Source organism: Listeria floridensis FSL S10-1187 (assembly GCF_000525875.1).
Lineage (GTDB): Bacteria > Bacillota > Bacilli > Lactobacillales > Listeriaceae > Listeria > Listeria floridensis.
Genome location: NZ_AODF01000020.1, coordinates 1 through 93,937 on the forward strand (window position 1 = coordinate 1; position 93,937 = coordinate 93,937).

A 93,937-nucleotide genomic window follows, 5' to 3' on the forward strand; every position below is an offset into this window, starting at 1 on the left:
CACGCCTGAAACTGGTTTTTCAACTGATCGGCGTACACATTACTCCCGCTAAACAAATCATCCATGGTCACTTCTGTTTTCGGTACTTCCCGCTGTTCCTGCGTATAACTATTCACAAAAACCGTTTCCGTCTTCGTCGCCCCAATCCGATTCGTCGTCGTAAACTTGGACGCATCCAAGTTCCGCATGCCTTCCACAAACCGATCTAGATCTTCAAAAAACGGTCGATCAATTTTGGTATGAACAAGTTCACCAACCCGCCCAGAAAACCGATGAAGCACCTCAAAATCCTCAAACAGCTCTTGCAGTTCTTTCTCTGAACTTGTATGGCTGAATGAAATCGCACCATCACGATCCAAGTTCCGAATGTCTTCCTCCGCCTCATCCAAGTTCTTCGACGCTTTTTTCAGCTCATCAATTGCGCCCTTCCCCCAGACACCTTTCCCGATCAAGTTTCCGATGCTGTCATGTGCACGATCAAAATCACCTTCACGATAATCTACCTCTTTCATGCTGCATACTCACCTCTTTGTTGTATTCTATTTTTACATTTCTAAGTATAGCATACACTTAAAAAAGGCTAGTATTTTTTTTCCGTCCTGCAAAAAAACCTCGCATTAAGCGAGGTTTAAATCATTAGTATAAGTGTAAATCAACCGCGTTAGCTTATCATGATCAACAATAGCCTTACAATCATCATGACTTCTTAATCGAAAAAATCACCATTCGTTTTGATTCATCTACGCGTACCGTGACTTTCTCATCCAATTTATCATGAAACAGTTCTGTGATATCGACAAAATCATCGTAGCTTGAAACATCACTTTTCTTATAGCCCTGCAGAATTGTTGGCTTGATTCTGACAACATAAGGGTCACTTGATGTTTTTTCCGGGTCATATCGGTAAATCTCTTTTCCCATTTTATTATGGAACGAATAAACGGCATATTGATCTTTTTTCGTCGCAAAAACATCTTCCTGCGTCACGTAAGCATTATCTGCCACGCTGTAATCAAGCCTTCCTGCATAACCTTTTACAGTAGACGGCTCGTTCAGTTCAAATTGCCCGTAAGCGATGCGGAACAAATACTCAAGATTATAGTAGCTGTTCACTCGGAAATAAAGATGTTTGCCTTGTTTTTTCTTGTCGAGGCCAATATCGGTCGAGGAAATCGGAAAGACTTCGTACAATTTGTCACCAATTTCATACGCCACCTCATAGTCATCTAGCACTTCCTCGCGCTGAAAAATCCCAAAAATAATGCCTAATGAAACCAAAATTGCCGCTGCTGCGGTAAGGATACTGACGATAATAACGGTTCTTTTTTTTCTTCAAACGCTGCATAAAAATTCATCCTTAACTTCAAATTAAAACTCTATTTCTTTATTGTACCAGTTTTAACCGCAATTTTCATCAGCAAAACGCAAACCAAACAAGAAGTAACGAGGGGGAAATTTCCCCTCGTTATACAGTTCCATTAAATTACGCTTTAAGGAAGCTTGGGTCTTTGAAACTTGGATTTGGATATTTATAAAATCCTTCGCCAGTTGCCACGCCCAATTTCCCTTTATCAATATAATCGCGTTTCAGCATTTCAGCCATGCGCGCATAACGTTTGTCTTCCGAGTCAGCCGTTTGTGCGTAGTTTTGCATGATGTTATAGGCCGTTGTAATACCAACCACATCGAGTGTCGCAAATGGTCCTTGCGGTGAGCCTGTTGCAAGCATCCACGTTTTGTCAATCGTTTCCGCATCCGCTACCCCTTCAAGAAGTAGCATTTGCGCAGCTTCAAGGAACGGCACGAGAATCGAATTAAGAATGTATCCCGGCTGTTCTTTCTTCACTTCAAGTGGAACCATCCCGATTGCACCCGCGAACTCCACGAGCTGTTTGTAAACAGCCGGATCCGTATCTTTATGCCCCATGATTTCCGCCGTATTATTTTTCCAAATTTCATTGGCAAAGTGGAGCGCAAGGAATTTCTCTGGTCGACCAGTAAAGTGAGCAAATTGGCTAGGCACAAGCGTAGAAGAGTTCGTCGCAAAGATTGTTTTAGCCGGAGCCACTTCCCCTAGTTTTTTATAAAAATCCTCTTTTACACTAATGAGTTCCGGTACAGCTTCAATCACCAAATCTGCATCTTTTACAGCCTCTTTTAAATCCGAACTAAAACGAATCCGCTTGTAGCCTGCTTCTACTTCACCTTCCACATAATCTACTTCTTTTTGAAAGATCACATCGATATTTGGAAGCAAGTTGGAATTGTAATGAATGCGGCTTGCAATTGCAGCAACATCATCTTTCGCATTAATCACTTCTTCTTTATAGCGCCCTTTTAAAATTTCAATCCGTTCCTTCGCTTTTTTGATCGCTTCATCATTGATATCGTAAATCGTGACATCAAACCCCTTGAACGCAACTTGAAAGGCAATTTGGCTCCCTAGTACGCCGCTTCCGGCCACCGTAACATGTTTGAAATTCATTTTTCTCTCTCCTTTTGATGATATAAGTTTTTTGTATCCGCTTTCATTTTATCATTTCTTGTAAAATCTTACAAAATTTCTGTTCGTACTAAAAAAGCCTTCCCGCTTTTCACGAGAAGACTTTCAAAGATTTATTTTAAAATTAACGCCGTGCACCTCAGTTCGACATATAACCACCTGCGTTACTCTGATCGTTAGCTCAGACTCGGCAACCTCGCGGCACATCGAAGGCACTGCTTAATGCTGCTTCCTTCCGGACCTGACATGGTTCACAGGCTTCCATTGCGCAAGACCAAATCGTCAACACCACGTGTCAAAGGCTGACCAGACAGGTATAAGCCTCAGTTGAGGAATTCAACCCCGCTAGAGCGGATTGCGGGTTACAGGGCGCCGCTATCTCCCCGTCTAGCACGGCAAATTTGCTACCATTAATTAGGAGCTCCAGAAAAAGAACTCAACTAATAGTGTATCTTTTTTAGCGAAAAAAAAACAAGTAAAATCTATTATTTTTTTTTAGTCGGCTAATGCCATACTAACAAGTGTTGCTGCAATCGTTCCGATGAGACAAACTCCAATCAAAATAAGCGCAATCCAAACAATTTTCCGATTCATTTGAAGCCCCCCTTTTCATAGCGCGTATATGCTTCTATTCCCGCAAATTTTGGTTCTCTAACTCCGATCAGACTCTTCTTTTTGCCAGCGCACAATTTTATGACTCGTTTTTATGACGGCTTCACTTGCATCAGCAAATATGTCATGCAAACTACGATAATTTTGGTGACGCACTTCATTCGGCCTGTATGACGCGCTGATTTCTGGCTTGTTGGGGAGTTCAAGTCCCGTCAGTTTCCCAAGTGCTTTCATTGCAACGATCGCTGCACCGAGGCTCGAACCTTCAATCGTATGCGGCACGCGGACTTCTCGTCCGAACACATCAGCAAGAAGCTGACACCAAAACGGATGCGCGGCAATGCCTCCCGTGACATATAGTTTATCCTCCGGGTCAGAAATAGCTTGATAGACACTATACAAGTTGAGCGCTACACCTTCGATTACTGCCCGAATCATGTGAGCTTGCGTGTGCCACTCAGCAAGACCGAAAAAGGCACCTCGGATGTCACTCGTCCAGTAGGGAGCACGTTCACCGAGCAAGTATGGGAAAAACAGCAAGCCGTCTGCGCCAAGTGAAATATTTTCTGCCTGTTCCATCAGTTTGCGGTAGTCACGCTGTTCTTTTAGTTCCGCCGGTGCAAGTTCACGTAAGGCCCATTCTACCGTTTTCCCGCCATTATTGACAGCTCCGCCACGCACGAAATAGTCTTCGCTCAAACGATAACAAAAGGTGCGCTTCTGCTGATCTGGCAAAAACGCTTGACCGAGTTTGCGCACCGCTCCGCTCGTTCCGACGGTCACTGTAACATCTTGCGCCCCCAGTGCTTGGATGCCAAGACTGGCTAAAGCGCCGTCGCTCCCGCCTACAATAAAATTCGTCTCCTGTGCAACATTCAGACGTTCTGCCCAGCCCGGTTTAAGTCCAGAAAGACAGTATTCTTCTGAGACAACTTGCGGCAAGCGCTCCTCGGTTAGATTCACCAAATCAAGCGCCGTTTGTTCCCAAATATTCTCTTTCGTATTGAAAAAACCTGTGCCAGAAGCAAGCGCAGCGTCAATCACCCATTCGCCAAACAGTTCGTGTAAAACATAGCTTTTAATGCCGCAAACTCGAGCCGCTTGATGCATTTTGTCCGGTGCTACTTCATTTAGCCAGAGAAGTTTTGCAAACGGACTCATCACGTGAAGCGGTGTTCCGGTTGTCATATACAGACCGCCAAGCTCGTATCGCTGTTTGGCGCGTTCAAGCGCCGAGGCACTTCTGCCGTCCGCCCAAGTCAGACATTTTGTGAGCGGTTTATTCTCCGAATCTATCAAAATCAAACTGTGCATTGCCGCGCTGAATGAAATAGCCGCTAATTCGCTTCGCTCAATTCGGCTTGCTTCCATGACCATCCAGACCGCTTGTGCGACTGCCTGAACAATTTCATCTGGATCAAGCTCTGCTTTACCGGTCGCATCTGTATCAAGCTCGTAATGCACCGCATAGCGCGTTACAAGTTCACCTTTATCCGTAAACAAGACTGCTTTTGTACTCGAGGTGCCAATGTCGACACCCATGAAAAATTCACTCATCCGAAATCCCTCATTTCTATGCGATCATTATAACAAAAAAGAAGCCGCCTAAACGAGCATAGCCCCTCTAAACGACTTCTAACTTACTATTTAATCTAACTTAATCGGTCGGTCAAGTTCATAAAGATGGCGATAGCGCGGTTCATTTTGCATTAAATCGCTATGCGTTCCTTGCATTAAAATCGCCCCGTCTTCAAGAAACAACACCGAATCCATCTTTTCAGCACCGACAAGATGGTGCGTAACCCAAATCAGCGACTTATCTTTAAGCGTTTCAAAAATCGTTTTAAGAAGATCGCGTTCCGTGATTGGATCAAGCCCAACAGTCGGTTCATCCAAAATTACAATTGGTGTATTTTGAAGCAATATTCGTGCAAGCGCAATCCGCTGACGTTCTCCGCCAGAAAATCGTGCGCCCATTTCCGCCATTTGCGTCTTGTAGCCATCCGGCATACTCATAATGAAATCATGCATGTTCACTTTCCGAGCCGCCTCATAGACCTCTTCATCTGTCGCGTTCTGATTTCCCATCCGAATGTTGTTGAGAACGGATGTACTGAAGAGGTGTGCCTTTTGATTTAACATCGATACTGCTTGCGCCATTTGCGGTCGAATTTCATCCACTGAAACGCCGTTCATTGTAATCTCGCCGCTAGTTGGGAGCAGCGCACCTTGAACAAGCTTTAAAAATGTCGATTTACCCGTGCCACTTCGACCGATAATCGCCACTTTTTCCCCTTGGAGAAGCGTAAAATTAAACTGATTCAAAACAAGCGGACTTGAAGGATTGTACTGGAAAGAAAGGTTCCGAGCTTTGAGTGCTACGCTCTTTGTCTCGATATATTGATTTTGTTCCATTTCGTGCTCAAAATCAGGCAAACTCGGATCTTCAATTTTCCCTAAGCGCTCGAGTGAATCTTGATAAAGCGATTTATCGCTTACGGCACTCGAAACTGGCACAAAAGCCTCGCCAAGTGACAGGATTGCAAGTGTGAATGCTGCAATTAGCGTGGCACTAAAAGCCCCTTTATCCGCTTCCCCCGCACTCCAATACACCATCACAACAACGGCTGCTCCGATAATTAGCTGGCTAAAAAAGTCGCGCCAATTAACAAAATGGAACTGTTTCGTTTCAACTTTAAGCAAATCTTTTTCATCTTGTTCATAGCCTTTAATAAAACTTTTAGCACGGCCACTGAACATCCAATCACTAAGCCCGAACACCGCATCGGTGAACTGACTGTAAAGGCCATTTCGTCCTTGTTTTAAATAGGCATTTTTCCCTTTGGCATAAAGAAGAGACACACCAGGTAAAACAAAAATCAAAAGCCCGATCAAAATGAGCATCAAAATTGCAAATGGAATCGAGAAGACGCCAAGCGCAATTACGACGCCGCTATATAAGACCAAACTGACGATTGCAGGAAACATTGTCGTTAAATAAAAATTCTGGATGTGTTCAATGTCATCGGCAAGCAAGCCCAAGATATCCCCGGTACGATAGCGCGACTTAATCAAAAGCGCCTGTGGTTCTAAAATGCGATACAATCTGACGCGCATTTTTTCCAAAATCCGCAGTACGAGCGAGTGACTGGAAAGCCGTTCGATGTAACGCGAGACTGAGCGCATGATTCCGAAAGCGCGAACACCAACGGTTGCCACATAAACGGCCATGATCGACTCAGGCATAAGGGAAGACTTGGAAATTAAATGCCCTGACGTGAACATGAGGGCTGCTCCTGCAGAAAACGTTAGAACACCAAGTGAAATGACGAGGATGAAAAGCCCGAGGTTTTGTTTGATATAAGGACCGATCCAACTGTTTTTAAGCATTTATATCTCCTCCAATTGGGCTTTCACCAAGTTATAGTAAAATCCGCGTTTCGCGACTAGCTCATCATGCGTACCGACTTCAACGATTGCACCTTGATCAAGCACAATAATCCGGTCCATTTCAAGCATCCAGTGAAGCCTATGGGTCGCAAAGAAGACCAATCTATCTTTAAAAAGTTCAATCATCGGTGCCTTCAGTTCATATTCGGTTTCGATATCAAGATGGGCAGTTGGCTCATCCATAAGTACAATCGGACGATCTGATAAAAAGGCCCGCGCAAGTGCAATCCGCTGTTCCTGTCCACCACTCAAAGTCCGACCCGCCTCGCCGACAACGGTACTGTACCCAGCTTCAAGCCCATCCACAAAACCCGAAAGTCCAGCAGCTTCCGCGGCACGTTCCACATCAGCTTGTGTGGAATCTGGATGGTAAAATTTGATGTTCCCGTCGATAGTATCATGGAACAAATACGGATGCTGTGGAATGTATGTCACTTGTTTCTGCCAAGCATGGTCTGTCAAGGTGACATTTGTTTTATTATCCATAGCAAAGCTTCCGGTTGTAGGCGCCAAAAAGCCGCTTAGAACGTCAATCATCGTCGATTTCCCGGCGCCGGTTGCCCCGATAATGCCGATTTTTTCAAAGCCATTTACTTCAAAGTCAGCACTTGCAAGGGAAGCAGTATCTGATTCACCATGTTTGACGGAGATACCGTTCATCGAGAAGTGTGTTGTAGCTCTGAAGTTATCGGCCGTTTCGCCTGGATTCGCTGCTTTTTCCTGTTTGCCTTTGTCGATGATTGCTTGGATATTTCGTCCGGCATCCTGACCGTCAAGGGTTGCATGGTAATCAGTACCCAGTTCACGGACGGGAAGGAAGTATTCTGGTGCAAGGATAAGGACGGCAAGTCCGACGTAAAGCGAGATTGTGCCATCAATTAATCCAAGGCCAAGAAATAGAGCTACGATTGCAATGGACAGCATCGTAAAGAAGTCGAGCGCGAAAGAAGATAGGAAAGCGACACGCAGTGTGCGCATGGTTGCCCGTCTGTAACGCGCGCTCGTTCCACGGATACTTTTTTCGTGGTTATGGCTTAGGCCAAGATATTTTAAGGTTTCAAGACCTTTCAGCGAGTCAACGAAATGATTAGACAAAATTCGATACGACTCGAACTGTGAATCAGCTTGTTTTTTGGCTGCCAATCCGAGGATAATCAAAAAGAGAATCAGGATAGGAAATGTGATGAACAGAATAACTGCAGATGTTCCATCTTGGGTTACGACATAAATCCAGATCATTGCTGGAATAATTGCCATGTTGACAAATTTCGGCAAAAAGAGTTCAACAAAACGTCTGAAATCTTGGACGCCTTCCATAACCATGGTCACGATTTTCCCAGTTCCTTCTGTACGTGTGAAGCGAGGGCCGAGCACAAACAAATTGCTAAGCAAGTCTTCGCGCATTTCTCTGCCTAGATCCGCGGCGTAGCGGTAGACAATACCTTTTTTCCATACATTTAAAAAATGGCGTACAAAATATGCCCCGGCAAAGAGGATCATTTGTAACGCCACAGCGGAAAGTGCCTCGCCGCGGAACAAATCTGTTACCGAATCGGCGAGGGCACGAGCCATCACGATAATTGCCGCACCTTGAATCAAAGTTAGTACGGCAAGAATCGCCAATATTTTTTTAACACCTTTATATTTAAATAGATCTTTTCCCATTAATACGTCATTTTCTCCTTACTCGAAACGCGCTTGCGGAAAACATAATAACTCCAGATCTGATAGCCGAGTACGAACGGCAGCAATGTTACAGCTACGATCGTCATAACTGTCAGCGAGTAGTGTCCCGACGCAGCGTTCTGAATAGTTAAATCAAATGCTGAATCAATTGAACTGATCATTACCCGCGGGAATAGTCCAACGAAAATGGTTGCAATTGTAAGTGCAATTCCAAGTCCTCCGAACGTAAATGCCATACCGTCGCGATTTTTCCACAGGAAGACGGCTGAAAGCAAGTACATGACGACAACAACACCGATCATAAGCGGTACGAGAACTGGACGAGCTTGGAAAATATCTGTGTAGAAAAATGCTAATACAACAAACACTACAAGTACAGGAATCGTGATCCACCAAACGCGCTTAGCCATGCGGCGAGCACGATCTTGGATATCGTCTTCTGTACGAATCGTGATGAACATCAAGCCGTGAAGCAGGCACAGCAAGGTTACTGTTAAACCGCCCCATACAGAGAACAACGTGATGTAATCAAAGAATCCGGCATACATATTCATGTCAGCATTGATTGGCATACCTTGGATCAAACTTGAGAATAGAACACCTAACAGGAATGGCGGCAAAATACTACCGAAGAAAATAATCCAATCCCAGAAGTTGCGCCATCCAGCTGTTGCTTTTTGACCGCGGAATTCAAAGGAAACTCCTCGACCGATTAGCGCAAGCAGAAAGACTACAAGCGGAATATAATATCCGCTGAACATTGTTGCATACCAGTTTGGGAAAGCGGCAAAAATTGCTCCGCCGGCTGTAAGCAGCCACACTTCATTGGCATCCCAGAATGGGCCGATTGTGTTGACAAGCACGCGGCGTTCAAGGTCATTACGCGCCATAAAACGTGTTGACATCCCTACTCCAAAGTCGAAGCCTTCTAGGAAGAAGAATCCGACGAATAAAACTGCGACAAGCAGAAACCATAACTCATTCAGTGACAATTTTGTCGCCCCCTTTATCAAATGGATCGACTGAAACTTTTTCTTGTTTCTTCTCACCATATGGTCCTTTTTTAATTTCGCGAATAAATAAGTACACAAGTACGATTAAGAGAAGTGAATAAATTGTCGAAAACGCAATAATTGAGAACAAGAGTGAGCCTGCTGAAACGTTAGGCGACACCGCATCTGCTGTTTGCTGGTATCCAAAGACAACCCAAGGCTGACGCCCGATTTCTGTCATGATCCAACCCATCGAGTTTGCAAGGAATGGGAAGAGAATCATTGGAACCATTAAACGCAAGTACCATTTCGCATTTTCAAGTTTTTTACGCCAAGCAAGTACAACACCGATTAGCGCGAAAAGAATCATCAACATGCCCGCAGCAACCATGATACGGAAGCTCCAGAATGAAGTACGTACTGGTGGAATGTAATCCCCAGGTCCGTATTGTTCTTCATATTGTTTTTGAATCGTGTTCATCCCTTCAACGGAACCACTCAGTGTCGAATAGGATAAGAAACTTAAGGCATATGGAATCTCGATCGACCATGTATTTTTCTTATTGTCGACATCAATGCCGGCAATCATCGTCCATGGCGCGGGATCAGCTGTATCTTCCCAAATTCCTTCTGTAGCAGCCATTTTCATCGGCTGTGTTTTAACTAAGTACTGAGCTTGCGAGTGACCACTGAATGCAGTACCGAAACCGCCGATTACAGCAAGCACAAGCGCAATTTGGAATGAGCGTTTGAAGAAATGAGTGTCTTCTTTTTTAAGCATTTTGTAAGCACTGACACCAGCAACAAAGAACGCACCCGTTGCAAATGCCCCGAAGATAACGTGCGGAAACTCAACGAGCAGTTGTCCGTTTGTAATCAAAGCCCAAAAATCATTCATTTCAGCGCGGCCATTTTTAAATTCAAATCCTACTGGATGTTGCATGAATGAGTTGGCAGCGAGAATCCAGAAACTCGAAAGGATTGTACCGATCGAAACAAGCCAAATACAAGCAAGGTGAAGCTTTTTGCCAAGGCGGTCCCATCCGAAAATCCATAATCCAATAAATGTCGATTCCATAAAGAACGCGAGAAGCGCTTCAATTGCAAGCGGAGCCCCGAAAACGTCCCCTACAAACCGAGAATAATCTGACCAGTTCATACCGAACTGGAACTCTTGAATGATCCCGGTTACGACACCGACTGCGAAGTTAATTAAGAACAAATGCCCCCAAAACTTCGACATTTTTTTTGTAAATATCTTTTCCCTTCACAACATACAACGTTTGCATCAGTGCGACCATGAAGACTAATCCAATGGATAGCGGTACGAACAGAAAGTGAAAAATCGTTGTTGATGCGAATTGAAAACGGGCTAGAAACAATATATCCACCCTTTTTCCCTCCTTTTTTGCGTTTTGAAATTCTTTTCCCTTTCATAGAGCGCTCGCAAAAGGTTGTGAAAAACATTACCAAGTTCTACAACAAGTTGCTCTGTTTTTCACAATAACAGGTGAAAATCACCATATGGACTGTTTTAAAGCTAGCGCTATAAGAAAAATTACTAAACAAAAATAAGTTCTATATACAGTATATTTTATCCTATTTCTTAAGAAATTCATTTAGTTCTTTAGTAGTTTTTTTTAAAAGCGAATGTACACAATCAAAAAGGGCATAGTCAAAGCCTCCGCATAGCGAGCTTAGATCATTTGTTTTTTATTTCACATTTAGAAATACTCCCTAATTAATCAGAAAAACAGGCATAAAGGCCTATCCGTTTTTTTTGTTCTTTGTTTATTTTTTTTACGTTCTCTCAGTTCCCTAAAAAAATGGGTCAGTAGGCGGCTTGTTTCTTCTTGCAAAACTCCCTGCTCTACTTCGCAGGTATGATTGAAGCGATCGTCTTGCAACAGATTCATCAACGTACCGGCTGTTCCGGCTTTCGGATCACTTGCACCATAAAAAACTTTATTAATCCGCGAAAGCAAGATAGCGCCACTACACATTGGGCAGGGCTCAAGTGTGACATAAAGATCGGCACCACTTAAGCGCCATGATTCCATCGTTTTGCAAGCGTCTTGTATCGCAAGCACTTCCGCATGGGTAATTGCATTTTGCGATGTTTCGCGAAGATTGTGCCCACGACCAATAATTTTACCATCCAGTACAACTACAGCACCAATAGGAACTTCCCCAAGTGTTCGAGCCTTTTCAGCTTCCCGAATTGCTTGCCTCATAAACTCTTCTTTTTCCATCGGCATTCCTCATTCCCGTTAATTCTCTTATCCATCGTACCACAAAGCAAATCTGCTTAACAGTTGATTTTTGCCCTTATTTATATTACCATGTTTTAATACCAAGTACTAATTTTTTAAAAGGAGGAAAAATAAATTGTATTCCGAAAATTTAATTGCCCCAAAAATTTATAATATTACTGATGAGATTACGAAGTTTGCCTCTGATAAAATCGCTTTAATTTGGAAGAAGAATGCAGATATCGAAAAAAAGTTGGAGTTACAATGAACTGCTTGAACAAGCGCGCAAATTTGCGAATGTTGCTTCACAGAATGGCATTCAAAAAGGCGATCCAGTGATTGTGATGACGCCACGTTTACTTGAAACTTATGCCATTTACATAGGATTATGGATGGCAGGTGCTGTCATTATCCCCGCTTCCGAACTTTTAAAAGCTCACGATTTAGAATACCGCATCCAACATGCTGGTGTGAAAGGGATCGTAGCGTATACGGGTTTCAATAAAGAAATAAATAAAACCGAGGCACTTGCTTCGCTTAAAATGCAAATTTTGATTGACGGCGAGGCTGACACGGGATGGTCTGATTACAGCACGCTTATGGCTAACGCTTCTTCTGAGTATACGCCTGTTTTGACAAAGCGTTATGATCCCTGTCTTCTTGCGTTTACAAGCGGCACGACCGGAAACCCGAAAGCTGTAGTTCATGTTCACGGCTGGGGTTACGCGCACATTCGGATTGCTGCTGACAGGTGGCTCGACATTCATGAAAATGACCGCGTTTGGGCGACGGCTGGTCCAGGCTGGCAAAAATGGGTATGGTCTCCGTTTCTTTCTGTTCTTGGGAAAGGGGCAACCGGATTTATTTACAGCGGCCGATTCTCCCCCGAAAATCAACTTCGGCTACTCGCAGAACAAAAAATTAATGTATTGTGTTGCACGCCGACCGAATACCGCTTAATGGCAAAAGTTCCGCATCTTGAAGCGCATTCCTTGCCACACTTACGCAGCAGTGTTTCGGCTGGCGAGCCGCTCAACCGCGAAGTTATCCATGTGTTTCAAGAAAACTTCGGCGTAAAAGTGCGCGACGGGTACGGTCAAACGGAAAGTACACTTTTGATTGGTACTTTAGTGGACACGGAAATCCGTCCGGGTTCGATGGGCAAACCGATCATGCCGGAATATATGGCGATTGTTGATCCGGATGGGCATCCGGTTGGGGTCGGCGAAACTGGCGATATTGCGGTTCGGAAAGATTTTCCAGCACTGTTTGAGACTTACTACAAAGAGCCAGAACGGCTCCTTAAGGCTATTCGTGGCGATTACTTTGTTACTGGGGATCGCGCATATGCAGATCAAGATAATTATTACTGGTTCCAAGGGCGGAATGATGATATTATTATCAGCTCTGGATACACCATTGGGCCGTTTGAAGTGGAGGACGCGCTTACACATCATGAAGCGGTCAAAGAAGTGGCGGTTGTCGCCAGTCCAGATGAAATTCGTGGAACGGTTGTAAAGGCCTTTATCGTCCTAAAAGATGGCTATCAAGGAAGCGAAGAACTGGTCAGAGAACTGCAGATGTTCACAAAGCAAATGACCGCTCCCTACAAGTATCCGCGCCGCATTAAGTTTGTCAAAGCGCTTCCGAAAACAGATTCTGGAAAGATCAGACGTGTTGAACTTCGCGATCGTGAATTTGCAATTAACGGATCAGCTAAATCCCTATAGGAAAGTATGTATGCGAAGTTGATTTTGATACTCTCTTTGAGTTAAACTTCATTGCAAACAGTTGTAGCAAATTTATCTGCTAGTTACAAGGAACTTCCTCTGAACGTACACTTATTTGAATACTACTAAGCCGTCATTTTAATAGTCAACAATGGCGGCTTTCTGTTAGAATAGAAGCACTCAAATTCGCAACTAGAAAAAGGAGATTTTTGTATAAAAGGAGCGAATGTTATGGATTTCTTGTTTAGCAGAAAACAGCGTTTATTGTTCGAAATGTTAACTATTTTGTATTCTGAAAATCGTTATTGGACTTTGGATGAACTTGCAGCCAAACTCCCTCTTTCCCGCCCCACCATCCAGTCTAATTTACAACTCATCTCACAGCTACTCGAGCCCCTTAAAGAAGATGTTCGTTTAATAAAATCGTTTAAAGGCAGTTACTTAGACAAAGCGCCTTCTGTAAGCTTTAACCGGATTCGGCTGTTGTTGCTTAAAGAATCTGTTCCTTTCAAATTTATTGACTCGATTACTTTCAAAAAACACTCCTCGTTAGCGGCATTTTGCGAAGATAATTATATTAGTAAATCGCATTTTTATAAATTAATTCAAGAATGCAAAGCTTTTTTGAGTGATTATGATATTGTCTTTGACTATGCCAAAATGGAATTTAAAGGGGAAGAAAAGAACATTCGCTATTTTTTGTATTCTTTTTTATGGGAATGCTACGGCGGGATTGAATGGCCGTTTAGCACATACAAAGACGGGCGTTATTTTGCCAAGCAGCGCGATTTTCTGAGCGAGGAATTGAATATTTCTTTCTCCTACACTGAACAGCTGCGGCACTCTTTCTTAGTAACGATCACAAAGCTGCGCTTCGAGCAAGGTTACTCCATATCTTCTGAAGCAACTCCTAATGACATACTATTTCCGAAACTCGCTTCAATTATTCAGGATGTTATTTCTGAAACCTTTGCTTCTTCTACTATTATCCAAACTGAGGCACAGTATCTCTATAAAATGATCTGTATCAACATTTGGCGGTCACTTAAACCTGTGCAAGTAAAAAAAAATTATTCAGAGCTACCGCGATGATAATCCTGAAGAAACTGCTTTTTCAAATCGAGTGCTCGAACTCTTTTATACGGAATTCGGAATAGATTTATCAGAAAACGATCAAGTTCTTTATTCATTATTCGTGATCGGAGACCACACCCATTATATGGGGAACATCGCGCGTGAAATGTATATGTCTGGAAAAGTAATCTATTATAAAAATCGTTTTCCTGTATATAGTCAAATTCTCGATCGCGCTTTAACCGAGTTATCACTTGAACCCGCTTACCAAGCATTTACTGCCGCGAAAGATTTTCTTTTTTTTACAGCTAACTTATATTCTTGAATGCCACAAAAATTTAGCTACTTTTGATCCACAAATCATTATTTGGGTTACTCACTCCAGTTATAGCAACAAAGTGAAGCGAATTGAAAACCTTGTCAAAAAGTACTCGCCTTTTCACATAAAGGTCTTCACTGGTCATGAACCGCCAAAGAATTGTGATTTAATTCTAAGCGACGTTGAGCTGCCAGAATTTAGCGATCGGAATGTATTTGTTTATACCGACCCACCTATTCTTGGCGAAATAAAGCGTGTCGAAAATGCTGTACGCGAGATTAATCAGCGAAACATCAAAAAACTTAAGCCTTTCAATCAGGCTTAAGTTTTTATTTATATGCTCTGGTAAATTTCTTCCCAGCGAACTAAATAAGCAGCAATCGAAAATTCATTTGCGATGGTTTGATAGGCATTTTGTGAATATTTGCTCCGTCGATTATTATCATTTCGAATAAAACAAGCTAATTCATCTGCCATTCTATCCACATCGCCTGGGGCCGTCACAATACCGTTTACACCATCCGCAATCAATTCTGGAATATCTCCTACATTTGTTGTCAAATTAGGAATCCCGACCGCCATCGTTTCTAAGATAGCCATTGGCAGCCCTTCGTGATAGGAAGGCAAAAAATGCAGCAGCGTCTTTTTAAAAATCTCAGCTTGTTCTTCTTTGGAGAGCCAGCCGCCAAGATCGACATTTTGCAGCCCCATCGAGCGAATCTGATCGCCGATTTGCTCCACTTCACCGTCTCCGTAAAGCACAAACCTTACCTCAGGAAAAAGCGGTTCAATCCGCGCCGCAACTTGAAGCAGATCGTAGCTACCCTTTCGCTCGCCAATCCGTCCAAACGTCACAATTGTTTGGGACTTATCATCATAAGATGGACTTTCCGGAACTTGTACGGCATTTTGAACGATTGAAATTTTTGTATCCGTCAGTGTTTCATAAAACGCCGCCCAATTTTCGCCTAGCACGACCAGATGGTCAATCCGATTGAAAGTACGTCTAATCAGAGCTTGTACAAATCGGCTAGATTTTTTATAAAAGATATCAAACTGAGATGCATGCATATGAAAGATGATGCGGCAATGCTTAGGCACCATCTTACTTAGCAATGCTTTTCTAAAAAAGCTACCTTTTTGCGCGACGTGAAAATGGACAATGTCAATGTTTTTTTCTCGGATAATTCGTCTGATTGAGCAAAAAGCCTGCCACTCAGTTTGATATTTGTTTTCTTCTGACCACGAACTGAGGAAGAAAAGTTGATGTTCTTCACTTGAAAAATGTTGTTCAAAATTAGCGATGACGGTTGCGATACCGCCTTTCGCGTGGGAATCGGGCCCCACCATCAAAATATTCATTGACTTTTAGATCCTTTCTTTTTCCATAAACTGAGAATTTGCCGCAGCTCTCCTTGGTAAAGCACAATCAAGAGAACAAGCATCCCCAAAATCAGTGCTTTTTCAAACCAAGTATCTCGAAGAACTACGCTATAAAGGGTTAAAGCATACAGCTGACTGGTCACGATCATATGGCGTTTGACGGAAAAACCTTCCCAAATTCGCATCGAGAAGAAAGTGCGGGCGAAGAAAAAGGCAATATATGCTGTCCCTGTTGCAATCGCAGCTCCTACAGCACCATATAGAGGGACAAGTAAAAAGTTCAATAGGATTGAAACGAGCAATGCGATTAGTGACACATAAATGTTCAGCACACTTTTCTTTAAAAAAAACGATGCCTAATGTGGTAGTCTCACTCACGGTCATCATCAGCGGATAAAAACAAAGAAACGGAAAGATATACTGTGCTTCGCTGTAAGCCGGAGAAAGTATCACGACAATCCATTCCTTAAAGAAAAGCATGAGAAGAAACGAGAATGCGATGGTGAACATGACGGCGTCGCTTACTTTTTTGTATGCCTCTATCGGTTTTTTCTGTTCATACCATTCATAAGCAGTTGGAACCCAGAAGTTTGAAAAGCTGACTTGAAGCACCATCAGCGCACTTGCAATTTTGAATGCGGCGGTATAAATGCCAAGTTCGTGAAAATCAGCAAAATAACGCAGAAATAGTTTGTCGAGGATGATAAATAAGCTATAAATGAAGGTTCCGATGACGACTGGCAAACCAAATTTCGCCAAGCGGACAATTAACGCCCGGTCAATTGCTTGGCGGAAGTTTTTAAAAAGAGTGAGATTCGATAGGATTAGCACGACGTCTCCTGCCATTTGGCCGAGCAACATGCCGTAGATGACGGTGATGAAAGTCGGCTCGGATAAAAAAAGCGCAATGATGACGCCAAATAAAATTGAAAATTTGATCCAAATGTTGGCGACTGAGAATGTGAGCGCACGGTTTTCCATTCGGATAAACAGCAAAATGAAACGTTCAAAAATTAACAAAATTGATGAAAATGCCAACAGATAGATCGCATTTTGGTAGTTTGGGCTTGCAAACAGCCAATCGGAGAGTGTGGAAGCAAATAAACACATCGCGATGATGAGCCCGGCGGATGAAAGCAAGGGAACAAACATGGCTTGCACAAATAAACGCGGCTTGTCGGCATAACTGTGAAATTCTCTTGTGAATGCTTGGTCAAAACCTAGGTAAATAATGTAGATCAAGAAGGTTTGCGCAAGTAGGAACATGCTCGTTTTTCCGTATTCTGCTGGTGTTAGAAAATAAGTAGTGACGGGGATTAATATCAAATTAAGTAAAGCTGCACCAAGTGAACCAATGGAGAATTGGCCGAAACGAATTAGTAGTTGTTTCAAAATAAATGTACCTCAATCTTTCTTTGTTAAGAGTATTCCGCCAGCGACAAGTCCGAGAAATGTGGATGACAATGCGGAGAACAAGACATGTCCAGCGAAAAAACTGTATAAGAGAATTACGATAAACAGATAGCTATATAGGGAGCGATTATTTTTTTTTCAGTGCCATAGCGGCGTAATAGCCAAGCAGAATTAGTAAGAAAAGGACACCAAGAAAACCAAGTGCGAAGAAGGCATCGAACAAGTCCATTTCGATTAAACCAAGCCGTCCAAAGTGTTCGAGCCGATACTCAAAACCTTGTCCAAACAGCAAGGTAAAGGCCGGATGGGGGCTGTTTAAGAAATACTCAAGTCCGCCTTGAAAGAAATCACTTCTTGAACTTGAGAGCAGTCTTACAAGATTACCGTCATAAATGCGATAGAAATAAGCGATTCGATCAAAGGTTCCGGATACCATTTGGAGTGCATAGGAAATTCCGCGAAGCACCGCCCACGCTATTAAAAAGAAACTCATCAGCCAAACAAAAGATTTTTTGCATCAGTGATTGATAATGCGCTCGAAACAGCAGATGAAGCAAGACGAAGATGCTGAGTGCGGCACCATAGAGAATTCCGGTTTTTGTCCCAACGAGCAAAAGGCAGAGAAAATTTCCTGCATATAGCATAAGAAAAAGTAGCAAACGGAAGTTCCACTTGGATTGAAATTGTTTGGTCAGCGCTTGTGCAGTAAAGGTAATGGAGACAATGAACGCAAAGCTAGTATCATTATTAGCAAAAAAGAAACCTTTGTAGCCTGCATCAGAATTGTCATAGGTTTGATGTCCTACGCCAAGTCCGTATGGGATCAACAGCAAAACGGTGAACAGCAGGCTGATGACGATGAAGATTTTTTCATAGTTGAGCTTTTGAAACACTTCTTTTCGTTGATAAATATAATAAGGAATCAAAGCCCATAAAAAATACTTCACGAACACGGATAAATCTGCGATGATCCAAGATAGCGGATTTTGAAGTAAAATGCTTTGGAAAAGAAAGAGGAACAAATTTCCAATGATAAATCCAAAGGTGACGAACGTAAAACTGTTTTTTTCTATTTTCCCCAGTAAAATCATGCTGACTAAAAAAAGGAAGAAGAAAAAACGATACGCTATCCCGACTGGAATTTGAAAGCCTGAAGTGAGCAAGAAGCCATTGATAAAATCGACCAGCGGAAAAGCCGCACTCAGCCCGATAAATAGACGAATATTAACTGGGATTGTCTTCATTTTTACTCGCTCCGTTTTTGATTTCTTTTCGCGGTGAGGACGTGTTTCACAAAACGGAAATTCCCCACCGCATAGCGTTTGAACATCCGACGCGGTTCCTGTACTAAGCGGTAAAACCACTCGAGCCCGGTCTTTTGCATCCATTTCGGAGCCCGTTTCGTTTTTCCGGCAATCACGTCGAAACTGCCACCAACACCCATCACAAACGGCACTTGCATCAGCTCTTTATGCGCATTCACCCAAACTTCTTTTTTGGGGCTGGAAAAAGCGACAAATACGATATCCGCTTGGCTTTCTTTAATTTCGTGAGCAATTTGTTCTGACTCAACGTCCTCGAAATAACCGTTCCGAAAGCCAGCAACCTTAAGGGATGGATATTTTTCTTGATGGATACGCACCACTTCACGAACGGCTTCTTCTGTTGCGCCAAAGTAGTAGGGTTTCCAGCCTTTTTCAGCTGCTTTCGCTACTAAATTTTCAAACAAGTCGATTCCAGTTACGCGTTCTTTAACGTCATATCCAAGAAACTGCGCGGCCCACACCACCGATTGCCCATCTGCATTTACAAGCGGACTTGCGTTCACAATCTTTTGCAGTTCTTCGTTTTCTGCCATCAAATTGATTTTGCTGGCATTGATGACAACATGCTGACTCGGCTGCCCTGCTTCTATCAGCTCTTCTACTCGCGAAAGTGTCTCTTCCATCGACAAGACGTCAAGCACACTGCCGAGCAGATGAATCCGTTTATTTTCCACCATGTTTTAATACGCTCCTTTAGGAAACAAAAGCACGAGCACCGTTTTGCAGAGAATCTTGAAATCAAGTTTTAAAGATAGATGTTCGATGTAATGTAAATCCAGTTCAACCATTTGATCGAAACTCAGTTCATTACGACCGCTTACTTGCCATAATCCAGTGCATCCCGGTGTTACGAGCAAACGCTGTTCGTCATAAGGTGTGTAAACAGCAACTTCGCGTGGCAGCGGCGGTCTTGGGCCAACAAGGCTCATGTCGCCTTTCAACACGTTGTAAAGCTGCGGCAGCTCATCAAGGCTCGTTTTTCGAAGCAGTTTCCCAATCCTCGTAACGCGAGGATCTTTTTTCATCTTAAACATCGCGCCTTCAATTTCGTTTTGTTTCAAATATTTTTCGAGTTCAGCTTCTGCGTTCGGCCGCATCGTCCGAAACTTATACATGTAAAACTTTTCGCCTTTTTTCCCGACACGCTGCTGTTTGAAAATCACCGGTGCATGTATATCTGATAGCTTCACCGCTACCGCGATCAAGATAAGAAGCGGACTGAGCAGCAAAATTGCAATCAAGCTCAGCATCCGATCAGCATGCACTTTCCACTTCACATAGCTGATTTCTTCCGTTTGTAAAGTTTGATTGACTTTACTTTGTCCCATCTCTAGCACTCCTTAGTAATAATAGTTTTCGGCATTTTTTGTCCCGTTAAAAATGACGCCGATCAAATTTGCTCGCGCAAGCTGCAGCTGGCTGACCGCATCTTTGGCTTTTTCCTTAAGCGTCTTGTGGTGGCGGCAAACAAGCACCGTTCCGTCTGTTCGTTCCGACAGCACAAGAGCGTCAGAAACGATGGTAACAGGCGGCGTATCAATAATAATCTTGTCAAATGACTCTCTTAACCGCTCAATTAATTCCGCCATTTTTTTGGAAGAAAGCAAATCATTTGGGTTTGGAGGAATCGGTCCGCTTGTCAAAATTGATAGCATGCAGGTACTCATCGTTACCTTTTGCAGACTGTCTTCTAGTGTATCTTCACCTGTTATGACACTGGATAGGCCGGTAAGCATCTTTTTCGAAAAACGTTTATGCAAGGTTGGTTTGCGCATATCCGCATCAATCAACAGCGTGCGCGCACCCTTCTCCGCATAAGCAACTGCCAAATGAGAAGCAATCGTCGATTTTCCTGTTCCGCTTTCCGGTGATGTGATTAAAATCACTTGTTTGTTTTCGTCGATTCCTGAAAAATCAATCCCCGTTCGGATTAATTTAAACTGTTCGCTAATGGAGGAATTATACTCATGCGCTTTATCTTTAGCGCTTTTTTTCGTGTGCAGCATCACTATTCATTCTCCTTTTGCATCTTTATTCGAAATGGATCGCCATCTTGAAACACACTCACTTCGCCAAGTACATGTAGCCCTAAAAATTCTTCGACTTCTTCTTTTGAAGTAAAAGTACGATCAAGCAGTAATTTAATGAAAACAAAGCAAAAAGCGAAAAGAACACCAATGAAAAAAGCAAGAATCATCATTAAAGCTTTTTGCGGTTTAACGGGAGCTTCGGTCCCCGTAAATTGCGCTTCCGATAAGGTCGTCACATTATTTATTTTCATAATATTCGGTATTTCTTGTTTAAACATTCTGGCCGTTGCATTTGTAATTTCAGCGGCTACTTTTGGATCAGGATTTTGTACGCTGATATCAATAACTTGTGAATTCGCGGTATTCTTTACTTGGATCATTTCCGCAAGTTCTTGAATGTTGTATTTTCCCCCAATATTTTGTTGCACTTTATTTAAGATTCGCGGACTTGTGATGATTGTGCTGTAAGTATTAACGAGCTGTAAATCTGCTTGAACGGTTTGCGAATCGACGCTGCTGCTTTTGGGAGTTCTGTCTGACTGGTTGACGAGTATTTGGGTGTTTTTTTTGATAAATAGGCGTGGCAATAAAGTTCAGATAGATAAACATGCAAAGCACCGTGATGCCAACGATAGCCAAAATCCACCCGCTATTTTTCTTAAAAACAAGGATTGTTTTTTTTGAAATTTATTTGTTCATTCATGACATTCTCCTAGATTCGGCAACTATCAAACCCGTTCAACGTTTTTCAAGGCTGAAATATTGCCAAGAGTATAATGCTCTTTAAATGGAGCATCTGAAACCACACAATTTTTCGTATCAAACAAAACACGATTCTTCATGACATCAACAGCTTCTTCTGGCAATGTTTTAAATTCATCATGATCGCATAAAACAAGTGCCATATCACTATCTTCGAGTGCTTCTAAAAGCGTATCCGTATCTGCTTCCGCCACATGTGGATCGTAAGTTCTGACTTCATAGCCGCTCATGCTTCGCAACTGATTAACGATCGGAATTGCTGGGCTTTCTCGCATATCATCAATGTTTCCTTTATATGCAAGACCAAGCACTGTAATGATTTTCCCATCATGTTCTTCCAAGATTTTAGCTGCTTGTTCCACAATAAAATTCGGCATTTGACTGTTCACTTTACGCGCACGCTGAATCAGCTGTGCTTCTTCTGGAGCTTTTGCGACAATAAAGTATGGATCAACAGCAAGGCAATGTCCGCCAACTCCAGGACCCGGCTGATGAATATTTACACGCGGATGCTGATTGGCCATATCAATTACTTCAAGCGCATCAATATCCAGCTTTGCACCAATTTGCACTAGTTCATTTGCTAAGGCGATGTTTACATCACGATAAGTATTTTCCATAAGTTTAGAAAGCTCCGCCGCGCTGGCTGTTGCTTCAATTAGTTTTCCCTGTACGAACACATCATAGATTTCTTTTCCTTTTTCTGTACAAGCAGGTGTTACTCCGCCGATGATGCGGTTATTAAAGATGAGTTCATGCAGCACTTGCCCTGGCAAAACACGTTCTGGACAATGGACTAAAAAAATATCTTTACCCACTTCAAAACCCGCTTTTTCAATCATCGGTTTAATGACATCTTCTGTAGTCCGCGGACTGATCGTCGACTCAATGATGACCGTATTGCCAGTTTCCAAATGCGGCACCACACTTTTCACAGCATCTACCACATACGTAAGGTCGCACCCTTTATATTCGTCATCACAATTCGGCGTTGGCACTGCCACAATGAACACATCAGCCGGCTCGATATTCATTTGCGCCTTAAAGTTTTTCCGTATCAATACTTCTTCTAACGCTTCTGGTAAAAGCGGTTCTTCAATGTGTACTTTTCCGTCATTTAAAGTTTCAACAACATATTGATTTTTATCAACACCGACTACCTCTTGTCCGTGCAGCGCGAAAGTAATCGCTGTTGGCAAGCCAATGTATCCTAACCCTACTGTAAGAATTTTCATTTTGACACTCCGATCATTGTACTGTTATTTATTTTCCAAGCCGCAAGCACATCGTCGACCGGCTTATATTCAATTTCACTGACTTTTTCGTTTGCATTTACTGAAAAATATGCTTTTCCCTTAATTGTTTTATCTTTATCGATCTCATTTCCAAACGTTGCTAAAGAATCATCTACCTTGATTATTTTGCCCTTTGCTGTTTTCACTTGAAAATCAATAGAGCCTAGTCCTTTCTTTGTTGAGCTGATATTTTTCCCCGAAATACTGAAGCTATATAAACGATTTGTTTGATCGTCTTTTTTTTACGTCTTTTGTTTCTTCTTGTTTTACTACAAGTTCAATGCCGTTAACAACGACTGGCTTATTCAAATCATTGGTCGTTTTATTTTGCTTTTCAACTTGTTTTGTTTGATCTTCCCCTTGATTAATAGTCTCTGTTTTTTCTGATGCAGCGGGTGAACAAGCGCTGAGAAGCCCTACAACCATAACGCAGCTAATTAATGCTGTTTTCTTCATATGAAATCCTCCATTTGATATTATCTGGGTATTTGCACATCAGGCACAAATACCCAGACAACTAAATTAGTTTAGAATTGTTACTTTCTTAGTATCAAGCAGTTTTGTATCTTTGCTGTAACCTTCAATTGTCACATTGTCGCCTGCTTTAATTTTATTTTTACCAACGTAGTAGCTGAATCCGCCACCGCCGAAGTCGCCGCCCCAAGCTTGAGCAATACCGTTGATGTAAACTTTAGCAACTGTAATGTCGCCGCTGAAAGTTCCTTTGATTGTTGTTTCTCCGATTTTGTATGTTGCAGAATCAATTGTTCCAGATATCGCTTGGCCATTCACTTGGACACGTTTGCTGTCTAGTTTTTTATCATTTTGATCATAAGCTTCTAGTGTTACGTTATCGCCCGCTTTGATTGTGCCTGGTTTTACGTAGTATGAGAAGCTTCCATTGGAAAGTGTTCCTCCCCATGAAATTGATTTCCCGTTAACAAGTAGACGCATTTTTGCTACGTTTCCTGTGTATGAACCGCGAATTGTATTTTCGCCTACATTGTAAGCTGCTGGGCTAATTGAACCCGATGTTGCGCTTACACTGATTTTGATATCCTTACGATCTAATTCTTTACCTGTTTTATCCATTGCTACAAGATAAGCTTTGTCGCCTGCTTTAATTTTTCCGCCTGCATAATATGTGAATACGCCGTTAGAAAAGTCGCCGCCAGCAGAAATATAGTTACCATTTACAAATAGTTTTGCTTTCACAACATCACCTTTGTATGTTCCTGTAATGTTTGTGTCTCCTGGTGTATACATTGCCGGGTCAATGCTTCCAGCAGCAGATGCTTCTTTTAGATTCACTGGTACATTTTCTTGAAGAAGATTGTCATCTTTGTCATAAGCATTCATCGTAACTTTGTCGTTTGTTGTAATTTTTTGGTTCGCTGCATAGAAAATAAATTTACCATCTTTCAAATCGCCGCCCCATGCTACAGACACGCCATTGATGTATAGACGCAAGCGTTTCACATCGCCAGTGTATTTACCTGTGATGTTTGAATCACCAATAGTAAATGTATCAGGAGTAATTGTTCCTTCTGTTGCTGGTTTCGTATTGTTTGTTACGTTCACAGTTGCAGGAAGAAGTTCTCGCACAGCACCATTAGAGTATTCAACAGTCCCTGTATATTTTACTGGTGTTGTAGCATTTTCTGGAACTCGATTTGGAGAATGATTAACTTTTACTTCATCAATATCACCAATGTGACCATTTGTGACATCTGTTTTATCAAAGTAGTTAATTACACGATTAAAGCGCTTATCACTAAAATCATTGAAGTTATCTCCTGGCTTGATTGTCAAGTCTCTATCAAAGATTGATTCCCCCGGAAGTACAGTTCCAACTCCTGGAATTTCTGGAGTATCGTAAGAATTGACATTATATTCTCGTTCAGTATCCCAAGGAGAAATATAGCTATCCCAACTAGCAATATGTTGACTGTCGTATGGATTAATGTGTTCTTTTCCAGGCTCAATGATTGCCTTACTTAGATTTTTCTTTCCTTCGGATCCTGCAATAAGTCCTGAGCGATCAATAAAGTGAGCTTTTATCTTGAAATCACCATTTTTAGCAGGAGATAGTTTTCCACTAGTCAATTCTTTATTCTTAGAAGTATCATCTGTATTACCTTTGTACTTCGAATAGTCGAAGTATAGATTTCCATTTACTTCACCCTCACCTGTACCCGAGTGTAGCAGACCAGCTGCGGTTAATGCTGCATACGTACTTAATGGATCATACTTATTCCACTCAGCAGTACTTACTTCTGATTTCCGAATTGAGCGAAGAGCCATAGAGAATTCATTGGACTTAGTACCATATTGGATGGTTTCTTTATCCCATGTTGCTCCGATTCGACAATGGAAAAACGGAAGTGGGATACCCAACCATCTAATATTGTAATATCCCTCCATGCCTTCGTTCGATTTTTGCCAGTCAATAGTTTTAACGAGCTCTTTCGCACTAGTTCCTTCTGGTAATGTAAAGTTGACACGCAGACCGATGTTCCCATTTTCATAGTCACTAATAAACTCGGGTCCATTAGGAATTATCAAGTTACTTCCTTTCAAACGTCCACTTAGAGGAATGTTAATGTGTCCGGATGCGACACCATCATACGCATTTTTCGCATTAGCATTAGGTGTGAATTTCAAAGAAAACTCAGTAGTGTCTCTATCTGGTTTTGCGGTTGAAGTAATACTTGTAATTGATGTATCATAACTTGCACGTTCTTGCGGTACTGCTTTTGTTGACTTTGTAGCTTCCTTAACTTGCTTCACCATTTCTTTTTGTTCTGGTGTTTTTGCCCATTTTTCCAATTTCGCCATTTCTTCTTTATAACTTGCGCTTTGGTTATAAGCTCCTGCTTGGATACTTGCATTATTTTGTGCTTCAACAGCCTGTACCATAATAGGATTAAAAGCTGCTGTAGTAAGAACAGATGCAGCCACTAAAGTTTTGACGAGCTTTGCCCCATTTTTCTTCTTCGACATTGATTATTCTACCTCTCTTTTTCATTTTGATTTTTCACCTAATTTCCAACTTTCTGATTGCACTACATAGTAACCACCTCCTAAAAGTTTTAATAGATTACACTCGAAATATTTGAGTTGTCACTAACCAAATATGTCTTCTTCTCTCCAGCATCACAACTTCGCTCAATAATCCCTCTTTCCTCTAAACGGTATAGCGTGTAAAGCACATCATTGAGCGTGTATTCGCTCTCTTCTAAATCTTCCGTCATATTTCTATGCTGTAGATTTTTAGTGTGAAAATCTTTGTTCAATACTCTTTTGATAACTTCGATTTCAAGTTCCGTTAACTGAATTTCTTCCATGTTAACCCTCCTACAATCGATTTGATCTTTTATTCCAGGATTAAATTAATTTATTTTTTCAATATTCCGACTAACAAAGCTTTCATCTACCCTAGAAAGTTTGCTTAAAATTCGATTGGTCATATTAATCTCTTCATTCAACTCACTGTTTCTTTGTGTTTCAATGCTCCAACTTAAACGCTGTTCTCTTGACCCTAAAAACGCAAGACTCTTTTCTTCATATTGCAAAGTCTTCGCGGTTGTGTATTTCAAAATTGTTTCTAAGAACGAAGGTTTATTGGTGCAATAATTGAGTAAGTATTCCTTATCAATAGAAATGATCTCTGATCTATCTAGTGCCACCATTTTAAAAGCTAAGTTCGTATTTTCATCACTAAGATTTTCAAGTGCAACTAAATCATTTTCGGTAAATATTTCATAGATTTTATTATTAATCCCTTGAACATCGAGTATCGCATCCGAGGTTAAGGTTTTCGTAACTAGCAAATTGCCTCGTTCGATAAAGTAAATTTTTGTCGGATCCTTTGTATCATATTCTTCTTTTCTACCTAGTGGAATTTGATGCAGCCACTTACTGTCTAGGCTATTACGCTGCAGTTCTGCTACGATCAGCTTCATAGTTTTTTTTAAGTTCCTTCGTCACTATCCCATCTCCTATTTCTATATTTAAAGGCACCGCTTTTGAAGAACAGTTCATAGTATAGCAGACCGCTTTATCTAAAATGCCTCATTGTGCAAAACAAAAAGAATAAAATTTTGAACGTTTATTGAACGAAATGTGAAAATTTTAACTCCTATTGACTATTCTTCCTTGCCAACAATATATATTATATATTATGAAATCGAATTGTTTTTATCGTTTTTTATACTAGCAAATATAAAAAAAATAAGACTAGACTTTTAAATCTTGTCGTTACGGCATGTAAATTCAGGAACAAAAAAATCTCTTGAGAAGCATGCTTCTCAAGAGATTTTTTGTTCGCTCGGTGGCACAATTCGCCACGTCCAGCCTTCTTTATGATCAATTTCTTTTAATTCTTCTTTGGAAAAGCTGTGCGCTTGTGCCATTAGTTTCGCCAAGGCTAAATTTTTGGCTCCGCCCTCTTCAAAATCAGTTTGATAGGAAAAGCAGTAGCCGTCCCAACTTAACTCTACTTTTCTACCCGTTTGATGTACCCCAACATACATGTTTCCCACTTCCTTTCTCCTTTATTATAAGAAAGATTACTGCATGGGATTTATTATGATTAATAATTTTTCACACAAATTGCGACAATTTTTTTATAAAAAAACTCCAGCCGGATTTTGACTGGAGGCGCATTAATTTGTTAGGCGAACTCGGTCAGCTGTTTGACCTTCTCAAACATCTCTTTATAATAGCCGGTTTCGTAGTGAGATACGGAGTGGCCGAAGGGATATGCTGCATCGCCGATATAGCCGCTTTCTAACATGTCGAGTTTAAGCGCACCTGGAAATTCTTTTAGGAACTCTTCGTTTAGCTGGTTCCAGAACGCATTGTAAGCATGAATTCGGTCTAGGTTTTGATAGGATTGGACTTTTTTTATTTTCATCATAATACTTTGTTGTCAGTTCACAGAAATTGATGATGATTTGATTGTTATTGAAATAAGGCTGGATGCGTTTTTTAAACTCCTGTAAGGCCTTTCTCCATTCAGAAAGGTATTTTTCATTGTCGCTGTGATCAAGAATTCGGGTAAACGTCAACTCATCTTTAATTCGGCTTTGCTCGATGATTGGTGAGATCGTGATAGCTATTTCTTTATCTAGATACCCCACATTTTTTAAGGCATCCGAGTAGAAATCAATAATTAAATAATCAGGTACAGACTGCTCAAGTTGGTGAAACATCATCTTTTCAAAGTCTTCAACAACAAAACGTTTTTTTTCATCAGGGATATCTTCATAATGCGTAACGTCAATTGTGGTTGACTCTGTTATAAGTGCAATAAGCGATGAATGAAATTGTGTGAAGCTGACTTCAAAAAAAAGATTTATAGTCAGGATTGAAATATGGTTTTGAACTTAAGAAATTTCGACTAAAACAGGTACCTAATACTCCAATAGTTTTTTTCAAGGCAAATGATCTCTCCTTTTTCACCCCACTGCTTACTTACAAATCAGATGACGGTTTTGCTGTGTGCTGCTTTAACTTTATTTCACGCTTTGCCGTTTCAGACTGAACTTTACCAGTCAAAAATAGATTGATAATCATCAAAGCAAAGCCCATACCAATCCAAACAACGCGCATTTCAAAGATGCTGCTGCTTCCAATTGAACTTGCGGCAAATGAAATTAAAATACATAGAGGGACAAGGCTTAGCATGTTGCGTTCGGTAATGAAAATTTTAATCGAATAGTACGACATGAAGATGAATAGTGCCGCAAAAGGCATAATTCCTAAGATTCCAACATCAGACAGATTTGACAGCCAGAAATTATGCGCGCCAAATGTCTGCTTAGATGATAAGTCAATATTCGTTGTTCCAAAGAGTGCAACAAACATATATTTCGGTGTTACCCCAGAGCCTACTCCCAGAAAATGATTGTCTTTAATTAGATTCCAAACAAAATTGTACATGAACATCCGCTCATCTGTTGAATTTTGTTTATCGCTGAAATAGCTGATTGCGTTGCTTGTACTGCCGGCAGACATTTTTTTTGAGACTACATACACGATACTCCCAATAAGCGTTGCGCCAACAGCAAGAACGGCAAAGTAATTTTTACTAAGCACTTTATAGAGGACAAGAACCACGATAATAACAAAAGCCACAAGTCCTGAACGGGAATTGGTTTCAACAATAAGATAAAATAGTGCAACTGTCCCCGCCACCCAAAGTGCTGCTCCAAAAAGTTTCTTATTACGCAACATAAATACAGATAGCAGTGAAAAGTAAAAAGTTAGATAAGAACTATAATCATTTGTATTTACCATGAAGCCGGTTGGACGCGTATCAAGAAATCCATTTTGACTCCCTGCAGATTGTGCTAAATGATTGCCAGTTATATTTTCATAGAAACCAATTCCTATTGTAAGAAGGTATGTTCCTAAAACCCAAATCAAAATCTGCTTTAATTTAGCAAAGCTATCAATATAATAAATCATCATAAAGACTAGGTAAAAGCTTTCAAACTGAAAATAAATGGCGTTTAAACTCATCGAGATTGACCCTGACCACAGTAAGGTCACAATCGCGTATATAATCCAAATAGCAAACAAAATTAATGGAAGCTTTACACGATCTAATTTTTTTAAGTCTTTTTTTTCAAATAAAAACAAGAGTAGATGCAAAATTAGTGCAAAACGAAATAAAAATAGGCTCGGATAGCCGGGAACTGCTAAATACGGTCCCCAAAATCCGCTGATTACTACTACAATGAAAAGGACGTAGTTAATTTTTGCGATTGAAACTTGGCGAATAAAGTAAAGAAACGCGATTCCGACTACGAGGATGATAGCAATCGGATAAATCGGCAGAATCATACTCATCGCAAGAAACAGCAAGATGATACCTATTTTACTAAATTTTAGATTCTGCATTTTTTCGCGCATTGCTCAAGCCCTCTCTCAATACCCATAATAATCGTATTTTTTCTCGTTATACTTCACGTTATTTAAAACTGTACCAATAGCTTTGATTTCAGATTTTTCAAGGAAGTTCTTAGCCGTCAAAATGTCATCTTCTGTCGTCTTTCCACTGCTTACAACAAGAATTCCCAAGTCGCATAGCGAAGCAAAAACACGAGCATCGGTGAAGATATTGACTGGTGGACAGTCGAAAATAACCATTTCATATTTTTCTAGCGCTTCTTTTAAAAGATCCTCAAGGCCTTGTGTTTTGATAAGTTCAAGTGGATTTGGCGGAATAACGCCGACCGGAAGAAAGTCGAGATATTCATTTAGCGGCATCACAGCTTCATCAAGGGTTGCGTCGCCAATTAGTACGTTCGATAGTCCTTCAGCACCGGTTGCAAGATTTTCACGACTCATTTTCGGCGAGTAAAAGTCTGTATCAATAACAAGTGTTTTTTGCTGAAACTGTGAACATGTAAGGGCAAAGTTAGAACAGAAAAATGTTTTTCCTTCACCTTTATTCGCAGATGTGATCAAAATGCTTCTAACTTTTTGCCCATTAACTCGCATGAACTGGATGCTTGTTTGGATAGAACTAAATTTCTCGTGCGCAATGCCATTTTTTTGAACAACATTGGTTTGTCTTTTTTTTATTTCTCATAATCAGTCTCCTTTAGATTGCATCAGTTTATCCGTGAATATCGGTATGTCTCCAATGTAAGTCATACCAAGGTCAATCAGCTGCTCTTTCGTCTTCACTGTACGATCCATCGTCGTAAGAACAAGAATGAAGACAAAAGATAAAACAATTGTTACAAGGAAAGTGATTATATAGTTGATGATTCCTTGTGTTACTTTTTCTGTTTTTGGTATTTCAAGAGCTGTCACAGTGCTTCCAGGAAATAGTTTCGGAATCTCACTTTGGACGATTTTAATGTAAGAATTACTAATTTTAGTAACTTCATCCTTATAGCGAGTTTGATAAGCGATATTAAATACAAGCGAGTTTTCGCCAGACGTAATCGTTAAATGTTTAATCAAATCTTGAGAATTTTTATCTTCAAGTTTAGCATCTTTTTTTACTTCATCCATGATTTTTCCGGTTTTAAGAACGGATGAAAACGTATTGATTAGCTGAATATTATTTCTAACGCCATCTTGTGAGACAGTTCCTTTCGACTGATCAACGTTAAGCAAGATTTCCATGTCCGCTTTATATTCAGTCACGGAAAAATACTTTTGATAGAGAAACAAGCAGCCTTGGGCAATAACGATAAATAAAATGATCCATATTAAGTTCTTTTTGAATGTACTCCATAGATTAGCTATGTTTAAATTTTTTACGTTCATAACTTCCACCTGTCATTATTTTTTAGCACCAAGCTCCGTATACAATTTAACGAGTTCATCGGCTTCATGATCCCAACTGTATTTTTTGCTGAATGCATTGTATCCGTTTTTACCCATTTGCAGAGCCTTCTCAGGATTCTCTTTGTAGTATTCGGCAATGTCTGCCAACCGGTCCATATCAAATGGATCAGCAGTCAAGCCGCAATCTTCTTCCGTCAGCATTTGTGTAAAATCCGGAAAGTTTGATGCTATAATTGGCAGTTTGGCTGCCATGTACTCAAATAATTTTGTTGAATGCGAGTTAAGATTATTAGGCGTTGGATGCAAGAGACAAAGCCCTGCGTGCGCCTTATAGTAATGTTCCCAGATGTCTTTATACTGCATTCGTCCATATTGAATGAGATTGTTTTCGAGTCCATGTTCGCGAATATAGGCGCTAAGTTTTTCTTCGTCTGTGAAAGTCGGTCCGATCAGCTTCAGTTTAAAATCGCTCATCCCCCGTTCAAGCAACTTGCTTGCTAGCCCGAGCATGTTGTAAAGCCCACGTTGTTCGGTCAAAATCCCAACATAGACAAGTGTAAATTCTTCATCTTTTTCAACTTGAAGTGCTGGCGGCATAACTGGGTAATTTAATACATCGACCTTTTTCATCGTCAACATTTCATAGTTTAAGCGATAAGACTTTTCAGCGAATGCAACGCCGTCGACATAGTTTTTCATTAAACTGCGCTCAACGCGAGTTACGACGGACGAAATTAATTTTCGAAAGGGTTTGGGTATCCATGGTTTTGTTAAAATAGCTGCCGGCAAATGCTCATGCATGTCATATATAATTTTAACATCATTTCCGAGGTTTTTCTTCACTTCTTTTGCAAGAAATAGCAACTCAGGATCATGGAAATGTAAAAAGTAGGCATCACTTTTCATAAAAGCATCATACAGGGTCTTTCGATGTGCGGAACGCTCTTTACGGCCTAAAACCGGTAAATAATGCATCGTCAGATTTGGTGTTTCTTCTTTTTCACCGGGATGATCTTGTGCATAAAAATCAACTTGAAATCCTTTTTCTGCAAGAGATTTTGCTTCTTTGAAGTAAATACGTGTATCTGACCATACGTGTACTGAACTGCACATAAAGATTCTATTTTTGTCTCTTTTATTCAAATCCTTCAATCCTTTTTCCGTTATTTAAACATCAGATGTTTAGCATTTGCCGTTTATTCAAAAGTTTATTGTTTTTGCGTTTGGCAAGAAACAAAACTGGTTTATCTTATTAATGTTTTTAATTGTTTCAGATACTGCTTCTGGGTGATTAGTGTCAGTAGTCCATAAACGACTACGCCGACAACGAAGCCAATGCCTGTTTCGATCAATACTCCGAAGTGGAGAAATTGAAGCGTGAAGTAAACTGCAACCCCCATCACACAGGCGTTGATAGTTGAAACAAATTGTTGGCCGATCATTTTGCCAAGCATCTTCTTCAGGCCGATTTTCCTGCTAAGTGCATAAAGCCCGAGAATAAGAGACGGCACAGAAACGACGAGCGGTGACACAATCAATGTAATAATGCCGAGCTTCCAAATTCCGAAGATCAAAAAGGCAATCTGGAGACCAATACAAATCACGCTGTTAATAACTGGGGTTTTCGTGTCGCCAATGCTGTAAAATGATTTAAACACTAGCTCGCGTCCAACGTTGATCGGAAGTGCAATCGCTAGGAAGATAACAAAATACCAAACGAGCATTGTCGAATCTTCGGTGAAATTACCACGCTGGAATAAGATGCGGATAATATTCGGCCCGAGAACAATGATGCCAACCGCGAGCGGAATAACAATTAAGTTAGCCATTGTCATAAACATAGCGAGTTTTCGCTTACCCTCTTCCAGTGAAGCTGCAAAGCCGCGGCTGAGGTTGGGATAAAGCATAGATAGTAAATTTAAGATAATCAAGGTTTGGAAAACACTTGAAATCTGGTTGGCGTAAGTCATGGTGGAGATATAACCTTCGCCGAAATAGCCCCTGCAAAATTGGGGATGAGAATCGAGAATTGGTAAATGGTGGAACTAAGCACCGCCGGAATCGTAAGTCGAATCAAGCGGCGGTATTCTTTATCTTTAAAGTTAATTGTTAAATGGAATCGATATTTACGGTTTCGATTCGCCATAATTAAACCGATCGTTTCAAGTACGAATGAAAAAGAAATAGAAATAGCAACTTCATAAATCGATATATCCGGTTTAAATAGAAGATAGAGATAGCTCGCAAGTACAGAAAGTGCTCCAACCAGTTTGACAGAAATGAATTTGCTGTCCATCTGCAGATACGATGTTTGAACCCACGTAATCATTCTAAAAAATTGACCAAATCCCATGATGACAAGCATTAAATATGTCATATAGTAAAATGGGTTGCTGTCTTTTAGCTGAAAGACTTGGACAAGTACGAAACCGACAGCAAATGTAAGAAGCATCAGCAGAAAACCTGAACCAAGAATCGTTGAAACATAGGTATTCAGTGTTCGTTTATCGTGGAAGTCATTTTTCATCTTAGCCAAAAACGGTATCATAATCGACGGAATTGCACTGCCGACAATGTTAATTACACATACCATGATTAAATTTGCTAAGTTGAAAGCATCCATCTCACCTGAAATACCAAACTGGGCCGCAAGCAAGGATGTGCGCAATACTGACAAGAGCTGTGTGACGATAGTTAAAATTAATACGAATGAAAATATATTTGCAAGTCGTTTACTGTTCAAAATAATCGCTTAAGCTCTTCTTTGCGAGCTCTTCTCCTTTATAAAATAGTTGCTTTTTAGCGCATTAGACCGCCAGTACCGTTTGAATATCCAATGATATGATACGGTTCTGTAATTTTATCGAGAACAAGATCACCTTTTTTCCCGATAATACCGCCGGCTACTGCAGTTTTTCCGTCAAGTTCACGAATTCCGCGAATTGTTGCAGCATAAAAATCACGTGTCTCAATATCCGCGATTTCTGTGCCTATCCGCGCTTGAATATCCACTCGTTGCATGACATGTCCGTTTTGAACAGCTTTTTCAATGAATTCTTCTGCATAGTTGTCAATGCCAACATCAAGAATTAGTGCATCTCGCTCCAAGAAAGACAGCCAATCAGAATGAACCTTTTTCTTCGCAGATATAGCAGAAACCATAACATCAACCTTTAATTTTTCATCTGTTTGGAGCACCTTGATATTGTGCGGCGAATGTGCCGGAAGAATCAAATTCATCGCTTCTGCAAGCTGAGCTGCTTTAGCTTCACTTCGTCCAATTAAGTAGACCTTTGCGCCCAATTCGGCCAATTTCAAAGCCAGCTTAGCTGCTAGATTTCCAGTCCCATAAATCAATACAGAAAGTCCAGATATTTTACCGGTATAATGAATATTAAGTGTATTTAATGTTGCATTTACAGTCACATCATTCGCTTTAAACAAATGAACTGTGCTCTTCGTACAAATGGATTTTGCTAGAGAATAAAAAGGGACTAACTGTTTTCTTTCCGCATCAACCAGCAAATTAGGAATATATCCGTCAATACGGTTAAAAACATGCTCGGCAAATGCTTGACTAGCCAATTGAATATTCAGCAGGTTGCCAAACGGCGTTAATCTGTCTGGCAGTATTTGATCGCGGTTAGTCGCATTTGCCGTGCTTGTAAACATTGCATATTGATACTTCATAAAATCTATTTGTTCTAAAGCTGTGTAAGCATCAGTAATCGGAACCAGCTCCTTCACACTGTTTCATAGGTGTTTGCCTGTTCAATCAATTCTTCGCGAAGTTCAACAGGTGACTTAGCCTTATAAGTGAACATTAATTCATGAATTTTATCTAGTTCGTTTGTGCTTGTAGTATAGTAGCCTTCATAAAGTTTATCACCGACTTTTTTCGCTTTCTCACAGTTGTTAAACAATTCTTCTTCCATTTTCTCGCCGGGACGAACTCCAATATAATCAATACTGACATCTTCTTTATTTTTTCCTGCAAGTTCAATCAGTTCATCTACCATATCGGAAATCCGTAGCTGTTCACCCATGTCTAGTACGAAAATGGCATGCGGTTCTTTTAACAGACTTGCTTCAATAACTAGTTTGCTTGCTTCTGGGATTGTCATAAAATAACGTTTCATTTCAGGATTTGTGATTGTAAGCGGCACATAGGTGTGCAGTTGCTTCCATAGTTTAGGAAAAACACTTCCGCGGCTTCCAAGTACATTACCAAAACGTACAACATTACAGCACATTCCATTGTCGCCATCACTAGCAAGAGTCAGTTTTTCAGCAAGGCGCTTTGTCGCCCCCATATTGTTGGATGGATTTACTGCTTTATCTGTTGAAATCATTACAAATTGTTCCGCTCCTGATGCTTTTGCAGCCTCAAGAACATTATTTGTGCCGATCACATTATTATTGATAGCTTCATAGATGTTGTTTTCCATAAGCGGTACATGTTTATGAGCGGCCGCATGATAAATGATATCTGGTTTTTGTTCATTAAAGATTACATGCATCATTTCTTTATCACGAATATCCGCCAAAACTGTAACAATTTCAGTTGATTGACTAAGTTCTTCTTGAGCTTCACGCAAGTCAGAATCTATTTTATAGATGCTACCCTCCCCGTGACCTAGAAGAACGAGCCGTTTAGGATTACAACGAAAAACTTGTCTTGAAATTTCAGATCCGATTGAGCCACCGGCACCAGTAATTAAAATGGTTTTATTTTCAAATTGTTCCTTGACTGCTTTATAGTCTAAAGCAAATTCTGGTCTATCCATAAGAAGCTTGCTGTAATCCAAAGTTGGAATCGCCACTTGTTGACTTTGTGCTGTTGAAAAAACAGAAGGTAGTACATAGTAAGTGATATCGAATTTTTTAAATTCGCTTACAATCCCATGACGCTTTTTGACATCTAAAGTTGGAATCGCTAAAATCACATGTTCGACCCCCAATTCAAAAATGTATTTACCTGCGTCGCTAATATTGCCGACAACGGGTACACCCAATACATCTTTTTTACTGCTATCATCATCTAGAACGGCAACGGCCGTGTAACTTGAATTCTTGACACTTTGCATTTGTTCGATTACGAATTCGCCGCCAGCACCGGCGCCGATTATCAATGTTTTTCTTTTCACAGTCCCTCTCCTCACTTAGATTTGTTTACTAAAAGATTGTTTGTCAAGCTCAAACTCTTTTAGGTTTTCCAGACCAGCACGAAGACTCATTTTTGGTTTCCAGTCCAAGAGCTTACCTGCTCTTGAAATAGCTAAAACTGAGCGCTTAATATCTCCTTTTCTTGGTCCAGTAATGCGAATTGGAACATCTTCCTGAAAAACTTCTAAAATCATTTCATAAATATCCAGAATAGCTTCTTCTTTTCCAGATCCGATGTTTACAAGCTCGTTAATCGGGTGTTCGGTTCCGAGACGATTTGCTTCCACGACATCAGAAACATTGACATAATCTCTTGTACAACCTTTCGGCATATCAGGGAAGGCCATCAAAACAGATTCTTTTTTCGCAAAAATATTATTTAAGAAAATGGGGATAACACCACTTTCTCCATCTGGAACCTGACGCGGTCCGTAGACATTTGCATAGCGAAGAATCATGAAGTTAAAGTCTAGTTCTTTCGCATAAAGTTTAATATATTGTTCCCCAGCAAATTTTGTAATTGCATATGGAGAAATAAGTTGTGGTTTATCATCCTCACTTGACTGCTCACCTTCTTCAAGCATGCTTGAAAGTGCTCCACCAGAAGAAATAAACACGAACGTTTCAATCGGATATTTTTTAATACATGCGATAATTTTCAACAGACCTTCTAGATTTTCATGCAAATCATAAAGCGGATTTTCAACCGAATAAGGAACTGACTTTTGAGCAGCATGATGATTGATGATGTTCGGCTTATAAGCTTCAAACACTTCTTCAAGTGCTGCTTCATCACAAATATCGGCTTCCTTTAAGTGGAAATTCTCATGGTTTAACAAGTGCTCAATGTTTTCTTTTTTACCAGATACAAAGTTGTCATAACAAATTGTCTTGTAACCTTCTTTTAAATACATCTCGCATAAATGTGATCCGATAAATCCGGCACCACCTGTTACTAATACTGTTTTGGTCATTGCTCTCGTTCCTTTTTTCATTATTTTTTATGAATCACTTTATGAACGGCGCTCTTATCATCAGCCTTATGTTTAAATCTCGCAGGTGTGCCTATTGCAATACTGTTGTCTGGAACATCGTGTACAACCGTCGCATTAGCACCAACAATCGTATTTTCTCCAACTGTACGTTCCTGCATAATTACAGAACCAGCCCCAACAAACACACGACTCTTCACATGAGCCTTTCCGGACATCGTTGTATTAGCTGCTACTAAAACAAATTCATCAATAACTGTTTCATATTCCATCGTAGCACTGGCAAGAACAAATGAGTGGTTGCCTATTTTCACTTTATGCATCAAAGTTGCATTAGCTGAAATATACACATCCACACCAAGAGTTGCAGATGGGTCAACATAAGCAAATGGGTGAACAATTGTTGCATATTTTTCATCGGGAAGATCAAGTAGCTCTTTCACTTCTTTTTTGTTGTCTGGATCTCCAATCGCAATCATAAAATAGAAGTTTTCTTTGTCTGTAAATTCTTTATATGCATCAATAGGCGCTGTATAGTATTCTTCTTTATGAATTTCTTGAAATTTATCGTCCAAGTAACCCCAGAACTCGTAGCCCAAGTCAAACTGGGCGATGACGTTCTGAATCATTTGACCTTGCGTTCCTGCCCCGACTACAACAAGATACTTTGCACTATCCACGGAATTTTTCAGCTGAGACATAACCATCTTGACTTATTCCTTCCCTTTTAAAAATGACAACAACGGTAAGAATTACGATCTTTAGATCAAATAACAAACTGTAGTTAGTAACGTATTCCACATCCATTGCAAATTTCTTTTTCCAATCAATATTATTTCTGCCATTTACTTGCGCCCATCCTGTTATTCCCGGTCGCATCAAAAGGCGCTGTCTTTCATAATCAGAATAAAGCTCATTATATTCAAGCAGCAACGGTCTCGGTCCAACAATACTCATAGTACCGTTTAGAACATTGATCAGCTGTGGTAGCTCATCAATACTTAGCTTCCTCAAAATTTTACCGACCGTTGTAATACGCTCTTCATCACTTAAAAGCTCGCCATTTTCATCGTAAAGCATCTTCATTGATTTATATTTATACAACTTGAATGGGTGCCCATATAAGCCCGCTCGTTCTGTGATGTAAAATGGGTTTCCTCTGTAATAAATTGCCAACAAGATCGTTAAAATCGTCAAAGGAATGATCAAAACTATTAAACCGAGCGCTGCGATAAACTTGTCAAGTATGTGTTTCACTCTTAAACTCAATTTCCTACCCCCTTCTCCCTTTAATAACGAACACAATCCATAATCTTATTAGTTTCCGACGACTTCCTTCGCATCAATTTCACCAACGCCGACACTGTAATAATCCAAGCCGTGTTCTTTCATTTCGTGCATGTCGAAACATTGTCGTCCATCAATTACGATAGGTGTCTTCATAAGTTCAAGCATTTCTTTTGGACTAACTTCTTTCACTTCGTCCCATTCAGTGACGATCAGTACTGCTTCCGCATCTTGAAGGGCTTGTTTTACTGTTTTCGCAAAGTAAACTTCTTCGCCGAATACTTTTTTCGCATTCTCATAAGCAATCGGGTCATAGGCCGTTACATACGCGCCACTGTCAAGCAGTTCCCGAATAATTGTGATAGCTGGCGCATCTCGAATGTCGTCAGTATTTGGTTTAAAAGCCACCCCAAGTACAGCGATCTTTTTACCTTCAAGACTTGCATAGCGCATTTTGAGCTCCTTAACGAGTTTCAAGCGTTGGTTTTTATTTGTTTCAATTACTTCACGAAGTAATTTGAAATCAACCCCTGCATCCATCGCAATTTCGTTCAGTGCTGAAGTATCCTTAGGGAAGCAAGAGCCACCGTAGCCAATCCCTGCATTCAAGAATGGACTTCCAATCCGGTGATCCATCCCCATTCCTTTACTTACTTGACGGATATCGCCGCCTGTTGATTCGCAGATATTTGCAATTTCATTAATAAAGCTGATCTTCGTTGCGAGAAAAGCATTAGATGCGTATTTGATCAATTCTGCACTCTCCAAGTTTGTTGCAAGAATTGGAATATCGAATCCTTCATTAACCGCCTTAAGCGTTTCAAGTGCTCCAATATCATCAGATCCAAGGACGATTCGATCCCCGTGGAAAATATCGTGAACAGCAGAACCTTCACGCAAAAATTCTGGGTTTGAAACAACAGACACTGGATAAGGTGCAATCTCAGCCATTTGATTTTGAAGCTTGCGGTTGGTCCCGACTGGAACAGTGCTTTTAACTACTAAAATTGTCGGACGAGTCATTTCAGTTGCAATCATCTCAGCTGCACTTTCAATATACTTCATTTCAGCACGACCATCTGGACCTTCAGGTGTTCCTACTGCAAGATAAACAATATCCGAATCTTTCATCGCTTCTTTAAAAGAAGATGTGAAAGAAAGTCGACCAGCTGATACATTCTTATGAATTAAATCCTCAATGCCTGGTTCATAGATTGGAGAAACTCCAGCATTCAACTTTTCAATTTTTGACTCATCTAAATCTACGCAAATCACTGAATGACCAATGTCGGATAGTCCGACTCCTGTCACAAGACCTACATAGCCTGTTCCAATAACAACGATATTCAAATTAATGACTCCTTTCATTGACTTGAATCAAAATTTTCATAGCCTTTTCTGCGAGAATATCTGCTTGAAAATTTTCTTCAGCAACTGCTCTGATTTTTGATTTAAGTCCGCTTAATTCTTCTTTTTTATTTGTAAGTGAGGCAAGGACATTAGCAAGTTCTTCAGGTTTAGTTGCGTCTACGTAAAACCCGATTTCGTTGTCTACTACAATATCTTTTGTCCAGCCGGCCGAATTGACAATAATCGGTTTTCCTAAAGCTAAAGCGTCAAAGAACTTATTTGGAGAATTTGTCGCTAAAATAGGCTTGGGCAAGAAACTTGTAATCGTGATATTTGCTAAACTTAAATAAGTTGGAACTTGTTTCTTCTGAACGCCGCCAATGAAGATAACATTTTTTTAAATTATGCTCTTTCGCATATGCTTCGAGCCCTGGCTTAGTTTTTCCATCCCCAACAATTAAAATCGCAATATCGTCGTTTCCTTGTTTCTGGAGAATATCTGCTCCACGAAGTAGATACTCTAGTCCATTTGCTTCTCCCATAGCCCCGATATGTGTCATGATGAATTTATTTTGCAACTCATATTTTTGTATGATTTCTTCTCGTAATGACTCATCAATATTTTTATCTTGAAAAAGCTCGGTGTCAGCTAGATTAGAAATGACACTGACTTTCTCTTTTGATATACCAGTATCTAGAACCCCTTTTTCCATTCCTGGTGATAAACTGATGATATAACTGGCCTTTTTATAAATTCGTTTTTCCAGTTTTTTCAGTGCATAAATCATCGGTTTGGAGCGAATGTACCCCATTTCGATTGGCGCTTCTGGCCACAAATCCCTGACTTCAAATACAAAAGGGACTTTTAATTTCTTGCTGAGTCTCATGGCTGGAATCCCAATTGTAAGTGGAGTCGATGTGGCAAAAATAATATCTACATCTTCCACTTGTTTGCCAACCTTCTCGGCTTGCCTCATAAAGTTAAGAAATTCTTTGATGCGAGCTGATTTGCCCATATAGTTGCTGTACTCACTTGCTACAGCTCTGACGTCTATACCATCGATGTTATAATATTTAATGCCTTGTTCTTCTTTATAAGCTGTTTCCGACTTCATGAAAGAGTCTGTTGTTACCATGACTACTTCATGACCTTGTTCAACAAAATGTTTAGCAAAAACATAGCTTCTAACTGCAGTTGAAGAAGTAAGGGTCGCAAAGTATTGATGTAAATATAATATTTTCACGCTAGTTAAGTCCTCTCATTCCATTACTTAGATTCTGCTTTTGCAGGAACTTCAATGCCTGTCCATTTGATGTTTTCTTTTGAATTGATTGGTTGATAGAAAAGTTCAGCTTCTTCTAAATCACTTGGTACGACATAGTAGCCTTTACCAGTTTCTTCTTTACCGGCTTTTAGTACATAGTTCATATTTTTCAAGCTACCTTTAGCATAGAAATAGTTTTCATCGCCATCGCTTAGAAAGAAGTCGTTCGCTACAACACCAAGATCTTTTTTCGAGATATTTTTAACTTTAAACGTAATAACTACTTCTTTTTTGCCTTTTTTCTTTTACTCTTTTCAACTTCTACTTTTTGTGGAGTTACTTGAATTGACTCAGCTTTCTTTGTTGCAATTTTCTTAGGTTCGTCTTTTTTTTTCTTCTGCTTTCGAGTTGTTATTGCTGCATCCTACCATCGCGATACTTAATACTAGTAAGAGTGCAAAAGTCATAATTTTCTTCATAAAATCCTCCATGATATATAATTTGGTTTTTTGAAATAAGTTTTATACTTTTAAGGCTTTTGAGTTCATATCATTTTGAAGCTCTTCATAATCAAGAATAGTGACTTTTCGTGAGGTAATCTTAATCAGTTGTTCTTTTTCGAGCAATTTATATGTTTCGGAAACAGTTGTCACTTTAGTTCTGCAAAATGATGCAATAAAGCTTTGTGTAATAAAACTTGGCATCTCAAAAGTGTTTCCGTCTTGATCTAGTGATAACAGCTGGATGATAATACATAGTGCCATTCTGACCTTCTGCTCCGGTTTCTGGTTCAACATATTGGTAATGACCATCAAATTCTCATTTAAACTACTGATTAAATCAGTCATCTTGTGAAAAAACTTCGGTTGTACATAAAAATGGTCTAACATGAACTCTCGATCGATTTGATATAGGGTAACATCAGTTAATGCTCTCTTTTTAACAAAAGCAATATCTGTCGCTTCGTACCCAAAGCCCTGCATGTTGGTTAGCAAATAAATAATTTGTGTGACCTTGCTTGATGAGTTCAAAAGTTCTACTAGAACGACGCCCTCTTTAACGATATAATAAGACTCAGGCGACACAGGAATAATTTCATTTTTTTTTGATTTTTTTGGTTACAACATACTCGTCAAATAAACTTTTATTGCTTGAAAGATATCCTAGAATTTGTTGCATTAACAGTTTGTCTTTATCTATATCTATGATACTCAACTACCTTCTTCCCTCCTTACTCAAATTATTCTCTACCTCATACTTTTATTTTATACTCATTATCACTTGGCGAAATATCCCATAGGATACTTCTTCTTTTCATTACTTTGTTTATTTTTGACGATTTTGACATAATTTGTCGTTATTTTTTTTTACGTTTGGAAACTAAAAACGCAAAAGATATTCTTAAGTAAAACCCCTATCCCATGCGCCTTAGCGAGAATAATTCTCAATACAAAAAAACTCTCCTTATATAATTAAGAAGAGTTTTTTTGTCATCCTTAGATAAACGCCTTTGGACAATTTTTGTCCGATAATACCCCCATTGTTCCCTTTCTATTCTTGGACAGTTACTCGTGCGCGTTCAACATAGTGTCTATCAACACCCACAATTTCAACTTTATCTGTCGGTAATATATCTGCCGCATACACCGAGAAGGTTCCGCCCGTGATACTTGCTTGGCGTTTCACTACACCATTTACAAAGAGACGTACAAATGAAATATTTTCACCTTTTGTCCCTGTAATTGTGTTGTCTCCAATAGTGAAATCATTTGCAGTAAGCGAGTAATCAAGCGTGCCTTGTACATTCACTTGTACACGTGCCCGCTCTGCAAAACTTGAATCAACACCAACAACCTCTACCGTATCCCCCTCTTGGACAAGTTCCCAAGCAGCCCCAAAGGAGTATTGGCCATTAGATGGTGTAGCTTGTTTTTTCACTTCGCCGTTAACAAAGAGACGTACATAGGCAATATCTGTTCCACTAGTACCCGTTAGATTATCTCCATCCAGAGTATACGGATCCGCCGTCAAACTATAATCTTTCGGAGCGCTGAGTTCAACTTGTACTCGTGCTCGTTCAACAAATTGCGAATCTATTCCAACAACTTCTACCATATCTGTTGGAAGAATATTATACTGTGCCAAATTGTTAAAGGTATATGAACCATCTTGACCTAGTTCAGCTTCCTTAACAATCGTACCGTTGACTAAGAGACGTACACGATTAATGTCATCTCCATAGGTTCCGCCGAAACTTTCTTCACCTAGAACATACGGATTCGCAGTAAGACTATAATCCCACGAACCTTCAAGCGGAACACTAATACGATTTTGCTCTCTAAACTGCGAATCTACTCCAACAAGTTCAACTGTATCTGTTGGTTGCAGCCCATACTGATTCATAGACGGGAAGGTAAAGTTTCCTTGACCGTCTTTTTGAGCTTGTGCTTTTACTTCACCGTTAATGAAAAGACGCACTTGGAAAATATCGGAACCATGTATACCAGTAAGCTGATTGTCACCAAGTTCATATCGATCAGCAGATAAGCTGTAATCGAAAGATCCTTGAAGCGGAATCGTTACACGATTACGTTCGATATATCGAGAATCAACACCGACTACTTCCACAACATCAGTTGGTTTTAAGTTATATTGAAGCATGTTTCTGAAAACAAAGTTTCCTTGACCATCTTGCTCTGCTTGAGCCACAACCGTTCCATTAATGAAAAGACGTACACGAAAAACATCATCCCCGTGTGTGCCTGTTAGCGTAGCATCTCCCAAATGATATTCATCAGGGTTAAGCGCATAATCAAAGTTGGCTTGTACGTTAACAGGAATCCGATTGCGTTCGATATAACTACTGTCTACTCCAACTACTTCAATCGTATCATCAGCAGAAGTAATAAACTGCGCTGCATTTGGGAAAGTGTAATTCCCATTTTGATCCGTTGTCGCCTGAGTAACAACTGTTCCATTTACAAAGAGACGTACTCGGGAAATATCTGCTCCAAACGTCCCTGTCAGCGCACCTGTTGTTCCAACAATATATGGATCTTCATTAACCGTTAAGGAATAGTCTTTTTGCGGTGCTTCTGTGACAATTTCAGTCGCCGCTTCAGATGTTTTTCCATTTAGCGTTGCTGTTGCAGTAATAACTGTTCCCGCTGGTTGAGCCGGAGCTTGAATGCTCCAATTTCCATTTGCGTCTGCAGTACCACTTAGGATCAATGTGCCGCCGCCTGCTTGAGGAATACGAAGCTCAATTGTAGCATTTGGAACCGATGTCCCTGTAATCACTGTATCTTCATTATTCACTGGATTAATATTGGGCGTTGGAACCGGTACTCCCGTTACCTCTTGGAAGCCGCGCGGACTTGTATTTCCAGCTCCATCAGTAGCTGTCGCGCTAAGCATCGTTCCAGATGATTGTTTAGGAATCGTAAATTGATAAGAACCATCCGAACCCGCTTGAACTTCTCCAATTTGAATATTATCCGCGTAAAGCTTCACTGTTGAAAACGGTTCAGCCGTTCCTCTTACGATGGTATCTTCATCTGTAACAGGGAAAATAACCGGTGCATCCGGAGCAGTGGCATCTACAACTGTAGTAGAAGATTGTGCTGTTTTACCATCTTTTTCAGCCACTACCGTAATTTCAGTTCCAGCTGCTTGTTGAGGAATCGTTACCGAATAGTTACCATTGGCATCCGCCACACCTTCTCTACTCCAAGTTCCACCACCTGGTTGAGGAATCTGAACCGTTACTTTTGCGTTTGGTTCAGTTTTTCCTTTTACAATCGTATCTTGATCTGTTACTTGATCAATTGTTGGCGCTGGAATTTCAGAAGAAACTACAGTCGTGCTTGTTCCAGGACTTGTATTCCCTGCCGCGTCAGTTGCATAGGCTACAAGTACCGTTCCAGCTGCTTGAGCCGGGATTGAAACACGGTAGTTCCCACTTGCATCTGTAACCCCTTGACCAATTTCTACTCCACCAACTCTAATAACGACTGTCGAATTCGGTTCAGCTGTACCGTTAACCTCAGTTTGCTGATCTGTAATTGGTTCATTAATAGTTGGTGCAGATGGCGCTGTCCGGTCACTTACAGTTGTAGAAGTCGTTTCGCTAGTTTTACCATTTAAAGTCGCCTTTGCCGTAATTACCGTTCCTGCATCTTGTCTAGGAATAAGAATGGTAAAGTTGCCACTTCCATCAGCCACACCTGTATAATTAGTTCCATTGATTGTCAAAGTTACCAGTGCACCAGGATCTGCTGTACCTGTAACACTTGTATCATGATCTGTTACTTCATCCAATTGCGGAATTGTGATTGGTGTAGCCGTAACAGTAATTTTTGCTTCTGGACTCGCACCCGTTACATTTCTTGCAAGCACAGACAACTCCGTTCCTGCATCTTGTCTCGGAATCGAAATACTGTAATCCCCATTTTCTCCTGCTATCCCCATACCAATCACAGAGCCATTGACACGAATTTCAACAGTAGATCCCGGTTCCGCTGTACCCGTCACTACTGTATCGATGTCCGTAACAGGGTTAATAGTTGGAGCCGCTGGAAGGTCTGGTCCTACAACCGTCGTACTCACACGTTCACTGCGTAACGTTTGACCATCAGGAGTCTGGATAGTATATCCAGCCGAGACATTACTTCCAGCTGGTTGAGCCGGAATGCTAATCGAATAACTTCCATTTGAGTTAGCTGTCCCAGTTCCAATTGCTTGATTTGATCCATTGTAGATCGTAACCGTGGATCCTGGTTCTGCTGTACCCGTCACATTCGTATCCGTATATTTCACTTCGTTGATCGTTGGATTAGACAAGATCGGACTTCCTCCGCTATCCAACTCAAAAACATGCGCTGATTTCAGCCGAACGGACCAATTGGTTGGGTGATTTGAACCATTTGGAATGAGCCAAAGGTAACCATGGTTGTTAATCCCTTCAATTAAGTTATTTACTTTAACATCATATTTCATCACATAGTTACGATTATTGCTTGCATCCAAGCCTATTTGGTCCCCACCGAATTTAGGTGGAGTATATTGATTAAGTTGAAATCCAGATGGCGTACCAATTAGCCCTGTCATATTATCAAAGTATACCCCACCGCTTGGACCTAAAGATGCCCACTGTACTAAATACGTAGGCGAGGAGTTAGCATCAATCACATAGTACACACGGTAAGATTTACCAACTTGAATATCTGTTGTTGTTCGTGGAAAACCAATATTAATCCGAGCGATCCGTGACGTAGTGGCACGATAATCAAGCGTTCCTGTTGCACTATTATACGTAGCAACCGCATTCGCCTGCGATCCTTGGAACTTTTGCGCCATCTCAGGCGTGATATTACCCATTGGAAGAGCGTCTGTCTCAGCTGCTTTCGATTCTAAATCAGGTATAACAGATTTCCCCGCGAAAGTCCCTCCAATCGTACTCGCAAAAATGGCAGTAGCTGCAGTTACCTTTAAAATTTTACCGAGTAATCGTTTATTTCTCCCTTTCAAGAGTCTCAACTCCTCAAATAAAGTTTATTTTTTAATTCATTTCTATTTATTTACTGGAAAAAAGGGAACTATATTCCCTTTTTCCGCATCATCCGCCCAGCAAATCAGTGTTTGCTTGAGACAATTCCTTCATCTCTATCCAGTTCCGTTACATAAGCTGCTTTCAGGCGCACCGTCCAATCTGGATGCGTTCCATTTGAGACCGCCATCAAGTAACCATGATTATTAATTCCTTCAATTAAATTGTTCACTTTCACATCAAACATCATCTCATAATCTCGATTATTGCTCTCATTAAATCCGATCAGCGAACCTCCCCACATCGCCGGTGTATATTCATTCAAAACAAGCGAACCCTTTGATTGGACGTATCCTGTGAAATTATCAAAGTAACCAGAATCTGGATTTGTTTGTGTCCCCATCCATTGAATTAAATAATTCGCAGATGAATTCGCATCAATGACATATTTCACACGATAAGTTTTTCCAACTTCAAGTTCTGTCGTTGTTCTTGGAAGTCCGATGTTAAATCTGGCAATACTATAACGCGATCCAGGTTTTGCAGTATAATCTAGCGTTTGAGTTGAATCATTATAGATAGCTGTCGTGCTGTACTGAGAAGGCAAGAACATTGCCGCCATATCAGCCGTCATTTCTCCTTGAGGTAAAGCTGCTTCCGCTTCCATTCCGGAACTAGAAATCAAAGTGCCCGTCGTCACGCCTAACAAAGTTACGGAAACCGCGATTGATTTCATAACTTTGCTTGATAACTTTTCTCCGTGTACCCTCATAGTTTCAAACCCCTTTATTTTTTTAAAGACCTTGGCCAAGTATCTTCACAAGCAATTCTACACTTAAACTTGAAAACTGAAATAGCCTGTTATATATAAAAATCACGAAATTGTGACAAAAAATCGTACATTTCTTTATAAACTAGTTAAGAATATAACAAATATTGATTTTTTATTAAAACTGGAAATTGTTTTACCAAATCCTTCCTTTTCTATCGTACCAATTAAACAAAATCTCATCTAAAAATCATTATAATCAAGTTTTTTTAATCTCTCATAATAATTTTAACACTAGACCAATTTCCACTCCCTCAAATTATAAAAGAAAGTTTCCTTTCTAATACAAAAAGATATTTTACTAATATGTGATATATTTCATATCCTTTGGGCTAGTTTCAAACAAACAAAAAAGCCCTGCTTCTCGCAGGGCTTGTTCATCCTTTTTTCTCTTGAATGGCTCTGATCTTATGACGAATATTCCGCCAATCACGGTCACTTGGATAGTAATTAATTTCGACAATCGGGACATCAATTTCGGCAGAGACAATGAAGTCAGCTAAGACAAAATCAATTTGTTCGCGTCGCAAATACTCCTCGGTCAAGGCCGTCTCTTTCATTTCGACAAGCTCAACTTGCTCTCTAAAGCGAATATTGACCATCTTTTTCAAAAAACGAGTATTACTGACACTAAGCTGTGAGGCCACTAAAATCCGGATCGGCGTAAGTTCACGCTTGCTTTCATCAATTAAATCCTCCCACATCGTACCAAGCAAGAAAATCACCGTCTCAGCACTTACCGCCTCAAACGTATTTTTCTGCGTTGCCTTAACAATCGACTGACAAAAATGTGGGAACTCACTTTGAAGCATATTGGTTACATAACCACGTTTTGAAACAACAAAACTATCGAATTCCGTAAACTGCTTCAAGTAAATCAAATAGGCCAACAACTGTAACAAAACCGCATCAGCATTTTCTGGCTCATGCCCGTATCCCGAAACAATATCCGCCAAAAGCGCTTCCGCTTGCCGCTTCACTTCCGGTGCATATTTCCCGAAAAAAGCAAGCGTTTTTAATATCGTATTATCATCATCATACTGCAAACCTTCGAGCTGTAGCAGTTTAATCCCATAAATATCACCGCGTTCAAAACTCACACCCGTCTCCTGCTCAAACGTTTCAAACGTGTAGCCGAGCTTGTCTTCATTTTCAAAATGCTGAAAATAAATTCCCTCAAGCTCCACCCGAAATCCCTGACGCATCCGCTCCAAACTAACTTCAAACCAGTAAAAACGCGACTGCCTATGCGGGTAAACAAACTTGTACCCAGCGAGTCGTTCATGTTCTACGATTAGTTTATCAATCGATTCCCGATCATCCGCCTGAAACGGCCATGCTTCAGCGCCATATGTCGTATAAAACAGCTGCGCAAAAAAATAGCGAATCTGCGGTTCAGATCCAGCAACCGAAACCGGATTAACGTTTAGCGTCACACCATATTGATTCACTTTGCTTCGCACCCGGTGAATCAGACGATAAAAGCGATGACGGGCTGATAAAAAGCACATCCGCCCATTCCTCAACCGTCTTATTGCGCTCATAAAACGAGCCAAGCAAGAGTTTAATAGATGTACTCATTTGCATAAAATGCTGATAAAGCTGATCGATGTGTGCTGTTTCAGGTGTATCTAGCTGAACACCAAGCTTACGTGAAGTTTGCAGTGTCCAATCTGCCATTAATTCTTCCTGCAGCGCTGCAATATCATTATTCAGCGTACGTTTTGAACATTCTAGTTTAACAGCAAGATCTTCAAGCTTATACCAGCGATTGTCAGCGATCAAAATCTCCAGCAGCTCCATTCGTCTGCGAATACTTTTCTCAAGTAAAGTACGCATAAGCGCTCCTCCAGTTAGTAAAAAATTATTCTTTTTCTCATTATATCATGTTTAATATGAAAGAAAAGTGCTTATCAAGTAGGAGGGTAGCTCTGCTTATCCTGCTCATTTCATTTACTTTAACTTCTATTTTCAAAAAATTTAATATCATGATACAATAAATGAACATTATATAAAAGGAGTAGTTTTCTTGGCAGGGAAATTTATAAAGACAACCTTATGGATTATTCTTTTAGCGGCGATACTTATTCTTGTTGCTACAGGAATCTCTTACTTTGTACTAAACCGATAAACGTTTAGCCTTACGTACTAGCTACAAATTAAGAAAAGCAGAAACTCGGCACAAAAACCAATGAAGAATCTGGTTTCCGCCGAGTTTCTGCTTATTTTTTCAGTTTATTAACTGCGTTTTCTTAAGTATAAAGTTGCAAGCAATGTCGCCAAAGCGCCAACTGCTACAAATCCATCCGTGCTACTGTCACCAGTTTTTGGAAGTGAAGCTTTTTCCGTTGAGCTTGAAACTGCCGCATTTTTGATCGGAGCAGTTTTTGCAGGCTCAGCCGGTTTTACCGTAACCGTTCCATTACCATTATACGTATATTCAGCCACGTCACTGGAAAGGAAGTCATAATCGTCCGCTTCAAGAAGCGACACTAGATAGACAGTTTCTCCCTTCGCAAGAGCACGATCTAGTTTGATATGGAAGTTTCCGTTTGCATCAGCATCAGCTTCACCGATAAACTCATCATTTTCGTCAAATACAACAACATAAGCGTATGGTTCTGTCGTTCCGTAAATATCTGTTGCCGTAGACTTTGCTTTATCAATTACAGGTGCGTCAAAGTCACCTTCGAACACTAACTCATCGGGATCAATTACTTCATAATTCACTGTCATTCGCGATTCATTTCCTGCCGCATCTCGTGCAACAATAACTGTAGAGAATTTTCCAGCTTTTGAGGTATCTAATGTTTCTTTCCCATTAGCAAAAGAAAGTGTATAATCTCCAGAGTTATCCTCTACAAAAACAAAATCATCCGGAGTCCACTCTTCATCTAACCAAATTTCCGGCTGTTCATCCTGAAGCGTAATCACAGGTGCTTTTGTATCTTTTACTACATATTTTACTGTAATTTCCTCCGTGGTCGCACCATCTGTTGCTTCAATTACAACTGTTTTACTACCGATTGTACGAACATCTGGATTCGTTTTAAAACTAAGTGCAATTGTATTATCTTTCGGCGTCACAAAAAACCCTACAGGTGCCGAAGCATTCACTTCAACTGTCACATTTGCTTTCGCTGTTGCAAATGGTACTGCTGCTTTTACAGTAGGTGCTTCTGCTTTCGGTGTTACAGCCGCATCTTTTGTTTCGGTATTTTCTTTTACTTGCGCATCTTTTGCTACAACTTGATCTGCACTTGGCGCAACCGTCTCTGTTTGTTCAGCTGCTGACGTTGTTTTTGCACTTTCTGTTTCTGTCTGTGCTGCTTGCGTTGTAATTTCACTTTCGCTTGCCTTTGCTACAATCGCATCCGCTTTGTCTGTTTCTGGAGCGCTTGTTGCAAATACTGAGGTTGGTAATGCTAACCCGATGGATAAAGCTAATAACCCGCACCCGATTTTTGTAGTTTTTTTCATAGTATTCTCCCTTTTTTGTGAAATTTTTTAGAATAAAGTTATAGTCAGACTATGATGAACCTTTATTCCTGATTTCAGTATAACATGCCCTCATGTCTAAGCCTACAAAAAAAAGTAACTTTTGCAAAAACTATGCTATGTTTAGCATAAATTACCACTAGTTTACTTTCGCACAAAATCGGAGTACGATAGAAACGTAAAAATGAGGAGCGATTTTTTTGGATCAAAAATTAAATTGGAAAAGAAATTTGTATATATCGTGGCTCGGCTGTTTTCTAACAGGCGTCAGCTTCAACCTGGTAATGCCATTTATGTCGCTTTACATTGCTGATTTGGGCATAACCGATCATACCGAGCTGAACATCTGGTCAGGTATCGCTGTGAGCGCAACAGCCTTAACCTCCGCACTTGTCTCACCTTTTTGGGGACGCCTTGCTGATAAAAAAGGGCGTCGTTTAATGTTGCTTCGGGCTTCGCTCGGCATGACCATCACAATGGGCTGTCTCGGTCTCGTCCAAAACGTCTATCAGCTCGTTATATTGCGAATGCTAAACGGGCTTTTGTCTGGATACATTCCAAACGCCACTGCACTCGTCGCATCCCAAGTTCCGCAAAACAAAAGCGGCTGGGCACTCGGATTCCTTTCGACCGGAACCATTACCGGCACACTGATCGGTCCATTAATCGGCGGAATACTGGCAGACAGTTTTGGATACCGCCCAGTTTTTTTCATCACCGGATTCGTCCTTCTGCTAACTTTCTTGCTCACTTTATTTTTCCTAAAAGAAGATTTTAAACCCATTATTCGGGAAAAAGCGTTCACAACGAGACAACTTTTCGCCAGATTACCCGCTAAAAATTTGATTCTCGGTCTTTTTCTAACGACTTTTATTATCCAAATTGCCAATACATCAATCAGTCCGATTTTGCCGCTTTACATTCGCGAACTCCTCGGTAGCGATACTAATATTTCTCTCATCAGCGGCATCATTATCTCAGCACCTGGAATCTCCGCCTTGATAGCATCGCCGTACCTTGGACGCCTCGGAGATAAAATCGGAAACCATAAAGTATTAATTGGCGGTCTTATCGCAGCAGCCATCTTGATGCTTCCAATGGCGTGGGTCAGAAGTCCATTTGAGCTCGGATTGCTACGCTTCTTGCTTGGATTCACTACTGGCGCATTGATGCCCTCCATCAACACGCTGATCAACAAAAATTCACCTCGCGATTCGCTAAGCAGCATCTTTTCATACAATCAAAGTTCGCAAAGCCTTGGCAACGTGGCCGGTCCGCTGATCGGATCAAGCGCATCAGCCGCATTCGGCTATCCGATTGTGTTTTACATGACAAGCGCATTCTTGCTTTTCAACCTACTATTTACACGATCTATTTTCAAGAAACATATCCACTAACTGATTTTCAAGCTGCACAAGTTCAAACAAGCAACATCAAAAAGAGGAGCGCCGGTTGGCGCTTCTCTTTGGTTTCTTCACTTTTCCCCGTTATTTTCTGTATCTCGTTTACTCTCTCCTGCATTTGTTTTAAATACTTCAACTAGTGTCCTTAAACTTTTAGGTATCTTAACCCCCATTTGCATCAGTATTTCAATGATAATAAGCAATTCATTCGCCAAATAAAAAAAAAGCGACTGAATCACGGATCACACTTACTTCTCCCATTACTAGATCAGCTTGGCGACTGATAATAATTACTAATAAAATAGCCAGCCGTTTAAAAAGCAGCCGAAATACGAGCGGAACAGTAAGGCACTTTTGCTCCGCTAACCGGAAGAGCTGAAGCAGATAGTTTACAAGCAAAAAAACAAAAACAAGGCTTGAAGTATCATGCTGTTTTCTCCAAATAAGTAGTTGAACAGTATTTGGAACAGACTATCCATCATTAGCCTCCTCTCCAAAAACATTCTTTCTCGTGACTTTTCGGACTTCTCTATCTCTCTAGCAAAACTTGTTTTAGTTTATTTACATCCAATCCCCCCATTAGTTGTCTTATTCTTCCATTTTAGCACCATTTTGGTTACAGGTAAACTAATCGGTGCTAAACATATCCTTTTGTTTCCAAAAAGGTTACAATATGTTATAATGCCAGTAATTAAACAAAGGAGAAGATGAATCATGGAACTCAATAAATTTGTTGGAAATAAAATCAGACAGTTTCGTGAAAACAAGCGAATCAGCCAAGAAATACTTGCTGCTGAACTAAATACAACGAGACAAACTGTCAGTCGTTATGAAAACGGCGAGCGCAAAGTCAGCCAAGATGTTCTTTATGAACTTGCGGGCATCTTCAACCAGCCAATTGACGCTTTCTTTCCGCCGCGTGATCACAGCGAAGAAAAAAATGAGCATGTAATGACCATTGCCGCCCATTTAGACGATGATGTAACCGACGAAGAAATGCGCGATATCTTAGCTTATATTGACATGAAAAAACGGCTCCACCGCGGGGAGTGAATCGCGATGTATGAAAAACTCGTACATGACTATGAAAATCAAATTTTGATTAAAGAAGAAAAAATGCCAGAAAAGCTACCGGCACTCTATCTAAATGGGACGATTTTTATTGACAGCCGAAAAACACAAATCGAAAAGAGCTGTCTTTTAATTGAAGAACTCATGCACTGGAAATACACTTACGGGAATATTATTGACCAGCGCAAACTTACAAATCGCAAACAAGAAACATTTGCAAGACGGCGAGGCTACGAGGAACTCATCCCCTTAGAATCCATCATTAAGAGCTTCTACCAAGGACAGCGAGAGTACCACGAGGTTGCCGAGCACCTTGAAGTAACCGAAGAATTCTTACGAAAAACCGTCGACACTTATCGGGAAAAATACGGCTTGATGTATAGTTACGGCCGCTACTATATTAACTTTGGGAATACAATTGATGTATATAAGAAATACTGATTGAAGGAGCCTAGCAACATGAACATTGCTGATCTTGAAGATTATTTACTTTCCGAACAAGCCGATTTCGAACTTATTTGGCATGATAAACCGATCCTGTCTTTGGCAGATGCAGCCGGGCTGTTTGACTTGGCAAAGGCTGCAAAGACCATCATCCTCGAAGGCGATACAGGTCTCTTCGCTGTCATCCTGAGCTCTGCTTACGGCAAACTAAATCTTGAAGAATTACGGCAGCGGTTATCCTTTTCTCGACTCAAACTCGCATCCTCCAAGAAAATCGAACAAAAAACCGGCTTTCTCCCACCAAACATCCCGCTTGTCGGCCATAAACTACCAACGATGATAGATAAAAAACTTCTCGAAAGCGACTATCTTTTCGGTGGAAGCGGGCATCCGTTATGTACGTTAAAAATCGACCCGCAAGATTTACTTTACTTAAACGAGATCTCCTTACAAATTTGATTCCCTCTGGAAAGCGATCATTAAAGTATTTCAAAAAAAAAAACAAAAGCGGCGTGAAGCTAATTCTTCATGCCGCTTTTATTCAATCAATATTTAGATTTCTGAAAAACTGTCTTAACTCTGCTTTTCGGCGCTCCGTCAACTCACGTTTAGGAATATCTTGGATAGCAGCTTCAATCCCATACAAAAAATGAATACAGGCTCCATCATCGACTAGGTGTCTTACACTAAGGAAAGCCTGCTCCGTTCCAACTTGCCGCAATTCTTCAGCGGACATAATTCCCGCCTCATTCAGCTTTTTTTCATTCACTAGTCCAATATTTTTCATTTCTGAAATCTGCATCTATCTCCCCCCCCAGTTGTTTCCTTCTAATTCAAGTATAACATTGCCGGATCTAATCTTGTATAAATAAAAGGTTTCACTTAAAAACAATTTTTCATTTCTATCATAATCTGCAATCTCATTTGAGCCTCTTTTTAAAAAACAAAAAAGACCGCGGATGAGTTCAAAAATCCCTTTTCGCAAATCTCTGCCCCATCTCTGCCCCAAAGCACAAAAAAAAGAGCCTCAAGAATGATTTTCCAAACGTCCGCAAACGTCAACCATTCTTAGGCTCCGTGGGTTTGGCACCCAAGTGGGTTATGAGGGTTCGAACCCCCGACCCGCTGATTAAGAGTCAGCTGCTCTACCAACTGAGCTAATAACCCCCATTAAGAATTTCCAGCAACATTATTATTCTATCACTTTCCGTTTTTTTTGCAAGTATTTTAAATTTAAAAGGCTAAGTCAGACGTTTATCCGCCCAACTTAGCCGTTTCTTTTTTCAACTTATTCACTTAGTTCTTCAGTTTGATTTTTGCGTTCAATCCGCGATTTACGGATGTAGTAAATGATGACAACGCCGACAAACCATAGCGGCGTGATAAATAGTGCCACACGAGTATCTTCAGCCAGCGCTAGTACCACAAGTACAAATGCTAGGAAGATTAAAATTGCATAGTTTGCAACCGGGTAAAGCGGCATTTTAAACTTACTTTTTGCAGCTAATTCTGGACGTGTTTTACGATATTTCATATGCGCTAGCACTGTAATGCCCCAGATAAAGATAAAACATACAGTCGAAACACTGGTTACAAGTGTAAATACACCTTCAGGCATGATATAGTTCAAAATAACTGTGATCAAGATAACAGCCGTCGAGAAGAAGAGCGCGTTAGCTGGTACTTTATGCGAAGTCAGTTTTGTCATCGATTTAGGTGCATTTTTTTCTCTAGCTAGTGAATAGATCATTCGGCTAGTACTAAAGACTGCACTGTTACACGCTGACGCCGCTGAGGTAAGCACGACGAAATTGACAATCCCTGCCGCTGCCGCAATACCAACTGCTGTAAATACTTGTACGAATGGACTTGCAGCTGGATTGATCGAGTTCCAAGGATAAATACTCATGATTACAAGAAGTGCTCCGATATAGAAAATGATAATCCGGATTGGAATGTTATTGATCGCTTTCGGAATAACACGTTCTGGATCTTCTGTTTCACCCGCCGTAAGACCCACGAGTTCAATACCAACGAAGGCAAATACTACCATTTGGAAGGATAATATAAATCCATTTGCTCCGTTCGGGAACCAACCGCCATGACTCCATAAGTTCGTGAATGTAGATGCACCTGCGTCAGTCGAGAATCCTCGGATGATCATAAAGATACCAACTACGATCAGTGCTAAAATACGCAATAATTTTAATAAGTGCAAACCAAAATTCCATTTCACCAAACAATTTAACTGTTGCAAGGTTCATGACAAGTAAGATTACAAGTGCAATTAAGCCTGGTACCCATTGTGCTACGTTCGGGAACCAAAATTGCGTGTAAAGACCTACCGCTGTTAAATCAGCCATCGCAATTGAAATCCAGCAGAACCAGTAAGTCCAGCCAGTTACAAAAGCTGCTGCATTACCAAAGTAGTCTTGCACAAAATCAACAAATGAATGGTAATTTAAATTTGATAGCAACAATTCACCAAGTGCACGCATGATCAGGAAACAGATAACCCCTGTAATCATATAGGCGAATAAAATAGATGGACCAGCTAAATGAATGGATTTACCTGAACCAAGGAATAGTCCTGTACCGATTGCGCCACCAATGGCAATCAGTTGGACGTGGCGGTTCTTCAAACCGCGTGATAGTTGTTCTTGTTTCTGTTCCATTATGTATTTCCCCCTCTTTATTCTTGGGTCTTGCGTTAGCTCCCACTACCTTACCAATTTCATAAAGATAGTGACTTTCCTATTTTAATGATACCTTAAAATAGAAGTTTTGCAAAATGATCTTGTAAAATACAAATTTCTCCTTTTCACAATGTAAGCGCTATCACTAAAGAAATTTTACCACATATTACTGTTCTATTGCAACACGAACATTTAAAAAGCTAGAAGTTTTTACTATATACACTGAAAATTAGAGGCTTTTTACTTACTATTATGAAAGAATTTCACAAATTACTTAAAAATGAAGTGAATTACCTCACACCACCACAACAGAAATAAAGATTGTGAAATTTTTAATAAGCTTATTCTATTTCAATTTGATTAAATTTGTTAAAGTTTTCTCAGGTAAAAAAAGAGCGACTAGACCAATTTATTCCCCTAAAAAAAAGTGTTAAAATTTTGTACGCCTTTTAGTAAAACCCCATTATTGCTATTGCAACAATGGGGTTTTTTAAAATTTCTGCTATTGTTTTTGTTAAAAAGCGCTAAATCATTGGCCTATTTTGCTATTTTGCACTTTACCTTCATTCAGTTGACTATGCTATAATACGGGCGTCGTCTACCTTTCTAACGACTATTTGTCGCTGGAAGGAGGTGTTACTGATGCTGAAACTTATGTTTCTAAGTGTGGTTGCACCGATTGTAGTCGGCTGTACTATAGCCTATTTTAAATACAAGTTAGAAGATCGACGTAACCACAAAAAATAAGTAGGCGACATTCTTCTAACCCCGTTTAAAAATCCTAGCTGTTGTAGCAGCTAGGATTTTTGGGTGTTACTACTGAACACTTATGTTTCTGCTTACATGATAGCACCTTTATAAAATTGCGTCAATCAATTCTAGTTACGGATGGATCAATGAAGCCGGCAAACAGGTTCAATCTTTATCCTACAAAAAACGCCCGCAGGAACGCGGGCGTTTACTCATTTTTTTATCAAACTGGACGCCATACACTCTTTACAACGTGCGTTTGATTCCGGTCAGGTCCAACCGAGAACATCGAAACTTGAACGCCTGTAAGTTGTGCAATTCGTTCCATATAATGACGAGCATTTGCCGGAAGATCATCTAGTGATTTTACACCTGTGATATCTTCATGCCAGCCTGGCAGCTCTTCATAAACCGGTTCGCAGCGCGCCAAATCTTTTAGACTTGCTGGGAATTCTGTGATTGTTTTGCCGTCTAGCTTATAAGCGACACAAATTTTCAAGGTGTCAATTCCGGTGAGTACATCAAGAAGGGTCAGTGAAAGATCAGTCAAACCGCTAACTCGGCGTGCGTGGCGAACTACTACACTGTCAAACCAGCCAACACGGCGAGGTCTTCCAGTAGTCGTACCATACTCACGCCCGATTTCGCGAATTCTATCTCCAGTTGCATCAAACAGTTCTGTTGGGAATGGGCCGTCGCCAACACGTGTCGTATAGGCTTTCGCAACGCCAACAACATGATTGATTTTCGATGGACCAACGCCGCTCCCGATTGTTACTCCGCCAGCAATGGGATTGCTCGACGTAACAAATGGATACGTCCCTTGGTCGATATCAAGCATAACGCCTTGCGCACCTTCAAATAAGACGCGTTTCCCTTCATCAAGTGCGTCATTAAGCACAACGGACGTATCGCAGACATATTGCTTGAACTGCTGACCGTATTCGTAATATTCGTCCAAGATATCCTCAAGCGCGAAGCCATTTAGTTCATAAAAGCGTTCCAAAAGACGGTTTTTTTCCTGCAAATTATGCTCAAGTTTTTCCTTAAAAGTCTCTTTGTCGAGCAAGTCAATCACACGAATACCAACACGTGCCGCTTTGTCCATGTAAGCCGGGCCAATGCCTTTTTTCGTTGTGCCGATTTTATTCGCACCTTTGCGCTCCTCATCTGCTTCATCAATCCGAATGTGGTATGGCAAAATCAAATGTGCCCGGTTCGAAATGCGTAAATTCGACGTTTCGACTCCTTTATCATGCAAGTATTTTAGTTCCTCAACAAGTGCTTTCGGGTCAACAACCATACCGTTTCCGATTACACTGATCTTTTCCTTATAAAAAATCCCCGATGGAATCAAATGCAGTTTGTACGTTTCACCATCAAATTTGATCGTGTGACCCGCATTGTTTCCTCCTTGATAACGCGCAATTGCTTCCGCATTTTCCGACAAGAAATCCGTGATTTTTCCTTTTCCTTCATCGCCCCATTGTGTTCCGACAACAACAACTGAAGACATGCAAACACCTCTTTTATTGATCTTTGGGAGACCGAGCTGGCCCCTTCATTTCCATGTTCCATTGTACCTTCTCGATCTTCATTCGTCAATGAATATCCCGAACATTTTTTTTGATTGAAAAAATAATGTTCGCTTTTGGAAATTTATACCGTTTTCGGCTCAGAAAAATTCTTGAGAACTCGAACGCCCTAAGCCACCCAAAGTTCTTTTAGCGCGCTTCAATCAGCCTTCCGTCTTCAATTTTCACTACGCGATCGCACAAATCCAGAACCCGCTCATCATGCGTCACCATGATTGCCGCTTTATTTTTTCTTTTCACTTCCGTCGCGATCATCTCAACCACCTTACGACCGCGCTCAGAATCAAGACTTGCCGTCGGTTCATCTGCCAAAATAATCGCTGGATCGTTCATCAGCGCACGCGCAATCGCAACCCGCTGCCGCTCTCCGCCAGAAAGCCGGTCGGGATACTGATTTTTGCGCTGCGCTAGTCCCAGTTCGCCGAGAAGCTGGTTCGCAAAAGTCTTGCCGCCGCTACGATTCCCGCCAAGAACCGGAAGCACCATCAGTTGGTCAAATACCGTTAAATACGGAACAAGATTAGCACCTTGGAAGATAAAGCCGATTTGGTTTAGCCTTCTTTCCGTTAATTTTTTCTTGGACAAATTTGTGACCGCTTCACCGTCCACGAACACCTCGCCTGCGCTCGGCGTGAGAAGTGCTCCGGCAATCGAAAGAAAAGTACTCTTTCCAGCGCCAGATGGGCCGACGATTGCCACAAACTCGCCTTGATTCACTTCGAGATTCACATCTTTTAAGACCTCGATGGTCGCCTCACCGTCATGATAGAATTTGGATACATTTTTAAGTTGCAATTTTGGATTTTCCATCAGTTTGCCCTCCCGATTGCTTCTAGCGCGTCAACACGAACTACGCGGCTAAGCGATAATATCGAACCTAGTACTGCCATCAAGATAAATAGCCCCGAACAAAGAAGTGCTGTCAGCGGACTTAGATCAAAAGGCATGCTGTTTGGCAGGATCGCTGCGACAGCGAAGGTCAACAAGTTGCTAATGAGCAAACTGACAACCGCTAGAAAGACCACTTGGAAAATGATGCTTTTAGCCAAATAACTTGTTTTTGCTCCGATGGCTTTTAAAACACCGAGTTGATTCATTTTTTGAATCGTGATGACGTAGAAGAACGCCGCAAGGACAAACGCTGCAATCACGAACAGGAAGGCAATCATCATGAGAAGCGATCCTTGCTCTTCCGAATAACCTGGAATGTTTTGCAACACCTCTTTGCTGTCTGCGTAAACTAAGCCTTTTTCTGCAAAATTTGCTCCTTTATCATTCGCAAGCGCAACCGTATTTAGCCCGCCTTTTTGCTGCTGAATTTTTTCAAAACCCTTAAACGTCGTAAATAAAACCGGCGTGTGGCTGTAAGTTTGCTTCTCCGTGAAACCAGTAATCGTGTAGATTTGACCGCTCATTTGATCTTCCAGCTTGTCGCCAAGTTTATAACCGCTTTCCTGCAATTTTTTATCGGCAACCACTTCATTTTCTGCTTGCTCGGCAAGTTTTTCACCTGTCGAAATTTGTGGCGCTAAAAACCCGTCTGGATCAACCGCAAAGAACGTAATATCGGTTTTTTGATCCGCATTCGGTTTCGTAATCGTCGCCATTTGAATGCCAAGTGGCGCAGCATCCTTGCCATACTTACTTTCTACCGATTCCACCTGTTCTTCCGAGAGACTTGACCGCGTTAAACGGTTATCCGAATCCTTCTGTAAAACAAAACCCGTCGCCTTGCTCGTTTCAATCGCCGAACCATTGTCACTTGCAAGCCCATTCGCAAGCCCTGTCACAAACAGTACAAGCCAAGCGATCAATACCATAATGAAGACAACGAGACTAAATTTCAATTTCGCGTGTTTCAATTCACGTAACGCTAAAAACATATTGCTCAACTCCTTCTCTTATAACCTTACTTTAAGAGCCGGATATGAACGGAATATGAACTTCTCGTTACAAATCTGCTTTTTTCAGCCAAACCGTAAACATCGTCCCTGCTTCCGGATCACTTTCCGCCGTCACAGTCCCATGAAACAGCTTGACGATTTTTTGAACAATTGAAAGACCGAGCCCGCTTGATCCTTCGCCGCGACTTCTTGCCGAATCGAGCCGGTAAAAGCGGTCAAAAATTTTGTCGATTTGCGCTGCCGGAATCCCCGCTCCGCTGTTCCAGATGCTGACTTTGACGGCGCCCGCCTCGGGCGCCGACGTTATCCGGATGCTACCTCCCTCTGGAGTATACTTCACTGCATTTGAAACCAAGTTTTGCCACACCTGATCCACCAGTTCCGGATCACCGATCACCCTATCATCCGTCAATTCCATCATTACACTCAAGTCTTTCTCTTGAATGCGAAACGCAAGCATTCTGACTGCATTTCGAATTCCCGCAGCCGGTTCCGCCGTTTTCTCCCCAAATTGCCCTTCCTCTTCCTTATCTAGAAATGCGAGCAGCAAAAGCTGTTTCGTAAGCCCTGAAAGCCGCCCCGTTTCTCGCACGAGCAGCTCCAAATATTCCGTTCGCTCCGCTTTCGTGAGTTGATCCTTCAAAAGCAGCTCCGCAAAGCCATGAATCGAAGTGAGCGGAGATTGAAGTTCATGTGACACGTTCGCAACAAACTCTTGGCGTGACGCCTCAAGCGCCTCCAGTTCCTTTGTCATCTTGGCAAACGACGCACCGAGCTGTCCAATTTCATCTTGCCGCTTCGTATTAAGTTTTACATTAAAATCACCGGCAGCAATTTTTTCCGTTGCCGCCGTAAGTTTTGTAATCGGCTTTGCAACCATCCGCGTACTGATAAACACAAGAATAACGCTGATAACCGCCGTGAGTACCAAAATAAGCGCAAAGAAAATCCTAAGCTCGCCAAACTGCGCTTCCTGATTCGGCCTAACAAAAAGCGCCATCCGACCATCCTTGGTTTCGATCGGCACGCCGATCGAATTTTTCAAGTGATTATCAAAAAAGCCCGTCACAAAAAAACCGCGCTTAAATTCGTCAATGCCGTGATAAATTTCACCAGCGCGCACACGTTCCACCACCGCCGCATCAATCGTTTTCACCCGAAAATCACCGCCAAAAAACCGCTTTTCTCCCGTTTGGTTAACGAGCATCAGCTGATAGCCTGTGTCTCCGATTTGCTCTAAGTAGCTGGAAAGATCGAGCGCCGAATTTTGCTGATAATACGCCGCAACCCGTTTAGCAACTTGTGTCACTTTTTCATCATTCACCGGCTTAAGTTTGACTTGGTAGTAAATATTGGAGAGGAAGAATCCGAGAAAACTACTGATAACCATGACAGCGAGTGTAACCGCGACAAACCTTGCATAAATCGAACGCATCATGATACAACCTCCAACTTATAGCCAACGCCACGAACCGTCACAATTTCAATACCGTAGGTTACATCAAATCGACTCCGTAGCCGCTTAATGTGGACATCGACAGTCCGGTCAAGTCCATCGTAGTCTTGTCCCCAAATCCGCTCGATCAGTTCTTCTCGCGTAAAAATTCGGTCAGGGTAACTTGCGAGCGTGTAAAGTAGTTCAAATTCCTTCACAGGGATTATCCATTCTTTTTTCCCCGACTTCACTGTGTAACTCGTTTTATCAATCACTAGTTTCCCCGCTGTCACTGTTTTTTCACTTGCTTCATGAAAGCGCCGCAGCAAAGCGCGCATCCGAAAAATTAGCTCTTCTGGTTCGAACGGTTTTGTGAGGTAATCATCTGTCCCCGCCGAAAACCCCATTTCTTTATCGGCTAGCTGATTTTTCGCGGTCAACATAATAATCGGGATGTCATAAAATTTACGAATATGGCGGCTAACCGTAAAACCGTCTTGTTTCGGCATCATCAAGTCTACGATTGCGAGTGCCACTTGTTCTTTTTCCATTTGAGTGATTGCCGCTGCACCGTCTTCTGCATAAACAGGCGTATGACCTTCTGCAGTTATGTAATGGCCGACTAGTTTTCTAATCGCTTCATCATCGTCGGCGATAAGTATTTTGGACATCAGAAGCCTCCTTAGTTTTCTTTCATTATAAGGGACAAATTGATATTTGTTTAGTAGATTATTAAAGAAACAGAGATTATGACATAAAACGAATTTGATACTTTATGACTTTAAAAACGAGTTTTTTTATAAAATCCTCCTGCCAAAACGAAGCTACCTATTCTTCATGCCCCTTCAAAATTGATTCCCTCTCAACCAAGACATCGCAATTCGCGTGAAGCGTCACATACGAAGCAACACTACCAAGCAAGATTCGTGAAAACGTTGAATCACCGACTGCTCCAACCACTATCAAATCCGCATGAAATTTCTCTTCAGCAATCTCCACAATCGTAGCCTTAGGCGGCCCGTAATCCACAAGCGTTTCTACCTGTTCCACACCAAGCTCTTTCGCCTGCTTCTCATAACCTAAAAGCAGCTTTTCCGCCGTTTCCCGAAATTGATTGACCATTTCCCCGCCATCAAGTGCCGTCAAATTTGCAAAGTAGAGCGTATCAATCACATTCAAAACTAGGAGTTGCGCCTTGTTCCGTATCGCTGCATGTATTGCCTTAAGAAAAGCCGCTTCCCCGCTTTTTGATCCATCGACTGCCACAAGAATCCGTTTATATTCCTCAAACATTATGACCCGCCCCTTCCCATTCTTTTTTACATTCCCGATTCTCCCTTGCCAAAACTTATGGCCCTTCCTTCAAAATCCATCTCACTTTTTCACACTCATCAAAAAACCCACCAGCGAATGCTGGCGGGGTAAACCAAACCTCATGCTCCCTGAGGTGCGAACGAATCATCGTAGCGCACCTCAAGATTCACAAATTTATTATATTCCTTTACAAACGCCAATTTCACATCGCCAACCGGACCATTCCGTTGTTTCGCAATGATAATTTCAATTGTGCCGTCATTTTCACCTTCGCGATCATAATAATCCTCACGATACAAGAAAGCCACAATATCCGCATCTTGCTCAATCGAACCCGATTCCCGAATATCCGACATCATCGGCCGTTTATCTTGACGCTGCTCCACGCTCCGCGATAACTGCGAAAGCGCAATAACCGGAACCTCAAGCTCCCGCGCGAGCGCCTTTAAAGACCGCGAAATCTCAGAAACTTCCTGCTGCCGGTTTTCTCCGCTTCTGCCGCTTCCTTGAATAAGCTGAAGGTAATCGATAACGATCATTCCAAGACCTGTTTCTTGCTTCAAACGACGGCATTTCGAACGTATTTCGTTTACGCGGACACCTGGTGTGTCATCAATATAAATACCTGAATTAGACAGCGTTCCCATTGCAATTGTGAGTTTCTGCCAATCATCATTCGTAAGCGAGCCCGTCCGCAAGTTCTGCGCATTGATATTGCCTTCCGCGCAAAGCATCCGCATGACAAGCTGTTCAGCGCCCATTTCTAAACTAAAAATCGCCACATTTTCATCCGTCTTCGTTGCGACATTTTGTGCAATATTCAGTGCAAAAGCCGTTTTCCCAACCGACGGCCGAGCAGCTACAATAATCAAGTCATTCCGCTGAAAACCCGCTGTCATCTTGTCGAGCTCCTTAAACCCAGTTGGTATCCCTGTGATATCACCCTTGCGATTATGTAGCATCTCGATATCATCGTACGTTTTGACAAGTACATCTTTAATATTCTTAAACGCTCCGACATTTTTCCGCTGCGAAACTTCTAGAATACTCTTCTCCGCTTCATCCATAAGCGAATCAAGCTCATCCTCACGCGAATAACCATCCGTCGCAATTTGTGTTGCCGTTCGGATTAAACGTCTAAGAAGCGCCTTATCTTCAATAATATGCGCATAATATTCCAAGTTTGCTGCCGTCGGAACCGAGCCTGCAAGCTCCGTTAAATAAGGCAATCCGCCGGCATCTTCAATCCGACCGCTCGCCGAAAGCGTCTCATAAACCGTGAGCACATCCACAGCCTTACCATGATCGTTCAAATCGAGCATTGTTTCAAAAATCAGTTGGTGTGACTGCCGGTAAAAATCATCCGGCATTAATATTTCAGAAGCCGTAATCAGTGCATTCGGTTCAAGAAAAATCGCACCAAGAACAGCTTTCTCCGCCTCAACATTTTGCGGCGGAGTTCGATCTTGAAAAGTATCCACTGACGTAACGCTCCTTTATTTCAAAATTATTCTTCAACAACATGTACTTTAAGCGTAGCACTTACTTCATGATGCAATTTTACTGGGACATTTGTGTAACCAAGAGAACGAATTGCATCAGGAAGATCAAGTTTGCGCTTATCAATTTTTATACCTTCCGTCTTTTGCAAAGCTTGGGCAATTTGTTTAGACGTAATCGAACCAAACAAGCGACCACCTTCGCCAGATTTTGCTTTCAGTTCAACTGTCAAATTCTCTAGCTTAGCTTTGAGTGCTTTAGCCTCTTCTAGCTCTTCTTCTGCCACCTTCTCTGCTTTCTTCTGCTGACCGCGTAGTGCACTCATGTTTTGAGCATTCGCCTCCGCCGCATAACCATTCTTAATCAAAAAGTTTTGAGCGTATCCATCCGCCACATCCTTCGTTTCACCTTTTTTACCTTTACCTTTAACATCCTTTAAAAAAAATAACTTTCATCCTCAAGTCTCTCCTTTCCAATAAGCATCAATCGCCTCAGTCAGCTGTGCTGCCGCCTCTTCAATTGACACACCTTTAAGCTGGGTTGCCGCATTTGATAGGTGACCGCCGCCACCAAGTTTTTCCATGATGACCTGTACATTAATTTCTCCAAGTGACCTCGCACTGATCCCGATCATCTTATCCGGTCTCAGCGTGATTACAAACGAAGCTTCAACACCTTCCATTGAAAGCATTGTATCTGCCGCTTGAGCCGCAATCACCGTCCCAAATACTTCACCTTCTTCGCCCTTTGCAATCGCCATACCATCGTGGTAAATTTGAAGCGATTCAACTAAACCGCTGCGTTGCCTGAACGTATCCAAATCTTCCTTAAGAAAATTCTGGACAAGCACCGTATCCGCGCCAAGCGATCTTAAATAGCTAGCCGCATCAAATGTGCGCGAACCCGTTCTAAGCGTAAAGTTTTTCGTATCGACAACAATCCCCGATAAAAGCGCCGTCGCTTCGATTTTTCCAACTTGCTCAAGATCCGGCTGATATTCAAACAGTTCCGTAACAAGTTCTGCTGTTGAAGATGCATATGGTTCAATATAAACAAGAACCGGATTTTCAATAAATTCTTCCGAACGTCTATGATGATCGATCACAACAACGTTTGAAGCCGAATCTAAGAGTTCTTTATTAATAACCATCGACGGCTTATGTGTATCGACAATCACGAGCAAACTTTTATTCGTAATATTTTCATTCGCCACTTGCGGCGTGACAATATTTTTGATTACATTGGGATACTCTTCGATTTCGGCCATTAGACGTTCGACGTCAGGACTCATTTTGCCCGGCTCGACAACCACATAAGCATTGCGGTCGTTCATTTCTGCAATCCGCATTACCCCTAAGCTCGACCCAATTACATCCATATCTGGAAAGCGGTGACCCATTACGAAAACTTGATCACTTTGCGTAATCAGTTCTTGAAGTGCTTGCGAGATAACTCTAGCACGCACACGCGTCCGCTTCTCCATCGGATTCGTCTTCCCGCCATAGAAGCGAACATGCCCTTCCGGCGCTTTAATCACCACTTGATCCCCGCCACGTCCAAGTGCAAGATCCAGACTCGACTGCGCGAGGTCAGCAAGGTCTATCAAATCATCTTCGCTATGCCCAATCCCAATACTAAGTGTCAGCGGGATATTTTGCTTCGACGTCCGCTCACGGATGCGATCAAGAATTTGAAACTTTTCTTCTTCCAGTTTAGCGAGCTTTGCCTCACTCAAAAAAGCCATAAAACGATCCGCATTAATTCGCTTAAGGTAAATCCGTCTTTCCCTTGCCCAGTTCGTTAGCATCGAAGTGACCAGATTATTCAGCGCGCTCCTGCGCCGATCGTCCATTCCTTGGGCCCATTCGTCATAATTATCTAGAAAAATAATAGCAAAAACCGCTTTGTCTTCTTGATATTTCTTATTAAGCTCATAATAATCAGTGCGATCGTATAAATATAAGATCCGCTCTTCCCGTTTAATGATCGTGTCAAAACGATGATCGCGCCAAGCGATTGACTGAACACCTTTCGCATCCTCGCTTTTGATTACAGCAAAAAATTCCGGGCTGACATCTTCAAGCGAATCACCGACTACACTCTTGTTATCAAAGTACTTAGCCATAAACGGATTGACCCACTGAATATTATAATTTTCATCATACAGCATGATTCCCATCGGCATCTCAACAAGCGCATCTTCCTCGCTGCGCTTAATCCGATACGTCAAATTAGAAACATAATTCTGCACATCTTGATTCAAACGATGTTCAAAATAAAACATCGCCGTAATCAGTGCTATACCTGCTACAAAAATAACAACGGAGAGCCACCAAGCATAGAAAAAAGTGATGACACATAAAATAATTGTCGCAGCAATTAAGCCGTATAATGGATATTTAAGCATTCTTTTTTTCAAAAAAAGCTTTGCATTTTCCATTCAGCTCCCTGTTTTTTAATGACATAATTCCACTTACACGCAAAAACTAGAGTTATTCATCCTATTATTTTACCTTTTATCCAGCCGACTTTCAAATATTGTTAAAAAAGCCGACCCCGTTCAACCGAACAGACCCGACTTTTCTTATAATTTTAATCCCTTAATCAGCTTATTGGAAGCAATACACGTCTCTCCGTTTGACATGGTAATGGTTCCGTTCGTGACGTCCACTTCGCTGATATTATTCTTATTCACGAGAAAAGAGCGGTGGCATCGATAGAACGGTTCTCCGAGCAACTTTTCAATTTGTTTCATCTTTGCATAAAATTCGATTTGCCGATTCTTACCGTGCATCACGATTTTATGAATCTTCGACGAGGTTTCAAAAAAGAGAATATCATCAATTTTTTCATGGATAACTTTTTTCTCTGTAACATGAAATGTAAAATAGTTTTCCATCTCACGATCATCCAAAAGCCGCTGCTGAACACTATCGAGACAAGCATGTACGCGTTCTTTCACTTCAGAAATATTATCCTTGATAATGTAATCAAGCGCCTCGACTTTATACGTAAACGTTAAGTATGTCAGTTCAGCATGTGTGGTAATAAAAATAATAAAACCACGCGGATCGAGCTTGCGAATTTCTTTAGCAAGCTCAAAACCATTTAATTCAGGCTGCTGTAAATCAATATCGAGAAAATAAAGACCAAGACTATTTTGCTCTTTCACCGCTTCCAAAATCTCATTGGGATCAGCCGAAGCTTTCACGAGTTCCATATCATAATGCTCAAGCATAATAAAATCTTCAATGTTCTTTTCAAGTCGTTCCCTTTGAATCTTATTATCTTCACAAATAAAAATTGGAAGCATCACAAACCTCCTCTATTTCTATACAATTTCCAATTCCTGAATAAATTCCCGTTCACTCAGTTTCGTATCAAGCGTCACATTTGGATACTTTTGCAAGGTTTCTTTCAAACTTGAAAGCCCAATCCCGCGATTCGTTCCTTTTGTCGAAAAACCATCTTCAAAGATTTTATAAAGCGGCGGCATATTCGCTGGCACGCTGTTCGCAAAAACAATCTCGGTTGCTTCTTCCTTCTTAAAGATCGCTACCCGAATAGTTGGATTATCACTTTCAAGTGCAGCTTCAACCGCATTATCGAGCAAAATACCGACAGCCTTACAAAGATCCACACTTGGCATATTAATTTTATCAATTCCTTCCACGACTTCCACAATCGCGTCAATATTCAGCTCTTGAGCGCGAATCAATTTAATAGCAATCAAACCTTTCAGTTCCGTTACGTGGATATTCTGCAGCGACGAAATTTTATAGTCATTTGTTTCGAATTGGTGGTTAATCGGGGCAATATTTTTCTCAAAATATATTTTTAGCCCTTCCATATCATTTTCATCAATGTATCCTGCCATACTGGAAAGGATATTAATGTAATCATGACGGAAAACTCGCATCTCATTGTGTAGCGTTTCGAGTGTCGAAGTGTATTCCTGAAGCTGAACGAACTGTTCTTGCTGGTTTTTCATTTGAATTTCCTGAACAGCAGATTGAAGCACAAGATAAAGCATACCAATCAAAATTGCGAAATAAGCTAAGAAAATAACCGTATTCAGCCTAACAATTTCTTGAACGAAACCATCCGCTGCACTAAAAAATATATTGAGATGGTAGATTAGTAATGTTAATAAGACAATGGCAACTGTAATGAAGCCGTATTTTTTCTGATTGATATATGTGTAGAGATTCCATTTATCAATAACTTTTTTAAGTACATATGCTATCAAGCAAGCGATCAACATCATACTAACAGCATACACAACTGTAGTTAAAGCATGATTATAAAGCTCACTTACAGGAATTTTTATTAATACAAGAAAAATGTTATTAAATAAATAATCACTTAGAATTGAGATAATAAACGTCAGCGATGCAACGGTTATCGAAAGAAATATTGTTTGTTTTTTATATAATAAAGCCAATGCAAAAATAGCGATTAGAATCAAGTTAACCCAATAACTAATCACCAAAAACAGAGGGATAGATGCTATGGCACATACCATAACTACTAGCCCCTCTTTCCATTTAAGCATTCTTCCAGTTAAAATTTGGACGACAATAAAAAATCCAATTGTTTGAATTAAGATAGCTAAAAATAAATTGATAGTTGTAGGATTCATCGAAAGCCTCCGCACTTTGATACTTCAAACCTTTATACATATCTTAACATATTTTTCTCATTGCCGAAATCCTGCAAATTGTTTATTTTTCTTTCTTGGTTAAACTATTTACGATAGGGTTCTTAGGTTCATACGTTAGACCAAAACACGATTTTTTCATAGAGGTTTCTGCAATTTTAAGAGCTTTATCCTCTAATTTTTTACTTGCAAATTGAACAATTTTTTTTACTCATAGATTTCATAATTTTTGAACCTCCTCTTAAGAATTTTATACGTGAGTGGGTGAATGCATACCACTTGATAGAATGCTCCCAACATGATTAGAGTCTTCACTTCAGGAATAGGTATAATAAGTGTAATTCCAAATAAAAAAAAGTGTACTCAAAAGCGCCTTCTTTCTAAGTGTTTTTCGATTCTCTAACCCTAACAAGGAGATTCTCTGTATCTGCGGGTGCGTATAGGAGCATATTAAGTACTACAAATGCAAAAACAACCATCACTATTAGATTGGAAGATGAAATTTCTTGAAAGATGAATGGACCAATTGTGAACATGAGCAAGCTCGTTAGTGTGCAATTAAAGCTTTTCAGCGCGTGTAATCCAAAGGAATAACGGCGTAATACCAAGAATGCTAAATGAACAATTAATGTTTGTAAAAATATTCCAGCTATAATCGCGATCAAATACACCAAACTGATTTTCATCGTATTGATCAGAATGACTTCCATTCCATACTTAGCTTTTGCATAGCTTTCTTCATCCGCTTGAAATCGTTCCTTTGAAACGAGTCTGTCTGCCATCTTCTCTGTAAAAGAAATTTTGTCAGCTATACTACTCATCTTTTCACCTCCATTTACATTTTACAACGAAAAAAGAAGGAAAAACCAAAAATGTAATGAAATGTCTAGTTTCAGTCGTGAACGACAAAAAAATGCCTTTTTCTGTGTTTTTTTGTATTATATTTGGAATATTACAATTATATTACTTACTATATTTAATAACCTCTTCACTTTAGCACTACTTCTCTATTATTTATAGCACATTTGTGATTTTATTTACACAAAAAAACTGATTTCAGATAAATCCGAAACCAGTTTTGTTTTAATGCTTATTTTTCCTCAGCAACAAATGGAAGTAAAGCCATTTGACGAGCACGTTTAATAGCAACTGTTAATTTACGTTGATATTTCGCGCTTGTACCTGTTACACGACGAGGTAAAATTTTACCGCGTTCTGAGATGAATTTTTTTAGTAATTCAACATCTTTATAATCGATGTGTGTAATTCCATTAGCAGTGAAGTAACATACTTTTTTACGACGACGTCCGCCTCTGCGTCCTCCAGCCATTCTTTTCTCCTCCTATCTCTTAAAAAATAATAATTGTGGTTTGATCATACAGTCTACCCGTTTAGAATGGCAGATCGTCATCCGAAATGTCGATCGGTTTGCCATCGCTTGCAAACGGGTTATTATTCGCACGTTCAAAACCTTGAGATGAAGATTGCTGGTTCTGATTGTATCCACCAGCGCCAGCATTGGCGTTGTAGTTATTGTTGTTATTATAACCGCCGCCGGAGTTTCCTTGATACCCGTTTCCGCCACTATTTGTAGCGTTTTTAGGTTCCAAGAATTGAACACTTTCAGCAACCACTTCAGTCACGTAAACACGTCTTCCGTCTTGACCTTCATAATTTCGAGTTTGAACTCGACCGTCAACGCCTGCTAAGCTTCCTTTTTTAAGAAAGTTCGCCACGTTTTCAGCTGGTTTCCGCCAAACTACGCAATTGATGAAATCTGCTTCCCGCTCTCCTTGCTGGTTTGTAAACGTTCGATTCACAGCTAGTGTGAAAGTCGCAACGGCTACCCCCGCCGGAGTGTAACGGAGTTCAGGGTCTTTCGTCAGACGTCCTACCAAAACTACACGATTCATCATACAGAACCAACCTCCTCTCATTTACTTAAAAACCAGAGCTTCTCTGCTCTGAAAAAAAAATCTTATTCTTCTTCTTTAACAACGATATGACGAATGATATCATCCGAGATCTTAGCTAAACGATCGAATTCATTGATAGAATCTGCATTCTCAGCAGACATCTTCACGATGTGGTAAAATCCATCACGGAAGTCTTGGATTTCATAAGCCAAGCGACGTTTACCCCATTCTTTTGATTCGATGATTTCTGCGCCATTCGAAGTTAAGATTCCGTCAAAGCGTTCTACGAGCGCTTTCTTTTCATCTTCTTCGATATTTGGGCGAATGATGTAGTTAATTTCGTATTTTCTAGCCATCTACTTTACACCTCCTTGTGGTCTTAGCGGCTCTGATGCGAAATCGCACCCTTGCAACATCAAATGCAGAACATTTTCCGAAGCAAGATCGAGCAAGAATAATTTATAATTACTCACAATGATAAATTATAACATAGGAAAGAGTCTGCTTCAACTTTTTTTTACAGAACTCTCGCTAGTCTTTCTAACCCTCTTCAATACTTTTGCTATTTTACGTTATCAATGATTATTTCCTACTAACAAAATGTGAACATTTTATGACATTTTTGTGCATACTGTTGTATATAGCAACGTGATTTTATTCATTTTATGAATATCATTTTATTTAACAACTTGTAATCAATTGATATATAAAGGTTTTTTTCTATGTATAATTGTTTTACAAATGAATATCAGCAAAAATAATTAAAAATAACAGTCTGCAGTTTTTATTAAAGTGTGCTAAAATTTTAGCATAACATTTTTTTCGGAGGTATAGACTTTTGAAAAATTGGTACTTATTAGTGATTTTCTTTTTAGTTACTATTTGTCTAGGTGCTTTTCTTTTGCAAAAAAGAGAAGATTCTTACAACGGTGATTATCATAAAACCATCGCGATTGATGACATTAAAAACATGTTCTCAACAAATAATATCAGTATTGATCCAGCATCAGTTGATGTTGTTGGAACGCAATTAGAATTCAATTTATCCCTTTCTTTTAGCCCAATTTTATATCGGCAAATGACAGATGTCGAACAGTTCGGATTGAAAGTTGATTTACCAAATGAAGTTTTCCAGTTAAGTTCACTTAAAAACCGCTCCATGCTGATCCCCTCAGAACACATAGCTTATGGATCTGGACATGCCCTTGAGATTTCCTTTACTGTTCAAATGAAAAAACCTATTCAAAATCATCAAGAATTTGAAAAGTTGTTTCAAAATGGTATCGAACTCGGACTTACCTTTACAAACGCTCAAAATGAAGCAATTGCCTCATTCGATCACATCGAAACAAGTCTTGTTTCTTAGCTCTGCAAATTTCCTTCTTATAAACTTGCCACAGAATCTAAAATACTCGTCTCCGCATTATATCCCCATTTGATCTATAAAAAAGCCATCGCCTGATCGCAGCGATGGCTTTTTCGTTTAATTTCGAATCAGATAATCAAATGCACCAAGACTGGCAGTCGCACCTGACCCCATTGAAATAATAATTTGTTTATACGCACTATCCGTACAATCTCCCGCAGCAAAAACACCTGGAAGGCTGCTTGCTCCGCGCTTATCGACGATGATCTCACCCATCTTAGTTCGCTCAACGGTGCCTTCAAGCCATTCTGTATTCGGCACAAGACCGATCAGGATGAAAACTCCTTCAAGCTCAAGATGAACTTCTTCATTCGTTTCGCGATTCACATAAGTAACGCCGTTTACTTTTTCAGTACCTGTAATTTCCTTTGTTTGGACATTAGTAAGAACCGTCACATTAGGAAGGGAGTATAGTCGTTTCTGTAAAACTTGATCGGCTTTTAGTTCAGACATGAACTCAAGTACCGTCACATGGTTTACAAGCCCCGCTAAATCGATAGCTGCTTCAATTCCAGAGTTTCCGCCACCAATTACAGCAACATTTTTCCCTGCAAAGAGCGGTCCATCACAATGCGGACAGTATGCTACACCCTTATTTTTAAATTCTTTTTCACCCGGAACATTGATATTACGCCATCTTGCTCCTGTAGCAACAATGGCTGTTTTACTTTTTAGCACAGCACCATTATTAAGTGTTAATTCGACTAACTCATTTTTCTCAAGCTTTGTTGTACGAACAGTTTTCATCACATCAACATCATATTCATTAACGTGTTCTTCTACCGTCCGCATCAACTCAGGTCCTTCAATGTATTTCGTGCCGATCACATTTTCAATTCCCAAAGTTTCAAGCACTTGTCCACCGAATGTTTCTGCAACAAGTCCCGTTCGGATACCTTTTCGAGCTGCGTAAATCGCCGCACTAGCGCCAGCTGGACCGCCGCCAATTACAAGAACATCATACGGATCTTTATTTTCAAACTCAGAGATATCAGCACCGCCAACCACTTTTTCAAGGATTTGCTCAATTGTCATGCGGCCATTACTGAACTCTTCACCGTTTAAGAATACTGTCGGAACACCCATAATGTTTTTAGCATCAATTTCCTTTTGAAACATACCGCCCTCAACCATTGTATGAGAAACAAGCGGATTTAGGACACTCATGATGTTAAGCGCTTGAACCACATCAGGACAGTTATGACAAGATAAGCTTACATATGTTTCAAAATGGAGGTCTTGCTTGATGCTAAGAATTTGCTTCTTCACCTTCTCAGACACCTTTGGAGCGCGCCCGCCAACTTGAAGCAAAGCTAAAACAAGTGATGTAAATTCGTGTCCAAGCGGGATACCAGAAAAGACAATCCCTGATTCGCCTTCCTTAGGATCAACACTGAAACTTGGCAGCCGTTCGAAACTGCCTTCAATCATGCTGATTTTCGGAGACATACCTGTTATTTCTTGAACAAAATCAGACAGCTTCTTGGAATTATCGCTAGAATCTAATCCGACACGTAGTACAATATCGTTTTCAAGCATTTCCAAATACTGTGCGAGTTGCTTTTTAATTTCTGCATCTAACATATGTTTTTAGCTCCTTAAATTTTTCCTACTAGATCAAGGCTAGGTGTAAGAGTTTCTTCTCCTTCTTTCCATTTAGCAGGACAAACTTCGCCTGGATGTTTACGTACATATTGAGCCGCTTTCACTTTATCAATCAACGTACTAGCATCTCGTCCAATTCCATCTGCATTGATTTCAACCGTTTGAACAATACCATCTGGATCAATGATGAATGTACCGCGATTTGATAAGCCTGCTTCTTCATCAAGACAATCAAAGCTTTGTGAGATTTTATGTGAAGGATCTCCGATCATGATGTAGTTAATTTTGCTGATGACATCTGAGGAATCATGCCAAGCTTTATGTGTGAAGTGCGTATCAGTTGAAACTGAATAGACTTCTACACCAAGTGATTGAAGTGTTTCATATTGATCTTGTAAATCCCCCAGTTCAGTTGGGCATACGAAAGAAAAATCTGCCGGATAGAAACAAACGACACTCCACTTTCCTTTTAAATCTTCAGAAGTTACATCAATAAACTCACCCTTATGAAATGCTTTTGCTGAGAATTCTTCAATTTCTTTTCCAATTAATGACATTTAAATTCCTCCTTTAAGTAATAGTTTTTGCAAGGTAAATCCGCTTACACCTATAATTATCAACAATTTTTCATTTAAAGTCAACCGTTAATTGAAATATTTATCAAATTATAATAATTATCAAGTGAACAGAATTACAAAAAAACAAGCTCACGAAATCGAGCTTGTTTCACTTTATTTATTCAGCTTCTTTTTTACCAAATTTCACACGTAAGAATGAAACAAACATCGGGATGACGGATACAACAATGATACCAATTACGACAATTGAAAAATTATCTTTTACAATCGGGATATTGCCGAAGAAATAGCCGCCGAGTGTACAAAGCAGAACCCAGACTGTTGCTCCAATAATGTTATAGTTTAAAAAGTAGCGATAGTTCATCCGGCTTGCCCCCGCTACAAATGGCGCAAAGGTGCGGATAAATGGCATGAATCGAGCAATGAAAATTGTTTTCCCGCCATGCTTATTAAAGAAGGCCTCGGCTTTCTCCATTTTCTCACGATTAATGATCTTACCAAACCAACTGTCTTCAGGAATACTCATCCCAATTTTTTTGCCGATGTGATAGTTAACAGTGTCTCCAAGAACAGCCGCCGCCCATAAAACAATAATCAGCGGAAAGATACTTAGAATCGAGCCGTCTAAAACAGCAAGTGCACCTGCAGCAAACAGCAACGAGTCTCCTGGAAGAAACGGAAATACCACTAGTCCCGTTTCGACAAAAATAATGACAAATAAAATAATATATGTCCAAATTCCAAACGTATTTATAATCTCAACTAAATGTTGGTCAATATTCAAAATAAAATCAATCAACCAAGAAATAAATTCCACCAAGCATTCACTTCCTTTCGAGTACTTTGTTCATTTTAACACAGCTTTATTCAAAAATTATCATTCTCGAGTTTGATTTAACAAAACTTTAATAAATTCTAGAAAAAACGCCCCTTTATATATAATCCATCGAAAAATTTCACAGAACTGTCAATAAATTGCCACATCCAACACTGCTAAATCGTGTTATGATAGATTTAACAAGATTTCACTGTAAATCCATTCGAAGAAAAATGACGTCTTACAGGCACAAGACGTCATTTTTTTGTGTTTTTATTTATATTCAAAATGGAAGCTCTCTCTTTAAATAGATATTCCATACTGAAAATAGTTTTGATTTTAGTCACTTTGTTTCTATCTATTATATTTAAAATGCTTACTGCTCATCTAGACCATTTGTTATCGTAAGCGGAATGGTTGTCCAAGCCTTAATTCCACTATCATAGCCGATAATTTCTACCCTATCTTGAAGACTAGTTATTGCATCATCTACCTGCTCGAAAGTAAAGGTTTGTGGATGTGGAACTATTACTCCTTGAGGTAAATTATCTACGATTTTCAAATTTTTATTAATACTTTTTTTGACATGATCTGTTTTAGTAATTTGGTTGTTTTTCAAATCTAATACCACAGCTTGTGCTATTTTTCCATTTACCATAAAATGAACTCTAGTGATTGATGTCCCCATACTACCTTTAATTAAATTATCCGAACCTAGTTTGAAACTTTCTTTATCAAAAGATAATGAAGTATCTCGTTGTGCTACAGTTAGTGGAACGCGAACGCTTCGGCGTTCTGAAGCATTTACTGCTACTGCAAGATGGTCCTTGCTCACTAATTCTACAACATCTGATTCAGAGGTAATCAATGTATTAAGGGAATGGTTAGCTTGACTAAAGATAAATGGTAATGCTTCTCCATACGCTTGGACATCTGCTCCTTCTAATATACGTGTAATAGGACCATACTCTCTTCCATTAATTCTCAACCAAACGAAACGAGCTTTTGTACCTGCTAAACCATTAATAGTATCGTCTGTTCCCACTCGATATACACCACTGTAGTCAATAGAATAGCCATCACTTAGTGGTAAAACAAGCCTATTTTTCAGCTTGTCACCTGCATAGCCACAAACCTCAACCAAATCTTCAATTGCTGTAATTTTATTATAATCAAAAGTGAATTGATTTGAATCTGCAGGAATTTCGCTTTCTAATATCCCATTAACGTATATTTTAATAGTCGTCAAATCTTTTCCAGGCATACCCTTTAAACTTCCCATGCCAACAGCATATTTATCATCATATAAGGTTGTTATTGTAATTTGATAATCAAGCACAGGAACCTCAATCGATATTAACTCATTATATTGATCATCTAATGTCCAAATCACTAGTTCGGTTTCACTATTAATTTTACTCATATATGGCATCATATTTAGACTAGTTTCATTTATAGGAATGGGACTATATGTCAAAATATCATTTCCATTTTTGATCTCTAATTTTATATGTGTCAATTCATGCCCTTTATTATTTACGACCAACTCCGATTGTCCAATCTCATAAGGACCCACATCAAGCTCATAATTTGGTTTGACTAACATTTCTTTACGAGACACAACAACTCCATTTGCATTTCTAGAATAAACTTCATAAAGCTCTCCATAAGCCGCTGGATGATCTTGATTCAATTTAAAGTGATAAGCTCCTGTAGCTGAATCTAGAGTTGCTCTAATTTGAGATTGATACACCCCATTTTTCCATAGAAATAATTGCGTCACCTTTTCTGGATCATAGGTGCCAGTCACAAATTTATCATTTGAATAAATAGGATGAATAGTTGTTACAGCACGTTTAAGTGGACGAGCTTCAATAATATTTCCATAGTAATCTAGTGCACAGAGTCTGATGTTTTCTTCAGTTTGTTCCGGTAAATCTTTTAGTTCGAAATAATCATTTTCATCAACAGAAACACCTAATTTCGATACCAATAAATCAGGACGAATCAATTGAAGCGTTTCGTTATCTTCCTCAAGAATCATTTTATATAAACCAACTTTTGAAACACGTGAAGCTGAGCTCGTTTTTACTTGAAGTGTATTTCCAATTTCATAGTCAATAGTGACATCTCCAATAAATAATGTCGCTTTTGGATTTTTAATTTGGGTTCCAAAAACTTCTTGAAAGTCGCCAATTTCTGAAGGATCAGCGGTCGAAATATATTTATTTTGTGTATACACGAAAGTATCTACTACTTTACCCTCTTCATCAGTAGTATCTTCTGGACTTCCAACTACTCCAAACCGCGGATAACTCCATCTACTAAAGGTATCACAAGCAGGTGGATTGAAAGAAAAAGTATTATTGTGAAAAATAACTTCTTCAACTTTATGACCACTACGGGAAACTTCGTTTGTGAGTACCTTGTCATTACCCAAACGCAGTGTTGTTGCGCGAGTATTGATATAATAGGTTGCAGTTTGCTGTGCTTCTCCAGATGCTTGATATCCTTCTTTAGAATTAATTCTTCCAAACAAAGTAAAACTATTATTAATGAATTCAACTCCAATTTGAGTAGCATAAGGACTCGCAACACTACGCATAGGAATCTCTCCCCATTTATTCGGAAACTCCAAGTCATCATATAGATCTTTTTTCACAGCTATCAAACGAATAGGGAACTGAGCTTCTCCTTCGATAATCATCTCATTATTTTTCAAAATGACATCTGAAGTGAATCCAGTTACTTGTTTTCTACCAATTGTTTCCTTCTCTTCATCAGTTAAGTCATTAAATAATCGGCCATCATTAGCCAATTCACTTGAAACCGTACGAGTTGCTGCAAATAGAAAACCATAAGTTTCACAGCTTCGAATTAAAGCTTTATTATTTTCTAAGCGAACTTTTCGTGCTCCGCTTAAGCGATAAGGTTGGTAAAGCGCATGTGGACCTTTCATAATTAACCTATATTTTTCTTGCATTTCTGCACTTAATTGACCTCCGGCAGCTTGCGCAGCATCAAACTTTGCTTGCAAAATATTTCTTAGAATTTCATTACATGGATTGGGCTCTGGATCTGTACTTCTATCTGCATGTGTATTTAAAATTTGATTATTTTCATCCCTCGTTACTTTTCCTTTAATGTGAACATTATTATCCATCCATGTTAAATCAAAATTATGTGGACCATAACTATCAATTGCTGCGTCAAACATGGGATTATTATCTACTTGAAGCAAATGGTATACTCCATATCGTTGCATCCAATTAGTGACAGTATTTCCAACTACATACACTCGTACATTTCCCCGGTAAAGTTGAATTCCTGAACGACCCACGTTATCAATTGTATTAGATAAAATATCTACATTTTCACAATACTCAAGACCAATACCATTTAGATACCCCGTATTTCGAATATTACATCTTTCAATTCTTAAAAAATTAATACCTCCGCATTCAATACCATTTTTACCAACATTTTTACCATCTAAATCAAGATCAGAAAAATGAATATTTCTTCCAGTAACATATGCACCATATCCAGGTGTAGAATTTTCTGCTAAATTAATCAGTGATGATGAAGATTCCATAACTGTTTTATGATCTAGATTGATAAAAAGTGAAACATTACCAATTCTTTGGATTTCTGACTCTGTTTCAGCAGTAATAAAAGTTAACTTCACAGATTTAATTGTTACGTTATTCAACATCTTTTCTTCTTCAGATAAGATTGCTTGTTCATCTGCAGAATATTTGATAGGTTCAAAACCAGCAGCTTGATTCGCGTCACCGGCGCCATAATTACCACTTCCAACCGCTCGACCAAAATGAAAAACTGCCTTAGGATGCTTTCTACTGACTGTTTCATCATCAGTTTGAATAATTAAGTTAGAAATAAGATTAATGGGTCCTGCAAAATAATAATCTTTTGCATCAAGTGCAATCACAAGAGTTTTTGAAGGATATTGAATTCTCGCATTTTTGAGTGTGTTATTCCAAATATTTACATTTTCAATTGCATGGGCTTCATTATAGAAACCATCAGCATTGAATTGCAGATTCATTTCTATTCTTTCAGTAATCATTTTCATACCTCGTTTTTTTAAATTCTCTTCTCAAAGGCCTTATATAAAAGAGTAACCTAAATATACGAGAAATTTCTTTTCCTAACAAATTTAGTATCTAATTTCTGATAACAACAAATATCAACCGCTAATCAAAAGTCGCCTACTTATCTACTACCGCAACAAACAAATCCGCATCTTGATTCATAAAAACTTTTTCACCATGATAAAAGGTTTGGATTGTTGTCGAATGAAATCCTGTCTCTAAAAATAACGCTTTGAGTTTTTCAAGATCAAATCCGTTATGCACTTTTGGATGGCTTACCTTTGGATTCTCCTCAAAATCAACAACAATCAGCCTTCCTCCAACGTTTAAAGCGTCATACAATCGTTTTAAAATCTTTTTTGTGTCAGGAATATGCAGCAGGACAAGTGACACGATAATGATGTCCGCTTGCAAATTTGCGGGGCTTTCCATAAAATCTGCCAAAAGCGATTGTGTATTCGATATTCCGGCAGCCGCTATTTTTTTATCTAAAACGGCCACCATGTTTGGTGAAGAATCTGCTAAAATTGTCTTATTTGCCAAACCTGCCAATTCTAAACCGACAAGACCCGTACCACTCCCGTAATCAAGCAATATTTTATCTTTCGAACCTGTTAATTCTTGTTTGATTCGCTCCGCAATAACACTTGCAAGCTGCTTTCGTTCTGCGGTATCGTAACGATCTGCCATCTTCTCAAAAACATTATCCGTCATTTTTCTATACACTCCTTCTATAAACAAACTCACATTTCCATCATAGCGCCTTCTTTGCACTTTTCCCCGTAAAACAAAAAACTGCAATCAAAGCGTTAAAACCTTGATTGCAGCTATTCATTATCAATTTTTATTCGCCTAAAGCGGCTTCTTCTTGGTTAATTAATGCAATAAGTCCACCAAGTGATAATAGCATAATCGGGATTAAGAACATCATTGACACTGACATTGTCCCGCCGACTGCCGCAGCAATCATCATTACGCCTCCCATGCGCGGTTTGTGAGAAACAACAAACGAACCAACCAGTCCAAGAACAGAAAGAATTAGTGTGCCAGCTGTTAGCAGATAAAAGAAGAACGATTCTTCTTCTAATGCTTGTGAAATACCAGGGATAGCAAGTATCATCAAACTGAAAGCGATGCCAAGCGCTGACCCCAAGAAGCCAAGTAATCCTTCTAATTTCATAAATAACTCTCCTTTTTTATGTGCTTTTCTTCTATGTTAACACCTTGTCGGAGAGAAAACAATAAAACGGTTGCATTTTTCACATAGATTGTTTCACGTGAAACTCATCTTTAATACCTTCTGCTGCGGCTTCGTCCAAAACAACCGTTAAACTTGGATGCATACGTAGAATAGATGAGGGATGATCATTCGTTACTGGATCAAACAATGCCTTTCTAATTGTCTCTGCTTTTTTTGGCCCCGATGCGAATAGAATAATTCTTTTACTTTGCATGACACTTTTTGGTCCCATTGTGACATAGAATTCTGGAGCCCTATCCGGATCTCCACCAACTTCTGCCGCAAGTGTTTCTGCCATTCCTGGGACAGCATCTCGGTGAACGCAAGTTGTTCCGTCTTCAAATTTGGTTGTACCCGGCAGATTTCCGCAATAATGTCCATCTTCTCCAATTCCTAGCAGAATAGCATCCAGACCGCCATCAGCAGCAATGCGTTCATCTTGATGCCGATAGTTAGTTTCATCCAAAACATGGATATTTTCTGAGCGGATTTCTGCGGGCATAAAATACAAGTCGTTTAAAGCGGACATGGTGACACCGAAACCAGTCGTTCCTTTTATTGGGATTTCATCAAAGTTATAGTAATGAACATTCTCAAAATAAGGCCTTCCTTTTACTGCATTTACCAAATATTGATACATTTTAACTGGTGTACTACCAGCTGTAATGGCTAAATTGACGCGGCTATTACGAAACATTTCGCCAAGCAACAAGTTAGCTACTGTACGGCTCATCAATTCGTAATCTCGTTCCACAATTATTTTCATTCTGAAGGTTCCTCCTGTTCGGTTGGGTTTTACTTAACATTTAAAGTTTTTTACTTCTGCCGTGACGGCTTCTTAGATTTTTAAATACCAGACTTTTACCTCTTCAAACTAGTAGGGATGGGAACGAATTTATGAAGCAACTCCTTCTAGATAACCAAGGTAATCAGCCGATCGCCCACTTTGACGGTTTGATCGTCCACTACGAGGATATCCAAGTATTTGTCTGAATTTGTTAGGATGACCGGGGTCGTCACATCATATCCTTCGGCTGTTATTTTTTCCAAATCAAATTCTACTAAAAGTTCGCCCGCTTCAACGCGTTCGCCTTGCTTTACATGGGTCGTGAAATATTTTCCTTCAAGTTGTACCGTGTTCAGCCCAATGTGTATCAACACTTCTGCGCCTTCATCTGTTTTAATTCCAATAGCATGACCCGTTGGAAATACTGTGGCCGCCACACCGCTCGCCGGCGCAAAAACTTTGCCGTTATGCGGTTTAATCGCTGTCCCTTTGCCAAGTGCCCCCGATGAAAAAGCTTCATCTGCCACTTCTGCTAGCGTGATCACTTCACCTTCTAGCGGACTTGTCAGGATTTCTCGTTCAATTAATGTTTCCGTTTCGCGGCCGCTCGCTTCGGTTTCTGCTTTCGCATTGGCAGGATCTTTAAACCCAAAAATAAATGTGAGAATGGCACCGATTGCGAAGGATACTGCGATTGCAATAATTACGATTAGAATTGTCGAACCAATTGGAGAACCTGGTTTGAAAAAGTTGGGGATTCCGAAGATTCCAAGTCCACCCATAATATATGATTTTACATTGGCGAAACCGATGATCGCTCCACCTACTGCACCACCGATACAGCTCATAATAAATGGTTTTTTAAGCGGTAAGGTAACTCCATAAATAGCCGGTTCTGTGACGCCGAAGATGCCTGAAATGAAGGCTGGAATGCTCAGTGATTTGAGTTTTTCGTTTTTCGATTTAATCATAACTGCTAGAACTGCACCAATTTGAGCAAAAGAGGCACCGAATGTCATCGCAAGAATAGGATCAAAATGCATTTGTGCCAAATTGTTCATGGCGATTGGGATGAGACCCCAATGAAGGCCAAAGATGACAAAGACTTGCCAGAAGCCGCCTAGTAAAAGACCCGCGACAATTGGACTCAAATTGTATAACCAAATCGTGGCCGCGCCAAGTAATTGTCCTGCCCATGTTGCCACGGGACCGATTACAAGAAAAGTCAACGGCACAACAATTAGAAGTATAAAAAAGGGGACTAAAAACGTCTTAACGACATCCGGAATAATTTGTTTCATCCATTTTTCAACTTTTGAACTGAACCATGTTGCAATCAAAATGGGGATAACGGAGGACGAATAGCTCATCAAAATCACTGGAATGCCAAGGAAGGTCACATGAATCGGCGAAGCAATCACTGTTCCTTCAAACAATGTGTAAAGTGGCTTTCCTGCCATGATGCCCGCAAGTGTCGGATAAACCATCGCGGCTCCAATTGCCATCCCAATAAAGATATTTGAACCGAATTTTTTGCTGGCCGTATAGCCAAGAAAAATTGGGAAGAAGTAAAATAAACTATCTCCAATTGCATAAAGTAGCTGATATGTACCAGATTTGTCGCTCAGCCAGCCGAATGCAAGGAACATTGCTGCAAAACCTTTGATCATCCCGGTTGCAGCTAAAACACCAAGAACAGGTGTAAATACGCCTGAAATAAAGTCAATGAAACGATTGAAAATGTTACCTTCCGATTTCGTTTCACCAGCACCTTCCGGATTAATTCCCGCTACTTCAACAAATGTACTGTAGACGTCAGGAACATTATTTCCGATTACAACTTGATATTGCCCGCCACTTTGAATAACTGAAACGACACCATCTAAAGCTTTAATTTTGTCAGTATTGGCAATTTTCTCATCTTTAAGTTTAAAGCGAAGCCGAGTAACACAGTGAAAAACGCTGTTGATGTTATCGACACCCCCGACATTTTCGAGGATATCCTTTGCTAATTGTTCGTATTTCTCCATTTTCCAAACCTTCCTTTCTTAAATTTGGGCAAAAGAAAAACCTAAACTCATTTGAGGAAATAAATTGTGCTTTTAAAAAAACACATTTTTCCTAACAAATCAGTTTAGGTTTTGCCCAAAAAATGGTAACAATCCTTTTTAATGTTTTTACTATATCACATTATTAAAACGCTTTCAATCTTTTTTTATATTTATTTGTTAGTATTATAATTTATCTCTTTTGTTCAAAAAACAAGCTGAGCATCAGCTTGTTTTTTGAACATCTTTTTACCAAGGTTGACTTGTTGGGCCAACTGTAAATTCATTTACGTTTACATCTTCTGGCTGATCGATCGCAAAGGCAACGATTTTTGCAATTCGTTCCGGTGTAATTCCATGCTGTTTATAAAGGGCTGTCATCCCTTCACGTGCTCCTTCATCGGTAATATGATCGAGCAGTTCGGTATTGATTGCTGCCGGATAAATCGTCGCTGTACGGATATTTGTTCCTTCAAGAGCTGATTCCATCCGTAACACTTCCATCAAATCGCGTACCGCCCATTTAGTAGCTCCATAAACAGCGCCATTTGGATAGGCTTTAAGACCTGCGACAGAAGAAGTCGCAATGACATGTCCGAATTTTTGTTCGATAAAGCTTGGTAAGACCGCAGCAAGTCCGTTTAGAACCCCTTTGATATTCACGTCCACCATATTGTTCCATTCATCCACTTTCAAAGCCGATAAAGGGGAGCTCGGCATGATTCCAGCATTTAAAAAAATGACATCAATTTTACCAAAGCTTTCTTTGGCTGTACGAATCAATTCTTCGTTATCTTTTGGATTAACAACATCCATTACTTGATAAACGGCCTCGCCGCCTTCATTTTTAATTGCTTCTGCGAGTTGTTTCAATTTGTCTTCACGCCGCGCACCGAGTACAACTTTTGCACCTTTTGAAGCCAATAATTTTGCTGTTTCAGCACCGATTCCAGAAGACGCACCCGTAATAATTACTACTTTATCTTTAATCGCCATTTTTTCATTTCTCCTTTAATTTTGATAGTTCCATCTTACACCTTAGAGCTAACTCGAAGGCAAGGAATTACTCTATAAAAAAACTACTTTTTTTACAACCATCATCCACATTTCACTAAAAAAGAGAGCCTGCAAAAGCAAGCTCTCTCCAAATTTTCTTTGTCGAAATTTATTTTAATTTAAATCTGCCCCATTTGATTCAATCACTTTTTTATACCAATCAAATGACTTTTTCTTTTTGCGTTCTAATGTGCCGTTTCCTTCATTGTCGCGATCCACGTAGATAAAACCATAACGTTTTTTCATTTCTCCTGTTCCGGCACTGATTAAATCAATACAGCCCCATGGAGTATATCCGATTAATTCCACACCATCTTCAATTCCTTGATGCATTGCACGAACGTGTTCCCGCAAATAATCAATCCGATAGTCATCATTAATCGACCCGTCTGCCTCAACTTTATCGACAGCACCAAGACCATTTTCTACGATGAAAAGCGGTTTTTGATAGCGATCATAAATGGCATTCATTGTAATTCTAAGACCGACCGGATCAATTTGCCAACCCCATTCGCTTGCTTTAAGATATGGGTTTTTTAGTGTAGCAAAAACGTTGCCATCTGTTTTTTGATTCACTTCCGGATCAGCGCTTGTAAGTTTTGAAGAATAGTAACTAAACGCCACATAATCTACCGTATAATCGCGCAAAGTTTCAAGATCCCCGTCAGCAATTTCCAGCTGAATGTTTTTTTCCTTAAAGAGCCGCTTGCTGTAACTTGGATAGTATCCGCGAGCTTGCACGTCCACAAAGAAATACCCTTCCCGGTCCGCTTCCATCGCCGCAAAGACATCATCCGGATTTGGTGTATTGGGATAGGTTGCTCCTGCCGCTAACATACAGCCAACTTGATTTTCTGGATTGATATCGTGAGCGAGCTTGGTTGCACGGGCTGAGGCAACAAGTTGATGATGAATCGCTTGGTATTTTAATTGTTCTGGGTTTTCAGCATCTGAGATATCCATGCCGCCGCCGAACATTGGCACATGCAAAATCATATTGATTTCGTTGAATGTCATCCAATATTTTACTTGATCTTTGTAGCGTTTGAAGATCGTTTCACAGAAATTTAAGTAGAAATCAATTGTTTTGCGGCTTGCCCAGCCATTATAGTCTCTCATCAAGCCAACTGGGGTATCAAAGTGGTTAATTGTAACGACGGGCTCGATGCCGTATTTTTTGCATTCTGCGAAGACTTGATCGTAAAATTCGAGTCCTTTTTCATTGGGATTGGTTTCGTCACCATTTGGAAAAATCCGCGGCCAGCTGATGGATAAGCGGAAACATTTGAAGCCCATTTCGGCAAACAGCTTGATATCTTCCTTATAGCGATGATAGAAGTCAATTGAATCGTGGCTTGGATAGAAATTGTAGTTTGTTTCCAATGCTTTCTTAGGATTCATTAGTGCTTCAAAGCGTCCATGTTCAACAGATGGAAGTAAATCTACGAGTGAAAGCCCTTTTCCATCTTCCAAGTAAGCGCCTTCACATTGATTCGCAGCAACTGCTCCTCCCCATAAGAATCCTTCTGGGAACTTTAAGTCTTGATTTGTCATTTTTTTGCTCCTCTCTAAATCGTTTCGCAAGTTTACTATAAACCATGTAATGCATTACAGAGCAAGCGTTATTTTTCAAAAAAAAAAGACGCCCTTCAAAAAAACTTGAAGAGACGTCTATTTTGGTTATAGCAAGTGGTTCATGTGGCCGATTTCCATGACCCAATATGAACCGATTACGACGACGATCGCAATGAACGCCGCAAATAAAATGTTGCCGACTTGTGTTCTGCCGTCGCGACCTTCTGTCATATGCATGAACATCAACAGCTGAAGGGCTGCTTGTACGAATGCAAAGATGAAGATTACGACGAGTTTTACACCATAATCAAGTGAAGAATACAGTGCTACCCAAACGGCTAACAAGGTTAAAATAATTGATAATGCAAAACCGATGATATGCTTCCACGGAATGCCCGCTTCTGCATGAGCGCTATTTGTATGTTTATTTTCCGCCATTTAGCTCACCATCCCTAACAGGTAGACACCCGTGAAGATGAAAATCCAAACAACATCTAGGAAATGCCAGTAAAGGCTTGAAATGAAGACTTTAGATGCTGCACGTGGCGTCAAACCGCGCATTTTAATTTGAATCAGAATAAAGATAATCCAGAACAACCCGATTGTTACGTGGGCTCCGTGCGTTCCAAGAAGAACAAAGAACGAAGACCAGTAAGAGCCGACTTGCATGGTTACGCCTTCCATAATGTAGTGCGCAAACTCATAGATTTCAAAACCGACGAATCCTGCACCTAGTAGAAGCGTAATGATGGAATAAACCATCATCATTTTAATGTTTCCTTGACGCATTGCCCCGATTGAGAGACCACAAGTAAAACTACTTGTTAAAAGTAGGAATGTCATGATTAATACAAGGTGAAGTTCGAACATTTCCGATGGCGGATGTCCGGCATTTGAACCTGCTTTCATCATTACAAAATAAGTGGCAAATAGTGTTGAAAACAGTGCGATTTCGGCGCCGAGGAAAATCCAGAAACCAAGGATGTTCATTCTACCTTGTTCGGATTGATACTCAAGCGGAAGGTTCGAATTTGCTTTTACAGATTCCATGGGTTACCCTCCTTTACGCCCGTTTCGCGTTCGCGAGCAGCGTGTTCTTCTGTTGCTTTAATTTCTTCAACCGGAATGTAGTAACCGTCGTCTTTTTGGAACGAACGGTAAATCATACATCCAAGGACACCAAGTCCGCCAAGGATACCTAACCAGTACCAGTAGAAGACGAGTCCAAATGAACCGATGAAGAAGAATACGCCCATCACAAATCCGAGCATGGTGTCATTCGGCATGTGAATTGGTTTGTAATCCTTATTATCAAGATACGATTTGCCTTGTTGTTTAAGTTTCCAGAAATCGTCGATATCGTTCCATTCTGGTAAAATGGCAAAGTTATATTTAGGAGAAATCGCAGAGCTTGTAGCCCATTCAAGCGTACGTCCAGCGCCGCCCCAAGAATCTCCGGTAACTTCCCGTTTCGAATGTTTGAAACTGTAAATGATGTTCCAGCAAAGAATTAGGAAAGCAATACCCATCAAGAACCCGCCAATTGTCGAAATAAAGTTGAGTGTTGTCCAGCCGTCGCCTTGAACATATGTGTAAATACGACGAGGCATACCGTCTAGTCCTAAGAAATATTGCGGGAAGAAACATACGTTAAATCCAATTACAAATACCCAGAAGAACCATTTTCCGATTTTTTCATTCAACTTATAGCCGAACATCTTCGGATACCAGTAAATTAAGCCTGCGAAACAAGCGAATACGGTTCCGGCGATCAGCGTATAGTGGAAGTGAGAAACTAGGAAATACGTATTATGGTATTGATAGTCAGCTGCTGCCATCGCAAGCATTACCCCTGTCACCCCGCCGATAACGAAGTTTGGGATGAAGGCGAGCGACCAAAGCATTGGCGTATCAAACCTGATCTGACCTTTATACATCGTAAAGAGCCAGTTGAATATCTTGATCCCGGTCGGTATCGCAATCATCATTGTCGTGATCGAGAAGAATGAGTTTACAAGTGCTCCAGAGCCCATTGTGAAGAAGTGATGGACCCAAACGATGAAACTCAAGATGGAAATAACGACGATTGCCGCAACCATTGCCGGATAACCGAACAGTTTCTTCTTGGAGAAGGTTGAGATGATCTCCGAGAATATACCGAAGGCCGGCAAGATAACAATATATACTTCCGGATGCCCCCATATCCAAAACAGATTGGCCCACATCATCGGAAGTCCGCCATTGGCAAGCGTAAAGAATGCTGTGCCGAATAGGCGGTCAAATGTCATCAGCGCAAGCGCCACAGTAAGTACTGGGAACGCGAAGATGATGATTAAGCTCGTGATTAAGACTGTCCAAGTAAACATTGGCATCTTCATCAGCGTCATACCCTTTGCACGCATTTTCATGATCGTAACAAAGAAGTTGATACCGGACATTAAGGAACCTATCCCGGATATCTGGACGCCGAGCAAGTAGAAATTAATTCCGTAACCTGGACTAAATTCTTCGGCAAGTGGTGCATAGTTTGTCCAACCAGCAGCCGGAGAACCCCCGATTACAAAGGACAAGTTGAAGAGCATAGCTCCCATGAAGAATGTCCAAAAACTAAGGTTATTTAGAAACGGGAAGGCTACGTCGCGCGCGCCGATTTGAAGCGGAACGGCGATATTCATCAACCCGAAGACAAACGGCATCGCCATGAACATGATCATAACGGTTCCGTGAGTCGTAAAGACTTCATTGTAGTGCTCTGAAGATAAGAATTGCATATTTGGAAGAGCAAGCTGTGTCCGCATCATCAGGGCATCGACGCCGCCGCGGAAGAACATTAAAACAGCAGAAATCAAATACATGATTCCGATACGTTTATGGTCAACCGATGCAAACCATTCTTTAAAGAGCCACTTCCATTTTTTTGTGTAAGTTAGCAACACGACAATCCCAATACTGACGAGTGCAATCGATACTTGTGCACCTAATATCAGAGGGTCGCCGGTGACGATAAATTCATTCCATTTCATCTTTTTAGAATCCCCCTTTAATTGCCCGCGTCATCGGATGCTTTTTTATTAAACTCGTTCGTCTGGATGTCGTCTTCCATTTTTTTCATTTCTTTATCATAGTGTTTATCCGCTTCATACTTTTCACCGTTTTTAATGATCATCGGTTCCATATTATGCCGCTCAAATTGCGGATTGGTTACCGTGACTGGACGAGCAGGTTTCAGCGGTTTGTCCGAAATCGTTACTTTCTCATTCGGATTGTGTGGATTTGTCAGCTTAAAGCCGTAACGTTCATATGCATAAAAGACATATTCTGGGTCTGCTGCAACATCAACAAACGCCAAATGCGTGCCTGAAAAGCTCTTTTCTTTTGAGCCTTCTGGAATAAGCAAACGGTCGTAAATATCTTGTGTGATTTCTGGTGATTCAGCTTTTGTTTTCTTCGCCCAGGCTTTATAGTCGCTTTCTGATTGAGCGATTACGTTAAAGCGTTGTTCATGGAACCCTTCACCGTTAAAGTTCGCATTGCGTCCTTTATAAGTTCCCTCTTCGTCTGCTTGCAGATAAAGATTCATCGTCATCCCAGTCATCGCATATTTTTGACCGCCTAGTTGAGGCACCCAAAAACTGGTCATTGTGTCGACAGAAGTCAACTTGAATAGAACTGGTCGATCAGTCGGAATATGTACATAGTTAACAGTTTCAATGCTTTCATTTGGATAACTGAATATCCATTTCCAGTCCACACTTGTCGCATAAATGACGACAGGATCTTTGTGCGAAGTTACTTCTGGAGCTTTTTCACCCGCATAAATCGTTTTTACCGTTGGAATGGCAAGCGCAATAACGATAATAACAGGAATAAGCGTCCAGAAAAATTCCAACTTGCGACTTCCGTGCATGTCTGGTTCATAATTTTTCGGATTTTTACGTTCACGATATTTGAAAAGAATAATCGTGAGAAGTACAAAAATTGTCAAAACGATTAGCAACATGAAAATAATCGAGTAAATAATCAAGTCGCTTTGGTCTTTTGCAACCGGTCCCTTTGGATCTAGTACCGTCAAATCACCACAACCGCTCAAGATACCTACAAAGGCAACTGATACGGTAAGGAGTAATGATTTCAGTATCTTTGACACCCTAATCCCCTCTTTTCCTTTTGAAGTATACAATGTGCATTTTTGCGCAAAAAATATTATTCCTAAGCTGTTTTCTACTCCCTCTAAGTATGTATTCGATTGTTTTCACAAACTTTTCAAGTCATAAAAAACACTATGTGCATATTCGTTTTTTATTATAGCGTATATTTACCAATTATTCAAAGGCTTAACATATTAATTAATTCACAAACTAAAAAAAGACTCCTTGCATCAATGTGTGCAAACGAGTCTCAAATAATATTATTTTTTTACGATTACTTGTCCAATCGCAAAGGGCAGTGGAAGTATACCTTTCGCCTGCCAAGCTTTCTTTACACTTTCAGCCGCCGTTTCATTTGGGAGAAATGCAATACCGCAGTCGCCCCCGCCAGAACCTGAGGACTTTCCAGCACCGGAAAGCTCTTCTGCCGTTTCAGCGAGTCCCGCCAAAAGCTCAGTTTCAATTTGCACCCCTGCATTTTGACCGAGTTCTTGAAGCAATGCTCGATTTTCCTTTACTGCTTCAAAAATGAGTGTATGATTTTGTGTTTTAAGACCTTGCAGTAGTTTTTGAACAGCAACCGTTGAACCATTTAAAAAGTGCGTATATGCATCTGGATTCTTTTGTTTAAAAATTTGTATGTCAGATACAAGTTGCCCTGTGCTAACAGGATTTCCTGTCCATCCAATCAAAAACGGTAAATCTGGTTCAGAAATTCGTTCAATCTTAAGTTGCGGCCAAGGATTTGCAATAAACCAAGCAAGTGATTTGTAGGGGAGATGATATTTAATCCATTCTTGATCAAAAGTTGTATAGGCAATTAAACCTCCGTACATGCAACAAGCAATATCGCCACAAGAACCGTTTCCTTGAACGACTAAATGTGATAATGCTGCTAGTTTAAATTTCGTTAAAAGATCTGTTTCTGGTGCAAACTTTGCCATGAGAGCTGTAATCACCGCAGTTGTCGCTGCTGCACTTGAACCTAATCCATATTTTGCACCGGAATCATCGATCAATTCTGTTTCTATCGTCATTTTAATTGGAGTGAGTGGAATATTTCGTGCTTTAAAATAAGCTGTTGCTGTGTTAATAGCTTCAGCTGTGAAAGCCCAATGTTCACCCTCAGGGTTAAGCTCACCACCAAGCGGCCAAGTAACCTTTTCTTTATAATGAGGAATTTTCAGTTCATTTTTCGAGGAATCTTCTAACTTCAGTGTAATATAGCGATCGACAGCGGTTAAAATAGCCGTATGCCCTGATTCAACAACCGCATATTCACCAGCAATATAGAGTTTACCCGGAATTTTGACTTCTACCTTCATCATCTTTCAATCACCTTTGCCCCTTCGCCTGCATGACAGATAAAAACACTTTCAACGATTGCTTTCAATTTTTCTGCTACTTTTGTTTCATCTCGACGTAAACAAACCACTTTGACATTTGGTCCAGCATCCATTGTAAAATAAGCTTCAACTCCAGCTTCACGTAATTCTCGCACAGCATCCATAACTGCAAGAGAATCTTGATCAAAATACGTGAAAGGCGGCTTTGCACTGAGCGTTGTTGCATGCATCGTCATCGCATTATGTTCCAAAATTTCGCCGACTTTCGTAAAATCTTCAGCAAGAAAAGCGCGCTTAATACTTATTAAATCCGCTGCGGCTGCTATTGTCCACTCTTTGAAAAATGGAGAGGTCAAAACCGTTTGACGCATTCCACTTCGACTAGAAATTTTTTTTTGGCTTGTCGGACACTACAGCCACTACAACAGCCAATTCCTTTGTAAGTGTGGATTCAAACGGAACCGCATAGGAATCGAGACCGTCATGCCGCTCTCCCATTTGCCAAATTGCTAAATCACCATAGATCGAACGGCTTGCAGAACCCGATCCACGCCTAGCAAGTCTTGATAAGTCAGATTTTGAATCTTCTCTTCCGAGCGCTGTAGAAGCTGCAACAGAAAGCGCCGCAAAAGCCGACGCAGATGAAGCAAGACCTGCTGCAGTCGGAACATGATTTTCTGAATGAACAACTGCACGCAAACCGATCTTAAATTCTTTCCTAAGCACTTCAAGAAATCGACTTACTTTTTGGTCTTCTCGCAGTTCACCATTTAAAACGAAAAAATCTTCTTTAACCTCGTTTGTCCACTCTACCGTTGTTTCCGTATAAAACTGATCAAGTGTAATTGATAAACTGCTGTTTGAAGGCAAAATCAATTGTTCATCACGTTTCCCCCAATATTTAATGAGCGCTATATTGGTGTGAGCCATCGCTGTTGCTTTCATGATTACCTTCTCCAATCGTAAATATCCATTCTTTATGCGACCCAGCTTTTTGTAGAGCCTTTTTGACAAACTGTGCTTGTTCCTTATTTTTAACGAGAGCAACCATACATCCGCCACGACCGCCACCAGTTAATTTTGCTCCGTATGCTCCACTCTGTAGAGCAGTTTGAATTAATTTTTCTAAACTCGAATCACTAACCGTCAACTCTTCTAAAATAGATTGAGCTTCATTCATTGCTTGACCGATTCGATTTAAATTCGCATCATTTTCAAGCTGATTTCTTATTTCCCGGGAAATAAGCCCAAGCTCTTCAATCATTGGTACAAATTTAGCTGGCTGTTCCTTTAAAAGCCGTCCAACATCTGTGACCGCAGAACGAGTTTCACTTGGAATTCCTGTATCTGCAACGACCAAAAAAAATTTTTTTCTGAAAGTGAAGTGTTTCAAGCGCTTTGTTTTTTTTGTAAACCTTAAACTGGACATTGACC

General features: G+C 40.3%; 86 protein-coding genes, 1 tRNA gene, 1 other RNA gene and 7 pseudogenes. 9 read left to right on the forward strand and 86 right to left on the reverse strand.

Going from position 1 to position 93,937, the window contains the following annotated elements:
* From MFLO_RS08380 to tadA, 10 genes and pseudogenes are all read right to left on the reverse strand, one after another.
* Nucleotides 1–512, reverse strand: a pseudogene (locus MFLO_RS08380) (hypothetical protein); the annotation flags it as partial.
* Between the two features lie 184 nt (nucleotides 513–696).
* A pseudogene (locus tag MFLO_RS08385) lies at nucleotides 697–1,345 on the reverse strand (hypothetical protein).
* A gap of 138 nt (nucleotides 1,346–1,483) precedes the next feature.
* Nucleotides 1,484–2,485, reverse strand: coding sequence for a 3-hydroxyacyl-CoA dehydrogenase (locus MFLO_RS08390; RefSeq protein ID WP_036097486.1), 1,002 nt, complete (start codon nucleotides 2,483–2,485; stop codon nucleotides 1,484–1,486).
* Between the two features lie 148 nt (nucleotides 2,486–2,633).
* Nucleotides 2,634–2,899, reverse strand: an RNA gene (ffs, locus tag MFLO_RS15085) — signal recognition particle sRNA large type.
* 255 nt (nucleotides 2,900–3,154) lie between these two features.
* Nucleotides 3,155–4,672 carry a gluconokinase gene (locus tag MFLO_RS08395; protein WP_036097487.1) on the reverse strand — a complete coding sequence of 506 codons (1,518 nt, stop codon included), beginning with the start codon at nucleotides 4,670–4,672 and terminating at the stop codon, nucleotides 3,155–3,157.
* A gap of 90 nt (nucleotides 4,673–4,762) precedes the next feature.
* Nucleotides 4,763–6,505: a thiol reductant ABC exporter subunit CydC gene (gene cydC / locus MFLO_RS08400; RefSeq protein ID WP_036097488.1), complete on the reverse strand. Its 1,743-nt coding sequence runs from the start codon at nucleotides 6,503–6,505 to the stop codon at nucleotides 4,763–4,765.
* The gene (gene cydD, locus MFLO_RS08405; protein ID WP_036097489.1) at nucleotides 6,506–8,230 is read right to left on the reverse strand and encodes a thiol reductant ABC exporter subunit CydD; all 1,725 of its coding nucleotides are present in this window, start codon (nucleotides 8,228–8,230) and stop codon (nucleotides 6,506–6,508) included.
* On the reverse strand, nucleotides 8,230–9,243 hold the full coding sequence (gene cydB, locus MFLO_RS08410) for a cytochrome d ubiquinol oxidase subunit II (protein ID WP_036097490.1): 1,014 nt from the start codon (nucleotides 9,241–9,243) through the stop codon (nucleotides 8,230–8,232). The genes cydD and cydB overlap by 1 nt, the downstream gene beginning before the upstream one ends.
* Nucleotides 9,230–10,634: pseudogene (locus tag MFLO_RS08415) on the reverse strand (cytochrome ubiquinol oxidase subunit I). The gene cydB and the pseudogene MFLO_RS08415 overlap by 14 nt, the downstream one beginning before the upstream one ends.
* Nucleotides 10,635–10,988: 354 nt before the next feature.
* Nucleotides 10,989–11,495 carry a tRNA adenosine(34) deaminase TadA gene (gene tadA / locus MFLO_RS08420; protein WP_036097491.1) on the reverse strand — a complete coding sequence of 169 codons (507 nt, stop codon included), beginning with the start codon at nucleotides 11,493–11,495 and terminating at the stop codon, nucleotides 10,989–10,991.
* A 233-nt stretch (nucleotides 11,496–11,728) separates the two neighbouring features.
* Here tadA and MFLO_RS08425 point away from each other — a divergent pair, with 233 nt between their 5' ends.
* From MFLO_RS08425 to MFLO_RS16010, 3 genes are all read left to right on the forward strand, one after another.
* A complete protein-coding gene (locus MFLO_RS08425; protein ID WP_420912524.1) occupies nucleotides 11,729–13,225 on the forward strand; it encodes an acetate--CoA ligase in 1,497 nt (498 codons plus the stop codon).
* A gap of 231 nt (nucleotides 13,226–13,456) precedes the next feature.
* Nucleotides 13,457–14,317 (forward strand): AcpB/EbpR/MafR family transcriptional regulator, encoded by an 861-nt coding sequence (locus MFLO_RS08430; RefSeq protein ID WP_036097493.1) that lies wholly within the window; start codon nucleotides 13,457–13,459, stop codon nucleotides 14,315–14,317.
* Nucleotides 14,318–14,444: 127 nt separating this feature from the next.
* The gene (locus tag MFLO_RS16010; RefSeq protein ID WP_206538323.1) at nucleotides 14,445–14,624 is read left to right on the forward strand and encodes a hypothetical protein; all 180 of its coding nucleotides are present in this window, start codon (nucleotides 14,445–14,447) and stop codon (nucleotides 14,622–14,624) included.
* A gap of 327 nt (nucleotides 14,625–14,951) precedes the next feature.
* Here MFLO_RS16010 and MFLO_RS08440 read toward each other — a convergent pair whose 3' ends face one another.
* The 38 genes and pseudogenes from MFLO_RS08440 to MFLO_RS08605 form a co-directional block, all read right to left on the reverse strand.
* Nucleotides 14,952–15,980: a glycosyltransferase family 4 protein gene (locus MFLO_RS08440; protein ID WP_036097495.1), complete on the reverse strand. Its 1,029-nt coding sequence runs from the start codon at nucleotides 15,978–15,980 to the stop codon at nucleotides 14,952–14,954.
* A gap of 129 nt (nucleotides 15,981–16,109) precedes the next feature.
* Nucleotides 16,110–17,393 carry a lipopolysaccharide biosynthesis protein gene (locus tag MFLO_RS17330; RefSeq protein WP_479481400.1) on the reverse strand — a complete coding sequence of 428 codons (1,284 nt, stop codon included), beginning with the start codon at nucleotides 17,391–17,393 and terminating at the stop codon, nucleotides 16,110–16,112.
* A gap of 148 nt (nucleotides 17,394–17,541) precedes the next feature.
* On the reverse strand, nucleotides 17,542–17,880 hold the full coding sequence (locus MFLO_RS16015) for a hypothetical protein (RefSeq protein WP_206538324.1): 339 nt from the start codon (nucleotides 17,878–17,880) through the stop codon (nucleotides 17,542–17,544).
* Nucleotides 17,831–18,658 (reverse strand): O-antigen ligase family protein, encoded by an 828-nt coding sequence (locus MFLO_RS08450; protein ID WP_206538325.1) that lies wholly within the window; start codon nucleotides 18,656–18,658, stop codon nucleotides 17,831–17,833. The genes MFLO_RS16015 and MFLO_RS08450 overlap by 50 nt, the downstream gene beginning before the upstream one ends.
* A gap of 2 nt (nucleotides 18,659–18,660) precedes the next feature.
* Complete coding sequence (locus tag MFLO_RS08455; protein WP_036097496.1) at nucleotides 18,661–19,416, reverse strand: WecB/TagA/CpsF family glycosyltransferase; 756 nt, start codon at nucleotides 19,414–19,416, stop codon at nucleotides 18,661–18,663.
* Between the two features lie 3 nt (nucleotides 19,417–19,419).
* Entirely contained in the window at nucleotides 19,420–20,067 is a 648-nt protein-coding gene (locus MFLO_RS08460) for a sugar transferase (RefSeq protein WP_036097498.1), read from the reverse strand.
* Nucleotides 20,068–20,079: 12 nt separating this feature from the next.
* The gene (locus tag MFLO_RS08465) at nucleotides 20,080–20,745 is read right to left on the reverse strand and encodes a CpsD/CapB family tyrosine-protein kinase (protein ID WP_036097499.1); all 666 of its coding nucleotides are present in this window, start codon (nucleotides 20,743–20,745) and stop codon (nucleotides 20,080–20,082) included.
* Between the two features lie 2 nt (nucleotides 20,746–20,747).
* Nucleotides 20,748–21,356: a YveK family protein gene (locus MFLO_RS08470; protein WP_241433595.1), complete on the reverse strand. Its 609-nt coding sequence runs from the start codon at nucleotides 21,354–21,356 to the stop codon at nucleotides 20,748–20,750.
* A 141-nt stretch (nucleotides 21,357–21,497) separates the two neighbouring features.
* On the reverse strand, nucleotides 21,498–22,766 hold the full coding sequence (locus MFLO_RS08475; RefSeq protein WP_036097500.1) for a nucleotide sugar dehydrogenase: 1,269 nt from the start codon (nucleotides 22,764–22,766) through the stop codon (nucleotides 21,498–21,500).
* Nucleotides 22,763–22,972: a hypothetical protein gene (locus MFLO_RS14660; RefSeq protein WP_051993565.1), complete on the reverse strand. Its 210-nt coding sequence runs from the start codon at nucleotides 22,970–22,972 to the stop codon at nucleotides 22,763–22,765. The genes MFLO_RS08475 and MFLO_RS14660 overlap by 4 nt, the downstream gene beginning before the upstream one ends.
* A gap of 64 nt (nucleotides 22,973–23,036) precedes the next feature.
* Nucleotides 23,037–23,282 (reverse strand): hypothetical protein, encoded by a 246-nt coding sequence (locus MFLO_RS14665; RefSeq protein WP_051993566.1) that lies wholly within the window; start codon nucleotides 23,280–23,282, stop codon nucleotides 23,037–23,039.
* Nucleotides 23,283–23,348: 66 nt separating this feature from the next.
* Nucleotides 23,349–25,829, reverse strand: a complete 2,481-nt coding sequence (locus tag MFLO_RS14670) for an immunoglobulin-like domain-containing protein (RefSeq protein WP_051993567.1) — start codon at nucleotides 25,827–25,829, stop codon at nucleotides 23,349–23,351.
* 89 nt (nucleotides 25,830–25,918) lie between these two features.
* Nucleotides 25,919–26,173 (reverse strand): DUF3116 family protein, encoded by a 255-nt coding sequence (locus MFLO_RS08490; protein ID WP_036097502.1) that lies wholly within the window; start codon nucleotides 26,171–26,173, stop codon nucleotides 25,919–25,921.
* A 45-nt stretch (nucleotides 26,174–26,218) separates the two neighbouring features.
* Nucleotides 26,219–26,791, reverse strand: coding sequence for a cyclic nucleotide-binding domain-containing protein (locus tag MFLO_RS08495; protein WP_036097503.1), 573 nt, complete (start codon nucleotides 26,789–26,791; stop codon nucleotides 26,219–26,221).
* A gap of 345 nt (nucleotides 26,792–27,136) precedes the next feature.
* Nucleotides 27,137–27,370 carry a hypothetical protein gene (locus MFLO_RS08500; protein ID WP_162148150.1) on the reverse strand — a complete coding sequence of 78 codons (234 nt, stop codon included), beginning with the start codon at nucleotides 27,368–27,370 and terminating at the stop codon, nucleotides 27,137–27,139.
* 131 nt (nucleotides 27,371–27,501) lie between these two features.
* On the reverse strand, nucleotides 27,502–27,624 hold the full coding sequence (locus MFLO_RS16830) for a hypothetical protein (RefSeq protein WP_277619778.1): 123 nt from the start codon (nucleotides 27,622–27,624) through the stop codon (nucleotides 27,502–27,504).
* A 7-nt stretch (nucleotides 27,625–27,631) separates the two neighbouring features.
* The gene (locus tag MFLO_RS14675) at nucleotides 27,632–28,204 is read right to left on the reverse strand and encodes a DUF6270 domain-containing protein (protein WP_420912526.1); all 573 of its coding nucleotides are present in this window, start codon (nucleotides 28,202–28,204) and stop codon (nucleotides 27,632–27,634) included.
* Nucleotides 28,205–28,304: 100 nt separating this feature from the next.
* A complete protein-coding gene (locus MFLO_RS08510; RefSeq protein WP_036097507.1) occupies nucleotides 28,305–29,747 on the reverse strand; it encodes an O-antigen ligase family protein in 1,443 nt (480 codons plus the stop codon).
* 15 nt (nucleotides 29,748–29,762) lie between these two features.
* On the reverse strand, nucleotides 29,763–30,422 hold the full coding sequence (locus MFLO_RS08515) for a CpsD/CapB family tyrosine-protein kinase (protein WP_338151514.1): 660 nt from the start codon (nucleotides 30,420–30,422) through the stop codon (nucleotides 29,763–29,765).
* Between the two features lie 9 nt (nucleotides 30,423–30,431).
* Nucleotides 30,432–31,118: a YveK family protein gene (locus MFLO_RS08520; RefSeq protein ID WP_051993570.1), complete on the reverse strand. Its 687-nt coding sequence runs from the start codon at nucleotides 31,116–31,118 to the stop codon at nucleotides 30,432–30,434.
* Nucleotides 31,119–31,133: 15 nt separating this feature from the next.
* Nucleotides 31,134–32,282 carry a glycosyltransferase family 4 protein gene (locus tag MFLO_RS08525; protein WP_036097508.1) on the reverse strand — a complete coding sequence of 383 codons (1,149 nt, stop codon included), beginning with the start codon at nucleotides 32,280–32,282 and terminating at the stop codon, nucleotides 31,134–31,136.
* Between the two features lie 101 nt (nucleotides 32,283–32,383).
* Nucleotides 32,384–33,109, reverse strand: coding sequence for a lipid II flippase MurJ (locus MFLO_RS16835; protein WP_036097509.1), 726 nt, complete (start codon nucleotides 33,107–33,109; stop codon nucleotides 32,384–32,386).
* Nucleotides 33,106–33,882: a lipid II flippase MurJ gene (locus tag MFLO_RS16840; RefSeq protein WP_036097510.1), complete on the reverse strand. Its 777-nt coding sequence runs from the start codon at nucleotides 33,880–33,882 to the stop codon at nucleotides 33,106–33,108. Before MFLO_RS16840 ends, MFLO_RS16835 begins: the two co-directional genes overlap by 4 nt.
* Nucleotides 33,883–33,938: 56 nt before the next feature.
* Entirely contained in the window at nucleotides 33,939–34,886 is a 948-nt protein-coding gene (locus MFLO_RS08540) for an NAD(P)-binding domain-containing protein (RefSeq protein WP_036097511.1), read from the reverse strand.
* Nucleotides 34,883–36,286 (reverse strand): polysaccharide biosynthesis protein, encoded by a 1,404-nt coding sequence (locus MFLO_RS08545; RefSeq protein ID WP_051993572.1) that lies wholly within the window; start codon nucleotides 36,284–36,286, stop codon nucleotides 34,883–34,885. Before MFLO_RS08545 ends, MFLO_RS08540 begins: the two co-directional genes overlap by 4 nt.
* A gap of 15 nt (nucleotides 36,287–36,301) precedes the next feature.
* Nucleotides 36,302–37,279: an SDR family NAD(P)-dependent oxidoreductase gene (locus tag MFLO_RS08550; protein WP_036097572.1), complete on the reverse strand. Its 978-nt coding sequence runs from the start codon at nucleotides 37,277–37,279 to the stop codon at nucleotides 36,302–36,304.
* A 20-nt stretch (nucleotides 37,280–37,299) separates the two neighbouring features.
* A complete protein-coding gene (locus MFLO_RS08555; RefSeq protein ID WP_051993573.1) occupies nucleotides 37,300–38,004 on the reverse strand; it encodes a PglD-related sugar-binding protein in 705 nt (234 codons plus the stop codon).
* Nucleotides 37,970–38,566 (reverse strand): sugar transferase, encoded by a 597-nt coding sequence (locus tag MFLO_RS08560; RefSeq protein ID WP_036097513.1) that lies wholly within the window; start codon nucleotides 38,564–38,566, stop codon nucleotides 37,970–37,972. The genes MFLO_RS08555 and MFLO_RS08560 overlap by 35 nt, the downstream gene beginning before the upstream one ends.
* A gap of 48 nt (nucleotides 38,567–38,614) precedes the next feature.
* Nucleotides 38,615–39,934, reverse strand: a complete 1,320-nt coding sequence (locus MFLO_RS08565; RefSeq protein ID WP_036097514.1) for a UDP-glucose dehydrogenase family protein — start codon at nucleotides 39,932–39,934, stop codon at nucleotides 38,615–38,617.
* 1 nt (nucleotide 39,935) lies between these two features.
* Nucleotides 39,936–40,322 (reverse strand): glycosyltransferase, encoded by a 387-nt coding sequence (locus MFLO_RS08570; protein ID WP_077913197.1) that lies wholly within the window; start codon nucleotides 40,320–40,322, stop codon nucleotides 39,936–39,938.
* On the reverse strand, nucleotides 40,210–41,178 hold the full coding sequence (locus MFLO_RS08575; protein WP_036097516.1) for a glycosyltransferase family 4 protein: 969 nt from the start codon (nucleotides 41,176–41,178) through the stop codon (nucleotides 40,210–40,212). The genes MFLO_RS08570 and MFLO_RS08575 overlap by 113 nt, the downstream gene beginning before the upstream one ends.
* 23 nt (nucleotides 41,179–41,201) lie before the next feature.
* A pseudogene (locus tag MFLO_RS16410) lies at nucleotides 41,202–41,489 on the reverse strand (DUF4352 domain-containing protein); the annotation flags it as partial.
* A 231-nt stretch (nucleotides 41,490–41,720) separates the two neighbouring features.
* Nucleotides 41,721–42,284 (reverse strand): Crp/Fnr family transcriptional regulator, encoded by a 564-nt coding sequence (locus tag MFLO_RS08585; protein WP_149023008.1) that lies wholly within the window; start codon nucleotides 42,282–42,284, stop codon nucleotides 41,721–41,723.
* Between the two features lie 466 nt (nucleotides 42,285–42,750).
* The gene (locus tag MFLO_RS08590; protein ID WP_036097518.1) at nucleotides 42,751–46,728 is read right to left on the reverse strand and encodes an Ig-like domain-containing protein; all 3,978 of its coding nucleotides are present in this window, start codon (nucleotides 46,726–46,728) and stop codon (nucleotides 42,751–42,753) included.
* A gap of 104 nt (nucleotides 46,729–46,832) precedes the next feature.
* Nucleotides 46,833–47,519 carry a hypothetical protein gene (locus MFLO_RS08595; RefSeq protein ID WP_036097519.1) on the reverse strand — a complete coding sequence of 229 codons (687 nt, stop codon included), beginning with the start codon at nucleotides 47,517–47,519 and terminating at the stop codon, nucleotides 46,833–46,835.
* A gap of 434 nt (nucleotides 47,520–47,953) precedes the next feature.
* On the reverse strand, nucleotides 47,954–49,027 hold the full coding sequence (locus MFLO_RS08600; protein ID WP_241433596.1) for an AcpB/EbpR/MafR family transcriptional regulator: 1,074 nt from the start codon (nucleotides 49,025–49,027) through the stop codon (nucleotides 47,954–47,956).
* Nucleotides 48,996–49,415: a helix-turn-helix domain-containing protein gene (locus MFLO_RS16415; protein ID WP_241433597.1), complete on the reverse strand. Its 420-nt coding sequence runs from the start codon at nucleotides 49,413–49,415 to the stop codon at nucleotides 48,996–48,998. Before MFLO_RS16415 ends, MFLO_RS08600 begins: the two co-directional genes overlap by 32 nt.
* Before the next feature lie 399 nt (nucleotides 49,416–49,814).
* Nucleotides 49,815–51,056, reverse strand: a complete 1,242-nt coding sequence (locus tag MFLO_RS08605; protein WP_036097520.1) for an Ig-like domain-containing protein — start codon at nucleotides 51,054–51,056, stop codon at nucleotides 49,815–49,817.
* Between the two features lie 218 nt (nucleotides 51,057–51,274).
* On the opposite strand from MFLO_RS08605, the gene MFLO_RS08610 reads away from it, so the two are divergent.
* The gene (locus MFLO_RS08610; protein WP_036097521.1) at nucleotides 51,275–52,471 is read left to right on the forward strand and encodes a multidrug efflux MFS transporter; all 1,197 of its coding nucleotides are present in this window, start codon (nucleotides 51,275–51,277) and stop codon (nucleotides 52,469–52,471) included.
* Between the two features lie 77 nt (nucleotides 52,472–52,548).
* On the opposite strand, the gene MFLO_RS17220 is transcribed toward MFLO_RS08610, so the two are convergent.
* Both MFLO_RS17220 and MFLO_RS17225 read right to left on the reverse strand, forming a co-directional pair.
* Nucleotides 52,549–52,716, reverse strand: a complete 168-nt coding sequence (locus tag MFLO_RS17220) for a phage holin family protein (RefSeq protein WP_077913198.1) — start codon at nucleotides 52,714–52,716, stop codon at nucleotides 52,549–52,551.
* Nucleotides 52,682–52,921: a phage holin family protein gene (locus MFLO_RS17225; protein WP_420912527.1), complete on the reverse strand. Its 240-nt coding sequence runs from the start codon at nucleotides 52,919–52,921 to the stop codon at nucleotides 52,682–52,684. The genes MFLO_RS17220 and MFLO_RS17225 overlap by 35 nt, the downstream gene beginning before the upstream one ends.
* 270 nt (nucleotides 52,922–53,191) lie before the next feature.
* Between MFLO_RS17225 and MFLO_RS08620 the strand changes: the two genes are divergently transcribed.
* Genes MFLO_RS08620 through MFLO_RS08630 form a run of 3 tightly spaced genes read left to right on the forward strand, consistent with a single transcriptional unit; the run spans nucleotide 53,192 to nucleotide 54,451 of the window.
* Nucleotides 53,192–53,530, forward strand: a complete 339-nt coding sequence (locus MFLO_RS08620; RefSeq protein WP_036097523.1) for a helix-turn-helix transcriptional regulator — start codon at nucleotides 53,192–53,194, stop codon at nucleotides 53,528–53,530.
* 6 nt (nucleotides 53,531–53,536) lie between these two features.
* Nucleotides 53,537–53,989, forward strand: a complete 453-nt coding sequence (locus MFLO_RS08625; protein ID WP_036097524.1) for an ImmA/IrrE family metallo-endopeptidase — start codon at nucleotides 53,537–53,539, stop codon at nucleotides 53,987–53,989.
* An 18-nt stretch (nucleotides 53,990–54,007) separates the two neighbouring features.
* The gene (locus tag MFLO_RS08630) at nucleotides 54,008–54,451 is read left to right on the forward strand and encodes an aminoacyl-tRNA deacylase (protein ID WP_036097526.1); all 444 of its coding nucleotides are present in this window, start codon (nucleotides 54,008–54,010) and stop codon (nucleotides 54,449–54,451) included.
* Nucleotides 54,452–54,533: 82 nt separating this feature from the next.
* Here MFLO_RS08630 and MFLO_RS08635 read toward each other — a convergent pair whose 3' ends face one another.
* From MFLO_RS08635 to MFLO_RS08650, 3 genes and pseudogenes are all read right to left on the reverse strand, one after another.
* The gene (locus MFLO_RS08635; protein ID WP_036097527.1) at nucleotides 54,534–54,794 is read right to left on the reverse strand and encodes a TfoX/Sxy family DNA transformation protein; all 261 of its coding nucleotides are present in this window, start codon (nucleotides 54,792–54,794) and stop codon (nucleotides 54,534–54,536) included.
* A gap of 293 nt (nucleotides 54,795–55,087) precedes the next feature.
* Nucleotides 55,088–55,159, reverse strand: a tRNA-Lys gene (locus MFLO_RS08645).
* 121 nt (nucleotides 55,160–55,280) lie between these two features.
* A pseudogene (locus MFLO_RS08650) lies at nucleotides 55,281–56,667 on the reverse strand (amino acid permease).
* Nucleotides 56,668–57,330: 663 nt separating this feature from the next.
* On the opposite strand from MFLO_RS08650, the gene MFLO_RS15390 reads away from it, so the two are divergent.
* Entirely contained in the window at nucleotides 57,331–57,435 is a 105-nt protein-coding gene (locus MFLO_RS15390; protein ID WP_241433598.1) for a type I toxin-antitoxin system Fst family toxin, read from the forward strand.
* Between the two features lie 226 nt (nucleotides 57,436–57,661).
* On the opposite strand, the gene MFLO_RS08655 is transcribed toward MFLO_RS15390, so the two are convergent.
* From MFLO_RS08655 to rpsF, 16 genes and pseudogenes are all read right to left on the reverse strand, one after another.
* On the reverse strand, nucleotides 57,662–58,954 hold the full coding sequence (locus tag MFLO_RS08655) for an adenylosuccinate synthase (RefSeq protein ID WP_036097530.1): 1,293 nt from the start codon (nucleotides 58,952–58,954) through the stop codon (nucleotides 57,662–57,664).
* Nucleotides 58,955–59,162: 208 nt separating this feature from the next.
* On the reverse strand, nucleotides 59,163–59,843 hold the full coding sequence (locus MFLO_RS08660; RefSeq protein WP_036097531.1) for an ABC transporter ATP-binding protein: 681 nt from the start codon (nucleotides 59,841–59,843) through the stop codon (nucleotides 59,163–59,165).
* On the reverse strand, nucleotides 59,843–60,916 hold the full coding sequence (locus MFLO_RS08665; protein WP_036097532.1) for an ABC transporter permease: 1,074 nt from the start codon (nucleotides 60,914–60,916) through the stop codon (nucleotides 59,843–59,845). The genes MFLO_RS08660 and MFLO_RS08665 overlap by 1 nt, the downstream gene beginning before the upstream one ends.
* A gap of 67 nt (nucleotides 60,917–60,983) precedes the next feature.
* Nucleotides 60,984–62,372, reverse strand: coding sequence for a sensor histidine kinase (locus MFLO_RS08670; RefSeq protein ID WP_036097575.1), 1,389 nt, complete (start codon nucleotides 62,370–62,372; stop codon nucleotides 60,984–60,986).
* Complete coding sequence (locus MFLO_RS08675) at nucleotides 62,372–63,043, reverse strand: response regulator transcription factor (protein WP_036097533.1); 672 nt, start codon at nucleotides 63,041–63,043, stop codon at nucleotides 62,372–62,374. Before MFLO_RS08675 ends, MFLO_RS08670 begins: the two co-directional genes overlap by 1 nt.
* Nucleotides 63,044–63,200: 157 nt before the next feature.
* On the reverse strand, nucleotides 63,201–63,665 hold the full coding sequence (locus tag MFLO_RS08680) for a universal stress protein (protein WP_036097534.1): 465 nt from the start codon (nucleotides 63,663–63,665) through the stop codon (nucleotides 63,201–63,203).
* A gap of 140 nt (nucleotides 63,666–63,805) precedes the next feature.
* Entirely contained in the window at nucleotides 63,806–65,167 is a 1,362-nt protein-coding gene (dnaB, locus tag MFLO_RS08685) for a replicative DNA helicase (protein ID WP_036097535.1), read from the reverse strand.
* Between the two features lie 26 nt (nucleotides 65,168–65,193).
* A pseudogene (gene rplI, locus MFLO_RS08690) lies at nucleotides 65,194–65,637 on the reverse strand (50S ribosomal protein L9); the annotation flags it as partial.
* 6 nt (nucleotides 65,638–65,643) lie between these two features.
* Complete coding sequence (locus MFLO_RS08695) at nucleotides 65,644–67,626, reverse strand: DHH family phosphoesterase (protein ID WP_036097536.1); 1,983 nt, start codon at nucleotides 67,624–67,626, stop codon at nucleotides 65,644–65,646.
* 144 nt (nucleotides 67,627–67,770) lie between these two features.
* The gene (locus MFLO_RS08700; RefSeq protein ID WP_036097537.1) at nucleotides 67,771–68,499 is read right to left on the reverse strand and encodes a LytR/AlgR family response regulator transcription factor; all 729 of its coding nucleotides are present in this window, start codon (nucleotides 68,497–68,499) and stop codon (nucleotides 67,771–67,773) included.
* 18 nt (nucleotides 68,500–68,517) lie between these two features.
* Nucleotides 68,518–69,828, reverse strand: coding sequence for a sensor histidine kinase (locus MFLO_RS08705; RefSeq protein WP_036097538.1), 1,311 nt, complete (start codon nucleotides 69,826–69,828; stop codon nucleotides 68,518–68,520).
* Between the two features lie 82 nt (nucleotides 69,829–69,910).
* Nucleotides 69,911–70,048: an AgrD family cyclic lactone autoinducer peptide gene (locus MFLO_RS17230; protein WP_149023010.1), complete on the reverse strand. Its 138-nt coding sequence runs from the start codon at nucleotides 70,046–70,048 to the stop codon at nucleotides 69,911–69,913.
* A gap of 178 nt (nucleotides 70,049–70,226) precedes the next feature.
* Entirely contained in the window at nucleotides 70,227–70,667 is a 441-nt protein-coding gene (locus MFLO_RS08710; protein WP_241433599.1) for an accessory gene regulator B family protein, read from the reverse strand.
* Between the two features lie 269 nt (nucleotides 70,668–70,936).
* Nucleotides 70,937–71,176, reverse strand: a complete 240-nt coding sequence (rpsR, locus tag MFLO_RS08715) for a 30S ribosomal protein S18 (protein ID WP_036097540.1) — start codon at nucleotides 71,174–71,176, stop codon at nucleotides 70,937–70,939.
* A gap of 61 nt (nucleotides 71,177–71,237) precedes the next feature.
* On the reverse strand, nucleotides 71,238–71,762 hold the full coding sequence (gene ssb / locus MFLO_RS08720; RefSeq protein WP_036097541.1) for a single-stranded DNA-binding protein: 525 nt from the start codon (nucleotides 71,760–71,762) through the stop codon (nucleotides 71,238–71,240).
* A gap of 62 nt (nucleotides 71,763–71,824) precedes the next feature.
* Nucleotides 71,825–72,118 (reverse strand): 30S ribosomal protein S6, encoded by a 294-nt coding sequence (gene rpsF / locus MFLO_RS08725; RefSeq protein ID WP_036097542.1) that lies wholly within the window; start codon nucleotides 72,116–72,118, stop codon nucleotides 71,825–71,827.
* A gap of 482 nt (nucleotides 72,119–72,600) precedes the next feature.
* Here rpsF and MFLO_RS08730 point away from each other — a divergent pair, with 482 nt between their 5' ends.
* Nucleotides 72,601–73,128, forward strand: coding sequence for a hypothetical protein (locus tag MFLO_RS08730; protein ID WP_036097544.1), 528 nt, complete (start codon nucleotides 72,601–72,603; stop codon nucleotides 73,126–73,128).
* Between the two features lie 117 nt (nucleotides 73,129–73,245).
* Here the strand turns inward: MFLO_RS08730 and ahpF are convergent, their stop codons facing one another.
* From ahpF to MFLO_RS08815, 17 genes and pseudogenes are all read right to left on the reverse strand, one after another.
* Nucleotides 73,246–74,772 (reverse strand): alkyl hydroperoxide reductase subunit F, encoded by a 1,527-nt coding sequence (gene ahpF, locus MFLO_RS08735; protein WP_036097545.1) that lies wholly within the window; start codon nucleotides 74,770–74,772, stop codon nucleotides 73,246–73,248.
* A gap of 14 nt (nucleotides 74,773–74,786) precedes the next feature.
* Nucleotides 74,787–75,350: an alkyl hydroperoxide reductase subunit C gene (gene ahpC / locus MFLO_RS08740; RefSeq protein ID WP_036097546.1), complete on the reverse strand. Its 564-nt coding sequence runs from the start codon at nucleotides 75,348–75,350 to the stop codon at nucleotides 74,787–74,789.
* Between the two features lie 178 nt (nucleotides 75,351–75,528).
* Nucleotides 75,529–76,188: a DedA family protein gene (locus MFLO_RS08745; protein WP_036097577.1), complete on the reverse strand. Its 660-nt coding sequence runs from the start codon at nucleotides 76,186–76,188 to the stop codon at nucleotides 75,529–75,531.
* 376 nt (nucleotides 76,189–76,564) lie between these two features.
* Nucleotides 76,565–80,278: a right-handed parallel beta-helix repeat-containing protein gene (locus MFLO_RS08750; RefSeq protein ID WP_036097548.1), complete on the reverse strand. Its 3,714-nt coding sequence runs from the start codon at nucleotides 80,276–80,278 to the stop codon at nucleotides 76,565–76,567.
* A 142-nt stretch (nucleotides 80,279–80,420) separates the two neighbouring features.
* A complete protein-coding gene (locus MFLO_RS08755; protein WP_036097549.1) occupies nucleotides 80,421–81,017 on the reverse strand; it encodes a class I SAM-dependent methyltransferase in 597 nt (198 codons plus the stop codon).
* Nucleotides 81,018–81,147: 130 nt separating this feature from the next.
* Nucleotides 81,148–81,483, reverse strand: a complete 336-nt coding sequence (locus MFLO_RS08760; RefSeq protein WP_036097550.1) for a DUF4064 domain-containing protein — start codon at nucleotides 81,481–81,483, stop codon at nucleotides 81,148–81,150.
* A 79-nt stretch (nucleotides 81,484–81,562) separates the two neighbouring features.
* The gene (locus MFLO_RS08765) at nucleotides 81,563–82,309 is read right to left on the reverse strand and encodes a glucosamine-6-phosphate deaminase (RefSeq protein ID WP_036097552.1); all 747 of its coding nucleotides are present in this window, start codon (nucleotides 82,307–82,309) and stop codon (nucleotides 81,563–81,565) included.
* 146 nt (nucleotides 82,310–82,455) lie between these two features.
* Nucleotides 82,456–84,360, reverse strand: coding sequence for a beta-glucoside-specific PTS transporter subunit IIABC (locus MFLO_RS08770; RefSeq protein WP_036097553.1), 1,905 nt, complete (start codon nucleotides 84,358–84,360; stop codon nucleotides 82,456–82,458).
* 267 nt (nucleotides 84,361–84,627) lie between these two features.
* Nucleotides 84,628–85,374 carry an SDR family oxidoreductase gene (locus MFLO_RS08775; RefSeq protein WP_036097556.1) on the reverse strand — a complete coding sequence of 249 codons (747 nt, stop codon included), beginning with the start codon at nucleotides 85,372–85,374 and terminating at the stop codon, nucleotides 84,628–84,630.
* A gap of 174 nt (nucleotides 85,375–85,548) precedes the next feature.
* The gene (locus tag MFLO_RS08780; protein WP_036097558.1) at nucleotides 85,549–86,988 is read right to left on the reverse strand and encodes a 6-phospho-beta-glucosidase; all 1,440 of its coding nucleotides are present in this window, start codon (nucleotides 86,986–86,988) and stop codon (nucleotides 85,549–85,551) included.
* A 126-nt stretch (nucleotides 86,989–87,114) separates the two neighbouring features.
* A complete protein-coding gene (qoxD, locus tag MFLO_RS08785) occupies nucleotides 87,115–87,447 on the reverse strand; it encodes a cytochrome aa3 quinol oxidase subunit IV (RefSeq protein WP_036097560.1) in 333 nt (110 codons plus the stop codon).
* Nucleotides 87,448–88,059 (reverse strand): cytochrome aa3 quinol oxidase subunit III, encoded by a 612-nt coding sequence (gene qoxC, locus MFLO_RS08790; protein WP_036097561.1) that lies wholly within the window; start codon nucleotides 88,057–88,059, stop codon nucleotides 87,448–87,450.
* Nucleotides 88,047–90,032, reverse strand: coding sequence for a cytochrome aa3 quinol oxidase subunit I (gene qoxB / locus MFLO_RS08795; protein ID WP_036097564.1), 1,986 nt, complete (start codon nucleotides 90,030–90,032; stop codon nucleotides 88,047–88,049). The genes qoxC and qoxB overlap by 13 nt, the downstream gene beginning before the upstream one ends.
* Before the next feature lie 17 nt (nucleotides 90,033–90,049).
* A complete protein-coding gene (qoxA, locus tag MFLO_RS08800) occupies nucleotides 90,050–91,156 on the reverse strand; it encodes a cytochrome aa3 quinol oxidase subunit II (RefSeq protein ID WP_036097565.1) in 1,107 nt (368 codons plus the stop codon).
* 261 nt (nucleotides 91,157–91,417) lie between these two features.
* Nucleotides 91,418–92,485, reverse strand: coding sequence for a phosphomevalonate kinase (locus MFLO_RS08805; protein WP_036097568.1), 1,068 nt, complete (start codon nucleotides 92,483–92,485; stop codon nucleotides 91,418–91,420).
* A pseudogene (gene mvaD / locus MFLO_RS08810) lies at nucleotides 92,482–93,448 on the reverse strand (diphosphomevalonate decarboxylase). Before mvaD ends, MFLO_RS08805 begins: the two are co-directional and overlap by 4 nt.
* Nucleotides 93,405–93,937: mevalonate kinase family protein (locus tag MFLO_RS08815; RefSeq protein WP_420912525.1), on the reverse strand; the 533-nt coding region annotated here is incomplete at its 5' end. The pseudogene mvaD and the gene MFLO_RS08815, both read right to left, overlap by 44 nt.

Coding starts and splice junctions, on each gene's coding strand:
- MFLO_RS08390 (WP_036097486.1), bottom strand. CDS start 2,485: ATGAATTTCAAACATGTTACGGTGGCCGGAAGCGGCGTACTAGGGAGC.
- MFLO_RS08395 (WP_036097487.1), bottom strand. CDS start 4,672: ATGAGTGAATTTTTCATGGGTGTCGACATTGGCACCTCGAGTACAAAA.
- cydC (WP_036097488.1), bottom strand. CDS start 6,505: ATGCTTAAAAACAGTTGGATCGGTCCTTATATCAAACAAAACCTCGGG.
- cydD (WP_036097489.1), bottom strand. CDS start 8,230: ATGGGAAAAGATCTATTTAAATATAAAGGTGTTAAAAAAATATTGGCG.
- tadA (WP_036097491.1), bottom strand. CDS start 11,495: ATGGAAAAAGAAGAGTTTATGAGGCAAGCAATTCGGGAAGCTGAAAAG.
- MFLO_RS08425 (WP_420912524.1), top strand. CDS start 11,729: ATGCAGATATCGAAAAAAAGTTGGAGTTACAATGAACTGCTTGAACAA.
- MFLO_RS08430 (WP_036097493.1), top strand. CDS start 13,457: ATGGATTTCTTGTTTAGCAGAAAACAGCGTTTATTGTTCGAAATGTTA.
- MFLO_RS16010 (WP_206538323.1), top strand. CDS start 14,445: ATGGGGAACATCGCGCGTGAAATGTATATGTCTGGAAAAGTAATCTAT.
- MFLO_RS08440 (WP_036097495.1), bottom strand. CDS start 15,980: ATGAATATTTTGATGGTGGGGCCCGATTCCCACGCGAAAGGCGGTATC.
- MFLO_RS08450 (WP_206538325.1), bottom strand. CDS start 18,658: ATGAAGACAATCCCAGTTAATATTCGTCTATTTATCGGGCTGAGTGCG.
- MFLO_RS08455 (WP_036097496.1), bottom strand. CDS start 19,416: ATGGTGGAAAATAAACGGATTCATCTGCTCGGCAGTGTGCTTGACGTC.
- MFLO_RS08460 (WP_036097498.1), bottom strand. CDS start 20,067: ATGGGACAAAGTAAAGTCAATCAAACTTTACAAACGGAAGAAATCAGC.
- MFLO_RS08465 (WP_036097499.1), bottom strand. CDS start 20,745: ATGCTGCACACGAAAAAAAGCGCTAAAGATAAAGCGCATGAGTATAAT.
- MFLO_RS08475 (WP_036097500.1), bottom strand. CDS start 22,766: ATGAAAATTCTTACAGTAGGGTTAGGATACATTGGCTTGCCAACAGCG.
- MFLO_RS14665 (WP_051993566.1), bottom strand. CDS start 23,282: ATGAAGAAAACAGCATTAATTAGCTGCGTTATGGTTGTAGGGCTTCTC.
- MFLO_RS14670 (WP_051993567.1), bottom strand. CDS start 25,829: ATGTCGAAGAAGAAAAATGGGGCAAAGCTCGTCAAAACTTTAGTGGCT.
- MFLO_RS08490 (WP_036097502.1), bottom strand. CDS start 26,173: ATGGAAGAAATTCAGTTAACGGAACTTGAAATCGAAGTTATCAAAAGA.
- MFLO_RS08495 (WP_036097503.1), bottom strand. CDS start 26,791: ATGAAGCTGATCGTAGCAGAACTGCAGCGTAATAGCCTAGACAGTAAG.
- MFLO_RS16830 (WP_277619778.1), bottom strand. CDS start 27,624: ATGTTAGAAAGCGGCTATATCGGCGATGCAGCATATCCCTTCGGCCAC.
- MFLO_RS08510 (WP_036097507.1), bottom strand. CDS start 29,747: ATGCGCGAAAAAATGCAGAATCTAAAATTTAGTAAAATAGGTATCATC.
- MFLO_RS08520 (WP_051993570.1), bottom strand. CDS start 31,118: ATGAACGTAAAAAATTTAAACATAGCTAATCTATGGAGTACATTCAAA.
- MFLO_RS16835 (WP_036097509.1), bottom strand. CDS start 33,109: ATGACTTACGCCAACCAGATTTCAAGTGTTTTCCAAACCTTGATTATC.
- MFLO_RS08550 (WP_036097572.1), bottom strand. CDS start 37,279: ATGACCAAAACAGTATTAGTAACAGGTGGTGCCGGATTTATCGGATCA.
- MFLO_RS08555 (WP_051993573.1), bottom strand. CDS start 38,004: ATGGTTATGTCTCAGCTGAAAAATTCCGTGGATAGTGCAAAGTATCTT.
- MFLO_RS08595 (WP_036097519.1), bottom strand. CDS start 47,519: ATGAGGGTACACGGAGAAAAGTTATCAAGCAAAGTTATGAAATCAATC.
- MFLO_RS16415 (WP_241433597.1), bottom strand. CDS start 49,415: ATGCGTACTTTACTTGAGAAAAGTATTCGCAGACGAATGGAGCTGCTG.
- MFLO_RS08605 (WP_036097520.1), bottom strand. CDS start 51,056: ATGAAAAAAACTACAAAAATCGGGTGCGGGTTATTAGCTTTATCCATC.
- MFLO_RS08620 (WP_036097523.1), top strand. CDS start 53,192: ATGGAACTCAATAAATTTGTTGGAAATAAAATCAGACAGTTTCGTGAA.
- MFLO_RS08625 (WP_036097524.1), top strand. CDS start 53,537: ATGTATGAAAAACTCGTACATGACTATGAAAATCAAATTTTGATTAAA.
- MFLO_RS08630 (WP_036097526.1), top strand. CDS start 54,008: ATGAACATTGCTGATCTTGAAGATTATTTACTTTCCGAACAAGCCGAT.
- MFLO_RS08635 (WP_036097527.1), bottom strand. CDS start 54,794: ATGCAGATTTCAGAAATGAAAAATATTGGACTAGTGAATGAAAAAAAG.
- MFLO_RS15390 (WP_241433598.1), top strand. CDS start 57,331: ATGCTGAAACTTATGTTTCTAAGTGTGGTTGCACCGATTGTAGTCGGC.
- MFLO_RS08655 (WP_036097530.1), bottom strand. CDS start 58,954: ATGTCTTCAGTTGTTGTTGTCGGAACACAATGGGGCGATGAAGGAAAA.
- MFLO_RS08660 (WP_036097531.1), bottom strand. CDS start 59,843: ATGGAAAATCCAAAATTGCAACTTAAAAATGTATCCAAATTCTATCAT.
- MFLO_RS08665 (WP_036097532.1), bottom strand. CDS start 60,916: ATGTTTTTAGCGTTACGTGAATTGAAACACGCGAAATTGAAATTTAGT.
- MFLO_RS08670 (WP_036097575.1), bottom strand. CDS start 62,372: ATGCGTTCGATTTATGCAAGGTTTGTCGCGGTTACACTCGCTGTCATG.
- MFLO_RS08675 (WP_036097533.1), bottom strand. CDS start 63,043: ATGTCCAAAATACTTATCGCCGACGATGATGAAGCGATTAGAAAACTA.
- MFLO_RS08680 (WP_036097534.1), bottom strand. CDS start 63,665: ATGTTTGAGGAATATAAACGGATTCTTGTGGCAGTCGATGGATCAAAA.
- MFLO_RS08695 (WP_036097536.1), bottom strand. CDS start 67,626: ATGGAAAATGCAAAGCTTTTTTTGAAAAAAAGAATGCTTAAATATCCA.
- MFLO_RS08700 (WP_036097537.1), bottom strand. CDS start 68,499: ATGCTTCCAATTTTTATTTGTGAAGATAATAAGATTCAAAGGGAACGA.
- MFLO_RS08705 (WP_036097538.1), bottom strand. CDS start 69,828: ATGAATCCTACAACTATCAATTTATTTTTAGCTATCTTAATTCAAACA.
- MFLO_RS08710 (WP_241433599.1), bottom strand. CDS start 70,667: ATGAGTAGTATAGCTGACAAAATTTCTTTTACAGAGAAGATGGCAGAC.
- rpsR (WP_036097540.1), bottom strand. CDS start 71,176: ATGGCTGGAGGACGCAGAGGCGGACGTCGTCGTAAAAAAGTATGTTAC.
- ssb (WP_036097541.1), bottom strand. CDS start 71,762: ATGATGAATCGTGTAGTTTTGGTAGGACGTCTGACGAAAGACCCTGAA.
- rpsF (WP_036097542.1), bottom strand. CDS start 72,118: ATGGCTAGAAAATACGAAATTAACTACATCATTCGCCCAAATATCGAA.
- ahpF (WP_036097545.1), bottom strand. CDS start 74,772: ATGTTAGATGCAGAAATTAAAAAGCAACTCGCACAGTATTTGGAAATG.
- ahpC (WP_036097546.1), bottom strand. CDS start 75,350: ATGTCATTAATTGGAAAAGAAATTGAAGAATTCTCAGCAAAAGCATTT.
- MFLO_RS08750 (WP_036097548.1), bottom strand. CDS start 80,278: ATGATTACTGAAAGAATAGAAATGAATCTGCAATTCAATGCTGATGGT.
- MFLO_RS08755 (WP_036097549.1), bottom strand. CDS start 81,017: ATGACGGATAATGTTTTTGAGAAGATGGCAGATCGTTACGATACCGCA.
- MFLO_RS08760 (WP_036097550.1), bottom strand. CDS start 81,483: ATGAAATTAGAAGGATTACTTGGCTTCTTGGGGTCAGCGCTTGGCATC.
- MFLO_RS08765 (WP_036097552.1), bottom strand. CDS start 82,309: ATGAAAATAATTGTGGAACGAGATTACGAATTGATGAGCCGTACAGTA.
- MFLO_RS08770 (WP_036097553.1), bottom strand. CDS start 84,360: ATGGAGAAATACGAACAATTAGCAAAGGATATCCTCGAAAATGTCGGG.
- MFLO_RS08775 (WP_036097556.1), bottom strand. CDS start 85,374: ATGGCGATTAAAGATAAAGTAGTAATTATTACGGGTGCGTCTTCTGGA.
- MFLO_RS08780 (WP_036097558.1), bottom strand. CDS start 86,988: ATGACAAATCAAGACTTAAAGTTCCCAGAAGGATTCTTATGGGGAGGA.
- qoxD (WP_036097560.1), bottom strand. CDS start 87,447: ATGGCGGAAAATAAACATACAAATAGCGCTCATGCAGAAGCGGGCATT.
- qoxC (WP_036097561.1), bottom strand. CDS start 88,059: ATGGAATCTGTAAAAGCAAATTCGAACCTTCCGCTTGAGTATCAATCC.
- qoxB (WP_036097564.1), bottom strand. CDS start 90,032: ATGAAATGGAATGAATTTATCGTCACCGGCGACCCTCTGATATTAGGT.
- MFLO_RS08805 (WP_036097568.1), bottom strand. CDS start 92,485: ATGATGAAGGTAGAAGTCAAAATTCCGGGTAAACTCTATATTGCTGGT.